Consider the following 113361-nt stretch of genomic DNA (forward strand, 5'->3'; position numbering starts at 1 on the left):
TACCTGCTGGCCGGAGAGCTGGCCGCCGCCGAGTGGGACCCCGACACCGGGTTCGCCCGCTACGAGGCGCGGATGCGCTCGTTCGTCGAGGCCAATCAGGAGATCGGCCGATTGAACGCCCGTAGCCGCGACGTACCCGGGCCGGACGCCGAGCCGCTCCCCGATTTCGCCGGCGAATGGTTCACCGAGCTGGTCGGGCGCGCGATCAACGGCATCGAGCTGCCCGACTACGCGGGGGCGCCGGACTCCGCAGCCCCGGCCGGATCGCCGGTCACCTCGCCGGCCAAGCCGTAGGTGTCCCATGACGTGTCGAGAGGGACCACGGTTCGGCAGGACACCGCCGGACGACCTCCGCTCACGCCGCATGGTGCGCGTGGGAGGGCCCGTTCGGCGGGGAAGGGGTCAGCGGGCCGCCCACTCGGCAACCTCGCCGCCGCCGGCCGGCCTGATCGTGGACAGCTGACCGACATCACGCATTCAAAGTCAGTGGTCGCCCGACATGTCCGCGGCCAAGAGCGCGCACATCCTGACCGTCAAACCGAACTAAAGGTTTCACAAAAACCGGGCGCCGTTACAAGCGGGCGGATGGGGACCAAAAGAGCCCGGAACTCTCAAGCGAGACCCGAAGGAACCCATACAGATGGGAACAAACCACTTCGTTATAAAATCTTTGTAAGGCAGGCTGGGGTGATGCAGAATGATCAAGAGCGCGGCTGTCGACTAGGGAGCCGTTCCATGCATATGGAGCGATAGCAGCGGCCCGCTCACCCAGAACGAGCCACTCTACAAAAAGAGCACATGCGACTGAAAAGCTTTGAATCTTACGTACCCGAGACGCAACTCCGCGAAGCCACGTCTCAGGCCAGGTCGGCACTGAGCCGCATGACCTCGGAGCTGGAGGAGACACTGAGGTCGATAGAGGCTGCGGGTAGTCGGTTGACCCTCATGGAGGATGGTGAGAGCTCTGTAGTCGAAGCGGAACTAGTGGTAGGGGAGGAGCGGATATCCAGGCTTCTCGAAAGAGTGGCCGCACTGGCTCAGCGTGAATTGATAGGCATGCATCCCGGCGCGGCCCTTCCGCCCGACGAGCTGGACAAGGGGATGCGCCAGAGCCGTGAGGCGGTGGCTCGGGGGGTCTCGGTTCGAAGTATTCACCTGGAGCCGCTGACGCGTGTCCCGCATGGCGCGAGGCACCTTCGAACCTTGGCCGAGAGCGGAGCGCAGGTGAAGATCGCCAGCACGCTGCCTTTTCGTCTGCTCGTGGCGGACTCCCACTGGGCATTGACGCCTGCACAGAACGACGACGGCGAATCAGGTGTGCTGCTTTTCCGCGGCGGACCCATGGTCAAACTGCTGTGCGACGTATTCGAACACTCATGGGTCGCGGCGTCATCGGTTCAGGATCCGGCACCGCTCACCGAGAGCGCAGGACTGAACGCTCAGCAGAAGGTCATGATACAGGCGATGGCGGCAGGCTATAAGGACGAGGCAATCGCTCGAGAACTCGGCGTTTCCACGCGAACCTATCGTCGGCTCATAGCGGACCTCATGAGAATGCTCGGCGCAGAATCGCGTTTTCAGGCCGGGACCAAGGCCATGGCGCTGGGTTGGTTGAACTGACCTCGATTCGTTTACCCGCCTGCATATAATTCATCTTGGCTGTTGTTTGGTTTGTTGTTGCTGCCAGTAAGCCGGGCCGCCGTATGACACTGCGGCGGCCCGCGGCGGCCCGCCAAGGGCGTGGCCGGCCCCGCTGCCGCCGTCTCGGCGCCCGGATTCGACTCTTTCTTCATGATTTGCGCTGACCCATTATGGCCATGTCCGCTTGATGCCCGGCGGACGGGCCTGTTTTCAAATGCCCTTCGGCAAAGCCGCAGCTAGGATGCCGGGATTCGTATCTTCCGGGAAATGGGCGGGTTCTCCAGATGGCATCCAATTGGAAAAAAATAGGCATCATCGGTGGGCTCGGGCCGCTGGCTTGCGCCCATTTCTACGTTCGACTGGTCGAACTCACCTCGGCCGGTAGCGACCAGGAGCACCCCGAGGTCCTTCTGCTGTCGAGTCCTCACATTCCGAGCCGGTTGGATCATCTGCTCCATGACGGTCAGAGTCCGGTTCCCGCGCTTCGGGAGGTTGCGCAGCGCCTCGAAGCAGCGGGTGCCGAACTGATCGCCATGCCTTCCGTGACCACCCAGGCCTACTTCGCCGACGTCGCGGCATCGGTCAAGGTGCCGGTAGTGGACATGCTCGCGGCTGTCGCCATCGGGCTCCGCGAAGCGGGGGTCCGTACACCCGCGCTTGCCATCACCGATGGCGCCCTGCGACTTGGATTGCTGCACGAGGCCCTGGTGTCCGAGGGGCTCGACCCCGTGTACCCGCCGGTGGAGACACAGCGCGAGATCCAGGACTGTGTCGAACTGGTCAAAGCCGGACGGGTCGCCGAGGCGAGCGGCCAGCTGCGCGCTGCCGTGGCACGCCCCTGGGCTGCGTCCGGAGACGCGCTGCTCATCGGTTGCACGGACCTGTCACCACTGATTCCGGAGCTTCCGTCCCACGGGTACGACGTCTCGCGGCTCTTGGCCGACGCGGTACTCACGCTCGCAGCCGAGCACTGACGCGCCGACGAGCCCGGCCACCCCTCCGTCCAACCGCCGGCCCCGGCCTCGGGCGGAGTGCCCGGCGAGGGGCGCCGCCCTGACCGGATGCGGACAGGGCACTGTCAGGCCAGCCGTTCGGCATTGCACGTTCCAGGAGCGCTGGCCCAGGATCTCTCTTGATCATGTTCACGGTGCTGCCCGAACCAGGATTTCACGCACTGGATATCTCACGTCGAGGCGCAAGCACAACTTCTAAGGGCTTGATGCAATGAGCAAGGGCAAGATGGCGGTCGTTTTCGGTGGGCCGACTCCGGAACGTGCCGGTTCTATCGCTTCGGGCGAAACCGCGACCCCTGTGCTGCAGGCGATGGGCTGGGACGCCTTCATGGTCGACATGGAGTCCCCGGACTTCCTGGAGCGCGTCGTCGATGCGGACGTCGTCTTCATCGCCTCGCACGGCTGGTATGCGGAGGACGGAAAGCTTCAGGGACTGCTGGACGTCTTGAACAAGCCGTACAACGGCTCTGGCGTGTACGCATCCGCGGCCGCCATGTTCAAGCCGGTGGCCAACCAGGTCCTTGAGCAGGCCGGCATTCCGATCCCCAACGGGGGAGAGGTGCGTCTGAACGGTGATGCCTCCGAAGAGGCGAAGCGTCTCGCTGACGAGCTGGGCTTCCCCATGTTCTGGAAGCCGACCTCCGGCGGCGGGAGTCTGGGCTCTGCCGTCGTGCAGGACCTGCCGGGCCTTGAGGAGCGGATCGCCGCGGCACAGGTCGAGAGTCCGGCCATCTCGTACATGGTCAGCGAGCTGATCGACGGCACCGATGTGACCGTGGGCATCATCGAGTCCGGTGAGACGTATCGCGTGCTGCCCGTTCTCGGGACCACGTTCGTCGGAGATTTCTATGACTACGACATCAAGCATGACGCGGCACGACGGCAGCACACCTGCCCCGTAGCGCTGCCGGACGAAACCTACAGGCGTGTGGAGCAGCTGGCACTGGACGCGTTCCACGCCTTCCGGTGCCACGGAGTCGCGCGAGTGGACTTCATGATCGACCGACAGGGAAATCCGTGGTGTCTTGAGGTCAACACGCTTCCGGGACTGTCGCGTCAGGGAAACCTCGCGACCATGGCGGCGGCCGCGGGCATCAGCTACGAAGCGCTGATCGAGAGCATCGCCGACACGGCGTTCACCAAGACCGGCTACCGTCCCTGAGCCCGAATCGACCGTCGCCGCCCTGTACGGCGCTCGCTGCCTTGACCGCTGAGCGCCCGCAGATCCCTGGGACGAGTATCTGAATGGAGCATGCCCCCATGGCACGGCCACGCCTCCTCCTGATCGGTGGTACCGATCGGCTCCTCCTGAAGGCGGAGAACCTCGCCGTAGACATCGTCAATCTGCGCGCGGCCGACGATCTGACGCCGCGCGCGGCCGCCGTGTGCGAGGAGGTCCACGTTCTGGATCTCAACGACGCGCCGGAGGCCCTGCGCCTCGTTCGCGGCCTGCACGAAGCCGCTCCCTTCGCGCGCGTGCTGTGCCACTGGGAACAGCTGCAGATGCTGACGGGCTTCCTCAGTACCGAACTGGGGATACCGGGAACCGCGTTCGCCACCGTCCAGGCCCTGCGGGACAAGTCCTCGCTCCGGCGCGCCATGCGCGAACACGGGTTGAGCCGGGTGGACTCGGAGGTCGTCACCAGCGCGGGGCAGCTCGTACGCTTCAGGGCCCGGCACGGCGAGGCGATCGTCAAACCTCGCAGCGGCGGGGGCAGCCTCGGTGTCCACCTCGTACGCACCGACGAAGAGGCCGAGCAGGCCTGGGAGTGGGCCGAGAAGGTCGGACTGACCGAGATGCTGGCGGAGGAGGTCCTCCGCGGACCGGAAGTGTCCATCGAGATCTTCTCGCTCGACGGTGCCCACGTCCCGATCGCGGCCACATCGAAGACGCTTGCGCCCGGCTTCGTGGAGACCGGTCACGCGGTCCCCGCTCCGATCACCGATGAGCAGTACGAGGCCGCCTGCCGGCTTGTCACGTCGGTGCTGGACCTGGTGGGCCACGCCTGGGGGCCGTCGCACACGGAGGTCATCTTCACGGAAGGCGGGCCCGAGCTGGTGGAGGCCCATACCCGCCGCGCCGGGGGCCACATCAACGAGCTGGTCAGCCTTGCCCGCGGCATCGACATGGAGTCGCTGTCCTTCCGGCTGGCGGCGGGAGAGAACGTGTCGGTCCCCTCGTTGATCCAGGACAATCGTCCGGCCGCCATCCGGCTTCTCCAGGCCGCCCCGGGGCAGGTCGTCGCGGTCCACGGCGTGGACCAGGTCAGCGCGGCCTCCGATGTGGCCGAGGTGAGGGTGTACGTCTCGCCCGGTGACGTCTCGCACGGACTGCGATGGTCCGGTGACTACGTCGGGCACGTGATCGCCAGAGGGGCCACGCCGGAGGCGGCCCTGGCCGCCGCGGAGCGTCATGCGGCGCGCATCACCATCGAGACGGCGGAGACGTCGCAGGCCGCCGCCGAGCTGACGGTCGCCGAGCTCCGGGGGGCACTGGACGCGTTCGACGAGTCGTGGGATTCAGGAGGGCTTTCCCTCGTGCCGTGAACGCGCCCGGCCATGGCGGCAGAACCATCGCTTCCCGACTACGTCCAAGACCAGCGGGTGCTCGCGGACGAGCACCCGCTCACCCGAAGGTGTCACCCATGTCTCAGGAGAAGTTGCTCTTCGTCGAAGGTCCAGGGGGCCCGGACCCTTCCTGGTACCTGCCGCGCCTTCAGGCCGGCGGACATCGCCTACGCATCCTCTGGACCTCGACCGGGGATCCGGCTCACGATGCCGCACGAGCACGGGAGTTCGCCGCGTTCGGGGAGCAGCTTCAGATCCCCGCCAACGCCCCTCTCCAGGCGTTCCTGCTGGAGCAGGCGACCCGGTGGAAGCCCGACGGGATCCTCGCGTTCAGCGAGCGCGTGGCCTCGGACACCCACGCGGTCGCCAGCCGGGTCGGCCTGCCCGCCACTCCCGCGGAGGCGGCGCAACGGCTCAAGAGCAAGTTCTCGCAACGTCTTTGCATGGCTGAGGCCGGCATCCCGGTTCCGAGGTTCCGCATCGTCACGACGCTCCCGGAGCTGCGCGAAGCCGTCGAGTCGGTGGGCAGCCCGTCCGTGTTCAAGCCGGTCGTGGGCGTCGGCAGCGTGGCCACGTATCCGGTGGACGAGGCCACGGATCTCGAACTGCTGTGGCGAACGGCGGAACAGGAGTACCTGAACGACCCGCGCGGGAGCGGTCAGATGTCCTTCGTCCTCGAAGAGCGCCTGATCGGGAGCCCCAGGACCGACGATGCCCGCTTCGGCGACCAGGCGAGTGTGGAGTCGATCGTCCAGAACGGTCGCATCACGCACCTGACCGTGTCCGACAAACTCCCGCTCGCACGGCACTTCCGGGAGAGTGGGGACCTCACTCCCACAAGCCTCCCCGCTGCCCAGCGGCGGGAACTGGAGGAGACCGCGGCGGCAGCCATCCGCGCCCTCGGTCTTGACCACTGCGCGGTGCACACCGAGTTCAAGCTGACGGCCGACGGCCCGCGCGTCATCGAGGTGAACGGGCGCATCGGCGGAGGCGTCACGCAGCTCGTGCACTACTCGGCGGAGTACGACGTCGTGTCCGCGCTGGCCGACGTCGCGCTGGGAGAGGCAGTCGCCGGGATATCCCGGCATTCCCGGATCTCGGCCCAGTTCCTTCCCCAGCCCCCGCACACCGCCACGCGCATCGCGTACGCGCCGAAGCCCGAAGAGCTCCTGGGCATCCCGGGCGTCGTCAGCGCCGAGGTCTTCTACGAGGAAGGCGACCCGGTGGACTGGAGGCGCGGAACCATCGCCAGGCTGGCGCGGGTGTTCGCGGTCGCCACGGAGGCGCGGGAGCTGCTGGACATCAACGACGCACTCAACTCCGACCGCTTCTTCGGCTACGTCCACGGAGAGCACGCCGCCGTACCGGAGGGGAAGTAGCCCGTGGCTGTCGAGGACGGCCGCGCACGACGCGCCCGGACACCGGACAACGGCCGGACCATGACGGCCGAACCCGTTCCCGAACCCGCCGAAGCACCCCCGGGCCGGTTCCGTCCGGCCCGGCTCGCGCCGCCACCGGGCGTGGCCCGAGACCTCTCGGTATCGACTGCGTTCCACACCGTCGGCACGGGACTGGTCGTCTCGCTCGCGGCGATCTACTTCACCCGCGTCGTAGGCCTGTCACCCGCCCAGGTGGGGCTCGGGCTGACCTGTGCGGGGTTGGTCAGTCTGCTGGCAGGCATGCCTCTGGGCCGGCTGTCGGACCGATTCGGCCCACGGGGACTGCTGGTCGTACTCCTTGCATGTCAAGGCAGTGCGATCACGCTCTACGCGTTCGTGAGCTCCTTCGTGGGCTTCGTGGTGGTGGCAAGCGTGCTCGCTGTGGCCACGCAGGGGGCTTCGGCCGTTCGCGCCGCGCTCATCGCTCGCGTCATTCCGGCGGACCAGCGGGTTCCGGTGCGTGCCTATCTCCGAGCGGTCACCAATGTCGGGTTCGCCGTCGGCACCTCCTTGGCGAGCGTCGCCCTCGCCTCCAGCGAGGCGAGGGTGTACCAGGTGATGTTCGCGACGTGCACCGTCTGCTTCCTGGGTGCGGCTGCCTGGATGCTCCGGATCCAGCGCATCGCTCCGGATCAGAAGGCGGCCGGCGCGAGCCGCTGGCTCGCCGTCAGCGATCGGAAGTACCTGGCCGTCGTCCTCGTCAACGCACTGATGCAGCTCCACTACGCGGTACTCGAAGTGGGCATCCCCTTGTGGGTGTCCGCCCACACCGACGCGCCCCGGCGAACGGTCTCCATCCTGTTCCTGCTCAACACGATCGTCGTCTTCGCGCTTCAGGTGCCGCTGGGCAAGCGCTGGGGCGGACTTCGCCATGCGGGCCCCGTGTCCGTGGCCGCTGGGGGAATGGTCGGGGGCGCGTGCCTGCTCCTGGGCCTGTCGGGTGCCACGAGTGGCGCGGTCACCCTGGTTGTCCTGCTGGCGGCCGGGCTCATCCACGCGCTGGGGGAGATCTGCCAGACCACGGGATCGTGGGCGGCCGGCTTCGAACTGGCACCTGAGCATGCTCAAGGGCAGTACCAAGGTCTGTTCTCCACCGGCGTGGCGGCCAGTCAGATGGCCGGACCGGCTCTCGTGACGCTTCTGATCCTTCCGGCGGGCCGCACCGGTTGGCTCCTTGCGGCCTGCTTCTTCGTCACGGCCGGATTCCTGATGTCCGTGGTCGTCCACCGCGCCCGCACGGACCGACCGCACGCGGTAGCGGGCGCCTAGGGTCCGGCGGATCAGGGTCCCCGACCCTGATCCGCCGGATGGCCCTAGCTGACCGAGATGCGCCGCAGCTTTCTCGGGGAGTCCGCGGAGTAGGCCGCGCGCGCGTGCACGACGCGCCGGTTGTCCATGACCAGAACCTGACCGGCCTGCCACCGATGCGCGTGCATCACTTCGGGTACGTTCAACCACCGGTCCAGCAAGGCGAAGAGCTCGAGAGTCTGCTCCTTGGTGTAGCCGACCACGGCCGCGCCGTAGTTGCGTTCCGGATCCTCCGGGTAGTCGAGCCCGACCCACAGCGTGTCCCCGCCCGTGACCGGGTCCACCTGCACCGGCGCCACGACCGGGTTGCCGTCGGGCCGCTCCACGTAGAAGCCCGAGACCCTGGACCAGTACTCGATCCGTATGCCGCGCAGGGTCTCCACCAGGGCGGCGGGAGCCGTCGCGAAGAACGCGCTGCTGCCGGCGATCAGTGTCTCGCCCCCCTCGTCCGGCGCTTCGAGACACTCGAGGCCGATGTAGCTGACCCGGTTCGCGTTCAGGAGTGCGTCGACGTGCATCGGTATGGCGCCGGTCCGGAACTGTGAATTGTCCGTCCCGGGCCGCTGCTCCTGGATGAGCTGCGTGCCGAACTTGTACGACGCCGCCGCGCCGAGCGGCGCCATGATGTCCTCCAGGGACATCGGATCCGGGCCGTCGGGCTCCAGGACGACGAAGCCGTGGCGCTCCAGCTTCTCCAGGTACGGTGAGGACACCCCGCGGCCGCAGCGTGCGTCGGCGGCCGAGCGCCGCATGTCGGTAGTGAAGTCCATGGTCCTGTCTCCTCGTTGGTCGGTGACCGGGCGTCGGGTGCGGCTCAGCTCCCGAGGGTGAGCTCCGCCCGGGCGTAGGTGGCCGCGGCCGTTCCGAACTGGAGCGCCGCGTGGGAGCCGGCGGTGTGGATGTCGCGCCACAGCCGCTGGAGGACCGAGCCGGTGCTGTGTCCGCTGGTGCCGGAGGCCCCCATGAGGCGGTCCACCGCGCGGAGCAGCAGCTCGGCCGCGAAGGCGCAGTCCCGCTGGTTGCGTGCCACGTCCGAGCGGGTGACCGTCGGCGCGGTGTCGATGAGCTGCGCGATGCGGTCGAGGAGCAGTTCGGCCGCGTCGATCTCGCTGGAACTGCGCGCGCACACATCCGCGGAGTGGGCGACCGCCGGATCGTACGCACCCGGGCGCCCCCGCAGTTTCGCGCCGGTCAGCTGATTCCAGTACCGCAGTGCGCCGCGGGCGGCGCCGAGCATCGGCAGACAGAACAGGAACGTGTTCACGGCCAGGAGCGGCACCGCGCGACCGTCCGGGCCCGCCTGCGGAGCGTCCAACTCGGTGAGGAGGCCGGCGGGGAAGGTCATCGTGTCGGGGACGAAGACCTGCTCGACGACCGCGGTGTGGCTGCCGGTCGCCTGCATCCCGATGGCGTCCCAGGTCCGGTCGATGCGCACAGCGGCGCCCGGCACCAGGCACACCCGCTGCTCGGGCACGTCGGTCCCCGCCACGGCGGCGGACAGGAGGATCCAGTCGGCCCGCTCCGACGAGGACACCGCCGGCCAGGAGCCCGAGAGCAGCCAGCCGCCCGCCACCGGGGCCGCGGTGCCCCGGGGCGTCACGCCACCGGCGATCAGGGTGTCCGGCCCGCCGGCCCACAGCTGCCGCCGTCCCGCCGGCGGCAGGTGGTTCGCCGTACGGGTCATCAGCCCGGCCACCGCCATGCACCAGGCGGTTGCGGGGCACTGCGCACCGATGACGACGGCTGCCCGCTTCAGTTCCGCGAACGTCCCGCCGGAGCCGCCGAGCGACACAGGCACGAAGTGACGTGCGACACCGGCGGCGACGAGCGCGTCGACGACATCGAGGTCCGGCGTGCGGGCGGCTTCGGCCTTCTCGGCCCGCTGCCCCGCCAACTCGGCGATGTCCCACGCCTGTTCCACGAGCTTGGAGGATCCGGTCGTCTTCATCGCGGCATCACCTGCCGGCCGCGTGCTGCGAGACGATCTCCGCGGCGAGGCGTGCGACGGTCACCGGCTCGCGGAAGAGCCTGGCGACGGCGAATTCGACGTCGAACTCCTCCTCGAGGACGGACAACAGCCGGACCATGGTCACCGAGTTGAGACCGGCGCCGATGAGATCCGCCTCGTACTCCCCGGGACCGATCCCGTAGCCCTGTCGCCGCAGCTGATCGACGATCGTGCTGATCACCTTCGGTTCGTTCACTGCCATCCGCCCTCGATCTCGTCCTGCACGTGCCGCAGGTTCTCCGCCTCGAACACATCGAAATGCCCACCGGTCAGGGCGACGGTGCGCATCGTCGGTGCCCATCCCCGCCAGGTGTCCGGGTCCGGTTCGGCCGGCCGTTCACCGGCGCGGAACTGGACGACCGGAACCGGTACGGGGCCGGGCTGCCAGTCGCGCAGCAACAGCTTGTTCTGCCGGTACACCTCGAACCTCCGGCGCAGCGCCGGGTCGGTGCTCACGGCCCGCTCCGAGACCACCACACCGCCCGCCTGCCGGATGTCGTGGACGAACTCGGACACCATCACCGCGTCGGAGTCCTGGCAGTGGCGTGCCGCCGCCGACACGGGAGTGTCGAGCATGACGACCTTGGTGATCGGGTACGTCGCCGCCCGCGCGGCCGCCGCGGCGAGCGCGCCACCGAACGACCAGCCGACGAGGACGCACGGCACCTCCGGGTCGTCGATCCGCCCCGCCAGGTGACGCAGGCAGAGGTCCGCCGCGGCGGCCAGTGTGGGGGCCGTGGACCCGGGCGCGTCGAAGGGCCGGTCGAAGCCGAGCACGTGGACGTCGAGGTCGCCCGGCAGGTTCCGGATCAGCCCGGCGTAGCAGGCGACACCCCCGCCGACGGGCGGGAAGAAGATGACCCTGCCGCGCGGATTCGCCACCGTGCGCGGGCCGAAGCTCCACACCGCCTCGCTCACCGACCCGCGTCCGGCCCCGCACAGCTGCGCCAGGCCGGTCACCGTCGGGTTCGAGAGGAAGCGCCCGAACGCGATGTCGTACCCGAACCTGCTGCGCACCATCGACAACAGCCGGATCGCGTCGAGGGAACTGCCGCCGGACTCGAAGAACCCTTCCGACCCGGGCGCCCTGCCCAGGATCTCGGTCCAGCAGGCCGCCACCTCCTGGGCGTGCGGTCCCTGATCGAGCACCACGGCTGCTTCTCCCGGGGCGGCGGGCGGCGTCGGGGCCGTGCGCAGCCGGCGGTGGTCGACCTTGCCGTTGGCGGTCAGCGGGATCTCGTCGAGTTCGACGAGCGCGTAGGGAACCATGTACGAGGGCAGTTCGTCGCGCAGCGCGGCGATGCCGCGCTCGCGCCAGTCGGAGGGGGCGTCGGCGGACAGCGTGACGTAGGCGAGGACACCGCCGCCGTCCGGCGGGACGCACGCGGCACTGCGGCGCACGTGGCCCATCGCGTTGAGCAGTGATTCGATCTCGCCCAGTTCGACCCGGTAGCCGTTGACCTTGACCTGGGTGTCGATGCGGCCGAGCAGCTCGACGACGCCGTCCGGGCCGCGGCGGCCGCGGTCGCCGGTGCGGTAGATCCAGCCGTGCTCCGGGTCGTCGAGGAACGCCTCCGAGGTCCGCTCCCGGTCGTCCAGGTACCCGTCGGCGACTCCGCTGCCCGCGATGTGGATCTCGCCGATGTGCCAGTCCGGGCACACGGTGCGCCGGGCGTCGAGGACCAGGATGTCCTGGCCGGCCAGCGGCCTCCCGTACGGGATCGACCGGCCGGTGCGGTCCGCAGGGGTGATCCGGTGGTGGATCGACCAGATCGAGCCCTCGGTCGCACCGCCCAGGCTGATCACCTCCGCCCCGGCGGACAACCGCTCAAGCCCGGCGGGGAGGTGCAGCGGGATCCAGTCTCCGCTGAGCAGGAAGGAGCGGAGCGACGGAAGGGCGCCGCCCTCCTCCGCGAGCAGGGCGGCCAACGCCGGAGCCGAGTTCCAGATCGTCACCGAGTGTTCCGTGATGATCCTCGTCCAGGCCGCCGGGGTGCGTGCGGTGTCCTCCGGCAGCATGACCACCGCGGCGCCGACGAGCAGCGGACCGAAGATGTCGTACACGGACAGGTCGAAGCCGATCGAGGACACCGACAGCACGCTGTCGGACGGCCCCAGCTCGGTCAGGTCGTTGATGGAGTCGATGGTGTTCAGCACCGCGCGGTGGCGGATGACCACGCCCTTCGGTTCCCCCGTCGACCCGGACGTGAAGATCACGTAGGCGACGTCGGGCGCGCCGCGGTCCGGCAGCCGGCGTTCCCCCGGGACCTCCGCCGGCAGGGCGATCGTCCGCACCCCGCGCCGGTGCCACTCCTCGGCGACGTCCGGCTCGTCCCCGGTCACCGCGAAGCGCAGCCGGGCCTGCCGGGTGATCCGGTCGAGCCGTCCCTGGGGCAGCCCCCAGTCCAGCGGGATGTACACGCAGCCGGCGAGCAGCGCGCCGAGGATCGCCACGACCTGGCCGCGGCCGCGCGGCAGATGGATCGCGACGTGGTCGCCGACGACGGCGCCCGCGGTCACCAGGCGCTGCGCGAGCTCGGCGGCGGCGTCGGCCAGGGCCGCGTAGGTCAGCACCCCGTCGCCGTCCCGGACCGCCGGCGCGTCGGGCATCCGCTCGACGGTCTCAAGGACCCGCTGCTGCAGCGTCGGTCCCCCCTGTTCCGCGGGTCGGACGCGGTCGGCCGCGGGGAGCGTACGCCCGCCCGGGAGGGTCCAGTCGGCCCCGTCGGCCGCCAGCCGGTCGACCTCGTGGGCGTACTGCTCGATGAAGTCGTCGAGGAAGCCTTCGTCGAACGCGTCGGTGCGCCAGTCGAAACCGAGGCGGATGGTGCCGTCGCGGTCCACGACGGCCTGGTGGTCCAGCAGGACCTGCGGCACGCGCAGTTGCACGGTGTCCCAGTCCCGCCGCAGGCCGAGCGCCGCTTCCCGCGGCGCGTCGAGTTCGACCGCGGTGAACGCGAACGGGTGCAGCAGCCGGCGCCGGTCGGCGGCCGGGTCGATCAGGCGGACGATCTCGGGGCCGCTGAGCGAGGAGTGCAGCGACTGTTCCAGGACGCGGCCCTGCACCTCCCGCGCGAGCGAGGCGAAGTCGCGTCCCCCGGCCGCCGGCATCGCCACCGGGAGGGGAACACCGTGGTTGCCGAGTCGCCCGTCGTCGGCGTGCGGGTCCTGCCCCGATTGCACGAGGGTGAGGGTGTGCGGCCGGCCGCCGCCGACGGCGCCGAGGAGCGCCCCGTACACCGTGAGGAGGACCATCGGCACGGTCAGGCCGTGCCGTTTGGCCTGCTGGGTGATCGCCTCCGCCGTGGGCCGGTCGAGGTGCAGTGTCCGGTGCGCCACGGCCCGGCCCGCGTGCCGCCAGTCGGGCCGCAGCGGTACCTCGGCGCTCTCCGGCAGCGTCGGCGCCACCTCGCGCCAGTACCGTTCGTCGCGCGCCCGCCGCCGGCCGGCCGGCGGGGCCGGCTCGGGGACGGCTGCCATGCCGTCGGTGTCGTGGACCAGCCCTTCCAGGAACCGGGCGAGTGACGCGGCGTCCATCAGCCACAGCGTGTAGACGAGGTGGATCCGCGCCCGCCGTGCCGAGCGCACCACGGTGACCCGCAGCTGGGGCCATGCGTCGAATACGAGCGCGTCCGAGCGGAACTCCTCGCGGACACCGCTGTCGAGGGTGTCGAAGGTGGCCTCCGTCGCGTCCATGACGGTGACCGGGACGACCGCGTCCTCGGCGACCAGCGTCAGGGTCAGGTCGTCCCCGACGCGCGTGCGCAGGATCGGGTTCTCCCGTACGAGACGGTCGAGGCGCCGTTGGACGCCGTCCACGGCGGACACCCGCAGCTCGCAGGCGACGTAGTACCGGGCCGGACTGCGAAGTTCGAGCCCGTCCTGGTCGCCGACCAGATAGGCGCGCTGGAGCGGCCCGAAGACGAGGTCCGACGCTTCCGCTGTACGCGAGGCCGACACGGCGAGCGCCCCGATGGGTCCGGTCGGTTCAGTCATGGGTCGTCTCCCCGCCCGCGCGGATCGCCCGCAGCAGCCCGCGGTGCACGCGCCCGATCACATCGGTGCCGGAGATTCCCCGGCGGTAGTAGTACGTCATGACCATCTCGGGCCCGGACATCTGAAGCTCCCCCTGCAGCTGGTAGCGCAGTACACGGCCGAGTGCCCTCGGGCTCCAGGCCCCGAGGTCGCGGGCGCGCAGGTCCCGCGGCATCGGCCGCTGGTTGAACAGGACCGTGGACAGCGGAAAGCGGCCCGTCTCGGCAAGACCCAGCTCGGCGATCCGCTGGTCGAACTCCCAGTCGCCGTACCGCGCGCCGTCGGCCAGCTGACGCGCCATGGCGCCGACGTCGTCCCGCAGGGACGGTGCGCCCGGTCTGCGGACGATCAGGCTCGTGGTGAAGTTTCCGACGACGGAGGCATCGGTCTCGCCGCGGTTCTGGCTCATCACGATGACGGACGGACGGTCGAGACCGAAGGCGGCGGCGACCGCCTGCTCGAAGGCGGCCAGGACGACGGTGAACGCGGAGACGCCCAGCTCCCGTGCGATCGCGTGGACCTGCCGCGTGCACACGGTGCCCAGGGGCAGGGAGAGCAGCTCGCCCTGCGCCCCGCCCGGCCCGGTGGCTTCGGGCAGTTCGACCTGGGTGACACCGTCCAGCAGGCTCCGCCAGTACGCGGCCGCCGGCCCCGGCTCCTCCTCCCGAGCCGTCGCGAGGCAGAACGCCCGGTATCCGCCGTGGTCCCGGTCCGCGACGGGTTCCGGGCTGCGGCCGGACAGCGCGGCCCGCAGCTCGCCGGCCAGCGCGTCCAGGCCCAGTCCGTCCACGAACAGGTGATGCGCCACCAGGATGACCGAACTGCCGTTGGTCCCCCGGAGGAGCCCGGCCCGGATCGGCGGCGCGGCCTCGGGGTCGATCAGCTCGGACACCAGCGCGGTACGAAGGGCCTGCACGCTCTCGCGGAAGGCCGACGAGTCCGTCTCGGCGTCGATGTCCACGACACGGACGGCACAGGACAGTTCCGCCGGCGCGGTCCAGGTCTGTCCCTGCCAGTCGGCGGTGAGCGCGAGGCCCAGCGCGTCGTGCCGTACGAGCAGCAGCCGGAGCGCCTCGGTGAGTGCCCCCTCGGACACGCGCCGCGCGAGGGGGATCTCACGGGAGATGTTGCACCAGTTCGCATTGCCGCCCGACATGCAGATCCACATGTACGCCAGCTGACGGGAGGACAGCGGACAGCGGTCCGGTGCCGTCGCCGTGAGCGGACGGTACGTCTCGGCGGCGTCGGCGCCGACCGGGCGGTGCCTGCGCTCGATCTCGCGGGCCAGGGACGCGACGTCGCGCAGGCGGAAGGCCTCCGCGACGGTCAGCCGCACCCCGTGGACGCGGTTGATGCTCGACGCCGCCGCGAGCATGTCGAGCGACGAGATGCCGGCGTCGACCAGGCTGGAGGCATCCTCGTCGATGCCGAGCAAGGCGCGCAGGTGCCGCTCGACCTCGTGCCCGGCGGCACCGGTGGGATCACCGGACGGCGGGACGGTGAGCCGGTCCAGGGACGCCAGCAGGGCCCGCCGGTCCACCTTCCCGCTGCGTAGCATCGGCAGATCCGCCCGCAGGTGCAGGGCGAACCGCGGAAGCCGCCGGTCGCGGCCGAGGCCGTGGATCGTGGTGCGCAGCGGCTCCTCGGCGGGAGCCTCACCCGGCGCGGTGGCGACGACCAGCTGCGGACCCCCGTGGTCGACGACCATGCACTGTCGTACCCCGGGCAGCGCCTCGACGTCGTCGATCAGGGGCTGGAAGGCGACCCTCCGGCCGCCGACCTTGATGTCGTTGCCGCTGCGGCCGACGATCACCAGGGCGCCGTCGTCGGTCCTGCGGCCGAGATCGCCGGTCGGCAGCGGGACGGGGAACGGAGCCGTCCGGTGCTGCTCACCGGTATCGGCGCACAGGATGCCGAGCGCCGGTGCCCGCGAGGTGACGAGCACGTCGCCGACTCCGGTGTCGTCGAGGTCGCGCAGCGCCACCTCGACGCCGGGGCGTGGCACCCCGACGGGTATCGACTGCGCGTCACCGTGGGCGAGTCGCTGGACGTCGCGTCGGTACAGCTGCGCGAGCGTCGCCTCGGTCTGGCCGTACAGGTTGACGATCTCGGCGTCGGGCGCGAGGGCGGCCCACTGCTCCACCACCCGCCGGCCGAGCACCTCGCCGGCGAAGAAGATCAGCCGCAACCTCGGCAGTCCGGCCGCCGCGAGCCGCGGTTCCTCGGCCAGCCGGGTCGCGAGGGACGGTACGAGGAACGCCGTCGTGGGGTCGCTGTCGACCAGGTGGTCGGCCAGCGCCGGCAGGTCGAGCTGCGCGTCGACGGGCGGCAGCGACAGCACGCCGCCCGCGCCGAGCACGCCGAGCAGTTCCCGCAGCGAGGGGTCGAAGTTCACCCGGGTGACGGCGGCGCACCGGTCCGACGCGGAGAGCCCGAACTCGTCGCGGAACCAGTCGAGGAAGAGGCCGAGGCCGCGACGGCTGCCGACGACGGCCTTCGGCTCCCCGGTCGATCCGGAGGTGGGGATCACGTAGCCGGCGTCCGGATCAGGGAACCTCCGCGCCCGCCCCCCGGTGTGCGGGACGGATTCCAAGAGGATCTCGCCGGTGCCGGAGTCGACGACGATCTCGGTCACCCCGGGGGTCGCCCCCCGGTACTGGTCGGCCGGGGTGGCGTCGTGACTGATCACCGCGGCGGGGCAGGTGCGCCGTTCGAGCCAGGCGTACTGCTGCGCGGTCAGGCCGGCGTCCACCGGCACGGGCACCGCGCCGGCGCGCCACACGGCCAGCAGCCCGACCACGTACGCGGGCGACAGCGGGCCCATGACAAGGACACTGGCGCGGGCCGCGTCGGCCGCGGCGAGCCGCTCGGCCAGCGTGGCGACCGCCGCCTCCACCTGCGCGTACGTCATCGACCGGCCGCACCACTCCACGGCGACCCGCGCGGACCGGTCGCTCTCGCCGGCCTGGCCTCGAAGGCCGATGCTCTCCACGAGGGTCATTTCGTGCGTGCCTCCTCGTCCTGGACGAGGCGCTTGACCGCCTCGTAGTCGATCTTGCCGACCGGGGTCCGCGGCAGCGCGGCGGCGAACCGGTACGTCTGTGGCAGCTGGTGCGGGAGAAGATACGAACCGACCTGTCGGCGGACCGACTTCGGATCGCACCCGGGCTCGACCGTGATCAGCGCGGCGACCTGTTCGCCGCCCTCCCCGTCGGGCACCCCCACGACCCCGCAGTCGACGACGCCGTCGCACTTGCGCAGCGCCATCTCGACCTCGATCGGCGCGACCTTGTTGCCCGTGACGTTGATGAAGGTGGACTTGCGCCCGCGGACGAACCAGCCCTCCGGCCGTACGGCGACGAGATCGTGGGTACGCAGCCAGCCGTCCACGAACATCGCGGACTCCGCCGCCGCGTCCCGGTAGTACCCGCGGGCCATGGCCGTTCCGCGCACCAGGAGTTCGCAGACCTGCTCCTCGCCGTCGCACGTGTCGACCGGCTCCAGCTCCCACTCGATCCCCGGGAGAGGCAGCCCGATCGTGCCCGGCCCGGCGTTGTCGGCGTCGTACGTGATGATGCCGATCTCGCCCAGCCCGTAGCCCTGGCGCAGCGGCAGGCCGAACCGCTCGCCGAACCGCGCCTGGGTGTCGGCGGAGATGGGGGCGCTTCCGGTGAGGGCGAACCGCAGGGACCCGAGCATCGAGGGGTCGACCCGGTCGGCCGCGACGAGCATCTGGTACATCACCGGAAGGCCGGTGACGAAGGTCACCGCGTGATCGGCGATGGCGCGTGCCAGGCCACGGCCCGTCAGATGGGAGCCGCGGACGAAGACGACCTTCGCCCCGCTCAGCAGGCCGGGCAGCGCCAGCACGTCGATGCCGTGTCCGTGCCAGAGGGGCAGCGCGCACATCACCACGTCCGAGGGGCCCAGGCCGGCCTTGCCGGTCCAGGAGCTCACCCGCTCCATGACGGCCGCCTGGCTCATCACGATGCCCTTCGGCTCACCGGTCGAGCCCGACGTGCAGTGCACGACGAAGTCCGCGGGCAGGTACTCGTGAGGCGCCTTCGCGGCGTGGGCGGACCCTTCAGGGACGCCCGCGCCGCCTCGTTCGGTCGGCTCCACCACGAGGGAGCCGATGCCGCCGGGGCCGTCGCGCAGCACCACGTCCAGGTCGAACTTGGCCGAGAGGCGCGCCGTCTCCTCGGGTGTCGCCCTGCTGTCGAGCAGCACGATGACCAACTGCAGCTTGGCGGCGGCGAGGTAGGCGGAGACGAAGCTGACGGGATCGTCGAGCGCCAGGCCGACGACCGAGCACCGAGGGGTGGCGTCGAGCCGGTCGGCGATGGCGTCGGTGGTCGCGACGAGCCGGCCGTAGGAGACCGCGGTGCCGTCGTAGGACACCGCGGCCGTCGCGTCGGGCCGTCGCCGAGCGACGTCCCGCAGGATCTGATACAGCGTCATGAGCTGGTGCTCGCCTGGTTTTCGCTGCTCTTGCCCAGGATGTTGTTGAAGTGACCGTGCATCGCCTTCGCCGCGAAGGTCTTGCGGTGCACGGCCTTCGAAACCTCGCGGGTCTGCTCCAGGGTCCTCCGCAGCCGGCCGGTGAGCACGTGCTTGGTGGCCGAGAACGCGATGTCGGGGTAGCGCCCCATCCGCCGGGCCCGCTCCACCGCCCGGTCGAGCAGGAACTCCGGCTCACAGGTCTCGTCCGCCATGCCCCAGCGAAGAGCGGTGTCGGCGCCGATCGGGCGGCAGCCCATGATGACGTGGCGGGCGATGTCGTAACTGCCGATGGTGGAGAGGATGGCGGCCCCCATGGAAGCCCCGATGCCGTGTTCGAGCTCCGGCATGACCAGGTTCGCCCGGGTGGACATGATCTTCCAGTCGAACATCATGGCCAACTGGAAGCCCAGGCCGATGGCGTGACGATCGATCGCCGCGATCGTCGGCTTGCTCGTGTCCAGCACCGACAGGTAGAGCTCGGTGATCCAGTCGATGAGCTCGTCGACCGACTCGTCGGTCGCCAGCAGCATGACCTCGTTGAAGTCCCCACCCGCGCTGAAGCTCCGGTCACGTCCGCCGCTGACGACGATCGCGTCCACGGTGTCGTCCGCGTCCGCCGCGCGCAGAGCGGTCACGAAGGCCTCGGCCATCTGCTTGCCGAACGGATTCGTCGGCTTCTCGTGGGCCAGGGTCAGGACCCGGATTCCCTCGATGTCCTTGATGTCGATCAGTGCCATGACTTTCCCCTGTCCTCAGTCGTACTCACGGATGTAGGCGGATATCGCCGTCTCCAGGCACTTGTCCGAGTCGATCGGTTCATGCGGTGACTCGACCAGCGCGCGGGCCTGTTCAGTGGCGACGAGTTCGTAGAAGCGCTCCACGTCGACGGCCTCCAGGCCGATCAGACGGGCGACGGCGGCGTCGAGATTGCGCTGGACACCGCTGCCGTGGTGCATGGCCTGCTTCGGCCGCCACGCGATCTCCGGCGGGAGGAGTGCCTCCGCCGCGGCCCGCATGTGCCCCTTCTCCCGGTCCCGGTGGCGCATGAGCTCGGGGGCCGTGTCCAGGGCCGCTTGGATGACGGGCGTGTTCCAGTACATGTGGCGCAGGGTGTAGCCGTACGCCGCGGCCCCCGCACCGGTCCACTCGCCGCCCAGGGCCCCGTCGGCCAGGCACTGGGCGACGGCACGCTGCAGATCGGGCGCCGTGCCCGGCTCGAACCGGAGCCCGGAGTTGATGTAGTCGGCCCCGATGCCCGTCAGGACGGTGCCGGCGGGAATCCAGCCGTGCCGGTAGACCGCGACGAGGTTGACGCCTCCGGCGACCATCTCCCGGCTGGGGACGCCGAGCATCCGGACGGTCTCCGGGATCGACCGGAGGATGTCCTCCTCGGAGAGCGCGAGGTGACGGACCGGCATTCCCAGGTGAGAACCGAGCTCGTCGGCCGTGGCGTACTCGTCACCCCAAGGGGTGCCCAGTGTGGCCAGGTGATCGAGGATTCCGGCCTGCTTCGCCAGCGCGGCGACGAGCCCGGAGTCCACTCCGCCGGAGACGACGACGGTCAAGGGTCGCGGCGCGCCGGAGGCGGTGATCTCCCGGCGCAGCACCTCGATCTGCCGGGCCCCGGCCTCGACGGCGGTCTCACCGGTCGTCGGAGAGGCCGTCCAGCCCTGCGTCACGCTCTCGGTGACCTCCGTCGAGTCGCCGTCGGCGGAGCGGGAGAAGACGACGGTACGACCGCCGCCGATCGTGCGGATCGAGGCGCGGACGGCGCGGATCTGCGCCACGTGACCGGATTCCGCGCCCACGCACGTGAGGGCTCGTGCGGTGAGCTCGGCCAGGTCGGTTCCGATCAGGACGCGGCCCGTGCCCGGCTGCCGCCAGTAGCGCAGCAGCGTGAGGTTCAGCCGGCTGGTGCGGACCGTGACGCGGTCAGGGGTCCACTCGATCGTGTTGCAGTCGTCCAGGCCGCCGGAGGGCCGCGGCCACCCGCGGCCGAACTCCTCCACCACGAGTCGCCCGGTGTCGGCGGGTTCCCCGCCGCCGTCGTGCTGTGCCACGAAGCCGGTGCGCTGATGGTGTACGTCCAGGAGAAGCGAGGGGTACGTGTTCATCGGGCCGTCCCTCTCACGCGACCGACAGGCGGACCAGCTTGCGCGGCTGGTTCGGGAAGGCGGCGCGGCCATGGACGACCTGCCGGTTGTCCTGGACGATCACCTCCCCGACCCGCCACGTGTGGGCGTAGAGCACGCTCGGCCGGTGCAGCACCGCCTGGATGCGGTCGAGCAGCTCGGCGCTCTCTTCGGCCGTGCGGCCCACGACCGTCGCGTCATGGGTGCGCATCGGGTCGTCGGGGTCGGTGAGGCCGATGACAAGGCGCGTCTTGCCGGTGACCGGATCGTCCTGGATCGGGGCCACCCTGGGGTGGTCCCCTGCGGGCCGGGTGCGGTAGTAGCCGGAGATCCGGTTGCGGTACTCGATGGTGATGCCGCGCATGACCTCCAGCAGATCGGCCGGCGCCTGCGCGAAGAACGCGGCGTTGCTCGCGATCAGCGTCTCGCCGCCGGCTTCGGGCGCCGTCACGCAGTGCATGCCGATGAACCTGACCGCCGGTCCGGCGTTGAAGAGGCCGTCGGTGTGCAAGGGCATTCCACCGGTGGTGAATTGCAGGTTGTCGGAGCCCTCCTTCGGCTGGAGGTCGAGCTTGGTGCCGAAGCCGTACTCGACCGGTTCGCCCAGCTCCGACATGACGTCGTCGAGGCTGCGGTCGCCGGCTCCGCCCGGCTGGAGGACGACGAACCCGTGCTCGTCCAGCTTCTTCCGGACGTCCTGGTGCTGTCCGGGGGGACAGACTGCGCGTGCTGCGATTTCCTGCATGTCGAGCGAGTTGATCATTTCCCACCCTTAAGCGATCTGATGCGACACATGCGCGGCCGCGCCGACTCCGTTGACGTCTCCGCCGCGGGAACGGCGGCCGGACCCACTGCAGGTCTGATCAGCAGCGCCGGCAGGCACCAGTGGAGTTCGAACTGCCTCGGCACCGCGCCGACGCTCGCCGCATGACCCGGCCGCTCATGGCGACACACCGTCGAAGAGTGCCCATGACGGTCTGTCGAGATTGATCACGAATTCATCGGAATGCCCCAGGAGGTGAGCGGCCGACTTCCGGCCCGATCGCTCAACGACTCGGGAGCCCGGCGGCAAATGCCCGCCGCGGCCGGGGAGTTGGCCCGACCTGTCTTGCTGGGGTGCATGCTCCTGCCGGGTGGCTGCCCCGACCGGATTGATCATCACCGTAAGCGCATCGATCGCGCACCGTCAACAGGCCTGGGCGAGCCGGGGGTTCCTCACCCGTCGGCTCGCCCGCGACATGCTCGGCCGTCCGGCGCAGGCCCTATGGCTGTCCCGGAAACAGCAGCGTTCCGGCCCCCGCGTCCATCCTGGCCGGCGAGCCGAGTGGCACGGTGAGCTGGGTGCGCCCATGCCCGAAGTCGAGGCCTGCGATCACTGGTACGCCCAGGTGCCCGAGGCGCTCGAGGAGCACCTCGGTGACCCGCTCCGCCGGGCCGCACTGTTCCCAGGACCCGCAGACGATCCCGCGGACCCCTTCGAACCAGCCGGTTCGCAGCAACTGGGTGAGCATCCGGTCGATCCGATACGGCGCTTCGCCCACGTCTTCCAGGACCGCGATGCCACCCCTCGCCGGCCGGTTCTCCACCGTTCCCGCCAGGGAGCAGATGACTGCCAGGTTGCCGCCGACGCTCACACCCTCGGCCTGGCCGGAAACGAGCCCTGTGCCGCCGGACAGTGTCACCGGTTCATTCGGTCGAAAGAGGGCGGCTGACAGCGACCTGAGCGTCGCCGGGCAGGGGTCCGGCCTGCCGAGGATGGGCCCGGCGACGGTAGGGCCGTAAAACGTCCGAACGCCGAGATGCGTGGCGAAGGCCTGGTGCAGGGCCGTGACGTCACTGGATCCGATCAGCGCTTTGGGAGGGTTGGTCGCGGCGGCTCGGGCGAGCATGTCCCAATCGAGGAGATCGAGAATGCGCGCAGAGCCGTAGCCGGCTTTGGCACAGAGGACGGCGCCGATCTCGGGATCGCACCATGCCGCGTGCAGGTCCGCCGCTCGCTTCTCGTCGTCCGCGGCGAGGAAGGCAGTCCGTCCACGACTCAGCACATTCCGCCCGACCACGGGAACAAGACCCATCTCCCGCAGCACGGCACAGCCCATTTCCAGCCGCTCCGGATCGACGGGACCCGCCGGTGCCACGACCGCGACCTTCATGCCGGGCCGGAGCGGAACAGGTGACTTCAGCGAGCGCAATTGCATAGCGTGCGCATACCTCTCTCAGATCGGACTATGTTTTGCCTGCTCAGAGGCCGGCGGGTGAGTGTAACGGGCGGGTGGCCCCTCGGCGGCTCGGCGTTCCCGACGCCGGGCGGACCGGAGTCATGGCCCATGATTGCCATGGCCGCAGCTGGCCACGGCATGGACTTGATCCCATCGGGCGGGATCCAAAGAATTGATCCGAACACCGTCCGCGGCGTGGGTGTGCACTCCACACTCCACATGGTTCTCCTGCAATGACGAACGGGCGCCGCTGCGGCGGAGTCGGCGAAAGGTGAGTTCAGTGGGAAAGTGGCCCGATAGCGTCCTTTCATGCACCGACGTCAACGGCGATCTCCTCGCTGCCGACGTGTTGAGGTATGCGTTTCATCAACTTCTCGGCAACAACGGCTACGTGCACGTGGTGGATGTCCCCGAGGCTTTCGACCACGTCGCCTTCCTGAAGGAGCTGGGGGATTTCCAGCCCACCCCCACCGGCACTCTGATCGGCGACCTCAAGCCGGAGCCGGACATGGAAGACGTCTACCACGCGCAGAATCGCAAGCCGCTGCTACCGCACAGCGAGGGGTACGAGTTTCGCGGAACGCCCCCGCGTTACCTCGCGCTCTGGTGCGTCAACCCCGCCTCGGGCCCCGGCGGTGAGACGACCATGCTCGACGGACACCGGATCCTGGCCGAGTTCGACGAGACCGAGCGTCAGCACTTCCTGGACACGGTGTACCAGTGGAAGTCGACGGAGGGCCTGGCCCGCCGCGGTGTCGTCCACCAGGCTGAGCACCCCGTACTGGAGATGCAGGACGGCGAGCTCGTCTTCCGCTTCTCGTACAACAATCTGATGGTGCCCGAGGGCGATGAGCTGGCCCGCAGACTCCTCGACCGCGGGCTCGCCCTGTACGAGCAGCACCACACGGCGATCCGTTATCAGAAGCGCGACCTGGTCGTCTGGAACAACTGGCGGATGATCCACTCCCGGAACGCCTTCGACGATCCTTCGCGGCACCTCAAGCGCGTGCAGATCGCGGCTCCGCTCTCGATGTAAGTGGGACATGCAAGCAGGAAGTGAGGCAGCGATGGTCCGGGTGGCTGTACTGGACGACTACCAGAGCCTGGGAGCAGGGCTCGACTGCTGGCGTGACCTGCCGGCCGAGGTTGAACCGACGTTCTTCCAGGATCATCTCGAAGTCCGGGAAGCGCTCGTGAAGCGCCTCCTGGACTTCGAAGTGATCATCGCCATGCGGGAGCGCACGCCGTTTCCGAAGGACGTGCTGGCGCGGCTCCCCAAGCTGAAGCTGCTCGTGACGACCGGGATGGCCAACTCGGCCATCGATCTCGATGCCGCACGAGCCCTGGGGATCGCCGTGTGCGGTACGAGCCTGCGCCCCTACGCGGCGGCCGAGTTGACCTGGGCACTCCTCTTGGAGCTGGCCAGGCGTGTTTCCGACGAGGACGCCAGTCTGCGCGCCGGGAACTGGCAGAAGGGGCTCGGGCTCGACCTGGACGGTGCCACGCTGGGGGTCATCGGGCTGGGCAAGATCGGGCGGCGGGTCGCGGCCATCGGTGCGGCATTCGGTATGAGGACGCTGGCGTGGAGCCAGAACCTGGTGGGGGACGAGGCGTCCGCTCATGGAGTCGAGGCGGTCTCGAAGAACGAACTGCTGGCATCCTCCGACTTCGTGAGTGTCCATCTTCGGCTCAGTGACCGAACTCGGTCGGTGATCGCTGCCGACGACCTGCGCCGCATGAAGCCGTCCGCTTTTCTGATCAACACGTCCCGCGCGGCCATCGTGGACGAGGAGGCGCTTCTCACGGCCCTGAACGAAGGCTGGATCGCCGGCGCCGGGCTCGACGTCCACTCGGCGGAGCCGCTCCCGCGGTCGCACGCGATTCTCCAGGCCCCGAACACTCTGCTCACCCCCCACATCGGTTACGCGACGTCGGGAACCTACGAACTCAGCTACGCGGAGGCGGTCGAATGTGTGAACGCCTTTCTCGTCGGCCGCCCCGTGCGGCTCCTGCCGTAGAGCCGACCCCGTCCTGCGGCGTGGCGGCGTCAGCCTCACGTGGCGTGATTCTGCTGAGCGATCCGCGAGTGATCGACACTCCCCTGTCGGAGTGCGGCGAACCCCTTGTGGAGATCGCCACCGTTCCGTCGATCACGCTGGACCCGCGAGAACGGGACGAAGCCGGGGCATACGGACGAGTAAGGGCCGGAGTGCTCGAACGCCTGGTCTCCGCCGGCGAGAGGCTGCCCGCAGGCATCGGGCTCCTGGTGATCGAGGGGCATCGCCGCTCGGCGGAGCAGGCGCGTCGGTTCGCGCTGTACGAGGACCGCCTGCGCCTTTCGGGCATCACGGACCCGGCAGAGCTTCGGCGCCGGGCCAGTGCCTTCGTCTCCCCGGTCGAGGTGGCTCCGCACTGCGCCGGTGCGGCCGTGGACCTGACGCTCGTCGACGGCGACGGTGGGGAACTGGACATGGGCGGCGCGGTGAACGGACACCGCACGGGCGATGAGAGGTCGTGTCCCTTCGACGCTCCCGGGCTGTCGCCGACCGCGCGCGACAACCGTGGCCTGCTGGCCCGGTGCCTGCGCGAGGAGGGCTTCGTCAACTATCCGACCGAGTGGTGGCACTGGTCGTTCGGCGACCGGTACTGGGCACTCATGACCGGTGCCCCCGCCGCCGTCTACGGACCCGTCTGACGCTCGCAGCCCGGTGGCCGGGAGCGGACCATGGGAGGTGAGGCCGGTGCGGCGCGCGGTGCCGCCGGTGGGTGAGAGACGGCGTACGCCGACCGGTCGTGAGGAGGAGGCGGCCATGATCGTCGACTGTGCGCACTACCGGGACGGGCGCCGGCAGCACGAGGGTGCGATGCCCCTGGAGCAGGCGGCCGCGCACTGCAAGCTGGGCGGATTCGTCTGGCTGGGCGTCTTCGAACCCGGTCCCGAGGAGTTGACCCGGGTCCGCGAGGTCTTCGGGCTGCACGAGCTCGCCGTCGAGGACGCCCGGACCTTCCACCTGCGGCCGAAGGCCGAGCAGTACGAGGACGGCACCGAACTGATCATCCTGCGCACGGCACGCTACGACGACGAGCGCGAGGAGATCGACACCGGCGAGATCAGCATCTTCCTCGCCGAACACTTCGTGATCACCGTGCGCCAGGGCATCGCGAGCGAGCTGCACGGAGCCCGGAGCCGACTCGAAAGCCGCCCCGAACTGCTGAAGGCCGGCAGCGCCTCCACGCTCTGGGCCATCTTCGACCAGGTGGTCGACAGCTACGCGCCGGTCGTCGAGGAGCTCGAACGCGACATCGAGCAGATCGAGGCCACCGTGTTCTCCGGGGCCGTCGCCCCGACGCAGCGCATCTACTCCCTGCGCCGCGAGGCGACCGACTTCTACCGCGCCGTACACCCGCTGCTCGCCGTGATCGGGCGGCGCCTGCAGCCCGGCAAGTCGCCGCCCGCGCTCCTGCCGTACCTCCGCGACGTGCACGACCACCTGCTGCTGGTCAACGAGGAGGTCTCCGCGCAACGCGACCTCCTGGCCACCGTCCTTGAGGCGAACATCGCGGTGATCTCCGTCGAGCAGAACAAGATCAACCTTCGGCAGAGCGCCACGATGGAGCGCCTCACCATCCTCGCGAGCGTGTTCCTCCCGCTGTCCTTCGTGGTCGGCTTCTTCGGGCAGAACTTCGAATGGCTCGTCGGCCACATCACCAGCCTCACGGCGTTCCTCGTCCTCACCGTCGCCGGGATGCTGCTGCCGTGCCTGATGCTCTACGCATGGCTGCGCCGACGGCGCCGCGCCGTTCCGCCACCGCCGACCACGGAGGTGACCACCCCCACGGAGTGAGGGCGCCACCGACGGACCTCACGCCCCGACGAGGCCCGGCGCGCCCCAGACCGGGAACCACCGCTCCATGTCGGGCTCCAAGGCGAGGTCGCCCGCGAGCAGGCCCCTGACCTCCAGCTCAAGGGCGTTGTCGCGGGTCTCGGCACGGTCCGCGCGGGGGGCGAAGGGGTAGAACGTGCCGCGCTTGTAGAGGTACACGAGGGCGAGGTCGCGGGCCCGGTCCACGCCGCTTCCCGTGCCGCTTGCCGTGTCGCTTCCCGGGGTGTGGAACGCGGTCAGGGAACAGAGCAGGTTCGGGCCGAAGCCGGCCTCCTCCAGGAGCGCGTTGACCGCGTGCAGGTCGTTGACCAGGGTGATCAGGTCCTCGGCGGGACGCCGGACGGTGAGCCAGGTGTAGCCGTACGTGTCCGAGGTGTACGTCACGGGCGACGCCCCGGGCCCGGAGCCGGGACCCGGACCGGGATCGGCCACCGCCTCGACGTCCAGGAGGTCCCGTACCTCGCCCTTCAAGCGCGCGAACGCACCGCCCTCCACCGCCGCGAAGCACACCGCCCCCGCGCCCGTCGGCACGAAGCCCGTGCCCGCCTGGAGGGTCAGCGCGGCGGCCGGGAGCCCGAAGAGCCGGTCCAGATCGGGCCGCACCGGCCGGCTGCGCCCGAGGATGCTGTCGAGGAGTCCCACCGCCGTCACGCCTCGCCAAGGCGTGCCGAGATCCGCGCGAGCTGTTCGAGCCGCTGCTCCAGGGTGGGGTGGGTGGAGAGCAGCCGGCTCAGGCTCTCCTTGGAGGAGAAGGCGGGCGCGAACCAGAACGCGTTGTACGGCTCCGCCTTGCGCAGGTCCTTCGTCGGGATCCGGGCCATCTCCCCGTTCACCTTGGTGAGCGCGGAGGCAAGCGCCGAGGGGCGGCCGGTGAGGAGGGCGGCGGCACGGTCGGCGGCCAGTTCGCGGTACCGGGACAGCACCCGGGTCAGCAGGAAGCTGACGACGTACACGGCGGCGCTGACCACGGGGACGAGGATCACGGCGAGGCCCATGGTGCTGTCCCGGCTGCGGCCGAGACCGCTGTACAGGGCGACCCGCGTCATCATCCCCGCGAGCACCCCCAGGAACGACGCGATGGTCATGACCGCCACGTCCCGGTGCGCCACGTGCGACATCTCGTGCGCGAGGACCCCCTCCAGCTCCTCCGGCTCGAGCCGTCGCAACAGACCGGTCGTGACGCAGACCAGCGCGGTCTTCTCGCCGCGGCCGGTGGCGAACGCGTTCGGCACGTCGCTGTCGGCGATCGCGACCTTCGGCTTCGGCATGTCGGCCAGGGCGCAGATCCGGTCCACGGTGCCGTGCAGCTCGGGAGCCTGCTCGCGGGTCACCTCGCGCGCCCCCATGCCCAGCGCGGCGATCCGGTCGCTGAACCAGAACTGCCCGACGAACAGGACGCCCGTGATCAGCAGGATGACGGGCCAGGACCCGCGCATCAGCACCAGCAGGACGCCGACGAAGACCACGTACAGGAGGCCGATCAGGAACATCGTCGTCGCCATGCGCGCCGCGAGCCCCCGGTCGGGGGCGTAGCGCGAGCGGGACGAGGACCGAGTACCGGACATCCGCGCACCCTCTTCCACGCGTGGGCGGAACGGGCCGAACCCCGGGCCGGGGCAAGCCTTCCGCCCCCTCCTGCAAGTGTGCTCCCCCGCACGGGGTTACGGACGCGCCCGGCTACGATCTGGGCTTTCGGCGTCCGTGCGTGCGCGGCGGACGCCCTTGCGTGACCGTTCGACGGGGGAGCACATGACGCGGCAGGGGACCGTCACGACGGAGCACATGACGGAGCACATGACGGAGCACATGACGCGGCGAGGCGTCATCGCTACGGAGCGCATGGACGGGCCGGCGGCGGTGCGGGCCGAGGACGCGTTCAGGCTGGTCTACGCCGAGGCGTTCGCCGGGCCTCCCCACCACGAGACCGAGGAAAGCGTCGCCGCCGCCTTCCGCCGCTTCCCCGGAACGGCGCGCAACCCCGCCTTCCGGGCCGTCCTGGCCCGAGCCGAGGACGGCGAGCCGGTCGGCATGGCGTACGGCCGGCCGCTCCCGCCCGACGCGGTGTGGTGGGAAGAACTCACCGAGCCCGTGCCCGAGGACATGCGCCGCGAGGACGGTCACCGCACCTTCGGGTTCCTGGAGCTCGCCGTACGCGGACCATGGCGCCGCCTGGGCATCGCGCGGCGTCTGCACGAGTCGCTGCTCGACGGCGTCGGAGCCGAGCGGGTGCTGCTGAACGTCCACCAGGCGAACACGCCGGCGTCGGCCGCGTACCGCAGCTGGGGCTACCGCACGATCGGCGAGACGAGGCCGGGGGGAGCGGGGGCGGACCTGTACGACGTGATGCTGCTCGACCTGCGCTGAGCGTGGTCGATGCGCTCCCGGCCCGGATTCCGCCGCCGCGTCAGCCGGTCGCGGGGTGCAGCCGGTCGCCCAGGAAGGCCAGGATCTCGTCCCGGGCCCGGACGGTGGGGTGGCCGGCCTCGTCGACCAGGTGGGCGGTGACGACGCTGTGCGGCGTACCGACCGTCTCGGCGAAGAACGGCGGGGGAGCGGGGTTCGCCGCGCTGTCCGGGAGGACACGGCCGTCGAAGGCGTCGCCGAGCAGCGCGCGGTACGCCGCGAAGCGTCGGCCCGTGCACCAGCGGTCGCCCTCGAAGCGGTACGACAGCACGGTCAGTCCGTCGCGGGCCACCCGCTCCTTGAGCGCGCGGGCGTCCGCCTCGTCGAGTTCGAGGCCGCCGGGGTCGTCGAGGGGGAGCGAGGGATGGTTGACCACGGGCGCGATCACGGCCGGCTCCAGGGCCATCGTCAGGGCGAAGTTGCCGGTGAAGCACAGGCCGATCGCGCCGACGCCCGGGCCGCCGCACTCGGCGTGCGCCCGGCGCGCCAGACCGCGCAGCCACGCCGCGACCGGGCTCGTGCCGCCCCCGGCGAACGCCCGGAACTCCGCGCTGACGCACGCCCGCCGGATCACCTCCCGGCCGCCCTCCACCGTGGGGAAGGCGCCGTCGGTCCCGAAGAGGGAGGGCACGAGGACGGTGAAGCCGGCGTCCCGCACCCAGCGCGCGAGGCGCAGCACGTCAGGACTGATGCCGGGCATCTCGGGCAGGACGACGACGGCGGGCCCGGAACCGGCCGTGTGGACGGTCTTCACCACACCGTCCACGTCGATGGGCCGAGCGGTGAAGTCGTCGAGGGGATCGTCGGCGGAAGGAGTCATGGACCCAGCCTGGCCCGCGTCCGGGAGCCCGGGGGAGGGGCGAGATCGCCACACGCACCGGTAATCTCGCCACCATGAGTGCGCTGCGCGTCGGTGTCCTGGCGTACCCGGGCTGCTTCGCGTCCGAAGTCTTCGGCGTCCCTGACCTGTTGACGATGGCCGGACACATCGCCGGGCCCGGAGGCCCCGGGTACCAGGTGTCGATCGTCTCGCCGCGCCGCCGGGTCACCGCCTCCGGCGGCGCACGCCTCGACGTCGGCCCCCTCCGCGAGGTCGACGTCCTCGTCGTCCCGGGCTTCGAACTGCTCCTCGGCGCCGACCTGGACGAGCGGCTCGGCGCGCTCGGCCCCGAGATCGCCGCGATCCGCGCGCAGTTCGCCGCCGGCACGGCCGTCGTCTCGCTCTGCGTCGGCGCGTTCCTGCTCGCCGAAGCCGGACTCCTCGACGGGCGGCGCGCCACCACGTCCTGGCTCCAGGCCGACGCGCTGGCCCGCCGCCGCCCGGCCGCCGACGTCCGGCCCGAGGAACTCGTCGTCACCGACACCGGGGTGACGACGACGGCCGCCTTCAGCGCCATGTACGACTTCGCGCTCGACCTGATCCGCCGGCACGGCGGGCCCCGCGTGGCCCGCGCCACCGCCCGCCTCGCCCTCGTCGACGACGCGCGCACCTCCCAGACCCCGTACGTCGACGCCCGGCTCCTCCCGCAGCCCGGCCACGCGTTCTCCGAGCGGGTCATGCGCCATCTCGACCAGCACCTCGCCGACCGCTACGACCTCACGGCCCTCGCCGCGACCTTCGGCGTCAGCACCAGGACCCTGCTGCGCCGCTTCGCCGCCGAGACCGGCCGCACCCCGCTCGCCCACCTCCAGTCCTCCCGGGTCCGCCGCGCCCGCCACCTCCTGGAGACCACCGACCGCACCGTCGCCGCTGTCGCGAGCTCCGTCGGCTACCGCGACCCCGGCACCTTCACCGCCCTCTTCACCCGCCACACGGGCCGGCCCCCGAGCGCCCACCGGGCCGCCTTCCGCCCGCGCCGCGATGCCCCCGCCCCATGAACAACAGAGGTCGAACCGGCATCCGCACAAGGGAGTTGCCAGAGCCCTGAGGTACGTTGACGGCGTGACCGACATCGAATCGCGCATCGACACCTCCCGGCCGCACACCGCCCGCATCTGGAACTACTGGACCGGCGGCAAGGACAACTACCCCGTCGACCGGGAGGCCGGCGACCAGATCCGGGCGCTGCACCCCGGCATCGGGGAGTACGCGAAGGCGGACCGGCTGTTCCTCGGCCGGGCGGTGCGGCACCTGGCCGAACAGGAAGGCATCCGGCAGTTCCTGGACATCGGGACGGGACTGCCGAGCGCCGACAACACCCACGAGGTCGCGCAGCGCGTCGCCCCCGACGCGCGCGTCGTCTACGTCGACAACGACCCGCTCGTCCTCGCGCACGCCCGCGCCCTGCTGGTCGGGACGCCCGAGGGCCGCACCGACTACCTCGACGCCGACCTGCGGGACGTCGACACGATCCTGGCCGCCGCGGGGAAGACGCTCGACCTGTCGCAGCCGGTCGCGCTGATGCTGCTCGGGGTCGTCATCTTCATCGAGGACGACGAGGAGTCGTACGCGATCGTCCGCCGGCTCATGGACGCGCTCGCCCCCGGCAGCCACCTCGTCCTGTCCCACACGGTCACGCACCCCGACATGCCGGACGTCGACGCGGCGGTGGCGTTCTGGAACGAGCACGGCACCCCGAAGCTCACCCAGCGCACCCCGGCCGCCGTCGCGCGCTACTTCGACGGCCTGGAGCTCCTCGAACCCGGCGTCGTCTCCTGCTCCGCGTGGCGGCCGCAGACGCCGGCGGAGGACGTGGCGATGTACGCGGGCGTCGGCCGCAAGTAGCGGACGGCACCCTCGCCCGGACTCCCGAAGCCGTTCGCGGCCGGAGGAATGCGGTATGCCGTGGCCCGCACCTGCGGCAAGATGCGGTGTGAACGCATATGCGCAGGACGAGGAGGATCAGTGGGGGACGGCAAACTGCTCGCAGTGAGCGACATTCATGTGGCGTACAAGGAAAATCGTTCCGTCGTCGACTCCTTGCGCCCCGGCTCCGACGAGGACTGGCTGATCGTGGCGGGGGACGTCGGCGAGAAGTTCGCCGACGTGGAGTGGGCCCTGTCCCTGCTCGCCGAACGGTTCGCGAAGGTCGTCTGGGCCCCGGGAAACCACGAGCTGTGGTCACACCCCAAGGACCCCTGCGACCTGCGGGGCGAGAAGCGCTACCAGCACCTGGTCGACCTCTGCCGCTCCCTCGGCGTCGCGACCCCGGAGGACCCCTACCCCGTGTGGCGGGGCGACGGCGGGCCGGTGACCGTGGCACCGCTCTTCCTGCTGTACGACTACTCCTTCCGCGACCCCGGCCTCACCATCGAGGAGTCGCTGCACCGCGCCCACGAGGCAGGAATCGTCTGCACCGACGAGTACTTCCTGCACCCCGACCCCTACCCGGACCGGGCCGCCTGGTGCCACGCCCGGGTCGCCCACACCGAGCAGCGGCTGGCCGCCCTGCCCCCGGACACGCGCACCGTGCTCGTCAACCACTTCCCGATGACCCGCGAACCGACCCGCATCCTGCGCTACCCCGAGTTCGCCCAGTGGTGCGGCACCGAACGCACCGCGGACTGGCACACCCGGTTCCGCGCGGCCGCCGTCGTCTACGGCCATCTGCACATCCCGCGCGTCCTGTGGGAGGACGGCGTCCGCTTCGAGGAGGTCTCCCTCGGCTACCCCCGGGAATGGCGCCCGCGCCCGCCCCGGGGAACCCTGCGCCAGATCCTGCCCGCCCCGCGCACCACGGGAGCGAGCGCGTGATCGAGGCGATCCTCCCCCCGGACGTCGTGTCCGTGACGGCACCGGGCGATCTGACCGACGACGCCCTGGAGCACGGCGAAGGCCTCTTCCCGGAGGAGGAGGCGCTCATCGTGCGCGCCGTCCCCCCTCGGCAGCGCGAGTTCACCACCGGACGGATCTGCGCACGCCGGGCCCTCACCCGCCTCGGCCTGCCCCCGGCCCCCCTGCTGCGCAGCCGGCGGGGCGCCCCCCAGTGGCCGGCCGGCGTGATCGGCAGCATGACCCACTGCCAGGGCTACCGGGCCGTCGCCGTCGCCCGCACCGGCGACCGGGTGACGATCGGCATCGACGCCGAACCGCACGCGCCGCTGCCGACCGGCGTCCTGGAGGTGATCGCGCTGCCCGGCGAACAGCAGGCCCTGGCCGCCCTCGCCCGGCACAGCCCCGGAACCGCCTGGGACCGGCTGCTGTTCAGCGCCAAGGAGTCCGTGTTCAAGGCCTGGTACCCGCTCACCGAAGAGGAACTCGACTTCGAGGAGGCGGAGATCACCTTCGACCCGGACCAGGGCACCTTCACCGCCCGTCTGCTGCGCCCCGGACCCCAGGTCGCAGGCCGCCCCCTCACCGGCTTCTCCGGCCGCTGGCTGAGCGGCGCCGACCACATCGCCACGGCGATCGTGCTGTGACCGCGAGGGCTCTCCGCCACCGGTCAGTACGATGGCCGCTGCCCGTGGCGGGCGAGCCGGAGCGGCGGACGGGAGGATGACGCGTGGTGGACCTGAGCAGGGGCGGGGCGCAGCCCGGACCGCGCAGGCGGGGGCAGGGCGAGCTGGAGGCCCAGGTGCTCGGCGTCCTGCGCGGAGCGGCCGAGCCGGTCCCCGTGGCCTGGGTGCAGGAGCGCCTCGGCGGCGGTCTCGCCTACACCACCGTCATCACCATCCTCACCCGGCTGCACGCGAAGGGCGCGGTCGTACGGGAGCGGGCCGGGCGGTCCTTCGTCTGGACCGCCGTCGCGGACGAGGCCGGGCTCGCCGCGCTGCGGATGCGCAAGGTCCTCGACGCCGAGACCGACCGCGAGGCGGTGCTCGCGAGCTTCGTCACCGCGCTCTCGCCGAACGACGAGCGACTGCTGCGTGAACTCCTGGCCGACGTCCCGGAGGAGGCCCCCGGGGAGGGGGAAGACTGACCGCCATGGGGGTTTTCGTCTTCCTTCCGCTGGTCCTTCCGCTCACCGCCTGGCCGGTCGCCCGGCTCGCCGAGCAGCGCCTGCACCCGCGCACGGCGACCCGCCTCCTTACCGCCGTCGCCGGCGTGCTCGCCGTCTGCAGCACCCTGTGCCTCGGACTCCTCGTGATCGTGGGCACGGCACAACTGCCGGGGAACCCGCTGCCCGACGGGTGGTCGGACCCCGAGGTGCGCGCGGCCGTGCCGTACGACGAGGTCGCGGGCCGGGCGGCCATCCCCGCGCTGCTCGCGGTCCTCGTCTCCTGCGCCTGGGCGGCCTGGCGGCACGCGCGGGTGCGCCGCCGCGCGGTGGCGGCGCTCGCCGGGCTGCCGGCCGGACCCGTGGCGGTGCTGCCGGACCCCGCCCCGTACGCGTACGCCCTTCCTGGCCGTCCCGACCGGGTCGTGGTGAGCGCGGGGATGCTGGCGGGGCTGAAGGCCGCCGAACGCCGGGCCCTCTTCGCCCATGAACGGGCCCACCTGGCGGGCCGCCACCACCGGCACCTCCTCGTGGTGCACCTCGCCGCCCGGGCCAACCCGTTCCTGCGCCCGCTCCGTACCGCCGTGACGTACACCGCCGAGCGCTGGGCCGACGAGGACGCGGCGAGCGCGGTCGGCAGCCGCCGCACCGTCGCCCGCGCGATCGGCAAGGCGGCCCTGATGTCCCGCGGACCGCTCGCGGTCACCCTGCCCGCGTTCGCGGCGGCAGGACCCGTGCCCCGCCGGGTGGCGGCGCTCATGCGGCCGGCCCCGGCCGGGCGCGCCTGGCCGTCGGCGTTCACGACGGCGGGCCTCGCGGTGTGGGGCGCCGCCGCGGGCGCCACCGTGTCGGCACTGTCCTCCGCGAACTCGGCCGTGACGCTCTTCGCCATCCTGCGGGCGGCCACCCCGGTGTAGCCGTCCCGGCAGGTGCGTCACGGGGTGAGCCAGCCGCGCAGCAGTCTGCTGACCGCGGGCATCGACACGTACGTCATCAGCACGTTGAAGACGCAGGCGACGACCGCGCTGCTCAGCAGCAGGGGGAGGCCGGTGAGGCGGGGGACGAGGAAGAGGCTGCCGAGGACGGAGATCGGGTAGATCGCCAGGGTGGCGCTGACCGCCATCTTCCACCGGGGCGGCGCCGGGCGGGTCGATCCCGGCTTGGCGAACCAGGTCTCCATGCCGGTGAGCCTCCGCCGGGCGATCTCGGTGTGGTGGTGCCCCTGGCAGTCGGCGAACCAGGCGGCCCGCTCGGGGGATTCCTGCCAGGCCCGGCACGCCGCCGCGTCCCGGAACCGGTGGACGAGGAACCAGGGGGCGTCGCCTCCTGAGGAGCGGAAGAGACCGTATCCGAGGTGGCCGGGGAACGTGGCCGCCGTGTCGAGGATGCCCTTCGCCCACACCTCGAAAGCCGCTTCGTGTCCGGGCTCCACCCGGCGGGCTATCAGCAGGGTCACCTCGCCGGTGTCGGCGGGCACGGTGGTGTGTTCCAGGCTGACCGCGGTCACAGATACTCCTCATGATCACACCGCGCCCGCCCTCACTGTACGCGGAGCCCCGCCGGAGCGGGAGTCATGGGCGCCCCCGTGCGGTCGGCCCTTCAGGGCATTCGGCCGCCCGGCCGCCGCGCGGCGTCGGAGCGGGGCCGACGGTTCGGGATATCAGTGGTCGCAGGCGGCGGTCGGCGGTGACCGCCACTGTCCGGAAAGGCGGGAGCCCTGTGGCCGTCCAGCCCATCCCCGAGGGATATCCGCGTGTCACGCCGTACCTCTGCGTCGACGGAGCCGCGGACGCGATCGACTTCTACGTGTCCGTGCTCGGGGCGACCGAGCGGATGAGGATGCCGGCGCCCGACGGCAGGATCGGCCACGCCGAGCTGGAGCTCGGGAACGGGCTCATCATGCTCGCGGACGAGTTCCCCGACATGAACTTCCGCTCGCCCAAGGCCGTCGGCGGCACGCCCATCACCCTCCACGTGTACGTCGAGGACGTCGACGCGGTCTTCGCCGCGGCCCTCGCGCGGGGCGCCAAGGAGCTGTCGCCGGTGAAGAACGAGTTCTACGGCGACCGCACCGGACAGATCGAGGACCCCTTCGGCCACCGCTGGAACGTCTCCACGCACGTCGAGGACGTCTCCCCGGAGGAGATGGAGAAGCGGGCCCAGGAGGCCATGCGGTCCATGGAGTCCTGAGGCGGCGCCCCGGGACCCTACACTTGCGTGTCCGGGGCGATGTTCTGGTTGTGGTGGAAGACGTTGTCCGGGTCGTACGTCTTCTTCACCTCGGCCAGCCGGCCGTAGTGTCCCCGGTACGTGGCCCGGACCCGGTCCTGGGCCTCGTCCGCGCCGAGGAAGTTGACGTACGCGCCGCCCATCGAGGTCGGGTGCAGGGCCTCCCAGTAGTCCACCGCCCAGGTGCGGAGTGCCTCCGCGTCGGACGGTTCGGAGCTGATGGCGCCGATCACGCCGGACCAGCGCGCGTCCCGGTAGGCCCAGGCCGTCTCCATGGGGCCCACGCGGTGGGCGGCGCCGTCGACGGGGTAGAGGTGCATCGTCGACAGCTCCGTCGGGATGTTCTCCAGGAAGGTGCGGTGGACGTCGATCGCCTCCTCCGGGACGGCGTCGAAGAAGTCGCCGCGCCAGTACCACTGGAGGCCCTTCGGGATCAGGTCGTCGAACATCGCCTGGAGGGCCGGGTACGGGACCGGCGTCGCGAAGTGGAAGGCCGGCGGGGCCGGATCGGCCACCATGGCGAAGGTCTTCGCGAGGCTCTCCTCGTCCGTCGGGCCCGTGCTGCACCAGACCACGCCGCACATCTTCCTGTGGTGGATCTCCTCGGGGAAGGGCGGTTCGGGAGCGACCGTCAACGTGGCGAAGAAGCCGTTCAGTTCCTCGGGCGCCGCCGGCAGGAACTCCCGGTACCAGCGCAGCACCGCCCCGATGTGCTCCGGATCCCACAGGGTGACGCCGAGCCCGACGTCGCCCACCGGGTGCAGGGCGTACGTGAAGGAGGTCGCGACGCCGAAGTTGCCGCCGCCGCCGCGCAACGCCCAGAAGAGGTCGGGGTGTTCGTCCGCGGACGCGGTGACGAACGAACCGTCGGCGAGGACCAGGTCCACCGCGAGCAGGTTGTCGATGGTCAGCCCGTACGCCCGGGTGAGGTGCCCGTGCCCGCCGCCGAGGGTCAGCCCGCCGACGCCGGTCGTCGACATGATGCCGGCGGGGGTCGCGAGCCCGAAGCCGTGCGCCTCGTGGTCCAGGTCCCCGAGCTGGCTCCCGCCGCCCACCAGGGCGGTCCGCGTCTCGGGGTCCACCCGCACCCAGCGCATGCCGGACAGGTCGATCATCAGCGAGCCGTCGACCAGGCACAGGCCGCCCCCGCTGTGCCCGCCGCCGCGGACCGTCAGGTCCATGCCGCTCTCCCGGGCGTACCGCACCGCCGCCCGGACGTCCGAGGTGTCCGCGCACCGGGCGATGACGGCCGGCCGCCGGTCGATCATCGCGTTGTAGATCTGCCGGGCATCGTCGTACCCCGCGTCCTCCGGGCCGATGACCTCGCCGCGCATCAGCTCGCGCAGGGTCTCCACCGCCGTGCCGCCCATGGCCACTCCTTCAGGGCACCCCTGGCTGCCGGCCGTGCTACCCCTTCAGTCTCCCCCCGCCGCCCGGGGGCCGCGAGCCATGACACACGGCTCCGGCACCGCGCCGTCGACCACCGGCCGGGGCCGACGACGCGGGGGAGGGGTCACCGGACCCGGAAGGTGGCCATCATGCCCATGGCGGAGTGGTCGAGCATGTGGCAGTGGTACACGTAGTCGCCCCGGTACCCGTCGAACGTCACATGGAGCTTCACGGTCTCGCCCGGCATCACCCGGACCGTGTCCTTGAGGCCCGTCTCCGTCGGACCCGCGGGCCGCCCGGCGCGTTCGAGGACGCGGAACTGCACGAGGTGCATATGGAAGTTGTGCGGGGCCCGCTTGTTGGAGTTGGTCACGTTCCAGATCTCGGACGACCCGAAGGCCACGGTGGTGTCGACGCGATCGGGGTCGTACATCCGCCCGTTGATGAACCCCCGGGGATCGGGGCGCCCGTCCTCGTCCATGCTGAGCTCGATGTCGCGGGTCACGGCGGCCTTGGGCAGCGCCGCGGCCGGCGGAAGGGTGCGCAGCACCCGCGGGACGCTGCTCGGGTCGTCGGCGGTGCGCACGACGTCGAAGGCCAGCACCCTGCCGACCTGCTCGGGCCGGCCGGGGCCGGTGTTCGTGAGGACGAGACGGGTGCCGACGGCGTGGCGGGAGAAGTCGACGACCACGTCGGCGCGTTCGCCGGGCGAGAGCGTGAGGACGGGTACGGCGACGGGGCGTTCGAGCAGCCCGCCGTCCGAGGCGATCTGGGTGAGCGGAGTGCCGTCGGACAGGCTCAGCGCGAAGAGGCGCAGGTTGGAGCCGTTGAGCAGACGGAAGCGGTACCTGCGGGCCGCCACCTGGAAGTACGGAGTCGGCCTGCCGTTCGCGAGGATGGTGGCGCGGCTCCGGTCGCTCATCGTGTACGCCAGCTGCCCCCGCTCGTCGAAGCGGGCGTCGCGGAGCGTGATGGGCACGTCGTACCGGCCCTTGGGCAGCGGCAGGCTCTGTTCGAGGTCGTCCGTGAGCAGGTAGGTGCCGGAGAGACCGCGGTAGACGTGCTCGGCCTCCATGTGGTGGGCGTGGTCGTGGAACCAGAGCGAGGCGTGCGGCTGCCGGTTGGCGTACACGTACGTCCGCGCGGTCCCGGGCGCGAAGACGTCCATCGGGTTGCCGTCGGAGGCGGACGGGACGTTCCCGCCGTGCAGATGGACGGTGACGGGCATGTCCAGGCCGTTGTGCTGGCGGACGAGGACGCGGCGCCCGGAGCGGGCGTGGATGACGGGGCCGGGGAAATGCCCGCCGTAGGTGAGGACGTCGGTGGCGATGCCGGGGAGGATCTCGGCGGTGGACCTGCGGATCGTGAGCTCGTAGCAGTCCACGGCGCCCGTCGAGGAGAGCGGGTGCAGCACGGCCGGGACCGGCATGGCCACGGAGAACGCGGGCGGCACGGGGTCCTGCGCGCGGCGCGGGCCGGCCGGCGGCAGGGCCTCCGCCGCGTGCGCCTCGCCCCCGGCGAGTATGCCGGGGGCGAGGAGCGGCAGGCCTGCGGCGGCGAGTGTGCCGCCGAGCATGCTGCGACGGGTGATCATCGACTTCCTCCCGGGAGATGGGCGGCCAGTGACGCCGGACGAGTGGCTTCCGGCAGGCCGGCCGACACCCTGTGAACCAGGTCTAACCGAGAGCGGAAGGAACCGCACACGGCGGCGGCGCCGACGTGACCCAAGCGGGTGGCCAGGTGCTTTGCACGGTCACCGACGAGACGGAACCGGCTTCACCGGGGAGGAACGCGGTGTGCGGGGCGGAGCCCCGCGTGAGGAACGCGAGGCGGATCGCGGATGACCGGGTTCGGTCAGCCGGTCTCAGCCAGCCCCGTGGCCCGGCCGTCCTCGTCCCGGGTGACCTCCAGGATCGCGTCGACGGCGGCGCGGTCGATCGGCCCGAAGACGTGCGGGAACAGGGTCTCCTCGGAGACGCCGGGCGGCGGTGTCGGCGCGGCGGCCTCCCACTCCGTCCTCGCCGTGAGCCGGCTCTCGTCGAGGAGGAGGACGAGGAGCGGCCCGGTGACGCCGCGGAAGTAGGCGTTGACGACGGCGAGCGTGGTCGGCTCGTCGGGGGAGCAGTGCACGAAACCCTCCTCCGTGAGGGAGGCGGGGGCGTACGGCTCCTCCGGCCGGGCGGACCATTCAGCGGGCGTCACCACGTGGTAGATCATGCTCCGGTTATAGCAGGGGCTCCGCCGCCCCCCCGGGGTCACCAGGTGCGGCCGGCCTCGATCAGCACGTCCCGGACGCGGGTGACGTCGGGGTTGCCGGGGCGGCCCGGGCGCTGGACGAGGTAGCCGGTGTTGATGGGAGGGTCCTCCGGTTCGTGCAGGGACACGAGCGCGCCGGAGGCCAGTTCGGCCTGGCAGAGGTAGCGCGGCAGGACGCTGAAGCCCGCTCCGGCGACGAGCGCCGCGAGCACCCCGCGCAGATCGGGCACGGTCACGGCGGCGGGGCGGGAGAGCCGCGCCCCGAACACGTGCCGCCAGTAGCGGCGGGCGATGGGAAGATCCTCGGCGTACGCGACCAGGGGGACGGGGTGCAGCGCCGCAGGACCTTCCAGGGCCAGCCGCTCCTTGACGCGGTCGGCCCACACCGGGGCCGCGACCAGGAGGAACTCCTCGTCGGTGAGCGGTACGGCGGTCAGCGCCCGCCCGCGCGGCCGGAAGGTGGCGATCACCAGGTCGTGCCGGCCCGCGCGCAGCTCGTCGAGGAGCGGCTCGGTCAGACCCGGACTGACCCGGAGCCGTACGCCGTCGGCCGCCAGCGGGGCGAGGGCGGGCAGCACGCGGGCGCAGAGCAGTTCGGCGGGGCCCGCCAGGTGTACGGGAGCGGTCCGCTCGTGCGGTGCGGCCTCGTGCCCGGTCACGGCGGCCAGCGCGTCGAGCGGCCCGGCGACCCGGGCCGCGAGCTCGTCGGCGACGGCGGTCGGCGCGACGCCGCGCGGCAGCCGCTCGAAGAGTTCGCGTCCCGTCTGCCGCTCCAGGGCGCGGATCTGGGTGGTCACCGTCGGCTGCGAGAGGCCGAGCAGTCCGGCGGCGGCGGTGAACGATCCGGAGCGGTGGACGGCGAGGAAGGTCCGCAGCAGGTTCAGATCGGCCACCGGCTGCGCCGCACCATCGGAATCGTGATGTCTCACGTCGTGAAGCCTAACCAGATCTATGGGAGCGCGGCCTCGCCCCGGAAGGTGCGCCGGTACGCGAGCGGGGAGACGCCGATCGCCGCGTGGAGGTGCTGGCGCAGCGAGGTTCCGGTCGCGAAGCCCACCTGGCCCGCGATGTCGTCCACGGCGAGGTCCGTGGACTCGAGGAGCTGCCGGGCGCGGACCACCCGCTGCTGGATCAGCCAGCGTCCCGGACTCATGCCGACCTCCTCGTCGAACCGGCGGGCGAAGGTCCGCAGGCTCATCCGGGCATGCGCGGCGAGCTCGCTGAGGGCGAGCGGCTGGTGCAGGTTCTCCAGCGCCCACTGCCGGGTCGCCGAGGTGTCGTTCGCGGTGGTCTCGGGCACGGGCTGCTCGATGTACTGGGCCTGCCCGCCGTCCCGCCACGGCGGCACGACGCAGACGCGGGCCACGTGGTTGGCGACGGCGGCGCCGTGGTCCTTCCGTACGAGGTGCAGGCAGACGTCCACGCCGGACGCGGCGCCCGCCGAGGTCAGCACGTCGCCTTCGTCGACGAACAGCACGTCCGGGTCAAGGGACACCTGCGGGAACCACTGGCGGAAGACGGCGGCGAGCGCCCAGTGCGTGGTGGCGGGGCGGCCGTCCAGGAGCCCGGCGGCGGCGAGGACGAACGCGCCCGTGCAGATGGACACCAGACGGGCCCCGGCGGGCACGGAGGCCAGCGCCTCGGCCGCCCCGGCGGGGAGCTCGCGGGAGAGGAGGGACAGGTCGAAGGGCGGAAGGATGACGGTGTCGGCCGTACGGAGCGCCTCGGGCCCGTGCGCGACGGTCACCGAGAAGTCGGAGTTGGTACGGACGGGCTTGCCGTCCACCGAGCAGGTGAGGACCTCGTAGCGGTCGTCCACCGCGCCGAACACGCGGCTGGGGATGCCCAGTTCGAAGGGATAGACGCCGTCCAGGGCGAGGACGACGACACGATGACGGTCACCCCGGGCCGGGCTCATGACAGGGGTCATGGCGGGGGCCATCGCAGCACTCATGGCAGGATCCCTTCGAAAGATGGCAATCATGCCATGGTACGGGTCGGGACGGACCGCGAGTCTTGACGGCATGACGAACCACCCCACCATGCGAGCCATCAGCCAGGACACCCACGGAACCGCCGAGGTCCTCAGGGAGGTCGTGGTCCCGCGACCCGTGCCCGGCCCCAGCCAGATCCTCGTCGCCGTCCGCGCGGCCGGCGTCAACCCGACCGACTGGAAGCACCGCGCCGGCGCCCTCTTCCTCGACCGCCTCCCCCTCGTCCTCGGCTGGGACGTCTCCGGCGTCGTGGAGGCCGTCGGCTACGGCGTGACCGTGTTCAAGCCCGGCGACGAGGTCTTCGGGATGCTCCCGTACCCGTACGGCGTCGGCTCCCACGCCGAGTACGTGACCGGCCCCGCCCGCGCCTTCGCCCACAAGCCGGCCGAGATCGACCACGTGCAGGCCGGCGCCCTGCCGCTCGCCGCCCTCACCGCGTACCAGGCGATCGTCGACACCGCCCAGGTCGGCCCCGGGCAGCGGGTCCTGATCCACGCGGCCGCAGGCGGCGTCGGCCACCTCGCCGTCCAGATCGCCAAGGCCCGCGGCGCGTACGTCATCGGCACCGCGAGCGCCCCGAAGCACGCGTTCGTCCGTTCCCTCGGCGCGGACGAGGTCATCGACTACCGCACCACCGACTTCGCCGAGGCCGTCCAGGACGTCGACATGGTCCTCGACCCGATGTCCGGCGACACCCGCAGCCGCTCCCTCGACGTCCTGCGCCCCGGCGGCACGCTCGTCTCGCTGCTGCCGCCCACGGACCCCGACGAGCCGGCCAAGGCGGCGGCGCGGGGCGTCCGCGTGGAGACCCTCCTCGTCGAGGCCGACCACGCCGGCATGAACGCCGTCGCCGCCCTCGCGGCCTCGGGCGCCCTCCGCCCCCACGTCGAGGCGGTCTTCCCCCTCGCCGAAGCCGCCAAGGCCCACGCCCTCGGCGAGACCGACCGCACCACCGGCAAGCTCGTCCTCACCGTGGACGGCCCCTGAACCCGGCTCACGTGCCCCGCTGAACCCGGCTCACGTGCTCCGCTGAACCCGGCTCACGTGCCCCGCGTTCCGGACGCCGTGAAGACGGGGATCGCCAGGAAGAAGCGGCCGGCGGCGGCGCGGGCGGCCTGGTCCGCGCTCCAGGCCGCCGCCTGCCCGCGGGTGACGGCCCCGCTCCGTACCGCCGACTCCGCCAGCCCCGTCGCCAGGGGGAGCCGGCGGGCGTCGGTGAGGACGGCGGTGGAGACCTCCACCGCCACCTCGCCGAACCCGTGGTCCAGAAGCAAGGCGCGGAAGCGGCGCGCGACACGGGGTCCGGTGACCAGGTCGGCGCGCGCCTGCACGATGGTCCTGGTCAGGGCGCCGTCCTCGGCGTCCAGGACGAACGTGTCCCAGTCCTGACCGGTGAGCACGGCCCGTCCGCCCGGCGCGAGCACCCTGCGGGCCTCGGCGAGCGCCGCCCCCGGATCGGGCAGTTCGTGGAGCACCTTGTCCGCGCGGTACGCGTCCCACGCGCCGTCCTCGTAGGGGAGCGAGGTCGCCTCGGCGACCTCGAACGCGTGCCCCGGGTGCCGCCTCCGGGCCGCGGCGACCATCTCCGCGTCCCTGTCGACACCGGCGGCGAGCGCCCCGCGCGCCCCGGCCTCCGCGACGGCCAGACCGCCGCCGCAGCCGACGTCGAGGAGACGGGTCCCCGGCGCGACCCCCAGCAGGCCGTACGAGCGGGCGCGCAGCGCGGCCGCTCCCGGGGCCCGGTCGACGGCGTCGAGGACGGCGAGCAGGGCAGGACCGTGGTCGCGGCCGGAAGGGGCCGCAGGCGTGATGGACATGGCGACCACGCTCGTGGTTAATGCCGACATGAAGTCAAGCGGTACGCCTCCGAAGTCCCAGGCGTCTCCGACGCCCCCGACGATGGCCATCGGCGAACTCGCGGGCCGCTTCGGACTCGCCACCCACGTGCTGCGGCACTGGGAGTCCGCCGGGCTCCTCGAACCCGCCCGTGACCCCCACGGCCGCCGCCGCTACGACGCCGGGCACCTCACCCGCGTCGCCGTCGTCCTCCGGGCCAAGGCGGCGGGGCTCGCCCTCGACGACATCCGCGAGCTGCTGCGGGCCGGCGACCCGGCCGCCCGTCGGCGGCGGCTCGAAGCGCACCGGGAGGAGTTGCGGCGCCGGGTGGCGGAGGCGCAGGCCTGTCTCGACCTGGTCGAATGCGCGCTGGGCTGCGCCCACGACGACCTCGCCGACTGTCCCCGCTTCCGGGAGGCCGTGGCCGCCACCGCCGGTGGCGAAGACCTCCCCGCCGTGACCGGTGCCGAAAGGCCTACTCGCTGGTACGGTCCCTGACCAGTCGGTGCTCCAAAGGGAGCCGCCGGGGCCAGGGGAGGGGCGGATCCATGACGCAGCGAACGGACGGGGAGCTTTCCGGAAAGCCTTCCGGACAGCCGTCCGGGGTGCTTCCCGACGGGCTGGCCGAGGCGATACGCGGCACCGCCGACGACATCGCGGCGGTCCTGCGCACGGCGGAGCCGGACGGCTCACGGCTTCCCGTGCCCCGCTCCACCTGGACCGTGGGCGAGGCCGCCGCCCACCTGGCGCAGGCGAACGCCCTCATGGCCGATCTGGCCGCCGGCCACGAGCGCCCCTACGGCGACGGCACCCCCGGCAGCCTGGCCGAGGCCAACGAACGCGCCCTCGCCGGGTTCGGCGAGCGGTCACCCGGTCCGCTCGCCGAGATGATCACGGCCCAGGCCGCCGCCTTCCTCGCGACCGTCGAGGAGCGTGATCCCGCCGAGCCGGTGTCCACACCGCTCGGCCGCCTGAGCCCGGCCGTCCTCGGCTCGTACCTGCTCACCCACATGCTCGGCCACGGCTACGACCTGGCCCTCGCCCTGAACCGCCCCCACATGCTGGACGTGCGCCGGGTCGAGCTCACGCTGCCGTTCATGATCGAGGCGATGCCCCGCGTCGCCGACCCGGCCGCCGTCGCGGGCCTGACCGCAAGCTTCGCCGTACGGCTCCGCAGCGGCCCGAGCTTCGGCGTGACGGTCACCGACGGCGTGGTCAGGACCGGCCACGAGCCGCCGGCCCGGCCCGACTGCACGATCCTCACGGAGCCCGTCGCCTTCCTCCTCCTCGGCCTCGGGCGGGTCGACCCCTGGCCGGTGATCGCCCGCGGCAAGGCCCTCGGCTGGGGTCGCAAGCCCTGGCTCGCCCCCCGCTTCCCCCGCCTCTTCCGCGCGCCCTGACCCCGTCCCCTGTGCGTTCCGGCCCCCGCCGATGGATCCTGGAGGTATCGGAAGGGGCCGTGCCTCGGTTGCGCGCGACCCGGCGATGCGAGGAGGCGGACCATGAGCCGCACGCTGGAATGGACGGTCGGCGTGGAACTGACCGAGGACAGCGGCAGGACGAAGGCCGAGGCCCGGCTGAAGACCGGCACCTCGACCCTCACGGGCCACGGCTCCGCGCGGTGCAACCCGGCGGACGTGGACGTGCCGGCGATCGGCGACGAACTCGCCGCGAGCCGTGCGATGAAGGACCTGGCGGGCAAGCTGATGCGGGAGGCCAACCGGGAGATGGAGGCGGTGGGCGCCGGGACCGTACCCCAGCACACCGGCCCCGGATACGGCTGGCCGGAGGCGGTCTCCTGACGGAACCGCCGCTGTAGCGCCGGGAGCCCGAGGGGCGTCGTACTGCCGGGAGCGCGGCGGGACGGAGACGCCGCCGGGCTCCCGGGCACGCCTTGCCGAGCCGCCGGCCTGCTGAGCCGGGAGCCGTGCCGCGAGGGCGCGCCCGCTCCTGTGCCGCGCCCCCGCCGGGCTCCGCGCCCCCGCCGGGCTCCCCGCCCCCGCCGGGCTCCCCGGCCTCGTCCAGGCCGCGCCCGCTCTTTCCTGTGCCGCGCCCCCCTGGGCTCCCCGCCCGCTACGAGGCCCCGCCCCCGTCCGCCTCGTACGTCATCCGGTCCACGACCTCCACCACCCCGTCGACCGTCTCGCACAGGCGGACCAGGATCGGGCCGAGGCCCGGGCGCTCCAGGGTGCCGCTGAGCGTCACCCGGCCCTCGTCGACGTCGATGTGGACCGCCGAGGGGGAGAGGCGCAGGATGCGGACGATCACGTCCTCGCGGATCTCCTCCTGGATGGAGCGGTCCCTGCGCAGGAACAGCTGCAGCAGGTCGCTGCGGCTGAGCACGCCGATCAGCCGGCCGTCCGCGTCCACGACCGGGAGCCGCTTCACCCGGTGCCGTTCCATGAGGCGGGCGGCCTCGACGGCCGTCCAGGAGGGCCGGGCCGTCACGGCCGGGCTCGACATCATGGCCTCCGCCGTGCTCGGCCCGTCCTTGGCCGTGTGCCGCCGCAGCAGGTCCGCCTCGGAGACGACGCCGACCGGCCGGTTGTCCTCGTCGACCACGGGGACCGCGGTGATGCCGTACTCGTCGAGGAGCCGGGCGATCTCCTTGAACGACGTCCCCCGCTGTACCGCGACTGCGGTGGGCGTCATCAGGTCCGCGACACTGCGGTGCCTCATCGTCCGTTCCGTCCCTTCTGCGTGCCTGCTCCCATGATCCCGCACCGGGCGGGACGGGCAGTGCGGAGGGGTGCGTCCCGGGGGCTTGTGGGCTTGACGTGGTCATGGTTACCTCCGGTAAGTCGTCGTCGTGCCATGGAGGAAGGACCCCCCCCATGCCCTCTCCCCGCCCGTCCGGGACCCGCCGTTTCCTCGGAGCCCTCGCAGCCGCCCTCGTGCTCGTCACCACCTCGGGCGGCACCGGAGCCGCCGCCCCCGCCGGACTCCAGGAGGTGATGTTCGTCGGCAACAACTGGGACGGCACCGCCGACGTCATCGCCTCCCGCGGCGACTTGCACCGCGTCGGCCGCGTGAACGTGATCCCCGACAAGGAGGAGCGCCTCCGCGAGATCTACCTGAACCCGATCAAACTCGCCTACTTCCTCGGTGTCCGCAGCGGACCGGGCGAGGGCCACGACCAGTTCGTCGACGACATGTACGCGACCCCCGACGGCTCCGCCATGGTCGTCTCCCGCCCCAGCTTCGCCGACGTGGTCTCCCTCGACCTGCGGACCGGACGGATCAACTGGCGCTTTCCGGTGGCCGGTTACCGCGCCGACCACATGGCCGTCTCGCCCGACGGCACCCGCGTCGCGGTCTCCGCCTCCACCGCGAACACCGTGCACGTCCTGGACATCGCGACCGGACGGCAGCTGGGCTCCTTCAAGACCGGCGACAAGCCCCACGAGAACGTCTTCACCTCCGACGGCCTCCTCTGGAACATGTCCATCGGCGAGGTCACCACCGCGCTCGACGCCCCCTGGCTCGACTGGACCAAGGGCGACCGGAAGATCACCGTCGTCGACGCCCGCACCTTCGAGACCGTGCGCGTCATCGACATGCGCGACCGCCTCGACGCCTTCGGCCGCGGCGACCTCTCCGACGCCGTCCGCCCGCTCGTCTTCACCCCGGACGAGAAGAAGATCTACTTCCAGGTCTCCTTCTTCAACGGCTTCCTGGAGTACGACGTCGACTCCGACCGCATCACCCGCCTCAAGAACCTCCCCGGCAACCCGGCGACCGACCCCGACCGCACCACCTGGGTCAACGACTCGCGCCACCACGGTCTCTCGATCAGCCCGGACGGCGACAAGCTCTGCGTCGCCGGGACGATGGACGACTACGCCACCGTGGTCGACCGCGCCACCCTCCAGGAGGGCCCGCTCGTCCCCGCCTCCAAGCCCTACTGGGCGACGGTGAGCGGCGACGGCCGGTCCTGCGTCATCTCCGAGAGCGGCGCCGACCGGGTCACCGCGATCGACTTCTCCACCGGGCACCGGGTGACGAGCGTGGACGTCGGCGACCACCCCCAGCGCGTACGCCTCGCCCGCGTCCCCGCCGACTGGACGGGCCCCACGACGGGCTGACACGCAGAGTACGACGGAGGGCCTGCCGGATCGAATCCGGCAGGCCCCCCGTCGTACTCCCTTACTCTCAGGACCTGTTGACGGCCACCTCGTAGAGTGAGTAGCCCCAGTCCGTGGCCCGCTTCACCCCGTGGACGCGCACGTAGCGCGCCGACTGCGAGTCGAACTCCGCCGTGTCGATGCCGCCGTCACCCGCGTCCGTGGACCACACGTCCCGCCAGGTCGTGCCGTCGTCCGACAGCTCGATCTTGTACGCGCGCGCGTAGGCCCGCTCCCAGTCGAGGGTGACCCGCCCGATCCGGCGCACCGAGCCCAGGTCCACCTTCAGCCACTGGTCGTCGGACCACTCGCTGGCCCAGCGGGTCCCGGTGTTGCCGTCGACCGTGAGGCCCGGCGAGAAGTCCACGAACGGGTTCCACCACTCGGTGGTGGAGGCCGACACCGGGTGCCCGGCCGCCAGGTTCACACCCGGCTCGTGGTCCTCGGTCTTCTTCCACGTCGTCAGGTACGACTCCGCCCCCCGGGACAGGTCGTCCACGACGCTCTGACCGCCGGGGGAGAGCCGGATCTGCTCGACCCAGTCCGGTACGAGACCGTTGTGCGCGGCGCCGTCGGTGTTGAGGTCCCAGGTGCGCTCACCGGTGACCTGGCGGTCGAGGACCGAGCCGCCGTCGAAGCTGCGGAACGGGTACGTCACCGCGTTCGGAGCGTCCGCGCCGACCGGGCCCGGATGGGCGCCGACGCCGTTCATGTCGGTGCCGTAGCCGAGGCCGACCCCGTACTTCTTGCGCAGCTCGGCCTTCTGGCCGGCCTCGCCGACGAAGCCCTGAGCGCTGCCCATGTACTGGGCGACGAATCCGCCGAGCCCGTAGACCCGGTCCGTCCAGTCCATGTCCATCCAGCTGTGGCTGGAGATGACGCCCGGGTACTCCTCGGCCTCCAGGATGTCGAGCGCACGCCCGGCGGCCTTGACGCTCATGTGGTCGAGCTCCAGCATCATGCCGCGCTGGATCATGCCCTTCAGGGCGTACTCCCCGAGCCGCGTGAGACCCCGGGTGTTGCACTTCGCGTCCGAGGCGTACGAGGGGACGCTCACCCCGGCCGGCAGTTTCTCGGCCATCGCGGCCGGCGCGGCGGCCAGGCCGATCGGGTTGTCGTGCTGCGGACCCGCGCACTTCTCGGTGGCCCAGAAGGTGCCCGTGGACAGGAACTGGCCGATGTTGACCGCCACGCCCGTCGTGCCGCTGTCGAAGCGGACGCCGCAGAGGGCGTTGTCGAACTTGTGGCAGAGGAACATGCTGCGCACGCCGAGCCCGTACAGCTCGTCGAGACCCTTGTCGATGTCCGCCTGGCTGCACTGCGCGATGTCGAGGATCTGCTTGCAGCCGAAGGGCTCCGAGGTCTCCACGCCGAGGACGACGGCGAGCTTGCCCTGTTGGATCACCGAGCGGGCCTGCGCGGAGTCGGTCACGATGCGGAACCAGCCCTTGCCCGGGCCGCCGTACATCTGGTCGATGTAGTCCTGCAGCTCGTAGCTCTTGCGGGCTTCGAGCCGGATGGCGTCCATCTCGTCACAGCCGCGGTCACGCGGGAGGAGCGAGCAGATCAGGCCGTTGGTCACCAGGTCGTTGACCAGGATCCGCTGCCCGCCGCGCCAGGCCCGCTCGACCCACGCGTAGTAGTTCTGCTGGTGGCTCATCGAGTCGGGGGCGGGCCAGTCCTTGAACGTGGGCCAGCCGACCGGGTCGTGCTTCCCGTTGTCACCGCCCGTGAGGTGTTCGAAGAGCGCCCCGGAGCCGTCCGGGTAGTGCTCGGGACAGTCCTTGAGGGCGTCGGCGGCACTGGCCGGCGAGAACGTCGCCCCGCAGATCATCCGGCCGCCGAAGCCCTCGTTGGACATCAGGTGGTTGTGCGCGTCGATGAACCCGCGCACCTTGCCCTGCGCGTCCGTTCCCTTGAACGGCTCGCCCGTGACGTTGATCTGCGAGTCGGGCGCGGGCCGGGACACGGGCTCCCACCACGCGCCGCCGGCCGCGGCGGCGGGGACCGGAGCGGAGCCGAACAGCACCGCGGCGAGGGCGATGAACAGCGCCAGGAGGGCGGATCTGCCGCCGTTCCCGCGCGAGAATGGTCGAGTCATGTCGGGCGATGCCTCCGGGCGGTGGGGGTGTACCGGCGCCCCGAGGATCGCGTTACCGGAGGTACGAGTCAAGAGTCCGGGTCAAATGACCTGTTGATGAATCGCGGAGCCCGGAACGGGTATCAACCCTCGATCAGGGATACGAGTTGATCAGCCGTCAGATCCAGGTGGTCGGCGGCCGCGCGCCCGTCTCCGAGGACCAGGAACTGCAAGGTGAGCCCGTCGATCGCCGCCGCCAGATACCGCGCGAGCACCTCCACGGGCACCCGGGGCTCGAGCTCCCGCATCTCGCGGACCTGCTCGATGAGCGCCGCCGCCGACGCCACGTACTGCTCGTACTGGGCGCGCGCCAGATGCTCGAACCCGGGCTCCCGCAGCGCGTACTGGGTGAGGTCGTACGTCAGCATGTGCTCGCCCGGATGGGCCGTGACATGGTCCCAGTACGTCTGCAGCGCACCCCGGACGGTCTCGCGCAGCGTCGCGCCCGGCTCGACCGCCGACATCACGCGCGCCACGTAGTTCCCGGTGATCGTCTCGATCGCGGCTTCCAGGAGCGCCTGCTTGGAGTCGAAGCAGTAGTGGAAGACGCTCAGCGAGACCCCCGCCTCCGCGCAGATCGACCGCGTCGTCGTCCGGGCGACCCCGTCCCTGGTCATCGCCCTGATCGCCGCCTCGACCAGCTGCCTGCGTCGTTCGGCCGACGGCATCCGCGCCATGGTTCCTCCTCGCGTCCGGCGCACAGGGTAACCGCAGCCTCCACGCACCTCCCCCGGCCGGTCCCGTGCGCGACGGGACCGGCTGAGCGAGCCGTCAGGGGGTGGACGAGGTGTCGCTGTGATGGAGTTCGGTCAGGGTGGGTTCCGTCACGCGGTACACGGCGGAGCGGCGGATCGTCACGGCGGCCGAGGGCTCGGAGTCCCCGCGCGTCAGGTAGACGACGGTCGCCTGGCGAGGTGCCGGTGACGAGACGTCGATCGACACCACGGGGGTGCGGTCGCCCAGCGAGACGGCTGCCACGGGCACCGGGGTGCCGGAGTCGTTGCGCCAGGTGACGAGGCCGTAGAACTTGCCCGTGCCGCCGGTGGTGACCTTGACGGCGGCCACGGCGTCCTCGGCGGGGTCGCCCGTCATGTCCCCGATGCCGCACTGCGGCTGAAGCTCGATCACCACGCCGTCGCCCTCCCACCGCCCGTCGGTGAAGGCGACCGTCCCGTCCGGGGCGTCGGGGAAATGGAAGGACGGTGTCTGCAGCGCCGCGTTCCGCAGCTGGTCACACGTCAGCGCCCCCGCCGAAGGGTCCTTGGGCGGCTGCGTCGGCTCCGTCGGCTGCTTCGACGCCGTCGGCGACGGCTTGGCCGATTCCTTACCCTTCCCCTGCTCCGGCGCCTTCGAAGCGCCCGCGGACTTGCCGGGCTCGGGGCCCGCAGCCGCTCCGTCGCCTCCCGTGTTCTGGCAGCCGACCGTGACCGAGGCCAGCACCAGGGCCGTGATCAGCCACGTTCCCCGTGCCGCCCGGCTTCTCTTCCCGTTCACCGCAGGACTCCCTTACGTCCGTCCGCGCCGTCCGTCCGCCGTCCGGCAGGTCCGAAGACGCGCTGTTCCGCACCGCGGTTGCGGGTGCGGGGCAGCGAGGAGGGCAAGGGCACCATGGCCTGTACTCGTCCCCACGGCGGGAGATCATAAGCCTTCCCGTGCTCCCGACCCGCCTCCTGAAGAGCCGCAGCGATCGACAGCACCACCGCACTCCCGTCCACCGCCCGGGCCGAGATGCGCGCCGACCGACGGCGGCCCGTCGAATGGCCGTCGTGGCCACGCTCCTCGTCGTCGCCGGCGCGGTCCGGCGCGCGGATGCCGCGCCCGGTCGGGCCGGTCCCGTACCGGGTCCGCCGGGTGCGCCGGGTGCGCCTGGTCCGCCGGGTCCTCCACGAGGTCAGTCCTTTTCCGGGGCTTTCGCGTCAAGGACCTCGCGCAGCGCGGCCACCGCGTGGGCCCGGTGCTCGTCGAGCCAGCGGACGGTGTTCTCCTCGTCGCCGTGGCGGAGCGAGGAGATGACGGCGCGGTGCTCCCGTATGGCCTGCTTCCGGTGCCCGGACTCGGTGTAGTAGAGCGAGCGGTACGCGTCGGTGGCGTCCCACAGGGTGGTGATGAGGCGGACGAGGCGCGGCATCCCGGACGCCTCGATCAGGGTGAAGTGGAACAGCCGGTTCGCCGCCGCCATCGCGGCCACGTCCCCTTCCTCGGCGGCCCGCTCCACGTCCCGCTGGATCCGTTCGAGCGCGGCGATCGTGCCGTCCGGCGCCCACCGCACGGCCAGGCGGACCGCCTCGGTCTCCAGGATCTGCCGGATCCGGTAGATCTCCTCCAGGTCGTTCAGGGAGAGCTCCGCGACGAAGTAGCCCCGGTGGACGTGATGGACCACCAGGCCCTCGGCCTCCAGTGCCTTCAGGGCCTCGCGCAGCGGCACCCGGCTCACTTCGAACCGGGCCGCCAGGGCCTCCTGGCGGATCGGCCCGCCGGGCCTGAGCTCACCGGTGGTGATGGCGCGCCGCAGTTCCTCCAGGACGAACTGCTGGGCGGTCTGCGGCCGCCGCCTCTGCTCCGCGCTGCTCATCGCCTGTGACCTTCCGTTCCCTCACGTCGCCGGCGGCGGACCCCGCCGCCGGTGCCGACCATCTTCCTACGCGCCGCCGTCCGCCGCTGACGCCCTGTGGACAACTCGTCCCAGCTCCGCGAGCACGCCGTCCGTGTGCTCGCCCAGGCGTGGGGGAGCGGTGCGGTAGGAGGGCGGGGTGGCGTCGAGCCGGATCGGGTGGGCGACCTGTCCGGGACCGGCCGCCGACTCCGGGACGCGCGGCGCGAGCCCCAGCCGGTCGGCGAGCTCGAAGGCGGCCGCCAGGTCGTTGATGGGGCCGCAGGGCACGCCCGCCGCGGTGAGCTCCTCGAACCAGGCGTCGGCGGTACGGCCGGCCAGCGGGCCGGAGAGGGCCTCGACCAGCTCCTCGCGGTGGGCGACCCGGGCCGTGTTCGTCGCGAACCGGGGATCCCCGGCGAGCTCCGGCCGACCGAGCCGCTCGCACAGCGCCGCGAACTGCCGGTCGTTGCCCACGGCGAGGACCAGCGGCCGGTCTCCCGCCTCGAACACCTCGTACGGGGCGATGCTCGGGTGCCTGTTGCCCATCGCGCGCGGCACCACCCCGGCCCCGAGGTGCGCGGCGGCCTGGTTGGTGAGCGCGGAGAGGAGGGAGGTGAGCAGGGAGACCTCGACCCGCTGCCCCTCGCCGGTGCGCTCCCGGTGGCGCAGGGCGGCGAGCACACCGAGGCCCGCGTGGAGGCCGGTGATGACGTCGACCAGGGCCACGCCCGCCTTCGTGCCCTGTCCGTCGGGTTCGCCCGTCACGCTCATCAGGCCGCCCATGGCCTGCACGAGCAGGTCGTAGCCGGGCAGCCGGGCGCCCTCGGCGGTGCCGAAGCCGGTCACCGAGCAGTAGACGAGCCCGGGGTTGCTCGCCCGCACGTCCTCGTATCCGAGGCCGAGCTTCTCCATCGTGCCGGGGCGGAAGTTCTCGACGAGGACGTCCGCGCGGTCCACGATCGCGCGGGCCGTGGCGAGGTCCTCGGGGTCCGTGAGGTCGAGCGACACGGACCGCTTGTTCCGGTTCACGCCGAGGAAGTAGGTGGCCTCGCCGGTGGCGAACGGCGGTCCCCACGCGCGCGTGTCGTCACCGGAGCCCGGCCGCTCGATCTTGATCACGTCCGCGCCGAGGTCGGCCAGGAGCATGGTCATGTACGGCCCGGCGAGCACCCGGCCGAAGTCGGCGACGACGATCCCGGACAGGGCGCCGCCGGTCGGTGGCGTGCCCGGTGTGCCCGGCTGAGCTGCGCGCATGAGGCTTCCCTCGCTCCCGCTGGTGAATACCGGAGACTGGATCCGATAACTCGAGGTCGGATCCAGGCGATTGGAGATTGGACCCAGGAGATTGGATCCAGCCGGTTGGATCCTGGTGGTTGGAGATTGGATCCCGCTGATTGGAGGTTGGATCCAGGTGGCTGGAGATTGGATCCAATCGGACCGTAGGGCTCGGGTGTGGGATTTTCAATACTGGATCCAATATCCGATCTGCCGCTACGCTTCGGCTCGCCGAGTTGCCACAGTCGCCAGGAGGCCGTCCGTGAAGTCGCCGTCCACCCCCGTCCACCCCTTCGACCTGCTCGCCATCGACGGACTCCTGACCGACGAGGAACGGGACATCCGGAACACCGTGCGCGCCGTCGCCGACCGCGAGCTGCGGCCGCACGTCGCCGGCTGGTTCGAGAAGGGCGAGATCCCCGCCCGCGAGCTGGCCCGCACCCTCGGCGGCGCCGGTGTGCTCGGCATGCACCTGGAGGGCTACGGCTGCGCGGGCACCAACTCCGTCGCGTACGGCCTCGCCTGCCTGGAGCTGGAGGCCGTCGACTCCGGACTGCGCTCGCTCGTCTCCGTGCAGGGTTCCCTCGCCATGTACGCGATCTGGAAGTACGGCTCCGAGGAGCAGAAGCAGCGGTGGCTGTCGAAGATGGCGGCCGGCGAGTACATCGGCTGCTTCGGCCTCACCGAGCCGGACGCCGGATCGGACCCGGGCGCCATGCGGACCAACGCGAAGCGGGACGGCTCCGACTGGGTGCTGAACGGCACCAAGATGTGGATCACCAACGGTTCGGTGGCCGACGTCGCCGTCGTCTGGGCGCGGACCGAGGACGGCGTCCGCGGCTTCCTCGTTCCGGCCGGCACCCCCGGCTTCAGCGCCCCCGAGATCAAGATGAAGCTCTCGCTGCGCGCGAGCGTCACCAGCGAACTGGTCTTCGAGGACGTGCGGCTCCCCGCCGACGCGATGCTGCCCGAGGCCCGCGGCCTCTCCGGCCCGCTCGGCTGCCTCAACGAGGCCCGCTTCGGCATCGTCTTCGGCGCGCTCGGCGCCGCCCGCGACTGTCTGGAGACGGCGATCTCCTACGCCAAGGACCGGGTCGTCTTCGCCCGCTCCCTCGCCTCGTACCAGCTGACGCAGCAGAAGCTCGCCGACATGTCCGTCGAGCTCGGCAAGGGCATGCTCCTCGCCGTCCACCTCGGCCGGCTCAAGGACGCGGGCACGCTCACCGCCGAGCAGGTCAGCGTGGGCAAGCTGAACAACGTCCGCGAGGCGATCGCGATCGCCCGCGAATGCCGGACCATCCTGGGCGCCAACGGCATCACCCTGGAGTACCCGGTGCTGCGCCACGCCAACAACCTGGAGTCGGTGCTCACCTACGAGGGCACGAGCGAGGTCCATTCGCTGGTCATCGGCAAGGCGCTCACCGGCGAGCAGGCCTTCCGCTGAGCCCGGACACCCCCGGGTTCCTCAGCCCGCCGTCACCCGGTCGACGAACGCGTCCAGGTTGCCCGTCAGCCGGGCGACCTGCTCGTCGAGGGTGAGCGACTCCTCGTGGCGCCGGGCGCGCAGCTTCGGCTGCCGCCGGCCCCGGACGTAGAGGGAGCAGGCGAGGTCGGCGCAGACGTAGATCCCGACCGTGTTCCCCTCGCGGCCACGGCTGCCGGCCAGCGGCGCCACCAGGAGCGTGACGCCCGAGGACGCGTGCGCCGTCAGGCAGACCTGGCACATGCTGGACTTCACGGCACTGGTGCGGCCGGTGGCCGGGACCCGCAGGGTCACGCCGAGCGGCCCGTCCTCGCGCGGGACGACCAGGTGCGCCCGCAGGGGCGCGCCCGGGTCGACCCAGCCGAGGAAGTCCAGGTCCTCCCAGGGGAGTTCGGCGAAGTCGAGGGGCAGCTTGAGCCGCGCCGCCTCGCCCTTGCTGCAGTTCACGAAGGACGAGCGGATCTGTTTGTCGGAGAGCGCTTCCACTCGGTGGACCGTACACGGACCACCCCGGGCGGGCATCCGAATATGAGGCGGCCCGCCGGGCCGGTCAGGCCACCCAGTCCGGCAGGGCCGGGTCGGCGACGTGCCCCGGGGCGTTCTCCAGGGCCGCCGCGAGCCGCTCCGCCGCCGGTTCGTATACGTCCACGGGCAGCGTGAACGGGATCCGCAGCCGGTGCTCGTGCGTTCCCGGATCCACCCCGAACCGGGCCCCGCCCTCCACCCGTACGCCGTGCCGCAGGGCCCGGGACGCCAGGGCGGAAGCGACCGGCCGGCCCAGGTCGATCCAGAGGCACATCCCGCCCGGCGGCACCTCCCACCGCCACTCCGGCACGTGCCGGGCCAGTGCGTCGCTCAGCGCGGACCGGCGCAGCCGCAGCTCGTCGAGGCGCTGCGGCAGGATCACGTCGAGACGGTCCATCAGGGCGACGGCCACCAGCTGGTCGAGCACGGAACCGGACAGGTCGGCCGTGATCCGGACCCGGGCCAGCTCGGTCACCACCCGGGACGCGGCCCGCACCCAGCCGACCCGCAGCCCGCCCCAGCAGCTCTTGCTCAGCGAGCCGACGGAGACGATCTGCTCACCGCCTCCGCCGCCCGCCGCCGCGGCGAACGGCACCGGCGCGGGCACGTCGAGGGCGATGTCCGTGAGCGTCTCGTCGACGACCAGCCACGTCCCGGTGGCGCGCGCGGACCGGGCGAGCTCCCGCCGCTGCTCCGTCGGCATGAGCCGCCCGGTCGGGTTGTGGAAGTCCGGGATCAGATAGGCGAGACGCGGCGCGGTCTGCCGGAGCGTCGCGTCGACGAGCCCGGAGTCCCAGCCGGCCTCCGTCACCGGGACCGGCGCCACCCGGAGCATGCGCCCGCGCATCGCGTCGAGGGCGTTCGTGTACGAGGGGTTCTCGGCCAGCACCCGGTCGCCGGCCCGGCCGAGCAGCGCGAGCACCAGCGAGACGGCCTGCTGCGCACCTGTCGTGATGAGGATCTGGTCCGGCAGGGTCGGCAGGCCCCGGGCCGTGTAGCGGTCGGCGACGGCGGCGCGCAGCGCGGGCAGCCCGTACGGGTGGTAGCCCTGCGCGCCGGCGTAGCGCGGCAGCTCGGCGGCGGCCGCCGCGAGGGCTGCGGACAGCTCGGCCTCCGGCGCGTGCGGGGCGGCGAGCGCGAGGTCGATGGTCGCGCCGGTGTCGTCCTGGAAGGCCCCGAGCGCGGTGGGCGCCTGCCCGTCCGGCAGCGCGGTCCACGTACCCGCGCCGCGCCGGCTGTGCGCGTACCCGCTCTCCCGGAGCAGGTCGTACGCCCCCGTCACGGTGGTACGGCTCACGCTCAGCACCGCGGCGAGCTCCCGCTCGGCCGGCAGCCGCAGCCGCAGCGCCACCCGGCCGTCGAGCAGCGCCTCCCGCACGGCCCGCGCGAGCTCCCGGTACCCGAAGCGGCCGTCCGGGGGAGGGGTGAGCAGCGACGCGAGCTGGCGGCCCGTCAGGGTCCGGTCCGCGGTGTGGACCACACGTGCCACTGCCATGCCAATCACTCCTTATTGGCTCTGATGTCCGGGCCAATAAGCCTACAGACTCCTCTCCAGTGGCCCTCATGGAAGGAAGGACCGATGTCCGGACACTTCACCGACCGCGACGAGCGGATGTGGCAGCGGCGAGCGGAGGAGCGCGCGGGCCGCCCGATGCCGATCGGAGCCTGGCTCCGATCCCTGCGCGCGAGGCCCGCGGCCCGTACTCCCGCGGAGCCCGGCGCCGCGGCACCGACGCCCGGCGCTCACGCCTGCGAACCGGCATGACCGGCTTGTTCTCGCGGGACGGCGGCCGGGTCGTCGTCGGCGTGACCGGCTCGCTCGCCTCCCTCGCCGCCCTGCGGTACGCGGCCGCCCTCGCCCGCCGCGACGGAAGGGCGCTCCTGGCGGTACTGGCCTGGGAACCCTCGGAGGGGGAGGCGCTGTTCGCCCGGATGCCGGACCGGGCCTGGGCGCGCCTGTGGGGCGAGGACGCCCGGCGGCGTCTGGAGGACGCACTCGCCGACGGGCTCGGCGGAGCCCCCGCGGACCTCCCCTTCGAGATGCGGGTGGTTCGGGGCGCCCCGGCGGGCGTGCTGTGCGCGGCGGCCGCCCGTCCGGGGGACCTGCTGGTCCTCGGCCGGGCGCCGGGCCGGGGCAGGTTCGCCCGGCTCCACCGACGGCCTGTGCTGGGCACGGTCAAGCGCCGTGCGGCCGGGCCGGTGCTGACCGTTCCGGGTCCGGTCCTGCTCCCGGGCGAGGCCCGCGTCATGCGGCGGAACGCCCGTACCTCCGTACCGGAAGGACGGACCGGTACGGAAGTACGCCCCTGACGACGGGGGCCGGTCGCTCAGACGATCGGCGCGGAGCCGGAGCCGGAGCCGGAGCCGGGGCCGGGGCCAGGGCCGGGCGCCGGAGTGGGGGCCGGGCCCGACGCCGAACGCGAGGCGGTACGTGACGCCGAACCCGGCACCGACGCCGATGCGGGGATCGACGCGGAACTCGACGCCGAACCCGGCTTCGATGCCGACGGGAGCCGCGATCCCAGCGGCGACAGCGACCCCACCGGTGAGATCGCCGCCGCCGACTGCTCCGCCTGTTGCTGCGGTGGCGAGCTGTCCGAGGCCGGTTCCGACGCCGGGCTCGACGATTCCGTCGACGGTGACGAGTCCGTCGGGCCGGAGGAGTCGGACGACGGCGACTCCGGGGACGACGATGACGGCGGGGAGAGCGTCGAGGGGCACGGCGACGGGGTGACCCCGTTGCTCGGCGTCGGGGTCTCCGTACCCGTCACCGTCACGCACGGCACGGGCGACGAGGGGGGCGGGCTGGACGGGGAGGCGGACGTGGGCGGCGCAGGGGAGAGCGTGGCCGGCGGTGGAGGCGTCGGCCTGTCGTGCCTGCCCGTGTCGCCGTGGATCCGCGCGAACCAGCCGTCGTCCTCGGTGTCGTACACCACGAAGACGTTCACGACCGTCACCGAGGGCGCCACCACGACGACCTGCTGGGAGCTGAAGCCCGGCCACGCGGTGCCGGTCGTGCGCGGAGCCTTCTGCGCCACCGGGCCGGTGAGCGGATTGCCGCAGGCGCAGCGGACCCGCGGCACGCCGTGGCCGTCGACCATGACCGCCGTGCCCGCCTGGAGCACCGACTGGTAGGTGGTGGCCGCGCCGTCGCGGAAGCCGTGGTTCGTCACCCGGGTGTCGACCCGGAGCTGAAGCGGGGTCAGGGAGCGGAGGTACGCCGGGACGTCGCTCGCCGGGATGCCGGCGACCGAGGCGAAGGCCGCGTTCTTCGCGGGCTCGGCGGAGAGGTAGCGCACCTGCTGCTCGACGTCGCAGCTGGACACCGCCCGCGTACCGCCGTAGAGGCCGGGCGTCGACCCCGACATCTCGGGCACGGTCGAGGCGGTACGGGGCGGCAGCGAGGGCGGCGGTGCGGAGCCGCCGTCGGTGCGGGCCGTCGAGCGGGTGAACGGGTCCGGACCGGTCGCGGCGGCGTTCTGCAGGAACACCTCGCCACCGCCGGATCCCGTCGTGCCGCCCTTGTCGTCGGGGCGGTTGGTGAGGACGACCGCCAGCGCCGCGCCCGCCACGAGCACGGCCGTGATCGAGGCGACCTTCGGGACGGAACGCCACCAGGGGCGGCCGCGACCCTTGCCGCCGCTCCCGTTTCCGGAGTCACCCCCGCTTCCCGAGTCACCGCCACCGGAGCCGCCCCCGCCCCCGCCTCCCGAACCGTCGTGGGGCGGTCCGGGAGGCGGTGGGGGGCCGGCGCTTCCCGGGCGTGTACTCGGGCCCGAAAGGGGGCCCGAGGGGGGACCTGCGGGGGGAACCGACGGAGGGCCGGACGGCGGGTGGGAAGTCACGTTTTTCCCTTTCTTCCGTTCCGCGCCCATTGTGTGCGCCGAACGGTGCCCACCCGCAAGCGGAAGCAAGCCGAAGCAAGCGGAAGCCCGCGGAAGCCCGCCCCGTCCGCAAGCGGGCCCCCGTCCCCGGCACTAGCGTGGGCAGCGTGACGAGCAGTCGGCTCCCCGCCCCCGCGCGGACACCCGCGACCCCGACCGGGCTCTACGCCCGCGTCGTCCTCCAGGCCCTGGCCGCCGTGGTCGCCGGGTTCGTCGCGATGGGCGTCTTCGCCGGGCTCGGCCTCTGGGCCGCGGGCGCCGCCGACCTGCCCAGTGGCTTCGCGTCCGTCCTCGCGGCGGTCGTCGTCATGGCCTCCGGCGGCCAGGTCGAACTCTCCGGCGACGCGGGCGCCCTCGCCGGCACCCAGGCCGAACTGACCGCCATGCCGCTCACCGTCACCCTGGTGGGCGCACTGGTCACCGGTTTCTGCTTCCTGCGCCCCCTGCGCCACCACGCGGTGACCAGCGCCCACGAACTCCTGCTCCGCGCGGCGAGCGTCGTCGTGCTCTGGCTCGCCGCCCTCGCGGGCCTCTCGGCCCTCGCCCGCCACGACTTCCCGATCACCATCGGCGGCGGCAACGCCCAGGACTCCCTCATGGACCTCTTCGGCGAGCTCCTGGACGCCGTGAACCCGACCGTCGGCTTCCGCACCGACCTCGGACCCACCCTCTTCTACGGGCTCCTGTGGATCCTCGGCGTGCTCGCCATCGCCCTCCTCGTCTCCCGCAGGACCCCGCTGCCGTCCCGGCTCCTGCGCTACCAGGAACCCGTCCGGCCCGCGGCCTTCGCGATGCTCCTGCTGCTCCTCGCGTACGTCGTCGTCGGCCTGGTCATCGGGATCGTCGTCGCGGCGGCCAAGGGCCACACCGCGGAGACCCTCGCCGTCCTCCTCCTGGGCCTCCCCAACATCACCTGGCTCGCGCTGGGCGTCGGCATCGGCGGCTCCTGGCAGGGCAAGGTGGAAGGCCCCTTCGGCCTGCCCATGCCGGAGATCCTCGACGCCGTCATGCGCAGCAAGGGCGAAAGCCCGGACCTCTCGACCGTCGACCTGTCCTCGCTCGCCGCCCAGGACGCGCGCGCGTGGTGGCTGCTGCCCGTCGCCGCCGTCCTGGTGCTCGCCGCCGCCTTCGTGGCGGCCGTCCGCTCCCCGGCCCGGATCACGCTCTGGCAGCACTCCCTGCACCTGGGCATCGCCTTCGCGCTCACCATGCTGGTCGCCGCACCGCTCACCCTGGTCGAGGCCCGCTTCGGCCTCTCGGTCATCGGCATCGGCGACCTCGCCTCACTCGGCGGCGAGGTGATCCTCCGCCCGGACGTGTGGAAGACGGCCGGATTCGCGCTCCTCTGGGGCCTGGCCTTCGGCTTCCTCGGCGGCCTCCTCGCCTCCCGGGTCCACCGCAAGGGCGAGGTCGACCAGGCAGGCCCTAGTCCAGCTCCCTGAACACCGGCCGCGCCCACGCGGGCGGCGTGGGCGGCGCGCCGAGCCGGTCCGGCTCCGGCTCCGGCGGTACCACCACCGGGCCGCCGCCGCCCGCGCCCGTCAGGACGGCGCGCAGCTCGGCGACGAACTCCAGGCACGTCCCGTACCGCTCCTCGGGCGTCTTCGCCAGCGCCCTGGCGAACACCGCGTCCGCCGCCGACGGGAGCCCCGGCCGCACCTCGGAGAGCGGGGGCGGCGGATCGTACTGCTGCGCCCACAGCACCGCCCAGTCGGTCTCGCGGCGGAACGGCGGCGCCCCGGTCAAGGTCTCGAAGACCACGCACGCCAGGCTGTAGACGTCGCACCGGCCGTCCACCGGCTTGCCCGAGATCTGCTCGGGCGCCACGTAGTCGAGCGTCCCGACGAACTCGCCCACCGTCGTGAATCCCGTGAGGGACAGCGACTTCTTCGTCAGCCCGAAGTCGGTCAGGTAGACGTGCTCCGGGTGGTCGCCGTCGGTGCCCTCGGCGACCAGGATGTTGCCCGGCTTCACGTCCCGGTGCACCAGGTCGTGCGCGTGCGCCGCGTCAAGCGCCGAGGCGACCTGCACCGCGATCCGCCCCGCCTTCACCGGCGGCAGCGGCCCCTCGCGGTCGAGCAGGGCCACCAGGTCCTGCCCCGCCACGTACCGCATGGCGATGTACAGCACGCCCTCCGTCTCGCCCGCGTCGAAGACCGGCACGATGTGCGGGTGGTCGATCGAGGCGGCGACCCGCGACTCGTGCGCGAAGCGCTTGCGGAAGGTGTCGTTGCGGGCCAGCTCCGGGGCGAGCAGCTTCAGCGCCACCGTCCGGTCGAGGCGCAGGTCGAGCGCCCGGTACACGACCGCCATGCCGCCGCGCCCGATCTCGCCCTCCACACGGTAGCCAGCGATCTCCTTGCCGACGAGACCCGAGGGCCGCCCCGCCGGGATCTCCGGGTCCCCGGTCATCGGCCCTCACCCGCCGGTCCGTTCGGCCCCACGACCTGGGTGGGCGGCGGCCCCGCCGCCACCGCCGGGTCCACCTGGGGGACCACCTGCGTGGGCTCGTATCCCGGCGGGGGCGCCGAGGCCCGCTCACGGGCGTCGTCGCCGGCCTCGTCGGGCGCCTGAGCGGGAGCGGGCGCCTGAGCCGGAGCGGGCGCTTGAGCCGGAGTGGGCGCCTGTGCGGGAGCGGGCGCCGCCGAGGCCGCGTACGTACTGAGTCCGATGCCGTCGCAGTACACCCAGCGCTCGTGCTCCGCGTCGTACAGCCACACCGACTCGCCGTCGACGACCACGCCGGCCCGCAGGCCGCGGGTCCGCAGCCGGAAGCCCTCGCCGTCGAGACGGCCCGCGCCCAGCTCCTCCGCCGCCCGCCGGTACCGCCCGAGCGCGTCCTCGGCGCGGGCGACGAGCGGCCGGGGATCGGCGGTCCTAGTGAGCGGCCGGCCCGCCGCCGGAGGGTCGTCGGGCACGCTCACGAGGAGGCGCGCGTCGACCCACGCGGTCCAGCCGTTGGAGCACAGCACCCGCCCCCAGTCGCCGGACCGCTCCACGAGGCACACCGGCAGGAAGGCGTCGAGGGGCGCCGTGGGCAGCCCGGGATCGGGCGCCTCCCAGGCGGAGAGCCCGGAACGCGGCACCACATGGGTGGGCCGGAAGTCCGGCACGTCGTACTCGGGTACGGGGACGCTCACGGGCTCACCTCCGGTGCGGGGACCACGGGCCTACCTCCGCATGACGACCGGCTCGTGGCGGCGCAGCAGCCGCGCCACGACCAGGCCGAGGACGAGACAGAGCACCACCAGCATGCCCATGTCGAACAGCCAGGCCGCCGCCGTGTGCCGCATCAGCGGATCCGCGGTCTTCGGGCCCGGCGCGATCTTCCCGATGTCGATCGTCGCGCCCATCGCCGCGAACGCCCACCGCGAGGGCACCAGCCAGGCCAGCTGTTCCAGGACCGGCGTGCCGCGCACCTTGAGCAGCGCCCCGCAGAACACCACCTGCACGATCGCGAGGAGGACGAGCAGCGGCATCGTCACCTCCTCCTTGCGGACGAGCGCCGAGACCAGCAGGCCGAGCATCATCGCCGTGAAGGCGAGCAGCGCGACCGCGAGGGTGATCTCCACGAGCGGCGGCATCAGGACGCCCTTGCCGCCGGGCACGTTCAGCGGCACGCCGATCAGGGCCACCAGGGTCAGCACCACGGCCTGCACGACGGTGATCGAACCGAGGACCACCACCTTGGAGGCGAGATAGGCGGAGCGGGACAGGCCGACGGCTCTCTCGCGCCGGTAGATCGTGCGCTCCTTGACCAGTTCGCGTACGGCGTTCGCCGCGCCCGTGAGGACGCCGCCCACGCAGAGGATGAGCAGCACGTTCATCGTCGACTCGGGGTTGAGACTGCCCTCGGAGAGCGCCCGGGCCATCGCGCCCATCACGAACGGCAGCGCGATCATGATGGCGAGGAAGGTCCGGTCGGCGGAGAGCGCCGCCGCGTAACGGCGTACGAGCGTCCGCAGCTGGGAGCCCCAGCTCTGCGCCTTCGGCGGCGGAGCGGGTTCGCCCGCCTCGTGAGCCGGGGCGGCGGGCACGGGGACGTCGGGGCGGACCGTAGCCTCCGCGATGTACCTGCGGTGGAACAGGGAGGACCGGTACTGCCCGGCCCAGTCGCGGTCCCGGTCGTTCTCGAAGGCCTCGAAGGCCTCCGGCCACTGCGTGAAGCCGAAGAAGCCGAGCGAGTCGGCGGGCGGCCCGTAGTACGCGACCCGGCCGCCCGGCGCGAGTACGAGCAGCCGGTCGCACACGTCGAGGCTGAGCACGCTGTGCGTGACCACGACGACCGTGCGGCCGTCGTCCGCCAGGTCGCGCAGCATGTGCATCACGGAGCGGTCCATGCCCGGGTCGAGGCCTGAGGTCGGCTCGTCCAGGAAGAGCAGGGAGGGCTTGGTGAGCAGTTCGAGGGCGACGCTCACCCGTTTGCGCTGACCGCCCGAGAGGCTGTGGATCGGCTGCTCGGCGCGCTCCACGAGCCCGAGCTCCCGGATCACCTCGTCGACCCGGGCCCGCCGTTCGGCCGCCACGGTGTCCTCGGGGAAGCGCAGTTCGGCCGCGTACCCGAGGGCCCGGCGGACGGTGAGCTGGAGGTGCAGGATGTCGTCCTGCGGGACGAGCCCGATGCGCTGCCGCAGCTCGGCGTAGTCCTTGTAGAGGTCACGGCCGTCGTAGAGCACCGTGCCCCGGTCGGCCGGGCGCTGGCCGGTGAGCGCGCCCAGGAGCGTCGACTTCCCGGCGCCGGACGGTCCGACGACCGCGAGGAGGCACTTCTGGCCCACCGGGAACGACACCTCGTCGAGCAGCGTACGGCGCCCTCGGTCGACGGTCACCGCGAGCGAGCGCACGTCGAGCGAGACCTCGCCGGTGTCGGTGAACTCGACGAGCTGCCCGCCGATCAGGCAGAACGCGCACCGGCCGATGCCGACGATGTCCTCAGGCGTCACGCGCGCGTCCACGACGGGGGCGCCGTTGAGGAAGGTGCCGTTGTGACTGCCGAGGTCGTGGATCCAGTACGTGCCGTCGGGATGGGCGCGGAGCTCGGCGTGCCGCCGGGAGACGACCAGGTCGGCGACGACGACGTCGTTGTCGGGCGCGCGCCCGATCCGGATGCTGTGGACCGGCAGCGGCCGCACGGACGTGGGCTGCCGGAAGGTCCCGGTCGCGGCGGGATACGAGACGGAGGGCGGCCGGAGGACCTTGGGCCGGGGTGCGGGGGCGGGTTCCGGGGCGGGCTTCGGCCGGAGGCCGACGGCCGGCGGCTCCGGCAGGGGGAGCGGCGACTCGGGCGGCAGCCCCTCCACGACCGCCGGGGAGGGCGGCGCCTCGGGCGGCACGTCCCGTACGGCCTCCGGGGGAGGCGGGGGCGGCAGCAGGGGCGGGTCCTGTACGCCGGGCGGTTCCGCGTCCCGGGCCGGGGCGCCCGTCGAGAGCACCGCGCGCGGTCCGTCGGCCGGATGCCCGAACCGTACGACCGTCCCGGCACCGACCTCCCGCGCGGAGGCGAGCCGCCGACCGTCCGCGAACGTGCCGTTCGTACTGCCCTCGTCCGCCAGGGTCCAGTGGCCGCCGGCGGCGCTGAGCACCGCGTGGTGCCAGGACGCCCGGGCGTCCGCGAGCACGATGTCGCTGGTGGGGTCGCGCCCGATGCGATAGACGCGGCTCGGTTTCATGAGCGTCGCGTCCCCGTCGATCTCGAGGACAAGATCGGGCGCCGCGGGCACGACGGGCCGCTCTGCCATGCGTGAATCTTATCCGCCGGTGCCGACGGCCGCCCGGGAAGAAGCCGTCGGTGCTGGTCGCCGCCCAGGAAGAGCCGTCGGTGCTGGTCGCCGCCCCGTGCGGAGCCGTCGGTGCTGGTCGCCGCACGTGAAGGCGACGCCGGTAAGGTGGGCGTCCGCCGCGCGAGCGGCCTCAGGGCCTGTCTGACGAGGAGGACGCACCCGTGCCGAAAGGTGTCACCAGGCGGCGGCCCCGTACCCGCGCGGCGCTCCTGCAGGCCGCCCTGGAGACCTTCGCCGAGCACGGCTTCCACGCGACGACGATCGAGCAGATCTGCGAGGCCGCCGGCTATACGCGGGGCGCGTACTACTCGAACTTCGCCAGCAAGGAAGAGCTCTTCCTCGCCCTCTTCGACGAGCACAGCGAGCGGACCGTACGACGCCTCGCCGAGTCCATCGACGCGCTGACCCCCGACGAGTACACCCTGACCCGGCTCGCGGAGCTCGCCGCCCGCGTCGAACCGGACGAGCGCGCGTGGTACCTCGTCACCACCGAGTTCACCCTGCACGCCATCCGCGATCCGCAGGCCGCCTGGGTGCTCGCCCGCCACGACGAGCGGCTGCGGGCCGAGATCGCCCGCGGCCTCACCCTCGTACTGCGCCGGGCCGGGCGCGAACTGACCGTGGAGGCCGACCGGTTCGCCCGCCTCCTGATCGCCCTGCGCGAGGGCGGTCTCGCGCAGAGCTACGTGGAGCCCGCCGAGCTGCCGCCCGGCACCCTGGAACGGCATTTCCTCGTCCCGCTCCTGGAGGCGACGACGCGCGAGCTCCCCGACCAGGGCCCCGAGGGTCAGTCGAACAGGTCGGGGTCGGACGCGGTGATCTGATCCCACAGCGGGCGCGCCTGGAACCAGCCGGCCAGGTGTCCGCCGATCTGCCCCCGGGTGACGAGGGCCGTCTCGCGGTCGATGAGCTGCGGAGTTCCGGCCGCCATCGCGAGGAGCTGCGCCTGGCAGGAGCGCTCCATGGTGACGAACCACCACACGGCCTCGGCGACCGAGTGGCCGACGGTCAGCAGCCCGTGGTTCTTGAGGATGACCGCCTTGTGGTCGCCGAGGGCCTTGGCGACCCGCTCGCCCTCCTCGGTCTCGTTCACGACGCCCCGGTAGTCGTCGTAGATCCCGTGGTCCTCGAAGAACGCGCAGGCGTCCTGGGTGATCGGGTCGAGCGGGATGCCGAGGCTGGAGAAGGCCTTGCCGTGCAGGGAGTGCGAGTGCGCGGCGGCGATCGCGTCGGGGCGGGCGGCGTGGACCCGGGAGTGGATGACGAACGCGGCCCGGTTCACCGGCCGGCGCCCTTCGAGGACGTTCCCCTCGTGGTCGACCAGGATCAGGTCCGAGGCCTTGATCTGGGTGAAGCTCATGCCGAACGGGTTGACCCAGAAGGCGTTCGGGTCGCCGGGGTCGCGGACCGTGATGTGCCCGGCGACGCCCTCGGAGAAGCCGAACCTCCCGAAGATCCGGAACCCGGCGGCGAGCTGCTCCTTGCGGTACGCGCGTTCCTCCTCGACGGACTCGAAGGTGGGCGGCAGCGGGATCACGGCCCCGTCGGGCAGGGGCCCGACGGCGGCGGCGATCGCGGGAGGCACGGTGCTCATGACGGCTCCTCGGTGAGCGTGACGCGGGGGTGGTACGGGGCGGTGGCGCACGGCGGTGGTGCGGGGCGGTGGTGCACGGCAGTGATGCACGGCGCGCCAAAAGATACAGAGATGTATCCGATACGCCAATGCATCGGATGGCTGTGTGGCGTACGGCTCACGGCACCCGGGTCGGGCTGCGCGTTCAGCTCGTCGGAGCCCCGAAGCTCGTCGGCGCCCCGAACCGCGCCAGGTAGTGCCAGACCTTCTTCACGTCCTGCTGGTCGTACCGCCCCGACCCCGCCGCCTCCTGCACGATCCGCGGGTCGAGCACACCGTCGACGGCGATCCGGGCCGCGAGCTCCACGTACTCCGGCCCCCGGAATTCGGGGTGCCGCCGCAGCTCGTCGACGGAGACGCGGAATCCTCCGTGCCACTCCACGGGACACGCCAGCCGCCGCGCCGCTTCCTCCACCTCCGTACCCCGGTGGCTCGGGTCCAGAACCAGCGCCTCCACGTCCCGTCCGATCACGACGGGGCCGTGGACCTGCGCCTCGATGTAGTCGTCGAGCGGGTCCTTCTCGTCGGCCTCGGCGAGGGCGATCAGCCGCATCCGGGACGCGACGCCGAAGTCCTCCGGCTCCAGGAAACTGTCCGGGTAGCAGAAGCTCGCGCGGGCCACGGCGGCCGCCGTGAGCCGCAGATGGGCGGAGCCGAAGCGGGGAGCGGCGCCGAAGGGGCGGCGGCGGAAGTCGAGGGCGCCGTACACCGGGCGGGTGTCCGCCGGGGCCGCGTCGTACGCTCCGCCGAAGATGCGGCTCTCCCAGCGCCAGCGGTCCCCGCCGGGGCGGGCGGTGAGGCCGCCGTTGCTCGTACCGGTGACGAACTGGGAGCGGTAGACCCCGTCGTCCGCGAGCCGGTCCAGGAAGTACGGATGGAAGGTGAGGGTGACGCGCAGGCCCGGGTCGAGCGGAGTGCCGGCGGAGCGGTCGGCGACGTGTGCGAGGGCCTGCCGGGCATGATCGTGAAGGGGCGTCATCGGTGCAGTGTGCGGGAGGGGAGGGGGTTGCGGCGCGCGGTTTTCGCTGGCTACGGTCGCGGGTGAGGGGGAAAGCGCTTTCTCCCTCCTTTCGCCCTTTCGCAGGACCCATCAGCCCCGTACCCCGTACCCCGTACCCCGCCCCCCGCCCTGGAGCCCACCGCGTGACCACCGCCGACGTCCTGATCTACACCCGTACGACGGGCTACCGCCACGACTCGATCCCCGCCGGCGCCACCGCCCTCGTCGAGCTGGCGGCGGAGCTCGGACGGGCGGCCGAGGTCACCGAGGACCCGGCGGCCTTCACCCCGGAACGCCTGGCGGGGTGCGCCGCCGTCGTCCTCCTCTCCACGACCGGCACCGTCCTGACGCCCGGGGGACGCGCCGCCTTCGAGGCCTACCTCCGGGGCGGCGGCTCCCTCCTCGCCGTCCACGCGGCCGCCAACGCCGAACCGGACTGGCCCTTCTACGGCGAACTGCTCGGCACCCGCTTCGACGGCCACCCGGAGATCCAGCCGGGCACGGTCCTCGTCGACGACCGCGACCACCCGGCGACCGCGCCGCTCCCGGAGCGCTGGGACCGGACGGACGAGTGGTACAACTTCACCTCGGACCCCCGGGACGCGGGCAGTCCCGTACGGGTCCTCGCCCGAGCCGACGAGACCACCTACCGGGGCGGCACGCACGGCGCCGACCACCCGCTGGTCTGGTGCCGGGGGATCGACCGGGGCCGCGTCTTCTTCACCGCCCTGGGACACGCGTCGGAGGCGTACGGGACCCCGATCTTCAGAGCCCACCTCAGGGGAGCCCTGACCTGGCTGACAGCCGGCTACGACGCCGGCGGCACGCCCGCACGGTCCTCGTGACGGCGCGGGCCGCCGAAGTGAACCTGAGCGGACGGGTGCCGGACGGGTGCCGGACGGGTGCCGGCCGGGTGCCGGACGGGTCACCCCACCGCGTCACCCCTGTTGCGCCGCGCCCCCGGGAGAGCGGAAGGTTACGGACGGGGGCCGACGGCAGGAAGCGGGGGCCGATGGCAGGAGGAGACACGTCATGGGCATCGCCACCGTGAACCCGGCGACCGGCGAGACGCTGCGCATCTACGACGCCCACGGGCCCGAGGAGGTCGAGCGGCGCATCGCCGCCGCGCACGAGGCGTACCGCCAGTACCGCACGACGCCCTTCGCCGAACGCTCCCGCCTCCTGCGCGTCGCCGCGACCCTCCTCGACGAGGACAACGAGGACATCGCCCGCACGATGACCACGGAGATGGGCAAGCCGATCGCCGCCGCGCGCGCGGAGGCCGCCAAGTGCGCCAAGGCCATGCGCTGGTACGCCAAGAACGCGGAGCGGCTGCTCGCCGACGAGCACCCGGCCGAGAGCGACGTCCAGGACTCCGGCGCCGACGTGGCCCGGGTCCACTACCGGCCCCTGGGCCCGATCCTCGCCGTCATGCCGTGGAACTTCCCGCTCTGGCAGGTGATCCGCTTCGCCGCGCCCGCGCTCATGGCGGGCAACACCGGCCTCCTCAAGCACGCCTCCAACGTGCCGAGGACCGCGCTCTACCTCGGCGACCTGTTCCGCCGCGCCGGCTATCCCGACGGCTGCTTCCAGACCCTCCTCATCGGCTCCCGCGACGTCGAGGCTGTGCTGCGGGACCCCCGCGTGGTGGCGGCCACCCTCACCGGCAGCGAACCGGCCGGCCGGGCCGTCGCCGCCGTCGCGGGCGACGAGGTGAAGAAGACGGTCCTGGAGCTCGGCGGCAGCGACCCGTACATCGTCATGCCCTCCGCCGACATCGTCGGAGCCGTGAAGACCGCCGTCACCGCGCGCGTGCAGAACAACGGGCAGTCCTGCATCGCCGCCAAGCGGTTCATCGTCCACCAGGACGTGTACGACGACTTCTCGGAGCGCTTCACCGCCGCCATGAACGCCCTCACCGTCGGCGACCCGCTCGACGAGTCCACCGACGTCGGCCCCCTCGCCACCGAGCAGGGCCGGGCCGACGTGGAGGCGCTCGTCGACGACGCCGTCGCGCGCGGCGCCGCCGTCCTGTGCGGCGGACAGCGCCCGGAGGAACCGGAGCTCCGGAGCGGCTGGTACTACCGGCCCACGGTCCTCACCGGCATCACCCCGGACATGCGGATCCACCACGAGGAGGCGTTCGGCCCGGTCGCCACCGTCTACCCGGTCCGCGACATCGAGGAGGCCGTGGCCGTCGCCAACGACTCGCCGTTCGGCCTGAGTTCCAACGTCTGGACGCGCTCCCAGGAGGACGTCGCGTTCTTCGTCCGCGACCTGGAGGCGGGCGGCGTCTTCGTCAACGGCATGACGGCCTCGCACCCGGCGCTGCCCTTCGGCGGCGTCAAGCGCTCGGGATACGGGCGGGAGCTCTCCGGCCACGGCATCCGCGAGTTCTGCAACGCGACCACGGTCTGGCAGCGCGCCTGACCCGCCCGGTCCGGCAGCGCGCTTGCCCCGCCCCGGTCCGGCAGCGCGCCCGATGCGCCTCGGGCCCACGCCCGCATCGACGCCGTGCCGTCCGTCAGCCCGCCGCCCACTCCGAAAGCCGTTCCGCCGGCCAGGTGTTGATCACCCGGTCCGGCGGGACCCCGCACTCCTCGGCCCGCGCGCAGCCCAGGATCTGCCACTCCAGCTGACCGGGCGCGTGGGCATCGGTGTCGACGGCGAAGTACGTGCCGGCCGCGACCGCCGCCCGCAGGAGCCGGCGCGGCGGATCGAGGCGCTCCGGGCGGCTGTTGATCTCCACGGCCGTCCCCGACTCGGCGCACGCGGCGAAGACGCGCTCCGCGTCGAACTCCGACTCGGGCCGCAGCCGCCCGCCCGCCACAAGCCGTCCCGTGCAGTGACCGAGCACGTCCACCAGCGGGTTGCGCACGGCCCGTTCGAGACGGCGGGTCATCGACCGCGCGTCCATCCGCAGCTTCGAGTGGACCGAGGCGACCACCAGGTCCAGGCGCTCCAGGAGCTCCGGCTCCTGGTCGAGCGAGCCGTCGTCCAGGATGTCGCACTCGATTCCGGTGAGCAGCCGGAACGGCGCCCACTCCTCGTTGAGCCGGGCCACCACGTCCAGTTGCTCCCGCAGCCGCTCGGCGGACAGGCCCCGGGCCACCGTGAGCCGCGGCGAGTGGTCGGTGAGGACCGCCCACTCGTGGCCGAGCGCCGCCGCCGCACGCCCCATGTCCTCGATGGTGGCGCCGCCGTCGGACCAGTCCGAGTGCAGATGACAGTCGCCGCGCAGGGCCGCCCGCAGCGCCTCGCCGCCGTGACCGTCCGACTCGGCCGGGCCGAGCGAGGCCTCCAACTCCTCCTCCAGGTGCGCCAGGTACTCCGGCACCCGCCCCTCCAGGGCCTCGCGCACCACCGCCGCCGTCTTCGGGCCGACGCCCTTCAGCGACTCCAGGGTGCCGGCGGCCGCGCGCCGCGCCGCCTCGCCGTCCGGCAGGGCGGCGACGGCCGTGGCGGCCGTACGGAAGGCGCGCGCCTTGTAGCCGGGCGCCTGACCGCGTTCGAGGAGGAACGCGATGCGGTTCAGCGCGGCCACGGGATCCACGGCGACCTCCTCACCCACCGCCGGCGGCGGAATCGGCACCCACCGGCGCGGGCCCGATCTCGCACCACACCGCCTTGCCCTCGCCACGCGGCTCCACACCCCACCGCGAGGCCAGCGCGTCGATCAGGAGCAGCCCCCGGCCCGAGGTGGCGGCCTCGCCGGGGGTACGCCGCCGGGGCCAGGCGCTCGACCGGTCCTGCACCGAGAGCCGTACCCGCCGCACCGGCTCCGGCAGCACCTCCAGGGTCAGCACCGCACCGCCCTCGGTGTGCAGCAGCACGTTCACGAGGAGCTCGCCCGTCAACAGCTCGGCGTCGTCGACGAGTTCCGGCATGCCCCAGTCGCGCAGGGCCTGCCCGACGGCCGCCCGCGCGTCGGAGAGGCCCTGCGGGTCGGCCTGGTGGATGTACTGGTGGATGCGCGGCGCCCGGGGCGTGCCCGGGTCCGGGCTGCGCCGCAGCACCAGGAGCGCCACGTCGTCCCCGGAGCCCCACCGCTCCCAGAGCCGCTCGGAGAGGTGGTCGGCGAGCGCCTCCGCCTGCGGCGGCCCGCTGCTGATCGCGCCCGAGAGCGCGGCGAGACCGGACTCGATGTCGGAGCCGGGCTGCTCGACGAGCCCGTCCGTGCAGAGCACCAGCGTCTCGCCGGGCACGAGGTCGAGCCGCGTCTCCGGGAACTCCTCGTCACCGAACACCGTCGCCAGACCCAGCGGGAGCCCGCCCCGCAGCTTCGGCTGTCCGACCCGCCCGTCGGTGTGCCGGATCAGCGGACCGAGATGCCCGGCCCGTACGGCACGCAGGGTGCCGCTCGCCAGGTCCACCTGCGCGTAGGTGCAGGTCGCGAAGCGGTTGGTGTCCAGCTCGGCGAGGAACCGGGAGGCACGGGCGAGCACGGTCGACGGGGCGTGCCCCTCACCGGCGTACGCGCGCAGGGCGATCCGCAGCTGCCCCATGATCGCGGCGGCGTGCGTGTCGTGGCCCTGCACGTCGCCGACGACGATCCCGACCCGGCCGCGGGGCAGCGGGATGACGTCGTACCAGTCGCCGCCGACCTGCCGTCCGCTCCACGCCGCGTGGTAGCGGACCGCGATCTCGCCGCCGGCGAACTGCGGGATCCGGCGCGGCAGCATCGTCGCCTGGAGCCCGGTGGCCAACTCCCGCTCCTCGTCGAAGAGGATCGCCCGCTGGAGCGACTGGGCGACGATCGCGGCGAGCCCGAGCGCGAGGTTGCGCTCGTCGGCGTTGAACGACGTGCGGCCCCGGTAGAACAGCGCCATGCCGCCGAGCGAACGCGCCTGCGCCACCAGCGGGAGGTAGCACGCGGCCCGGAACGGCAGGCGCGCCAGGTACGGGGCGAGCTCGGGGAAGTCCCGCCCGAGCGAAGGGAACGAGGAGACGAACCGGGGCCGTCCGCTCAGTACCGCCTCGGCCAGCGGCAGTTTCCGGTCGAGCCGGCGGCTGCGGAAGTCGTTGAGCACGTCGAGGGACTCGCCGCTGAGCGCGATGATGTTGAGCGAGCCGTTCTCCACGAGGGCGAGCGCGAGACCGTCCGCGCCGAGCCGGGCGAGGCCGCCCGGACCGGTCAGGGCGGCCGTCACGTCGTCCACGGTCACCGCCCGCGACAGGGCGTTCGTCGTCCGCTCGACGATGTTCGTCTGGACCTCGCGCCGCTTCTCCAGCTCCTGCACGAAGGCGAAGTGCGCGACCTCGGCGGTCGTGTCCCGCACGACGCCGACGATCCGCCGGGCCCGGCCGTCCGGCGAGCGCAGGATCCGCGCCTGCACATGCGTCCAGTGGGGTGATCCGTCGGCCTGCGGGATCGGGAAGTGCGCCGTGTACGAGGCGGCGCCGCCCTTGACGGCCTGCCGTACGACGCCCTCCAGCTTCTCCCGCTCGTCGGGGGCGAGACGCGCCACGATCGACGCCGGCCGGCCGTCGAAGGCGCCCGGGGCCACGCCGAAGACCAGCAGCCCGGACTCGTCGACATCGATGGTGCCCGTGTCGAGATCCCAGTCGAAGCTGCCGGTCCGGTTCATGGCGAGCCACTCGGCGGGCCCGATCTCGCCACTGCGCGTACGCGGGTCGTCATCGGTCATCCTCCCCATTGTCGAACCAGCACCCCGCCGACGCCATGGCGGTGACACGGCGTGGCGCGAGTTCGCCGTCCCGGACGGACCCCGGGCGCGTCGCATCACGGTCCGTCCCGGACGGACGCCGGGCGCGTCGCACCACCGCCACCGCGCCGAGGCAGAATGGGCCGGTGCAGCCGCCCTACCGCGTTCTCGGTCCCTGCCAGGCCCTCCGTACCGACGACGGGACGGAGGCCGTCCTGAGCGGTGCCAGGCTCCGGGCCCTCCTCACCGCGCTCGCCGCGGCCGGCGGGCGCGCGGTCGGCCCCGGGGCGCTGATCGACCAGATCTGGGCCGACGACGACCCGGCCGACGACCAGGACCGTACGGCGGCGCTCCAGGCCCTCGTCGGCCGCCTGCGCCGGGCCCTCGGCCGCGAGGCCGTCGTCTCCGCCCCCGGCGGCTACCGGCTGGCCGCCGACCCGGACTCCGTCGACCTGCACCTCTTCGAACGGCTCGCCGCCGAAGGAGCCGCCGCCCTCGCCGCCGGCCACCCCGGACGGGCCGCCGCGCTCCTCGACGAGGCCCTGGAGCTCTGGCGCGGCCCCGCCCTCGCGGACCTGCCCGGCCGGGACACCGACCCCCTGGTCGTACGGGTCGAGCGACGGCACGCCCAGGCGCGGCGCGACCGGCTCGCCGCCGACCTGGCCCTCGGCCGCGCCGACGCCGTGCTCGCGCCCCTCGCCGCGCTCGCCGCCGGACAGCCCCTCGACGAACCCCTCCAGGCCCTCCGGATCCGCGCCCTGCGCGCGGCCGGACGGCCCGCCGAGGCCCTCGCGGCGTACGAGGAGGTACGCGCGGCCCTCGCGGACCGCCTCGGCACCGACCCCGGTCCCGAGCTGCGCTCCCTGCACGCCGAACTCCTCAGCGAGGACCGCCCCGTGGGGCCGGAGCGGCCGCCCGGCCTCCCCGCCCGCCTGACCTCCTTCATCGGCCGGGCCGACGAACTCGGCTCGCTCGCCGCCGCCTGGCACGGGCGACGGCTCGTCACCCTCACCGGACCGGGCGGCGTCGGCAAGACGCGGCTCGCCCTGGAGGCGGCCGGCACGTACGAGGGGCCCGTCCACCTCGCCGAACTCGCCTCCGTACGCGAGGAGTCCACGGTCGCCGCCGCCGTCCTCACCGCGCTCGGGGCCCGCGAGACCCAGCTCTGGCACACGCCGCCCGTCGCCGCGGCCGACCCGAAGAACCGGTTCGCGGCGCACGTCGAGCACTGCGCCGGGCGCCGGATGCTCCTGGTCCTCGACAACTGCGAGCACGTCGTCGCCGAGGCGGCGGAGCTCGCGCAGGCGCTCCTCACGCGCTGCCCGGGCGTGACCGTCCTCGCCACGAGCCGCGAGCCCCTGGGCGTGCCGGGGGAGGAGGTACGCCCGCTGGGCCCGCTGCCCATGGACATGGCGCTCCGGCTCCTCGGGGAGCGGGGCGCGGCCGCGCGGCCTGGCTTCGCGGTGGAGCAGGACCCGGAGGCGGCGCGGGAGATCTGCCGCCGGCTCGACGGGCTGCCCCTGGCGATCGAACTGGCGGCCGCGCGGCTGCGGATGCTGTCGGTGCGCCAGATCGCCGACCGGCTCGACGACCGCTTCCGCCTGCTGACCTCGGGCGCGCGGACGGTACTGCCGCGCCAGCAGACCCTGCGGGCGGTGGTGGACTGGTCGTGGGACCTCCTCGACGATCCCGAACGCGCGGTCCTGCGACGGCTCGCGGTCTTCACGGGCGGGTGCGACCTGAGGGCGGTGGAGGCGGTGTGCGCGGCGGCGCGCGAAACGCCGGGCGCCGAGGTTCCGGGCGCGGGGGATGCCCTGGGCGCCGAGGCGCCGGCCGTGCGGGATGCTCCGGACGCCGACATTCCGGCCGTGGCGGTCGTCCCGGGCGCCGGCGCGCCGGCCGTGCGGGATGATCCGCGCGGCGAGGCGTCGGCCGTGGGGGATGCCGCGGGCGCTGACGCTCCGGCCGTGGCGGTTGTCCCGGGCGTCTACGTGTCGGCCGTACGGGATGATCCGCGCGCCGACACTCCGGCCGTGCGGGATGTCCCGGGCAGCGGCGTGCCCGAGGCGCCGCGCGCCGGCGTACCGGCCTTCGACGTCCTGGATGTCCTGGATCTGCTCGGTGCCCTCGTCGACAAGTCGCTCGTGGTGGCCGCGCCCGACGACGGCGGCGGGATGCGCTTCCGGCTCCTGGAGACCGTGGCCGAGTACGCGGGGGAGCGGCTTGACGAGGCCGGGGAGCGGGCCGCGGTCGAGCGGCGGCACCTCACGTACTACCGGGAGCTCGCCCGCCGGACCGACCCGGAACTGCGCGGTCCCGACCAGCTCGTCGCCCTCGCCCGCTTCGAGCGGGAGCACGACAACCTGCGCGGCGCCCTGCGGACGGCCGTGGCGCTCGGCGACGAGCAGGAGGCGCTCTGCCTCGTCCACGTGCTCAGCTGGTTCTGGCAGCTCCGCAACCACCAGGTCGACTCCCGCACCTGGGCCGCCGAGGTCGGCCGCCTCGGCCCCGACCCCTTCCAGGAGCCCGTCCGCCCCGCCGGGCCGCTGGAAGGCCGCTGCGTGGACGTGCCGCCGCCGTGGACCGGCGAGCGGCTGTGGGAGGCCCGGCGCGGCGGCCGGCTGTACGCCCTCGCGACCGAGGGCGGCGAGGGCGCCACCGCCCTGGAACGGCCCGAGACCCGCGCCCGGCTCGCCGCCCTGGTCGCCGCGTACCGCCCCGGCCTCCCGCAGACCTGCCGCCAGCCGGGCACGATGTGGTACTTCGCCCGGCTCATGACCGGCGAGCTCACCGACCTCGACGAGACCCTGACGCTGATCGTCGACGCCGGCCGCGCCCACGGCACCGGCTGGGACCTGGGTTTCGCGCTCCTCATGCGGGCCAAGCTCATCGGCCGGGGCGCCGACGCCGCCGAGGCGCTCGCCCTCTTCGAGACCGCGGGCGACTCGTGGGGGATCGCGGAGTCCCTCGCCGCCCGGGGCGAGGCGTACGAGCGCGAGGGCCGGCTCGCCGAGGCCGCCGCCGACTTCGAAGGGGCCACCGAGGCCGCCGCCCGCGTGGGCGCGCGCTCCCAGGTGCCGGTGTTCACGGCCCGCCTCGCGGCCGTACGGCTCAGGATCCGCCCGGAGGGGGACGCGGCGGCCGAGCGGCTCCTGACCGAGGCCGCCGACGAGGCCGGGCAGTGGGGCGCCGACGCCGCCGGTGCCGCCCGGCTGCTGCTCGCCCAGCACTACGGCAACACCGGGCGCACCGGCCTCGCCCGCGCTCAGCTCTCCCTCCTGGAGGAGGAGTTCGGGGACGTCACCCCGGCGCTCTTCTGGGGTCTCGCCGGCGGGGCGTGGGCGTGGCTGGACTGCCTCGACGGCGCCCACGACCGTGCCCTGTCCCGCCTCGCGCGGGCCGTCGTGGACATCGAGACCCTCGCCCACCTGGTCGCCCCGTACCTCGTCGTCGCCCAGTTCGGGACCGCCGCCTGGGCCCGGGGCGGACGCGGCGCGCCGGGCGACGCCGAGACGGGGGCCCGGCTCCTCGGCGCGTACGACACCCATGCCGGCCATGACACGGGCGGCGGCTTCCGCCCCTTCACCCCGGAGACCGAGGCCGCGATCCGTGCCCGCGCCGAGGAGGTGCTCCGCGCGGCCCTGTCCCCCGAGGTGTACGGCCGTGGGTACGCGGAGGGCGCGGGCCTCTCCCTCAGGGCGGCCGCCGCCCTGGTCCGGGGGTCAGGCCCCGCCCAGTGACAGGCGTTCGCGCGCCTCGGCCAGGTCCTCCGGGGTCGGCGCGTCGTCCTGGGTGAGGCGGCGGCGCCAGTACCCGGTGAAGTGCACCGACCGCCGGTCGACGCCCCGCTCCTCGACGAGGTGCCGCCGCAGCCCGCGCACCGCCGAGGCCTCGCCCGCCAGCCAGGCGTACGGGCGACCGACCGGCAGGGTGTCCGCCCGCACGGCCTCGGCCGGCGATTCGCCGTCGCGCAGGTGGCGTACGGTCAGGTCGCCGGCCGTCGGGAGCGGCTGCTCCTCGGCCGCGTCGGGCAGCTGGACGTACGCGAGGGCCCGGTGCCCCGGCGGCAGCGCGGCGACGACCGTGGCGAGCGCCGGGAGCGCGCAGGCGTCGGCGTACAGCAGCGTCCAGTCGCCCGCGCCCGGATCGACGGGCACCGCGAACGCCGCCGACGGCCCGAACATGCCCAGCGCGTCCCCGGGCCGCGCCGACCGCGCCCAGCGCGTCGCGGGGCCGGTGTCCCCGTCCTCCCCGTCCTCCCCGTGGAGGAAGAAGTCCACGTCGACGGTTCCGGCCGCCGGGTCGTTCTCCCGGAGGGTATAGCTCCGCATCCACGGGCGCACGGTCTCCGGGAGCGCCGCGTAGGCCCCGTACCAGCGCATCGCGTCGCCGTCGGACCCGGGCTCGGGCAGGACCGGCTCGGCCTGGCCCGGCCTCGGGAAGAACAGCTTCACCTGCTGGTCGGGGCCCGCGAGGGCGAAGCCGTCGAGGCTCGGGCCGCCGAGGGTGACCCGCCGCATGCGCGGGGTCACCGGGCGGACGGCGGTCACCAGGAGGCGGTGCAGGGGCAGGGACATGGTCGACTCCTCGGTTCGTACGGGTTCGGCCCCCACGTTCCCGGGCCCTGTCGACACGCCGCCGACACCCCGCCGACACGCGGTCACCGCCACCGGGGCCCCGGAACCGGCCCTCCGGCGGCGGCCCCGGATGCGCGCACGGGGAGCGGACACGAGAATGGCGAGTGCCGGACGAACACGTAGGAGGCGGCATGAACGCTGAGCCCGACAAGACGTCCATGGGGGAACGCCCGACGCCCGACAAGATGCTGCACGCCGGTTCGGAGGGCGAGATCACGGCGGAGGACCTGGTCCTCGCTTCCGGCCGTGACGTGAACGAGAAGACCCTCGCCTGGGCGGAGGCCCGCATGGCGAAGAAGGGGCGGCGTACCTCCATGGACGAGCTCCTGCCGTAGGACCTGTCCGGCCTTCGGGCCGGTTCGCTCGCTCATCCCCTCTCACGGGCCCCGGATCGGTCGCCGTACCGAACCGGGGCCCCGGGCGTCCTGGAGGCGTCCCGAGGCTTCCGCATTTGTGGAACACGTTCTACCGTGTCCGCCGTCGCGCGTCGCACCGCACGAGGACGCCACAGGTCGCCACCGGACGCCGCCACGGGAGGACGCCATGCACCTCGAGTACACGCCCGCACAGAACAGCCTGCGCGCCGAGCTGCGGGCGTACTTCGCCGAGCTGGTCCCGGACGACGTCCACACCCGCTACGGGGACCCGGCCGCCCAGAAGCGCTTCTACCGCGAGACCGTGCGGCGCCTCGGCACGGACGGCTGGCTCGGGGTGGGCTGGCCCACGGAGTACGGCGGGCGCGGGCTCACCCCCATGGAACAGTTCATCTTCTTCGACGAGGCAGCACAGGCCGGAGTGCCGCTGCCGCTGATGGCGCTGAACACCGTCGGCCCGACGATCATGCAGTACGGCACGGACGAGCAGAAGGCGTACTTCCTGCCCCGGATCCTCTCCGGCGAGATCGACTTCGCCATCGGCTACAGCGAGCCGGACGCGGGCACCGACCTGGCTGCCCTGAAGACCCGCGCGGTCCTCGGGGGGGACACCTACGTCGTCAACGGCCAGAAGATCTGGACGACGAACGGCGACACCGCCGACTGGGTCTGGCTCGCCGTCCGCACGGACCCCGACGCCCCGCCGCACAAGGGCATCACCATGCTCCTCGTGCCGACGAGCGACCCCGGCTACTCCTGCACGATCATCAACACGCTCGCCTCGCACGACACCACCGCGAGCTACTACGACGACGTCCGCGTCCCCGTCTCCCGCCGCGTCGGCGAGGAGAACAAGGGCTGGCGGCTCATCACCAACCAGCTCAACCACGAACGCGTCACCCTCGCCGCCCACGGCACCATGGCGATCCGCGCCCTCCACGACGTCCAGCGCTGGGCCGCCGACACCCTCCTGTCCGACGGCCGCCGCGTCATCGACCTCCCCTGGGTCCGCCGCACCCTGGCCCGCACCCACGCCCGCCTCGACGCGATGAAGCTCCTCAACTGGCAGATGGTGAACGCCGTCCAGCACGGCACCCTCACCCCCCAGGACGCCTCCGCCGTCAAGGTGTACGGCTCCGAGGCCCGCCGCGACGCCTACGCGGCCCTCATGGAGGTCGTCGGCTCGGCGGGCGCCCTCAAGGAGGGCTCGGCCGGCGCCGTCCTCCACGGCGAACTCGAACGCGGCTACCGCTCGGCCGTCATCTTCACCTTCGGCGGCGGCAACAACGAGATCCAGCGCGAGATCATCTCCTGGATCGGCCTGGGCATGCCCCGCGTCCGCCGCTAGGTCCGTGTGACGAGGCATTTTAGTTGGCACAAAAACGGGATAGTTGGCACTGAGCGTAATATGCAGCTTCAGGATGTGAAATCCCCGAGGATCGATGGAGCAAGGCTCCGACCTGCAGCTTTAGTGAGGCGGGTTGGGAGTCGCTACGGCGTGCGTGACCACTTCTCTTGTGACTCTGGCGTTCATGTCGACGGATAGCTCCTCGCCTTGGCCGCAGGCTTCGGACAGCAGCGAGGCGTACTGCTCGAGACGAAGGAGTAGGCGCCTACGGGGGGGCAGGGTCTGTACGGTGAGCCCGCTGAACACACCCGCTCTATCCAGGGTGAGCGTCTCGGGTGGCTCCAGGCTCAGACGCATCCGCATCGCATCGCGCGGCGATCTGCTCGGCGAACTGGTGGAGCCGGCGGCGCAGGCCGACGTATTCACCTGTGCCGTTCTTGCCGAAATACGCGTGTGTCTGCCTGAGAACTATGCGGGCGTCTGCACGCCGTTCGCCGGTACCTCCAGTTCGCACCAGTGGACAGAAGAGGCGATCGCCTTCCGTGACGCACGTCCACACGATCACTGAGCCTGCTTTTCGGTGGCGTGGCTCGTCAGTAACAAGAGGTAGGTCCCGAGTCAGATCCAGCCAGACGTCATCGGAGATCTCCCAATCGGCTAAATGCTGCCGTCGGCGCCGGAAGTCGATACGAATTGGCATCTGTTCTAGCTCGTGCGCGATTTCCTCCATCGCCTCCTGGAATTTCCCCCAAGTCTTTTCTGGGCAACGCTGTCGAAGTTGAGCGAGGGTAGATTTCGCAACACTCACCGGAATTTCCAGTATGCGTGAGCACTCGTCTACTGTATTCCCTGAAACCATCTGAACGAGCTTGAGTGAGGCTGCACGACGCACAAAAGTTGCGTTGTTTCGAGAGGTCACGGTGAGTTGTTCCGTGAAGTCCTGCAGGTGGTGGTGATACCAGTCGAGCGGAATGATCTGGGGCACCTGTGCGGTGGTGAACTGACCATCAAATGTGGGAACTAGGAGCCTGTCGTTCGACCGTCGCGTCCTTCGGGTGAGGAATCCTTGGCGTTGGGGTGCCAGGGCACGCGCGAGAGGTGCAGAGATTTTTGAGTTGTCGATCAGCGCGAGAAATCGGCGGTTGTGCTGCTGAAAGGCCCTGTCAGCTAGCGTCTGCATCGTAAGGTACAGCTCGGGCTGGGTGTCGGCAGAACGCAATCTCTCTGCCTGCAACAGGAGTGCCGCACAGGAAATTGCTTCGTGGGGCGGGCTGGTGAGCTCAGCGCCATTCAAATTGGCAGATACTTTCTCCGTCAGCTTCCGATGGATGCCTTCCATGTGGAGATCGAGGGCGCCGCTCATTCCAGTGGGCATCCGTGCAAGTTCCAGTGCCTTCGGCCAGGACAACTTGATGAGCTGAGCAATCGTGATCAGATCTTCAAAAAATTCGGGGCTCTCACTTGTGTCTTCTAGGCGCCGCTCGATGCGTCGCTGGAAAGCGAGGCAAGCTGCCAGTTCGGCGGATGACGGAGCTGCAGGAGCGGCGCGATGCCCGGAGAGATTGGCACCGCACAGGGCAACTGAACGCCGCGAGACTACCTCCGTGTCTTTGTTGCGGCATTGACTGGGATGCATAGCTTCGTTCTGGGGATACAGAACGAAGCTCGCTGTCTGCCCCCTTTCCTTGCTCGAACTACTCACAGAACGACGGCACTTTGGGCAGTCAGATTCGAGTAGACGTTGATGCCGGGTGCAGGCGAAGATCACTGGCAAATGCCATCGCTGCTGCCACGCGCCGCCATGGGCACGTTGGATGGGGCTGCGATCACCGATAAGGCACATTGGGCAGAACCTGCTCGACGTCATCAGCGACCACGAGAGTTGACGCACGCGTCCGTCGCCCCGCCCGGTCACGCGGGCCAGAGGCGGGTAGGCAGCTTCAAGAGTGGCCATTCCGAGGGCTGCGGCCTCCTCAGGAGTAAGGCGAGCGACAGCGGCGAACCGCTCCAAGGTGAGCGGGTCCAGTGCAACCAGCTGGCGCCCCGGAAGGTAGTACTGCTGCGCAGCTTCGGAGCGGTCGCGCCGGGGCGGGATCAGACCTGTGAGGTAGCCGATCCGGGCAGGTGACCGGTGCAGCCGGTGAGCCAGACGCAGGACATAGCCGGGCAGAGATTCGCCCTCCAACGGTGACAAGCTGCGCGGAAGCGCTCTTCCGCCGGTGTCCTCCATCACGACCCTCCGCCCTCCCGCACCGTCGCCGCATCCTGCGCCTCGACCGAACCCCGAGCCGCTCCGTGCGGCCTGAGGCCCTAACGCCTAAAGGACCAGCCCATCCGCACTCGCCTCCACGGAACGGCTACACATTCACTCGCATGCATGAATTTCGTGTCCTGGGCCTCGTCGAGAAGGAGGAAGTCGGCCTCGATCCGTGGCTCATGGTCGAAGCGGACGACGCCTTCGTCGACGTACTGAAGATCCCGCCACGCCTCGCGGGCGAACGGGAGCACAGGTTCCCGGCCGTCGGGCTCGTGCCAAGGCGGCCGACTGGGCCCTGCGTCAGACCTGGCGTGCGACGGTCCGGCGGCAGCGAGCCGTTGCTCGCCTGATGGCGCTGCAGGTTGCCGCGCATACTGATGATCAGGGTCGGGGCAGCATCGAAGTCGCTCACCTGACCCGTGCGGCAGGTCTCTCCTCCGTGGCCGTGGCCATGCTGCTCGACCGGCTCGTCACGGTGGGAGCGCTCGGCCGTTGGAGGCTCGACACGGCAACCGATGAGATCTGCTGGGCTTCGGGAATGGGCGCCGGTCGTGGTGGCGTCGTTGGCTGACCGCCGGCGCGTTCAACAGAAGGGGAGATTGTGCGTCGTGTCAGTGCAGCGCGGCGGATGCATGTCCAGCAGGTGGGCAGCGGCTGCCTGGATTTCGAGGCTGCCATTCTGTAGCGCGGCAGCCGGCCGGTCGCAGGCGGCGGAAAGGAGGTCAGAGTACGTTTCGAGACGGCGCAGGAGCTCGCGCTTGCTGCCCTTGCGGTTGGCTGGGGTACGGAGCTGGTTGATCGACCCGACCAAACGCTGGGTGCTGCAGCCTGATTCCTTCAAGGCGCCGAGCACGGGGCTGTGAAGGTGATCGCCCTGGGTGACCTGAGCCCAGATCAGCACGGTCGCGGTGGCCCGGGTGGGAGAGGTGGTCCCCTGGCGGAACCGCTCGAGGCCGCGGTACATTTCGGCCCAGTCGCAAGCAGGAACGTGCCAGGACGAAAGAAGTTCCCGGCGTCGCCCGTAGGGAACACGATCCGTGTCCCGGTCCAATTGGCTGGCCACGCTTTCGACGGACCGTTCGAAGTCCCGCCACAGGACCCGTGAATTCAACTCCTGCCTGATGACTTTGAGGGACTGCTGTGCGGTGTTCCACGGGATGCCGAGGGTCTTCGCGTAGTCAGGCCAGGTGCCGCCACCGCTCATCTCCGCGAGCTTGAGTGCTGAAACGCGCCGCAGGTGCCGCACCTTGCATTGGGTGAGGTGCACCCAGCGGGACAACAGGTCGTCGAAGTGAGCGGAGAGCCACTCATGCGGTAGGAGAGCCGGCACATGCTCGATCCGGAAGCGGCTCTCGCGTGAGGGAAGGCTCTGTCGTGCGTGCCGGTGGCCACCGGCACGGTAGAACCCCTGGTCGTGGCACAGCAGGGCACGTGCCATCGATGAGGAGACGTCCATGCGTCGCAAGGAGGCGCCGATGCTGGCCGGATTACGGCTGAACGCGGACGCAGCGAGCGGCCGGACGCGATCGGTCACTCCGGCGTCTTCGCGCTCCTCGTGACCGAGGAGGCTGTCGGCGGCAACGAGCACCGCCGCGCACTCGGCTGGGTCCTCGGGGGCATCCCAGGCGATGGGCGTGCGCCCGTCGGGCTCAGGGGTGCGGCGGCGAGCGACAGTGGAGGAGACGTGGCGGTCGATCAAGTCAGCCATCGACGTTGAGGACGCGTATCGCGCACCGTCCGGCCAGCTGAGCCGGATGAGATGTGCAGCGACGATGAGATCGGGAAAGAAGTAGGGATCCGAGGCGGGCTGGCCCACATCGGCGTCAGATTGACCAAGCATCAGACGCTGATCAATGCGACGCTGGAGAGCAAGCAGCAGCGACAGGTCAGCCTGGGGCATGAGCTCGGCCCGGTGATCGTGGTCCAGGCGGGCAGCGCAGTGAGCGGCCGGAGCGCCGTGAATATCAGGCATGAGGCGCCGACATTGGGCCGGGTGCAACCCGCTCGTGGTGCGTTGCGTGATCAGCCCTTGGCGCTCTGTATTTGTTGGCTGATTCGGTGTACCCCGACAACTCGGGCACGCATGGGAGAGCAAGGTGCGGTGCGCGACGCAGGCGTATGAGATGGGAAGATGCCAGCGCAATTTCCAGGGGCCGCCATAAAGAGTTTGGATGGGACTTCCGTCCCCTGAAAGACAGGCGGCGCAGTATCGGCTGGAAATGCTGACAGCCCACGACTTTCGCGCGGCTGTGGTGTTGCGGCTGCCGCCCATCCGCACCGATGCCAGGGGCGGGTAGACGGCAGCAAAGGACGACAGCGTCAGGGCGTTGGCCTCCTCAACGTTCAAGCGGGTGGCCGTGGCAAACGGCCCGACCCGCTCCGCGGGCAGCGAGAAGAGGTACTCGCCTGGGAGCCGATTTTGACGATGGACCAGTCCGCACAGGTGCGCAACCCTGGCTGGCGAGCGTCCCATGCGGTACGCCAACCGCAGAAGCAGGCCGGGTAGCGATTCCTCGGGGAGCGGGCTGAGAGCGCGGGCCAGCGGCCGGGCTGCCACCTCCGTCAGCCCGCTTCGCCGGCCGCGGCGGGTCCGTCGTCATCGAAGACGGTGTTGCGGCCCTTCGGCTTCCTTTTCCCATCGGTCGGCTTGTGCGGCGGGATCTTGGGCTGCTCGCCGGACTCCGCGTCCAGGTCGGGCATGTCGCCGGGGGTGACGGTGAACTGGTTGAACAGCTCCTTCGTCAGCCGTTCGCTCTTGTCCTCGATGGCCCGTCGGCAGCCGTGCTGGATGAGCTTCTCCAGTACGCCGACCACGCCGCCGGTGCGGTGGAACAGGTACTCGGGCATGTCGCCGCCGGTCAGCATCCCCTCGGTGTCGTTCAGCAACCGCAGGTGCCCCTCCAAGCGGGCCAGATGATCCAGCCAGGCGGCCATCTCCGGTCCGTCCGTGTAGCGGAACGGGTCGAGGTCCACGATCTGGAAGCGCCGCTCGTGCTGGCCAGCGGCGTGATCGTTCGGGCTGCGGCCGCGGTCCTTGATCGGCTGGTAGATCCATTCCAGGGTCTTCGGGTCGCGACGGCCCTCGCGCAGCAGGCCGGATGTGGGGATGCCGACACCGACGAGAATCAGCGTGACGGGCATGCTCATCATTTCGCGGATCAGGTCGAGGACATCCTGGTCGGCTTCCCGGTGGAGTTTGAGGCGGGTGATGTCGTCGATGACGAGCGCCCTTGTGGCGTGCTCGACGATGGCCGTCTTGACGGTGCGTACCAGATCCTCCAGACGCATGCCCTTGTAGTCCTCGCCGTAGAAGTCGAGGATGCGCTGGCAGGTGGAGATCGGGGTGGCCTTGACCGGGCAGCGTACGTAGGCGACGGGCGCGACCAGGTCGCGAGTACCGGCCATGGCATCCGGATTCATGTAGTTGTTCAGGGCCATCCACGTCTCTTCGAAGACGGCCAATGCCTCGCACACCGTCTCCGTCTTGCCCTGGGCCCCGTCGCCGTTGACCATGACGCCGCCGCGTGTGCCGGCCTTGTGGCTGAACGCGCCGTCCTCGACGCGGGCCAGGACAGCGTCGGCGACGCCCTCGCTCATCGGAGTCACGTCAATGGGCAGACTGCTGTGGGTGGCGAGCCGGTGCAGGTTGTAAAGGCGCTGCTGGCGCTTTGACTTGAGGGCGAACTCAGTTGCCGTCAGCACGGGCGCGGGGACGAAGACATTGCGGGTCGCGCACCAGCTCCGCCAGCCCTCCCAAGTAGTGCGGTCGATGGGCGGGCCAGGGAGGAACGACGGACCGTCGTACGGGGGATTCACTGGCTGACCTCTTCCTCGGCTGCCGCCGCACTGGTCTCGTCTGTGTCGTCGTCGAAGTCGTCGTCGGGCAGGGCCAGCAGACTGGTGGCGCGCAGCCGCTCTGACAGGTCCTGTGGTGGCGGGGTCGGGCGTTCGGGGACGGCGACTTCACGGCGTCGTCGACGCTCGTTGGTGACCGCGTCCTGACTTTGCTCGGCACGCTCACGCCAGCGCAGCGGGACGACCTTGCCGTCGTCCGAGCCCGTGCGCGCCGCAGGCACGGCGGCGGGCGCCGGCTGGGCCGCGGTGGCGTCGGCGGGACGGTCGGCCGCGGCTGCCGCGGCCTGCGTCACTTCGCGGGCGTGCTCGGTGCGCTGCTTCTTCGTCAGTTGAGTCGGCCACTGCTCGACGGGGATCTTCCCGCCGATCACCTCGAGGAGGGCCGGCAGGAGCTCCCTGTCCGACTTCGGCGCCAGCCCGCGCTTGCGCAGTTCACGCATCGCCTCGCGGACGCGGGCATCGCTGAAAGCAGGGAACTGCCCTTCCTCGGGCAGACCCACCCAGCGCAAGGTATGCCAGTCGTGCGTCAGTGGATCCTGGAAGAACACGAAACACGGATCACGCGGGTCCCGGCGGATGACGTAGCGGTTCTTGGCTTTGCCGCCGCGCCGGGAGAGCTCCCCGCGGTACGGGTCCAGGGCCTCGCCGTCGTACCACAGGTTCTTGATCTTCACGCCGCGCTTGCCATGGATCATGACCTGATGGCTGGGCAGGAGCTGGTAGTACAGCTCGGGCGAGGGGATCCGCAAGGCGAAGCCTCCTTGCATCATGGAGGCGGCGAACAGGCTATTCGGGCTGTGGTCGCCGCCTGGGTCCCAGCTTGGCGCGTAGGAGTCGAAGCGACGGTTCTGCCAGATCCCCACGATCCAGGTGGCGATGATGTGCTCCATCTCCGCCACAGTCAGGCAGGCGTCAGCCTCCGGGTCGACGCCGCGGTCGGCAGTGTCCACGCCCTGATAGCCGAGCAGGAGAGCGAACAGTAGCGACCGGATGGCGCCGAACGCGCGCTCCACAGCCTTCTTGTCGGTGGGGCGCAGCACCCGGCTCGGCTTGATGTTTGCGCCGAGGACCCGCTGAACCTCGACCAGGTGGTGGTTGCGGTAGACGGAGCCGTGGTCGGTGGTGACCGTTTCCGGGGCGAAGAACGGCAGCCCGGCCACCTCGTACCCGGCGAAGTCTGCCACCACCGTGCCTGGGATGCCCGGGTAGGCCCACTGCATGTCCTCGCCCCAGTCCGGGCGCATGGGCAGCGGCATTGTCATGTCCCGCAGCACCATCGCCACGTCGATCGAGGAGTCGGAGACCAGGCTGAGTCGGAACGCCACGATCGAATGCGTGTACACGTCGAGTGCCAGCGTGAGATGTACGGAGACGGGATCGCCGAACACGTCTTCCAGTACCTTCACGGGCAGCACGGTGGTGTCCAGGGCCACCACCTGCCCGGGCCGGTGCACCACCACGTGCCGGCCCGTCGCGTACTTCTGCGCCATGGCCGCCGAGCGTGCGTAGCGCTGCCGGCCGCCGCTGGAGCCGAACCAGTCCTGCCACACCTGGCGTAGCACGTCATAGCTGGGAACCTTGGTCTGCTCGCCGAAAACCTCCCGTACGTACTGGTGGATGAGGCGCTCGCGGTCCCGTGCCGTCAGCTTCGCCCGCCGCAGGCCCTCGTCACGTACGGCGAACAGCGCCTCGCGCACCTCCGGGGTGATCCGGTGCCCGGTCGCCTCCCGCAGCCACCGGTCGTCCGAGAGGCCGATTGGCCCGAGCTTGCGCCGCGCCGTGTCCCAGCGCACCAGCGTCCGCGCGCTCACCTTGTGCAGGGCCAGCGACTTCGCCAGCGCAGGATCCATGGCCCTCGCCCTGCGCAGCTCGGCCTCCTTCGCCTTGCGGCGCTGCGTCAGCGTCGTGGTCTCCGTGTCGTACTGCGGGAGAGGCTCGTGCGGCAGCGCGGCGTCTGGATCACCACTGCGGTAGCCGGTCTCGACCTCCCGGATGTGCTCCAACCGCCGCATCACGTGTTGTTGCTGAACCGGCAGGAGGTCTGCCATCGACTTCGGCTGGCGGCCCCGGCTGGCAGCCGGGAGATCCTTGCGGGTCCGGGAGGATGGTCGGCAACCGGGGCGGTGGATCAGCTCGCTCAGCTGCACTTTCCACGGCGCGCCCTCGTCGCCGATCAGTGTCACGCGGCCCAGATGCGGCAGACACGTCTCGACCCGCCACACCTCACCATCGATGATCAGCTCGGTGCCAGGCTCCAGCACCCATGTCGATGCCGTCCCATTGCTCACGACCGCACCCCGCGAAGTTCTACGGGAGCGAGTCGGATCAGGCTCGCGTCCCCGTACGGCACGGAGAGGTCCGCACCGAGCTCTTTACGCCACAGCAAGTGCAGGGCATGGGCCCTGCCCATGGCGGGAATGGAGCACCGCTCGACCAAGTCCCCCAACGGAAGCGGTCCTTGGGAGGCGGCCGCACGCAGCTGGCCCTGCATGTCGAGCACATTGGTCAACGGCCGGCGCTCGGCGGAGAACGCGTCCACCGTTTCCCACACGTGCCGACGCCAGCCGGTCACCACGCCGTAGCGCCATCCAGCGGCCAGCGCGGCCTCGAACGTCGCGGCGAACTTCAGCTCGTCCTCGGGACGAACCCGACCAGCCGGCCGCACATCGATAACGAACGGACCGGAGTCGGTGAGCAGCAGGTAGTCCGGCGTGTGATCCACCCGCTTGCCACCCGCGTAGAAACGAAGCCGGAACGGCTGCGAGAGCCCCTCACGCAGCCCGGCCGCGAAGTCGGCGACCAGGAGGAGACACTCCTCCTCGAAGCTCTCAAAACCGTGATGCCTACGCGTCGACACCATGTACTCGAGCCCTGGCCGGTGATGCTGGTCGGTCCGCCAAGTGAACCGACGTACCGGCACCGTGCGTGAAACATCCACCTCATTGAGGTCGCGCACCGAGTACGTGGCGGCAGCGTCCCGCCCGAACTTCCACCTCGTCGTCCAGCGCCCGGCCCATCGTTCGCCCAAGTCCAGCTGGTGCGCGTACTCGGTGAATCCCCGATGTAGAAAGGCCAGATCCTCCAGGCGACAGGAATCGGACCACATATCCCTCCGCGGTCCCTTCAGTACCCGGCGGACGGAACTCGGCCCGGAATCCCTCATATACACGTCGAGCGCTCCTCAGCAGATCGAGCAAGGCCGCCAAGATCAACCACGACGCTACGGTGAGCAGCGCCCATGGCTCGACCAGATCAGCGCCCTTCACCCGCACGGGTGACTCCGCATCGGTGACACCAACGCGGCCTGCACGACAGCTGATGGACTACGCCTGGGGGGACGTGGCCGTTGACGCCAAGGCGGAAGGGGAGGAGATGACGGGAATGCGCGGGCGGCGATTGACGTGAGGCGGCTCGGGCTGCGCCGGGCCCGGCGGAAGGTCCGCCAGGACCTCGGTCGCGCGATACCTCGTTCGACAGGCGCCCGCGCTGCCGACAGGGCTCGGTTGACCGTCCGCTGGGTGAGGGCGAGTTCCCCGAGGGGCGGGCGTTTGTGCGGGGTGGTCACCCGGGGGCGGCTTCGCTGTAGGCGCGGGCGGCGAGGACGGGAACGCCCTGGCGTTGGCAGATCCGGATGATGCGGTGGGTACGGGCTGCAGTCAGGTCGTGAGTGCGGCCGGGCAGCGCGGGTGAGAGACCCACAGCAGCTTTCCTGCGGGATCGGCTACGACCTGCACGTTCACCCCGTGGCGGTGATGCTTCTGGGAGAAGTCATCAGGTCGAGTTCGGCAGGCTAGGGTGCTAACGAGGCTCCTGTACTGATGAGTTGAGACGTCGAACGCCTCTCTCAACGGCACGGGAGCCTCGCACGTTGCGGACCATCCCCGCCATCCGATTAGTGGCCACTCCGAAAGAGCTCAGTGGGTAGATCTTCTTGAAGTCCTCGCCTTCAAGGCGCTGACCTGTACAGATCGCCACAGAAGGCGGGCTGACCGGCGGCTTTACGTGTTTCTAGCGCTTTCGGCGTGACGCCGATTTTGTTGCCCCTGGCGGGGCTCTCCCGGGCTGCGAAGGCAGTCACGCGCCGTGTCAGGAACGTGGATCGGCTCCGGGTTGGCCAAGGGCCTCTACGATCTCCGTCCTGCGGATATCGGGAGATCCTGGCCGGCCCGCTGGAGGACGTGGTGTGGCGCGAGGCATCGAGCTTCTTGTCGGCTGTGTACAGCTCCAGGCGGTGGTCTGGGAGTGTGGTCGAAGTAGTCGGCGCGCGAGGGAGAACAAGCTCGTCCTCCTGACTGGTACGGACATGCCGCGGCCCGACGTCTACCGAGCGCCGGAGCACCTCCCTGCTTGGACGTCGCTGCGGCGAGTGAATGCGGGGTACGGAAATCACCGCACCCCCCTGGACCGGCTCGGGCCCTGCGCACAGCAAGCCTCCGGCGATCAGCATCGGACTGCTGTCCCGGGCTTGGCCCCATGGATCCCGCGCCTTCCGGTCCACCGTTCGCCGGATGATCTGGGGGTCGCCACGCTCAACTGGCCGACTGGCCTGTGTGTCAGCCCAGGTCGTGTCCCGTCACGGCGCGGGCATAGGAGCGCAGGGCGGTGATCACTTCGGTGCGGGTGCGGCGGCCGGCCAGGATTTCCATCTGGTAGCCGTCCTCCATGGCGACGAAGTTGGCCGCGAGGAGCCGGGGAGGGTCGGTCAGGGTGAAGTGGCCCTGGGCCTGCCCCAACACCAGGACGGCCTGGTAGACGGAGATCTGGCGTTCGGTCAGCGCGCTGTCGAGGGCGGCCGCCTTGGCGTCGCGCAGGCAGCGGGGCCAGTACTCGTACAGCAGTCGGGTCAGCGCATCGTCCGGGCCGGTGGCCGGGCCGCAGTCGATGCAGGCGCGCAGTTGGTCCCGGGCGTCGGTGAACTGTTCGGCGGCGCGTTCCCGTTCCTGGCTGTAGCGATCGATCGCCTGCTGGTAGGTCTCGTAGACGAGTGCGTCGAGGTCGCCGTAGTAGAGCACGGCGGCGGGTGTCACCCCGGCCTCGTCGGCGACGTCGCGCAGGCGCAGCCCCTCCAGGCCGCGCGCGAGCAGCGCTCGCTGTACGGCCGAGTTCAACTCCGCCCGACGGGCCGCCTTGCCCCGCTTCCCTGCCGTCATGCCTCGCCCTTCGATCGTGGTCCGGTCGCATCGCGTCCTCCGCCCGCCGGGAGCAGGAGTGGCGCCGGAGCCCTGCTGCGTCCGCGCAGTGATTCAGTCGCGCTCCGTATTTGTATTTAACTACAGAACCCCAGGTCTTGACTAGGAAGATGGCCAGTTCTTAAATCTCGTTTTAACAATGCGTCTCATGTGAGGAGCCTCCGCCGTGGCGCTCGACTCGAATGACACCAGTGCCGGACCGAGAGCCGGCGCATCCCGCAGTCCCGTCGACAAGGGGCTTCGGCGGGGCAGCGTAGGCCTGCTGGGGGTCGTCGCCCTCGGGCTCTCCTCCACCGCCCCGGCCTACTCCATCGCCGTCACGCTCGGTCTGGTCACGATGACCGTGGGGCACCTCGCGCCGGCCGCGCTGCTGATCGGCTTCGTGCCGATCCTGTTCACGGCGTTCGCCTTCCGCGAGCTCAACCGGGACATGCCCGACTGCGGCACCACCTTTGTCTGGAACACCCGGGCCTTCGGCCCGTGGGCGGGGTGGCTGGTCGGGAGCTGGGTGCCCACGATGGCCTCGCTCTTCGCGATGACCGCGCTCGCCCAGGTCAGCGCCACCTACCTGCTCTCGGTCCTCGGCCTCGACGGGCTGGCCGACAACGACGCCGCTGTGACCGTCACGGGTCTCGTCCTGCTCGCCTGCGCCACCGTACTGGCCCGCCGGGGGCTGCAGATCGCCACCGGCATCCAGTACGCGCTACTCGGACTGCAGCTCGTGGCGCTGTTCGGGATCGGCTTCGCGGCCCTCACCGGGCCCGGCGCCGCCACGCCGTCGCTGTCGTGGCTCGATCCCTTCGCCTTCGACGGTGCCGGGCCGTTCGCCGAGGCGGTGCTGCTGTGCCTCTTCATCTACTGGGGCTGGGACGCGCTCATCACCGTGAACGAGGAGAGCAGTGACGCAGACCGCGTCCCTGGTCGCGCCGTGCTGATCTCCACCTTCGTCCTCCTTGTCACCTACCTGTTCACCGCATTCGCCGCGGTCGGCTACGCCGGAACCGGTACCACCGGGATCGGTCTCGGCAACCCCGACAACGCCACGGATTTCCTGACGGCTCTCGCCCCGCCGCTGCTCGGGAACGCGCTGGCGACCGTCGTCCAGCTCGCCGTCTGTGTCAGTGCCCTGTCCGCGATGCTCACCTGCCTGGTCGGCAGTGGCCGCGGCTTTCTGTCGATGACCACCCACGGGGCCCTGCCGAAGACGTTCGCGCGCATCCACCCCCGCTTTCAGACACCCACCGTCGGCACCGTCTTCTTCGGCGTCGCCACCGCCGTGACCCTGGTGGTCCTCAAGACGGCCTCGACGCGCTTCCTGGGCGACGCCATCCTCTCCATCGGCCTGCTCATCGCCTGCTACTACGGCGCCACCGCCTTCGCCTGCGTCTGGCACTTCCGCCGCCGCCTGCGCGACTCCCCGCGCGACCTGCTGTTCAAGGGCGTACTGCCGGCACTCGGCGGCCTGATGATGGTCGCCGCGCTCGCCCGCAGCGCCTACGACACGATCGCCCCCGACTACGGGAGCACCTCCTTCCAGGGCATCGGCGGCGTCTTTCTCCTCGGCATCGGCGCCGTTGCCCTCGGGATACCGGTCGTCCTGCTGATCCGCGCCAACTTCCCCCGCTTCTTCCGCGAGGGCAAAGACTCCGTCGCCCCGCCGACCACCACCGAATCCGCCCGGAACGAAAGCTGATACCGCCGATGCGTACCCTGGCCATCGCCGCCGTCCAGACCGCCCCCGTCCCGTACGACCTGGAAGCCACCTGGTCCCGGTTCGCCCACCAGGTGAGGACCGTCCGAGAACTCTTCCCCCACGTGCAACTCGTCGTCGTACCCGAACTGTTCCTTGCCGCGGAGGGACCGCTGCTCGGCGAACACCCCGAGAACTGGATGGAGAAGGCCGCGGTCACCATTCCCGGACCGCTCACCGACCGCCTCGCCGGCCTGGCGAGGGAGACCGGGCTGTGGCTCGTACCGGGCACGGTCTTCGAGCGCACGGCCGACGGCACGATCTACAACACCGCACTCGCGATCTCGCCCGAGGGCGACATCGCCGCCAGCTACCGGAAGGTCTTCCCCTGGCAGCCGTACGAACAGGCCGCGCCGGGGAACCGTTTCACGGTCTTCGACATACCCCAGGTCGGCCGCGTGGGCCTGGCCATCTGCTACGACGGCTCCTTCCCGGAGACCATGCGCCAGCTCGCCTGGCTCGGCGCTGAGGTCGTCATCCAGCCGACCCTCACCACCACCCGCGACCGTGAGATGGAACTCGTCTGCGCCCGGGCCAACGCCTGGACGAACCAGGTGTACGTGGTCAACGTCAACGGCTCCGATCCGGCCGGCGTCGGCGCGAGCGCCATCGTCGACCCCGAGGGCATGGTCCGCCAGCAGGCCGGGAGCGGCGAGGAGGTCCTCGTCGACGTCCTCGACCTCGACGCCGTCACACGCGTCCGCCAGTACGGCTCCGCGGGCATCAACCGCCCCTGGAGCCAGCTCGCCCGCTACGGATCGACCATCGAACTGCCCATGTACGGCGGTACGTTCCGCACGCCCGACTGGCTCAAGGAGTCGGACGGGCACTGAGCCGGGAACCCACCTGGCTCGGTCCCCCGGGTGGGTCTCCCCGCCGGTGCTGCCAGCCCCGCCTCTCTGCCCTGGGGCAGGCGGCACCGGACCCTCGCGCGGTCGTGTTCACCTCTCGGACTCGGTCCCGATGCGCCGGCCGAGAAGGCCGGGTTCGCTTGCTGCCGGGCTGCCGGGCTGCCGACCGCCGCTGTCCCCCTCCGTCCCCGTTTCCTCATCACGACAGGAAGTCGGAATGCCCTCTCAGCCCGCTGACCTGCTGTTCACCGGTGGCCCCGTGCTCACCATGGACCCGGCCCGCAGCCGCGCGACCTCGCTTGCCGTGCGTGGCGGACGCATCACGGCCGTAGGCCACGACGAGGTCCTCGACCTGGTCGGGCCGCGTACCGAGGTCGTCGGCCTGCGTGGACGCCCGCTCCTCCCAGGATTCCAGGACGCGCATGTCCACGCTGTGATGGGCGGGGTCGAACTCGGGGAATGCGACCTGACCGGCACCACCGACCCGGCCGAGTACCTGCGCCGTATCGCCGCCTACGCCGACGCTCACCCGGAGCGGGAGTGGATCAGCGGGGGCGGCTGGTCCATGGAGAGCTTCACCGGCGGCAATCCGACCCGCGAGCTGCTCGACGCGGTGGTCGCCGACCGTCCCGCGCTCCTGTTCAACCGCGACCACCACGGGGCCTGGGCCAACAGCCGTGCCCTGGAGATCGCCGGCATCACGGCGGACACCCCCGATCCTGCCGACGGCCGGATCGAGCGCGCCGCCGACAACACCCCCACCGGGATGCTCCAGGAGGGGGCGACGGCCCTGGTGGGCCGGCACCTTCCCGAACAGACCGCCGCGCAGCGGCTGGCCGGTCTGCTGCGCGCCCAGGAACTGCTGCACAGCCTCGGCGTCACCGCCTGGCAGGACGCCATGGTGTGCGGGACCGACGGCTACCCGGACTGCTCCGACGCCTACCTGGCCGCCGCCCGCGACGGGTCGCTGACCGCCACCGTGATCGGCGCTCTGTGGTGGGAGCGCGCCCAGGGCGAGGAACAGATTCCCGGCCTCCTCGACAAGCGGGAACTGTTCACCCACGGCCGTCTGCGCTGCTCCACCGTCAAGATCATGCAGGACGGGGTCGCCGAGAACCACACCGCGGCCATGACCGCGCCCTACTTCGACGGATGCGGCTGCGCGACGGGCAACAGCGGCCTCAGCTTCGTCGACCCCGAAGCACTGCGCGGACACGTCACCGCACTGGACGCGCTGGACTTCCAGGTGCACTTCCACGCCTTGGGCGACCGCGCCGTCCGTGAGGCGCTCGACGCCGTCGAGGCCGCCCGCGCCGCCAACCGGTGGCGCGACACCCGCCACCACCTCGCCCACATCCAGGTCGTCCACCCCGACGACATCGGCCGCTTCCGCGCGCTCGGCGCCACCGCCAACATGCAGCCGCTGTGGGCGGCGCACGAACCCCAGATGGACGACCTGACCATCCCCTTCCTCGGATCGGAACGTGCCGCCTGGCAGTACCCCTTCGGCGACCTACTCCGCGCGGGAGTCACCCTGGCCGCCGGCAGTGACTGGCCGGTCAGCACCCCGGACCCGATCGCCGGAATCCACGTGGCCGTCAACCGCACCCTGCCTGGCGTCGAAGCCAAGCCGTTCCTGCCCGAACAGGCCCTGGACCTGGCCACCGCGCTCGCCGCCTACACCGCCGGCAGCGCCCACGTGAACCACCTTGACGACACCGGCAGCCTCCGCCCCGGCAACCGTGCCGACCTCGTCGTCCTGGACCGGGACCCGTTCCTCGGCCCGGCGGAGGCCATCGGCGACACGCGCGTCCACCTCACCTACGTCGACGGCAGCCGCGTACACACCTCCTTCGACGCCTGACCGTCCCTCCCGAGGGAGCCGTCTGCCGGTCCGCCGACCCGGGCGAGGAAGGCGCTGACGTGTTCGGCCACGGCCCTGGGCTGTTCGAGGTGGGCCCAGTGACCGGCGCCGGCGATCGCGAGGCACTCGGCCGCCATGAACCTCGGGGTGACGGCCCCTGCGACCAGTTCCTCGGCGACGAAGGGGTCCTCGGCCCCGCGGAGGATCAGGACGGGCCCCGTGTACCGGCTGGGCCGAGCGCCGTCCGGGTGGCCGGTGTTCCAGCAGTCGGCCATCGCGCGGACGGCCTCGGGCCGTACCTCGGCACCGGTGGCCGAGAGGCGGTCGAGGTCGGCGTCTGAGAGGTCGGCGGACAGCTGACGGCGGGCGGCGCGCTGCGCGTGAGGGTTGCCGCCGAGGGCACGAAAGGGCTCGATCGCCTCGTAGGGGAGATGCGTACCGGCCAACGGGATGGGCGTGAGAAGCACAAGCCCCAGGGCCTGGGCGGTGTGCCGGGCGGCGACGAGTTCGGCGATTGGCGCCGCCATGCTCTGGCCGACCAGGACGAAGGGACCGTCGAGCGAGGCCACGGCGGCGTCGATGTCGTCGACCAGGTACTCCAGGGTGAAGACGCCGGCCTCGTCGCGGCGGTCGCCGCAGCCGGGGAGGTCGAGTTGAACGTACGAGATGTCCGTACCTTCCGCCTGGAGTTCGGTGACGAGGCGGTCCCAGACATGGCGGTCGTCGAGGAACCCGTGCAGAAGTACGAGGTGGATTCTCTTGCGGGCGGGGTGGTGGGTCATCGTGTGCCTCCCGGCGGTGGTCGGCCCCGGCGGGGCAATCAGCATCCCTGGAAGTCGAGGGCGGGGCGGGGCCTGCCCGCCCGCAGCGCGGCGGCGGCAGACTCCAGGCCGGAGCGGACGTCCCGCGTGGCGAACAGCGGCACGGACAGGTCGAAGAGATCGCGGTCGGCGGCGGCGATCCCGCCGGTGGCCCAGCCGCGCAGCAGTGCCTTGTGTGCGGCGTGTGCCAGGGTCGGCCCGTTGGCCGCGCGGCGGGCGAGGGCCTCGGCCTCGGGGAGGAGTCCGGTGTCGGGGACGACGCGGTTGATGACACCTGCGTCGGCCATGACCTGGGCGGGTACCTGCTCGGAGGTGAGTGCCCATGCGAAGGCGCGGGCCCGGCCGGCGCGTTCGGCGACGCGGTGGATGCCGCCCAGGAGCGTGGTGATGCCCAGGGTCTGCTCGGGATGCCCGAACCGGGCTCCCTCCCCGGCGAGGATCAGGTCCGCGCGCAGGGCGAGTTCGAAGCCGCTGCCGAAGCAGAGCCCCTGGACGGCGGCGACGACGGGTACGGGCAGTCGCTCGAAGCGGTTGAAGACGTCGAGGTAGTGCTCGAACGTCGTGCGCAGTTCGCGCGCCGTCATGTCGTTCCAGGCGGTGAAGTCCCCGCCGAAGCTGAAGTCCGGGCCCTCGGCGCGCACGAGGACGGCACGGGCCTGGCTGCGGCCGATCTCCGTGACCGCTTCGCCGAGCTCGTCGACGAGCTGTGCGGTGAGGCGGTTCTGCGGCGGGTTGGCGAGGACGATCTCGGCGACGGAAGCCTCGTCGCCCCGCGTGGGCAGGGTGAAGGTCAGGTGCGGCATGGCGGCCTCAGCCCGCCTTCGTCAGGTGATCGCGGAACCAGGCCACCGCCGCACCGGACGCGGCGTCGAACTGCGCCACGTACGGGTCGAAATGGCCGCCCGGGATCAGTTCGAGCCGCTTGGGCTGGAGGGCCTTCTCGTACGCGGCGAGGGCCAGGTCGGTGACCGTGACGGTGTCTCCGGTCGCGACCACCATCAGCAGCGGGGTGGGCGAGACGCGGGCGATCCAGGCGCCGGGCTCGTACATCCGGGCGGCGCGGGTGGAGCGGACCGTGACCTCGTTCCGCCACAGCCCGTCGGGAAGCGGCTGGAGGTAGAAGTCGATGGCGTCGCGCGTGCGGTAGGCCGCGGGCACGCCGGGATCGTCGCTGACCAGGGCCTGGTGACGAGGGGCCTCGCCCCTGAGGAGACCGCGCTCGTCCTCGTCGAATGCTTCCTCCAGTGCGGCCGTCGCCTCCGGCGGGATACGGCGCAGCCCCTGCTCGTACCCGCTGATGGTCGGCACCTGTGCGACCACGGCCTTCAGCCGCCGGTCGGTGGCGCCCAGCACGATGGCGTGCCCGCCCGCGTAACTCGTGCCCCACAGGCCGATCCGCCCCGAGTCCACCTCGTCACGGCCCTCCAGATACGAGATGGCCCGCCGCCAGTCCGCGATCTGCCGCCACGGGTCGATGTCCTGACGCGGCTCGCCGTCACTGGCACCGAAACCGCGGTGGTCGTGGGCCAGGACGGCGAACCCCTCCTCCGCGAAGACCTCCGCGAAGGGCTCGATGCCGTGCTTCGTCGTGCCGCCGTAGCCGTGGGCCATGGTGATGGCGGGGTGGGGGCCCGGGGTTTCGGGGAGGTACAGCGTGCCTCGTAGCGTCACAGCCCCCTCAGCGGGGATGTCGACGTGTTCGCGCAGGGTCATGGGAAACGCTCCAGGGTTCGCAGGTCTCACACCAATGAAAGAAGCGTAAGTTGTTAGCCTGTTTCTGGGAAGGTGTGGCGGTGGCCGGATTGAACTCCCGCGTTCCGGAGGGTCGAGAGCGAAGCCGACGCGGCGGTGGCGGTGCGAGCCGGCGTGCCGGAGCCGCCGAGCGGCGTCAATGTGCGGCGACGTCCGTCGGTGCAGAGAGCAGTCAGAGACGGTAGAGGGGTGAGCTCCGCCCGTTCGCAGGCACGGTCTGCGTGGCTCACGCCAAAGGGCTGGTCGGCCTCGGCGGCGACCTCGACGGAGGTGCGTTCCAGAGGCTCGTGGAGGGCGCTAGGCGCGTTCGGTGGCGCGCTGCCGGGCGCGGTAGGCGCGCAGGTTGGCCGTGTTGCCGCAGGTCTTGACGTCATGCCAGACGCCGCTGTTGTTGCGGGAGCGGTCGTAGAAGGCCGCCTTGCAGCGGGGGTTGCGGCAGGTCTTCAGGCGGCGGCGGGTGTCCGCTCGCTGGCCTTCGAAGGCGGCGGCGACGACCAGCGCGGCCAGGCGGCGCCATCCGGTGCCGCGCGGCTCCAGGCGTACGATCCCGTCCTCGCCGAGCTGGAGGGCGGCTGTGGCGGTGTGCAGGACCGGTACGGCGCCCCCGCTCCCTTCCTCGTCCTGGCTCGTGCTCGATCCTCGGGCGACGAGTGTGTGCACCTCGTCGCGGAACGCTCGCAGATCCGCAAGGCTGTCGGCGTCGAGGGTGATCTCGGGGACGGTCTGGCCGACGCCGGCCGACCATTGGCCGGTGGCCTCGGCCACCCACTTCTGGGCGGATTCGAGGTCGTCCAGGAGGTCGGGGCGGCGTGGTGAGCCGGCCGAGATGGTGTTGAGGAGGTCCTGGACCAGGCCCAGGCTGCCTGGCGCCGCCTCCAGGTCGTAGCGTGTGGTCGCCGGCCACGGCATGGGGTTGACACCTCCTGGACGGTTGACGGGCCTTCTCATCTTTTCACAGCGTACGCATGGTGCAGGCGCGGTCACGGTGCCTGACATGGTGCGGACGTGTGTGGGCGGTCAGGCGCCGAGCAAGCCGACCGCGCCGTACCAGAGGGGCCCGGGATTGAGCCGGTCGCCATGGAGGCTCATCATTCGGTCGAAGAACTCCCGGGCGGTGGGCTTCTCGGCGAGGAGCAGCTGGGCGTCGCGCAGATACGCGCGGGTCTCCTCCACGACGGCCGGGTCGTCGGCCCGGTCCCTGTTCTTGTGGCCGGCGACGACGGTGCGCGGTGCGAGCGCGTCGATGCGGTCGAGGGCGTCCAACCACGCGGTCAGCCCGCCGTTCCCGCTTTCCAGGATGTAGGGGTGGACGTCGTTGTAGGCGACGTCTCCGGCGACGACGAGGCCGATCGACGGCACGTGGAGGAAGGTGGTGTCGTCGGTGTCCGTGTGCCCGGCCTCGTAGGAGGTGACAACGTTGCCTTCGAGGAGGAGGCCCTCTGCGGGGACGGGCCGGGCGAGAACTGGTGTCGCGGGGATCTGTCCGGGGAAGACCTTGTCCCACATCTGCTCGCGGCCCGTTGTGGCCTGCTCGTGCATCATCCGGATCGTGCCCTCGGTCGCGCAGGCGACGGCGCCCGGGAAACGCTCGACGAGTTCTCCCGTGCCGAACCAGTGGTCACCGTGTCCATGCGTGGCGTAGATGTACGCGAGGCGCCTGCCGGACCGCTCCACCCAGTCGCCGACCTGCCGGATCCGGTCATGGGTGAACGGCGGGTCGACGAGCAGGGCGTCGTGCTCGCCGTAGACGAGCGTGGAGGTGATGGGGGAGGAGACGATGGGGTCGCCGTTCGGCATGCGCTGGTCGCCGGCGCGCGGGGCACCCTCCGAGACGAAGGTGTCGTAGGAGAGGGGGGTGGGTGTGGCCATGGCGGCCACCTCCTTTCGAACTGCGATGGTGGTACGGCGGTCGCGCGCGGCCGTCAGGCGTGCGCGACCAACTGCGGGTAGAGGCTGACGAGGTCCCCGGACAGGGCGGCCCTGACCTCGCGGCTCATGTCATCGGCGAGCACCTCGTGGGCGCCCGCCTCGACGCCGTCCAGAGCGAGGGCGGCGACCTTGGCCGGGTCGGCCTTCGGGCCGGTCGAGCCGGCGGCGATGCGTGTGTCCATGAGGCCGACATGCAGGCCGGTGACCTGTGTTTCCTGTTCTGCGAGGGCGACGCGCAGGGAGTTGGTGAGGGACCACTGCGCGGACTTGGCGGCGGTATAGGCCGCGGTCCGGGGAACGGCGAGCCAGGAGAGGACGGACAGCACGTTGAGCATCGCCCCGCCGCCGTTCGTGGCGAGGACGGGCGCGAAGGCGCGGCTCATCCGGAGCGTGCCGAGGACGTGCGTGTCGAACTCCAGCCGCCAGTGGTCGACATCGCTCGCGAGTACGTCCGAGCCGGTGCTCAATCCGGCGTTGTTGATCAGCAGGGTCACGTCAGGGGCGGCCTCGGTCGCCGCGCGGACCTGGTCGCGGTCGGTGATGTCGAGCCGGACCGGTACGACCCCGCACATGCCGACGGACTCGGGATCGCGGGCGGCGGCGTAGACCTTGGCGGCGCCGCGCTCCAGGAGCAGTCTGGCGAACTGCTCTCCCAGGCCGCGGTTGGCGCCGGTGACCAGGGCCACCGCTCCTTCGATCTGCATGACGCGATCGCCTCCTTATGGGGCGGCCGATGCGTGGGTCGCCCCTGGGCGTGGAGAGGGGTGAGAAGACCGGCCGTGGATCAGGCGCGGTAGAAGTGCTCGTGGCCGACGGTGTCTCCGGCCCGGTTGCCGAGCTCATTGGAGAAGGCCAGCAGATTGTCCAGGGGGCGGTGCTGGATGACGGCCCGGGCGATCCTGCCCTCGTCGTCGACGGTCAGGATGGTGGAACCGCGCAGCTCCTTGCCGCCGAACGCCTTCGCCTCCCACTCGATGCAGCTGCGGGAGCCCTCGCTGATCTGGTGCGTGAAGACGAGGTGCTCGTAGATGCCGCTGGCCGCACCCATCACCGCCTTGACGTTCTCCCGGCCCTCGACCGGGCGGCGCAGCGCGGACGCTTCGAGGACCACGTCCTCGGCGAAGGCCGCCGCGAAGGCCTCGGCGTCCTTGGCGGCGAACGCCTTCGTCCAGGGCTGGGCCTCGACCTGGTCGGTGGTGTTGGTCGCGATGGTGTCGCTCATGGGATCACCCTTTCTTCGATGTGTACGCGCTACAGGAGCACGCTGACATAACCGTAACTCTTTTGCTTATTTCGTTCAACGGTGCCTACGGGTGGGCCGGTGAATGTCGAGGTCATACGTATAACCTCGACAGTCGCACCTGGAGAAGGGGCGGGACGCGGCCACGGCCGTCCGCGAGGGGTTCTGGCTGTAGCGGGGCGCCCCGTGCGTCCTCAGCCGGCCAGGCCCGCGACAACCTCCGCGCCCGGAATCCGGGCCATCGCCCAGCCGGGGAGGATGAGCTTGCCGCGGCGGCGCCCGCTGCCTACCAGCACGTGCGGCGCCGAGACGACGGCCTCGTCGATCAGCAGCGGCCACGTGGTGGGAAGCCCGAGCGGCGTGATCCCTCCGTACTCCATGCCCGTCTCACTGACGGCCGTGTCCATGGGCGCGAAGGACACCTTGCGGGCCTCCAGATGCCGGCGGACGGCCTTGTTGACGTCCACGCGGGTGCCGGCCAGTGCCAGGCAGGCGGCGAGAGTGACGTTCCCGCCGCGCTTGGCCGCGACCACCACGCAGTTCGCCGAGAGCTCTGGCGGCACGTCGTAGGCCTCGCAGAACAATGCAGTGTCCGCCTTGTCAGGATCGGTGTCCACGTACAGCACCGACTCGGCGGCGTCCCGCGCGTCCCAGCTCTTCAGGGCCTGTGCGACGGGCTCGACGAGCTGGTCGAGGACGTCCAGTGCGGCGAAGGCGGATGCGAAGGTACCGAAGGGCGGATTCATGTGTTCACTCACAGGACGGACCCTAATGCGGAGTCACCCCGAGGGCCCGGTCGGCGAACGCAGACCGGGCCCTGTGCCGTGACCTAGCGTCGCTCTGCCAGCCGTCGGCGGGCCCGGGCGATCGCCGTCGGGTCCCAGCCCGGCCTGGGGATCGACTCGCGGAGCAGCCGCGTGTAGGGGTGGCGCGGCGCCGTCAGGACGCTTTCGGTGAAGCCGGTCTCGACGGCGGTGCCGCGGTGCAGGACGAGGACGTCGTCGGTGACGTACCGGACGACGGCCAGGTCGTGGCTGATGAACAGGTAGCCGATGCCGGTGTCACGGCGGATGTCGCACAACAGGTTGAGGATCTGCGCCTGGACGGACACGTCGAGCGCGGCGACGGCCTCGTCCAGGATCAGGACGCGCGGCTCGCATGCCAGGGCGCGGGCGATGGCCACGCGCTGGCGCTGGCCGCCGGACAGCTGCCGGGGAAGACAGCCGGCCTCCCGGGGCCCGAGGCCGACCTGGTCGAGCAGTTCGGCGATGCGCCGCTCCATCTCGGCCCGGCCGGGCCGGAGGTGAAGGCGAAGCACCTCGGCCAGGCAGTCGTGCACCGTGATACGCGGGTCGAGCGAGAGGTACGGGTCCTGGAAGACCATCTGGATCTCGCGGGCCCTCTCCAGCCGTTCACTCCGCCGGCGCCTGCCGTCGACCAGCACCTTCCCCGCGTCCGGGGTCTCCAGGTCCACCAGCATGCGGGCGATCGTGGTCTTGCCCGACCCCGATTCGCCGACGATGCCGAGCGACTTGCCCTCCTCCAGCCGGAAGGAGACGTCGTTCACCGCGCGCACGGGGCCGAAGTCCTTGCGCAGGTCCTCCACTTCGAGCAGGGTCACCGGGAGACCTCCAGGGGGCGCAGGCACGCCGTTTCGGCGGTGTCGTGCGTGGTCAGGGGAACGCGGTCCTGCTCGCACTCGGGAACGACCCGTTCGCAGCGGGGTGCGAAGGGACAGCCGGACACGGACTGATCGAGGCCGAGAGGGCGGCCGCGGATCGCGTCGAGGCGGACGGCGGGGCCGTCCAGGTGGGGGCGGGAGCCGAGCAGGGCCGCGGTGTACGGATGGCGCGGAGCGGTGAAGAGATGCTGGGTCGGCTGGGACTCCATCACCTGGCCCGCGTACAGGACGTAGACCCGGTCGCAGATCGCACCGGCGAGGTCCAGGTCGTGGGTGACGAAGAGCATGCCCATGCCCCGCTCGCGGCGCAACCGGGTGAGGATCGCGATGACCTCGGCCTGCGTGGACACGTCCAGGGCGGTGGTCGGCTCGTCGGCGAGCAGCAGGCGCGGGTCCGCGGCCAGCGCGGCCGCGATCACGACGCGCTGCAGCATGCCGCCGGAGAACTCGTGCGGCCACCGCCGCAGAGCACCACCCGGATCGGTGATGCCCACCGCCTCAAGGAGTTCGGCGGCCCGTGAGTCGGCTTCCTGACGGGTCAGAGCGCCGTTGGTGCGCATCGCCTCGGTCAGGAAGTCACCGACGCGGTACAGCGGGTTGATCGACGAGCGCGGGTCCTGGAAGATCATCGCCGCCGTTCCGCCGCGCATCCGCCGCAGTGACGCCTTGTCCATGCTGTACCCGACCGTGGAGTCGAACACGGTCTGGTCCGCGACCTTGATCGTGCCGGTGGTGGTTGCGCCGGAGGGGAACAGTCCGAGCGCGGCGCGGCTCGTCACCGACTTGCCCGACCCGGATTCGCCGACCAGGCCGACTGTCTCGCCGTCCTCGACCGTGATCGACACCCGGTCGAGGATGGGCCGGGCGGCCCGTCCGGGCGGCAGGGCGACCGTCAGGTCCTGGATGCTGAGGAGTGTCATCTACCGCTCCCTGCGGGTGACCCGGTCGGCGATGCCCTCGCCGACGATGTTGAACGCCACCACGGCCAGTACCACGGCGAGACCGGGCACGAGCGCCGACATGGGCGCGCCGAGCAGGATGGCCTGCTGCGCCTGGTTGATCTCGTTGCCCCAGTCGGCGCCCGGCGGCTGCACGCCGAATCCCAGGTACGACAGGGTGGCGAGGTCGATGAGCGCGTAGCCGAAGTTCAGCGTGGACTGGGCGAAGATGACGCCCGAGATGTTCGGCAGGACGTGCCGCAGCGAGATCGTCCGGCCGGCGAAGCCCTGGACGCGGTAGGCGGCGACGTACGGCTTGGCCTGCTCGGCCAGGGCGGCGGCGCGGACCAGTCGGGCGATGTACGGGGTGTAGGCGATGCCCATCGCGATCACCGGGGCGGTCAGGCCGGGGCCGACCATGGCCACCACGACGATCGAGATGAGCAGCGCGGGGAAGGCGAAGACCAGGTCGAGGAGGCGTGTGATGCCCGAGTCGGCCAGTCCGCCCTTCCAGGCCGAGACCAGACCGAGGACCACGCCGAGGGCCGTGGACATGATGACCACGACGAACGGGGCGAGCAGGCTGGGCCTGGTGCCGTGGATCAGCCGGGACAGGGTGTCCCGGCCGGAGTAGTCGGTGCCGAGCAGGTGCTCGGCCGACGGCGGCGCCATCGACACGGTGAGATCGGCGTAGGCGGGGTCGTGCGGCGCGATCCAGGGGGCGAGGAGAGCGACGAGGACCAGCAGGCCCAGGACGACGACCGCCGTCCAGAACACCGGGCCGAAGCCCGTGGCCCGCAGCCGTCCGAGCAGCGCTCGGCGAGTAAGAGCGATGGTGCTCATGCCTTCCTCCCCGTGCCGCCGAGCCGGACCCGCGGGTCGAGCGCCGACCCGATCACGTCGACCAGCGTGTTGGTGACCACGAAAACGAGCACGACCAGCAGGCAGACCGCCTGCACGACGGGGAAGTCCTTGGTCGTCACCGACTGGATGAGCAGCGAACCGATTCCGGACAGGCCGAAGACGACCTCGATGACCGAGGTGAGGACGACGAGGCCGGCGGCCAGCAGGCCGGTCATGGCGATCACGGGCGGCAGCGCGTTGCGCAGTACGTGCCGGCGAACCACCCGGTTCTCGGCCAGGCCGCGCGAGCGGGCGACCTCGACGTGCTCGCGCCGGACCTCCTCGAGGACGCTGGACCGGGTGATCCTGGACAGCAGGCCCACGTAGGACATGCCCAGCGCGACGGCGGGCAGGGTGAGGTGCCAGATCCGGTCCCAGAAGCCGTTGCCGTCACCGAACACCGGGAACCAGCCGAGCGTCACGGAGAACAGGCCGATCAGGACGATGCCGGCGACGAAGGCCGGCAGCGCGGTGGCCACGGTGGTGACCACCATCAGGATCGTGTCGACCACGCCTCCGCGCAGGGCGCCGGCGAGGCCGAGCAGGGCGCCGGCGGTCACACTGAGCAGCAGGGTGTAGGCGACGAGGTAGAACGTCCCGGGCAGCCGGGCGGCGAGCAGGGAGGACACCTCCTGCCGGTGCTGCACCGAGCGGCCGAAGTCGCCTTGCAGGACGCCGCCGAGCCAGTGGACGTACTGCTCGAAGAACGGGTCGTTCAGGTGGTACTGGGCGCGGATGGCGTCCATGGCCTCCGGGGAGACCGAGCGGCCCTTGGTCAGGAACGTCGCCGGGTCTCCCGGTGCCAGGTGGACCATGCAGAACACAAGGAAGGACGTGACCAGAAGGGTGAGCGCGAGCCCACCCAACCTGGCCAGGAGGAATCTCGTCACTGAGTCGATCCGATCTGAGCGCCCCACGGGGAGTACAGGTAGGCGTTGGTGGCGGGCACGCCGGTGACACGCTTGCTGAGGAAGAGGGAGTTAGGGGTCTGCAGCAGCGGGATCCAGAGCAGTTCCTCGCTCACGATCTTCTCGGCCTTGACGGTGATCGCGGCACGCTTGGCCGCATCGTCCTCGCCGACGCCCTGCGCGATCAGCTTGTCGTACGCGTCGTTCTTGTAGCCGCCGTAGTTGGCGAAGGCATCGCTCTGCCAGTTCGTGTACACGTTCAGCGGGTCGGCGATGTCGTCGTACCAGCTGGTGGGGAACAGGTCGATGCCCTCGCGTGCCTTGGGGTCGCTGAACAGCGAACTGTAGGCGTCCGGCGCGACGGTCTTGATCGTCACGTCGAGGCCGGCGCGCTTGCCCGCGGCCTGGACCTCGGTGCAGATCACTGCGTTGATCGGGTCCGCGCTGTTGGCCGCGATGACGATCGGGCGGGACGGGGCGCCGACCTCCTGGACCAGCTTCTTGGCCTGCGCGAGGTCCTGGTCCACCGAGGGCAGCGCGTCGTAGGCCTTCTTGTAGACGGCCTTGGCCGGCTCCTGCCCCCAGGTGAAGTCGGACACGATCGCCTTCGACGGCTCCCCGTGCCCGGCGTACGCGGTCTTCAGCAGCGCCTTCCTGTCGATCGCGAGGGAGAGCGCCTTGCGGATGCGCTGATCGGCAAGCGCGCCCTTGAGGTCGGCGACGACCAGGCTGAGTGAGGAGGTCGTCGGGCCGTAGTGGACCGTGCCCTGCTGCGAGGCGAGCAGCTTGGGCAGGGCGGTGGCGCCGATGTCGTAGGCGCCGTCGATCTCGCCGGACACCATCGCGTTGACCGCGGTCGAGGGGTCGGCGAGGAAGGCGAAGTCGAGGGTCTTGGTCTTGGCCGCGTGAGCGGTGTCCCAGTAGCCGTCGAACCGGGTGAGGCTGATCGACTGCCCCTTGGTCCACGTGGCGAGCTTGAACGGGCCGGTGCAGTCGAGGCCGCCGTCCGGGGTGCCGAACTTCGTCCCCTGCTTGGTGACGTACGCCTTGCTCCCGACGACACCGGGCGGGGCCGCGAGGAGCTGGTTGAACAGCGCGTCGGGCTTGGTCAGTTTGACCGTCACCTGGTGGTCGCCGCTTGTGTTGACCGAGTCGACGTTGGCGAAGACGCCCGCCCAGTAGGAACCGAGTTCGGGGTTGAGGTGGCGGTTCAGGCTGTACGCGACGTCCTCGGCGGTCATCGTGGAGCCGTCATGGAACTTCACGCCTTGCCGGATCGTGTAGACCCACGTCTTCGGGTCGGGGTGGTCGATCTTCTCGGCGAGGTTGGGCTTGACGGAGAAGTCCGAACCGAGGCGCAGCAGGCTCTCGCAGACGTTGGCGATCACGGTGTTCGGCGGGTAGTCGTACCCGTAGATCCAGTCCAGCGTGCTCGGCTCCGTACCGAGGTTCCACCGCACCTTGTCGAGCTCGCCCTTGGCTGCGGGCGTGTCGGTGATCAGCTTGACGTCCTTGCCGGTGGGTGACTTGGTGCCCGCCGGGCCGCCGGAACAGGCGGCCGCCGTCACCAGGACGAGCCCGACCGCCGCACATCGTGTGCCGCGGGTCCTCTGTGTGCTACGAGTCATGGTGGAACTCCTGATCAGAAGGGGCGGGGCCAGACCTGGCGGCCACCGAGCCATGTGGACGTGACGGGCAGAGCGGAGAGCTGGTCGGCGGGGACCTGGAGCGGGTCGTCGGCCAGGACGGTGAAGTCGGCGAGGAAGCCCGGGGCGATGCGGCCCTTGTCGTGTTCCTCGCCGCAGGCCAGGGCCGCGCCCGTGGTGTAGAGCCCCAGAGCCTCGGCCGCGGTGATGCGCTGCTCTCCGCCCAGGACCTCTCCGCCCGCGGTCGTCCTGGTGACGCAGGACTGCAGGGCGAGCAGCGGCTCATAAGGACCGCACGGGTAGTCCGAGGACCCGGCCACCGGGATGCCGGCGTCGAGCAGGGAGCGGTGGGCGAACATGCGCGAGAGCCGGTCACCGTAGTAGCCGGGCAGCTTCTCGCCGTGGAAGGCCACGTAGCTGCCGAAGGGGACCGCGATCAGACCCAGCGCGCGCATCCGGGCGATGATGTCGTCGTCGATCACGGAGCAGTGCTCTATCCGGTGGCCCGCGACCGGGCGGCCCGACGTCTTCTCCAGCCGCTCGAACGCGTCGAGCAGGAGCCGGATCGCCCGGTCGCCGTTGGCGTGCACGGCGAGACGACTGCCGGCGCCGTGCACATCCGCGAGGACGCGATCCAGTTCCGCCTCGCCAAGGACCTGCTGGCCGTGGTCGCCGTCCTCGTACGGCTGCTCCAGCAGACAGGTGCCGCCGCCCACCGCGCCGTCCAGGAAGACCTTGACGCCGACGAAGCGCAGGGTCGGGTCGCCGAATCCGGTGAGCAGGCCGAGGTCGCGCTGGGAAGCGAAGTAGTCGTGATTCACCAGCATGCCCACCCGCGCGGTGAGCAGCCCGCGGTCGCGGGCCTCCTGAAGCAGCCGCAGCCCCCGGGGGTTGACGTCGGCGTCGCAGAGCGAGGTGAGGCCGGCCGCGTTCAGCTTGCCGAGGAACGCGGCGAGTGCGGTGAGCCGGTCGGCGAGGTCCGGTTCCGGGACCAGAGCGCCGCCCACGGCGAACGGCGCCATCGCCCGCTCGTACAGCACGCCGTTCAGCCGTCCCGCGCCGTCGCGGCCGTACGAGCCGCCGGCCGGCGGTACCGACTCGTCGGTCAGCCCGGCGAGTTCCAGCGCCCGGGTGTTGGCGACGGCCCAGTGGGCCGCGATGTGCATGACCAGGACCGGCCGCGCGGGGCAGATGCGGTCCAGGTCGTCGCGGTCCAGCACCCGTCCGCCGGTGGACTTGCCGTGGTCGTAGCGGGTGGCCAGCACCCACGAGCCGGCGTTCGTCTCGCCCGCGCGGCCGAGCAGGGCCGCCGCGACCCCCTCCGGGGTCGTGCATTCGGACAGGTCCACCTGGAAGGACTCGTCGGCGATCGCGGTGGGATGGATGTGCGCGTCGTGCAGGCCGGGCACCACCACCGCGTCGCCCAGGTCGACGCGCTCGGCGACGAGGTGCTTCGCGCGCAGGTCCCGCCAGTCGCCGACGGCCAGGATCCGGTCGCCGGAGACGACGAACGCATCGGCTTCGGACGGGGTGTCGGCGAGCGTGTGGACGCGACGGGCACGGACGACCGCGTAGGGCATCTCAGACATGCGCGTCATCCGCCAGGTCCAGTTCCCGCAGCGCGGGCACCTCGTGCAGCCCGGTGGCCTGCCGTACGGCGTCCCGGATCGCCTCGGCGGTGACAGCGGCGGCGACGCCCTCAAGGGCCAGCATGTTCTGGACCTCGACCTCGCCGGTGGCCACGGCGAACGCGGTGTCGCCGTCCAGTCCGGTCGCACACGGGCTGACCGCGTGGGCAACGCCGCCGTGACCGGCGTGCGCCAGTCGCCACGCCTCGCGCTTGGTCAGCCTGGCGTCGGTGGCGACGACGACCAGCGTGGTCGCCTTGCCCCACTCCTGCTGCGGCCGCTCGTCGGTCGCGAACGCCTCGGTGACCCGGAAGAACTCGCCGTCCCGCCGCAGTCCCGCAAGCACCTGACCGTCCTCGCCGATCACGTCGCCGATCGGGTTGACCACGGCCCACGCGGCGACGGTCGGGCCCTGCGCGGTACGGCGCGAGGCCCGCCCGAAGCCGCCCTTCGTCGATCCGCCCGGCCCGTCGATGGAACCCGCGGTCACGCCTGTGCCCGCGCCGACGGTCCCCACCTCTTCGTCACCTGCCGGGACGGCGGCTTCGTACGCGATGTGTGCCGCGTGAAGCTCGGGCCAGGCGATGCGCCCGACCTCCAGGTCGAACACCACCGCGGACACCACGCCGGGCACCGTGACTCCACGCTGCCGTTCGGCCAGTACGTTCTGCAGATACGACGCGGCGGTCAGGCCGTAACAGCTGCCACCGGTCAGGACGATGGCGTCGGCCGTGTCGGAACAGCCGTACTGGTCGTAGGTGGCCAGATTGAGTGTCCCGGGATTCTGTCCCCGGGGCGCCGCCGCCACCGTCGCCTGCTCCGGCACGACGAACACCGTCAGCCCGGTTCCCGCGTCCCGATCGGTCCAATGGCCGATGCGCAGCCCCTTGATCACTTCTGCCCCTCTCGACGACCAACGTGGGGCGGACATTAGGAAACGTCGAGGTGGCGGCGACATCGTCCGGCTTACGTATATGTGGTCCAGGGACTCGAGACGCCTCGGTGGGGCTTAACAGCACGGACACGAATGACTCACGGGGTGGACACGGATCGCCGGCAGGGTGAGGGCACCCTGCTAACCTCCAGCCACCGCACTGGGGAGAGCCGATGGACTCATGGCCCGACGTGAGCCGCCTGGGCGCGCGCCGCATGGACGTACTCGCCGAGGTCGGCTTCCGCGCCGCCCAGGGCCACGGGGCGGCGGTCGGGGCCGACGTCATGGACGCGCTCCGGGAGATCGTCCCGGCCGAGGCGTACGAACTGGTCGTCTACGACTCGGTGGCGGACCGCCATCACAGCCTGACCTTCGACGGCTATCAGCGGGAGCACCCCCAGGTGGGCGCCGTGGAGTTCACCCTGACGGAGACCTTCCGGCAGATCATCGCGCTCCGCGGTCCCAGCCGGATGAACGATCCGGGCAGCGACTTCTCCCAGACCTCCTACTTCCAGGACTACATCGGCCCCCACGGCTGGCGCGCCGGCCTCACCGCACCGCTGTTCCTGCGCGACGGCCGTTACACCGGCCTGCTCCACCTCAGCGCCCGCGACCCGGAGGCGTTCGACGAGGGGACGAGCGAGGTCATCCGGGCCGTGTCGCCCGTACTCGCTCACGTCACTGACGTGATGCGCCACGTGGATCCACTCGGCCTGCCGCAGGGATGCAGCGCGCTGGCGTTCGAGACGACTGGTTCGCAGCGCCCTCTGACGGGACGGCCTTTCTCCGCGGCGATCGCCGCGGAACCGCGCATGGCCGACCTCGTCCGGGAGTTTCTCTTTTCGGGCGAGTCCCACCGCAGAGGGCTGTGGCAGGACCGGACCGGCCGCTGGAGGGATCTGTATCTGGTCCGCTCGGCCTCGCCGATCGACGGCTCACCCGACTGCGTAGTCCTCGCGGAACGGCCCTGCCGCGTCCCCTACGGCCTCACCCCGCGAGAACTGGACGTCCTGAGCCTGATCGCCCACGGCCTGTCCAACCCCGAGATCGCAGCCCGGCTCGTGCTCAGCGTCCGCACCATCACCACCCACATCGTGCACATCTTCGACAAGCTCGGATGCGACAGCCGCGTCCGAGCCGCGGCGATCGCCCTGCGGGAGGGGCTGGTCCGGGTGGAGTTCGCCGACGTGTGACCGGTTCGCGTGGACATCGACGGTCAATGACCCAGGCGGCCGTCCGATGCCGACGCGGCTGATCGTTGAGAGCTCCCTGAGGTCAACGTTCCTTTCAAGCACCCGACTTCACCCCTCGAAAGGCGCCCGGTCGGGGCTGCGAGACGAAGCCGACGCAGCCGGGCGGCCTGCTCACGGGGTGGTGAAATCCCCTGAACGGTCGTCATACGTGAACGCCGGGAGGCCTCGCAGCGGCCGAGTTCGCCGCCGCCTCCCACATGTGTCTAGGCGGCGGGGGAAACAACCGACACAGTGTCCGGCCCGCCGCCTGCCCAGACGTGGTGCGATGCCTTCGTAGCCCAGACCGCTACCTGCCCCGGCGGCCGCCAAGGCCCCGGATGAGCACGACTGCCACGTGACCGGCCGCTGCCACTCGCAGCGCTGCCGTCCACGGCCTCATGGGGAACAGCCCCCACCAGCGGAGAAGCGGAACCCCTCGCCGTGACGTCGAGGCGACAGCACCCGCCGACCGCGACACCTTCAGCCGAGAAAGGCCCACACACCATGAAGACCATCAACCACTGGATCGGTGGCAAGACCGTCGAGGGCACGTCGGGCAACTGGGGCCCGGTCACCGACCCGGCCACCGGCGCCGTCACCACGCAGGTCGCGCTCGCGTCCGTCGAGGAGGTCGACGCCGCCGTCCAGTCCGCGAAGGACGCCTTCGCGACCTGGGGCACCTCCTCGCTCGCCCAGCGCACCACGATTCTCTTCAAGTTCCGCGCGCTGCTCGACGCCAACCGCGACGCCATCGCCGACCTGATCGTCGCCGAGCACGGCAAGGTGCACTCCGACGCCCTCGGCGAGGTCGCCCGCGGCCTGGAGATCGTCGACCTGGCCTGCGGCATCACCGTCCAGCTCAAGGGCGAGCTCTCCACGCAGGTCGCGAACCGCGTGGACGTGGCCTCGATCCGCCAGCCGGTGGGTGTCGTCGCCGGCATCACGCCCTTCAACTTCCCGGCCATGGTGCCGATGTGGATGTTCCCGATCGCCATCGCGACCGGCAACACCTTCGTCCTCAAGCCGAGCGAGAAGGACCCGTCGACGGCCATCAAGCTCGCCGAGCTGTTCGCCGAGGCGGGCCTCCCGGACGGCGTCTTCAACGTCCTCAACGGTGACAAGGTCTCCGTGGACCGCCTCCTGGAGCACCCGGACGTCGCCGCGATCTCCTTCGTCGGCTCGACCCCGATCGCCCGCCACATCCACACCACCGCCTCCGCCAACGGCAAGCGCGTCCAGGCGCTCGGCGGCGCGAAGAACCACATGCTGGTCCTCCCGGACGCCGACCTCGACGCCGCCGCCGACGCGGCCGTCTCCGCGGCGTACGGCTCCGCCGGCGAGCGCTGCATGGCGATCTCCGCGGTCGTGGCCGTCGGCGCCATCGGCGACGAGCTCGTCGAGAAGATCCGCGAGCGCGCCGAGAAGATCAAGATCGGCCCCGGCACGGACCCGACCTCCGAGATGGGCCCGCTCATCACGGCCGTCCACCGCGACAAGGTCGCCTCCTACGTCACCGGCGCCGCGGCCGAGGGCTGCGAGGTCGTCCTCGACGGCACCGGCTACACCGTCGAGGGCCACGAGAACGGCCACTGGATCGGCCTCTCCCTCCTGGACCACGTGCCCACCACGGCCGCCGCCTACCAGGACGAGATCTTCGGCCCGGTCCTCTGCGTCCTGCGCGCCGACAGCTACGAGGAGGGCCTCGCGCTCATCAACTCCTCGAAGTTCGGCAACGGCACCGCGATCTTCACCCGTGACGGCGGCGCCGCCCGCCGCTTCCAGATGGA

At 71.5% G+C, this 113361-nt stretch carries 97 protein-coding genes and 3 pseudogenes (1 of these 100 only partly in view); 40 read left to right on the forward strand and 60 right to left on the reverse strand.

Annotation, left to right across the window (positions count from 1 at the left end; genetic code table 11):
• The 7 genes and pseudogenes from ACZ7HT_RS30280 to ACZ7HT_RS30310 form a co-directional block, all read left to right on the forward strand.
• Nucleotides 1-294, forward strand: a pseudogene (locus tag ACZ7HT_RS30280) (FAD-dependent monooxygenase); the annotation flags it as partial.
• A gap of 504 nt (nt 295-798) precedes the next feature.
• A complete protein-coding gene (locus ACZ7HT_RS30285) occupies nt 799-1620 on the forward strand; it encodes a LuxR C-terminal-related transcriptional regulator (RefSeq protein WP_471171710.1) in 822 nt (273 codons plus the stop codon).
• Nucleotides 1621-1925: 305 nt separating this feature from the next.
• Nucleotides 1926-2615 carry an aspartate/glutamate racemase family protein gene (locus ACZ7HT_RS30290; protein ID WP_471171711.1) on the forward strand — a complete coding sequence of 230 codons (690 nt, stop codon included), beginning with the start codon at nt 1926-1928 and terminating at the stop codon, nt 2613-2615.
• Between the two features lie 250 nt (nt 2616-2865).
• The gene (locus ACZ7HT_RS30295) at nt 2866-3816 is read left to right on the forward strand and encodes a D-alanine--D-alanine ligase family protein (protein WP_471171712.1); all 951 of its coding nucleotides are present in this window, start codon (nt 2866-2868) and stop codon (nt 3814-3816) included.
• A gap of 98 nt (nt 3817-3914) precedes the next feature.
• Complete coding sequence (locus ACZ7HT_RS30300; protein WP_471171714.1) at nt 3915-5201, forward strand: ATP-grasp domain-containing protein; 1287 nt, start codon at nt 3915-3917, stop codon at nt 5199-5201.
• A gap of 98 nt (nt 5202-5299) precedes the next feature.
• The gene (locus tag ACZ7HT_RS30305) at nt 5300-6601 is read left to right on the forward strand and encodes an ATP-grasp domain-containing protein (protein ID WP_471171716.1); all 1302 of its coding nucleotides are present in this window, start codon (nt 5300-5302) and stop codon (nt 6599-6601) included.
• A 3-nt stretch (nt 6602-6604) separates the two neighbouring features.
• Nucleotides 6605-7930 carry an MFS transporter gene (locus tag ACZ7HT_RS30310; RefSeq protein ID WP_471171717.1) on the forward strand — a complete coding sequence of 442 codons (1326 nt, stop codon included), beginning with the start codon at nt 6605-6607 and terminating at the stop codon, nt 7928-7930.
• 44 nt (nt 7931-7974) lie between these two features.
• On the opposite strand, the gene ACZ7HT_RS30315 is transcribed toward ACZ7HT_RS30310, so the two are convergent.
• The 10 genes from ACZ7HT_RS30315 to ACZ7HT_RS30360 form a co-directional block, all read right to left on the reverse strand.
• Nucleotides 7975-8739, reverse strand: coding sequence for a TauD/TfdA family dioxygenase (locus ACZ7HT_RS30315; protein WP_471171718.1), 765 nt, complete (start codon nt 8737-8739; stop codon nt 7975-7977).
• 44 nt (nt 8740-8783) lie between these two features.
• Complete coding sequence (locus tag ACZ7HT_RS30320) at nt 8784-9917, reverse strand: acyl-CoA dehydrogenase family protein (protein ID WP_471171719.1); 1134 nt, start codon at nt 9915-9917, stop codon at nt 8784-8786.
• A 7-nt stretch (nt 9918-9924) separates the two neighbouring features.
• The gene (locus ACZ7HT_RS30325) at nt 9925-10179 is read right to left on the reverse strand and encodes an acyl carrier protein (protein WP_471171720.1); all 255 of its coding nucleotides are present in this window, start codon (nt 10177-10179) and stop codon (nt 9925-9927) included.
• Nucleotides 10170-13973 carry a non-ribosomal peptide synthetase gene (locus tag ACZ7HT_RS30330; RefSeq protein WP_471171722.1) on the reverse strand — a complete coding sequence of 1268 codons (3804 nt, stop codon included), beginning with the start codon at nt 13971-13973 and terminating at the stop codon, nt 10170-10172. The genes ACZ7HT_RS30325 and ACZ7HT_RS30330 overlap by 10 nt, the downstream gene beginning before the upstream one ends.
• Complete coding sequence (locus tag ACZ7HT_RS30335; protein WP_471171723.1) at nt 13966-17013, reverse strand: AMP-binding protein; 3048 nt, start codon at nt 17011-17013, stop codon at nt 13966-13968. The genes ACZ7HT_RS30330 and ACZ7HT_RS30335 overlap by 8 nt, the downstream gene beginning before the upstream one ends.
• The gene (locus ACZ7HT_RS30340) at nt 17010-18473 is read right to left on the reverse strand and encodes a class I adenylate-forming enzyme family protein (RefSeq protein ID WP_471171724.1); all 1464 of its coding nucleotides are present in this window, start codon (nt 18471-18473) and stop codon (nt 17010-17012) included. The genes ACZ7HT_RS30335 and ACZ7HT_RS30340 overlap by 4 nt, the downstream gene beginning before the upstream one ends.
• Complete coding sequence (locus tag ACZ7HT_RS30345; RefSeq protein ID WP_471171726.1) at nt 18470-19252, reverse strand: enoyl-CoA hydratase/isomerase family protein; 783 nt, start codon at nt 19250-19252, stop codon at nt 18470-18472. Before ACZ7HT_RS30345 ends, ACZ7HT_RS30340 begins: the two co-directional genes overlap by 4 nt.
• A gap of 15 nt (nt 19253-19267) precedes the next feature.
• Nucleotides 19268-20629 carry an asparagine synthase C-terminal domain-containing protein gene (locus ACZ7HT_RS30350; protein ID WP_471171728.1) on the reverse strand — a complete coding sequence of 454 codons (1362 nt, stop codon included), beginning with the start codon at nt 20627-20629 and terminating at the stop codon, nt 19268-19270.
• A gap of 13 nt (nt 20630-20642) precedes the next feature.
• A complete protein-coding gene (locus ACZ7HT_RS30355) occupies nt 20643-21410 on the reverse strand; it encodes a TauD/TfdA dioxygenase family protein (protein ID WP_471171730.1) in 768 nt (255 codons plus the stop codon).
• Between the two features lie 499 nt (nt 21411-21909).
• Nucleotides 21910-22845 carry a S66 peptidase family protein gene (locus ACZ7HT_RS30360; protein ID WP_471171731.1) on the reverse strand — a complete coding sequence of 312 codons (936 nt, stop codon included), beginning with the start codon at nt 22843-22845 and terminating at the stop codon, nt 21910-21912.
• A gap of 412 nt (nt 22846-23257) precedes the next feature.
• Between ACZ7HT_RS30360 and ACZ7HT_RS30365 the strand changes: the two genes are divergently transcribed.
• The 4 genes from ACZ7HT_RS30365 (at nt 23258) to ACZ7HT_RS30380 (ending at nt 26711) form a co-directional block, all read left to right on the forward strand.
• Nucleotides 23258-23902, forward strand: a complete 645-nt coding sequence (locus ACZ7HT_RS30365; RefSeq protein ID WP_471171733.1) for a TauD/TfdA family dioxygenase — start codon at nt 23258-23260, stop codon at nt 23900-23902.
• A 31-nt stretch (nt 23903-23933) separates the two neighbouring features.
• Nucleotides 23934-24884, forward strand: a complete 951-nt coding sequence (locus ACZ7HT_RS30370) for a D-2-hydroxyacid dehydrogenase family protein (protein WP_471171734.1) — start codon at nt 23934-23936, stop codon at nt 24882-24884.
• Nucleotides 24885-24952: 68 nt separating this feature from the next.
• Nucleotides 24953-25561 (forward strand): M15 family metallopeptidase, encoded by a 609-nt coding sequence (locus ACZ7HT_RS30375; RefSeq protein WP_471171735.1) that lies wholly within the window; start codon nt 24953-24955, stop codon nt 25559-25561.
• 115 nt (nt 25562-25676) lie between these two features.
• Nucleotides 25677-26711, forward strand: a complete 1035-nt coding sequence (locus tag ACZ7HT_RS30380) for a magnesium and cobalt transport protein CorA (RefSeq protein ID WP_471171737.1) — start codon at nt 25677-25679, stop codon at nt 26709-26711.
• An 18-nt stretch (nt 26712-26729) separates the two neighbouring features.
• On the opposite strand, the gene pspAB is transcribed toward ACZ7HT_RS30380, so the two are convergent.
• A complete protein-coding gene (pspAB, locus tag ACZ7HT_RS30385; protein WP_471171739.1) occupies nt 26730-27392 on the reverse strand; it encodes a PspA-associated protein PspAB in 663 nt (220 codons plus the stop codon).
• 5 nt (nt 27393-27397) lie between these two features.
• Nucleotides 27398-28315 carry a zinc metalloprotease HtpX gene (gene htpX, locus ACZ7HT_RS30390; RefSeq protein ID WP_471171740.1) on the reverse strand — a complete coding sequence of 306 codons (918 nt, stop codon included), beginning with the start codon at nt 28313-28315 and terminating at the stop codon, nt 27398-27400.
• 241 nt (nt 28316-28556) lie between these two features.
• Here htpX and ACZ7HT_RS30395 point away from each other — a divergent pair, with 241 nt between their 5' ends.
• The gene (locus ACZ7HT_RS30395; protein WP_471171846.1) at nt 28557-29114 is read left to right on the forward strand and encodes a GNAT family N-acetyltransferase; all 558 of its coding nucleotides are present in this window, start codon (nt 28557-28559) and stop codon (nt 29112-29114) included.
• A 40-nt stretch (nt 29115-29154) separates the two neighbouring features.
• Here ACZ7HT_RS30395 and ACZ7HT_RS30400 read toward each other — a convergent pair whose 3' ends face one another.
• Complete coding sequence (locus ACZ7HT_RS30400) at nt 29155-29973, reverse strand: dienelactone hydrolase family protein (RefSeq protein ID WP_471171742.1); 819 nt, start codon at nt 29971-29973, stop codon at nt 29155-29157.
• Between the two features lie 74 nt (nt 29974-30047).
• On the opposite strand from ACZ7HT_RS30400, the gene ACZ7HT_RS30405 reads away from it, so the two are divergent.
• The 6 genes from ACZ7HT_RS30405 (at nt 30048) to ACZ7HT_RS30430 (ending at nt 34947) form a co-directional block, all read left to right on the forward strand.
• On the forward strand, nt 30048-31031 hold the full coding sequence (locus ACZ7HT_RS30405) for a GlxA family transcriptional regulator (RefSeq protein WP_471171743.1): 984 nt from the start codon (nt 30048-30050) through the stop codon (nt 31029-31031).
• 64 nt (nt 31032-31095) lie between these two features.
• Entirely contained in the window at nt 31096-31878 is a 783-nt protein-coding gene (locus tag ACZ7HT_RS30410; RefSeq protein WP_471171745.1) for an SAM-dependent methyltransferase, read from the forward strand.
• Nucleotides 31879-31959: 81 nt separating this feature from the next.
• Complete coding sequence (locus ACZ7HT_RS30415) at nt 31960-32847, forward strand: metallophosphoesterase family protein (RefSeq protein WP_471171847.1); 888 nt, start codon at nt 31960-31962, stop codon at nt 32845-32847.
• Nucleotides 32844-33512 (forward strand): 4'-phosphopantetheinyl transferase family protein, encoded by a 669-nt coding sequence (locus ACZ7HT_RS30420; RefSeq protein ID WP_471171747.1) that lies wholly within the window; start codon nt 32844-32846, stop codon nt 33510-33512. Before ACZ7HT_RS30415 ends, ACZ7HT_RS30420 begins: the two co-directional genes overlap by 4 nt.
• A gap of 86 nt (nt 33513-33598) precedes the next feature.
• Nucleotides 33599-34012 (forward strand): BlaI/MecI/CopY family transcriptional regulator, encoded by a 414-nt coding sequence (locus ACZ7HT_RS30425; protein ID WP_471171748.1) that lies wholly within the window; start codon nt 33599-33601, stop codon nt 34010-34012.
• A gap of 5 nt (nt 34013-34017) precedes the next feature.
• Nucleotides 34018-34947, forward strand: a complete 930-nt coding sequence (locus ACZ7HT_RS30430; protein WP_471171750.1) for a M56 family metallopeptidase — start codon at nt 34018-34020, stop codon at nt 34945-34947.
• 17 nt (nt 34948-34964) lie between these two features.
• On the opposite strand, the gene ACZ7HT_RS30435 is transcribed toward ACZ7HT_RS30430, so the two are convergent.
• The gene (locus ACZ7HT_RS30435) at nt 34965-35537 is read right to left on the reverse strand and encodes an antibiotic biosynthesis monooxygenase (protein ID WP_471171752.1); all 573 of its coding nucleotides are present in this window, start codon (nt 35535-35537) and stop codon (nt 34965-34967) included.
• Nucleotides 35538-35749: 212 nt separating this feature from the next.
• On the opposite strand from ACZ7HT_RS30435, the gene ACZ7HT_RS30440 reads away from it, so the two are divergent.
• A complete protein-coding gene (locus ACZ7HT_RS30440) occupies nt 35750-36220 on the forward strand; it encodes a VOC family protein (protein WP_471171754.1) in 471 nt (156 codons plus the stop codon).
• A gap of 17 nt (nt 36221-36237) precedes the next feature.
• Here ACZ7HT_RS30440 and ACZ7HT_RS30445 read toward each other — a convergent pair whose 3' ends face one another.
• The 5 genes from ACZ7HT_RS30445 to ACZ7HT_RS30465 form a co-directional block, all read right to left on the reverse strand.
• Nucleotides 36238-37629, reverse strand: coding sequence for an FAD-binding oxidoreductase (locus ACZ7HT_RS30445; RefSeq protein ID WP_471171755.1), 1392 nt, complete (start codon nt 37627-37629; stop codon nt 36238-36240).
• Nucleotides 37630-37772: 143 nt separating this feature from the next.
• Nucleotides 37773-39242: a multicopper oxidase family protein gene (locus ACZ7HT_RS30450; RefSeq protein ID WP_471171757.1), complete on the reverse strand. Its 1470-nt coding sequence runs from the start codon at nt 39240-39242 to the stop codon at nt 37773-37775.
• Nucleotides 39243-39502: 260 nt separating this feature from the next.
• Nucleotides 39503-39865 carry a DUF952 domain-containing protein gene (locus ACZ7HT_RS30455; RefSeq protein WP_471171759.1) on the reverse strand — a complete coding sequence of 121 codons (363 nt, stop codon included), beginning with the start codon at nt 39863-39865 and terminating at the stop codon, nt 39503-39505.
• 38 nt (nt 39866-39903) lie between these two features.
• Nucleotides 39904-40833: a LysR family transcriptional regulator gene (locus ACZ7HT_RS30460; RefSeq protein ID WP_471171760.1), complete on the reverse strand. Its 930-nt coding sequence runs from the start codon at nt 40831-40833 to the stop codon at nt 39904-39906.
• Nucleotides 40834-40853: 20 nt separating this feature from the next.
• Nucleotides 40854-41858 carry a GlxA family transcriptional regulator gene (locus ACZ7HT_RS30465; RefSeq protein ID WP_471171762.1) on the reverse strand — a complete coding sequence of 335 codons (1005 nt, stop codon included), beginning with the start codon at nt 41856-41858 and terminating at the stop codon, nt 40854-40856.
• Between the two features lie 88 nt (nt 41859-41946).
• Between ACZ7HT_RS30465 and ACZ7HT_RS30470 the strand changes: the two genes are divergently transcribed.
• On the forward strand, nt 41947-42885 hold the full coding sequence (locus ACZ7HT_RS30470) for an NADP-dependent oxidoreductase (protein WP_471171848.1): 939 nt from the start codon (nt 41947-41949) through the stop codon (nt 42883-42885).
• 53 nt (nt 42886-42938) lie between these two features.
• Here ACZ7HT_RS30470 and ACZ7HT_RS30475 read toward each other — a convergent pair whose 3' ends face one another.
• Nucleotides 42939-43715 carry a methyltransferase domain-containing protein gene (locus ACZ7HT_RS30475; protein ID WP_471171764.1) on the reverse strand — a complete coding sequence of 259 codons (777 nt, stop codon included), beginning with the start codon at nt 43713-43715 and terminating at the stop codon, nt 42939-42941.
• On the opposite strand from ACZ7HT_RS30475, the gene ACZ7HT_RS30480 reads away from it, so the two are divergent.
• From ACZ7HT_RS30480 to ACZ7HT_RS30490, 3 genes are all read left to right on the forward strand, one after another.
• Nucleotides 43714-44232: a helix-turn-helix domain-containing protein gene (locus tag ACZ7HT_RS30480; protein WP_471171766.1), complete on the forward strand. Its 519-nt coding sequence runs from the start codon at nt 43714-43716 to the stop codon at nt 44230-44232. The genes ACZ7HT_RS30475 and ACZ7HT_RS30480 overlap by 2 nt on opposite strands.
• Nucleotides 44233-44282: 50 nt before the next feature.
• Nucleotides 44283-45134 (forward strand): maleylpyruvate isomerase family mycothiol-dependent enzyme, encoded by an 852-nt coding sequence (locus ACZ7HT_RS30485; RefSeq protein ID WP_471171767.1) that lies wholly within the window; start codon nt 44283-44285, stop codon nt 45132-45134.
• A 102-nt stretch (nt 45135-45236) separates the two neighbouring features.
• Nucleotides 45237-45536, forward strand: coding sequence for a DUF1876 domain-containing protein (locus ACZ7HT_RS30490; RefSeq protein WP_116162836.1), 300 nt, complete (start codon nt 45237-45239; stop codon nt 45534-45536).
• Nucleotides 45537-45807: 271 nt separating this feature from the next.
• On the opposite strand, the gene ACZ7HT_RS30495 is transcribed toward ACZ7HT_RS30490, so the two are convergent.
• The gene (locus ACZ7HT_RS30495; protein WP_471171769.1) at nt 45808-46413 is read right to left on the reverse strand and encodes a CBS domain-containing protein; all 606 of its coding nucleotides are present in this window, start codon (nt 46411-46413) and stop codon (nt 45808-45810) included.
• Between the two features lie 155 nt (nt 46414-46568).
• Here ACZ7HT_RS30495 and ACZ7HT_RS30500 point away from each other — a divergent pair, with 155 nt between their 5' ends.
• A complete protein-coding gene (locus ACZ7HT_RS30500) occupies nt 46569-47819 on the forward strand; it encodes a YncE family protein (protein WP_471171771.1) in 1251 nt (416 codons plus the stop codon).
• 67 nt (nt 47820-47886) lie between these two features.
• On the opposite strand, the gene ACZ7HT_RS30505 is transcribed toward ACZ7HT_RS30500, so the two are convergent.
• The 5 genes from ACZ7HT_RS30505 to ACZ7HT_RS30525 form a co-directional block, all read right to left on the reverse strand.
• On the reverse strand, nt 47887-49959 hold the full coding sequence (locus ACZ7HT_RS30505; RefSeq protein ID WP_471171773.1) for a galactose-binding domain-containing protein: 2073 nt from the start codon (nt 49957-49959) through the stop codon (nt 47887-47889).
• Between the two features lie 122 nt (nt 49960-50081).
• Nucleotides 50082-50675, reverse strand: a complete 594-nt coding sequence (locus ACZ7HT_RS30510) for a TetR/AcrR family transcriptional regulator (protein WP_471171774.1) — start codon at nt 50673-50675, stop codon at nt 50082-50084.
• A 94-nt stretch (nt 50676-50769) separates the two neighbouring features.
• Nucleotides 50770-51492 carry a hypothetical protein gene (locus ACZ7HT_RS30515; RefSeq protein WP_471171776.1) on the reverse strand — a complete coding sequence of 241 codons (723 nt, stop codon included), beginning with the start codon at nt 51490-51492 and terminating at the stop codon, nt 50770-50772.
• Nucleotides 51493-51889: 397 nt separating this feature from the next.
• Nucleotides 51890-52570, reverse strand: a complete 681-nt coding sequence (locus ACZ7HT_RS30520; protein WP_471171777.1) for a GntR family transcriptional regulator — start codon at nt 52568-52570, stop codon at nt 51890-51892.
• 66 nt (nt 52571-52636) lie between these two features.
• Nucleotides 52637-53845 (reverse strand): CaiB/BaiF CoA transferase family protein, encoded by a 1209-nt coding sequence (locus tag ACZ7HT_RS30525; protein ID WP_471171778.1) that lies wholly within the window; start codon nt 53843-53845, stop codon nt 52637-52639.
• Nucleotides 53846-54128: 283 nt separating this feature from the next.
• Between ACZ7HT_RS30525 and ACZ7HT_RS30530 the strand changes: the two genes are divergently transcribed.
• Nucleotides 54129-55310 carry an acyl-CoA dehydrogenase family protein gene (locus ACZ7HT_RS30530; protein WP_471171780.1) on the forward strand — a complete coding sequence of 394 codons (1182 nt, stop codon included), beginning with the start codon at nt 54129-54131 and terminating at the stop codon, nt 55308-55310.
• 21 nt (nt 55311-55331) lie between these two features.
• Here the strand turns inward: ACZ7HT_RS30530 and ACZ7HT_RS30535 are convergent, their stop codons facing one another.
• Together ACZ7HT_RS30535 and yczR are read right to left on the reverse strand one after the other, a co-directional pair.
• A complete protein-coding gene (locus tag ACZ7HT_RS30535) occupies nt 55332-55871 on the reverse strand; it encodes an FBP domain-containing protein (RefSeq protein WP_471171782.1) in 540 nt (179 codons plus the stop codon).
• A 28-nt stretch (nt 55872-55899) separates the two neighbouring features.
• Nucleotides 55900-57369: a MocR-like transcription factor YczR gene (gene yczR, locus ACZ7HT_RS30540; protein ID WP_471171784.1), complete on the reverse strand. Its 1470-nt coding sequence runs from the start codon at nt 57367-57369 to the stop codon at nt 55900-55902.
• Nucleotides 57370-57635: 266 nt separating this feature from the next.
• Between yczR and ACZ7HT_RS30545 the strand changes: the two genes are divergently transcribed.
• Nucleotides 57636-58184 carry a universal stress protein gene (locus ACZ7HT_RS30545; RefSeq protein WP_471171786.1) on the forward strand — a complete coding sequence of 183 codons (549 nt, stop codon included), beginning with the start codon at nt 57636-57638 and terminating at the stop codon, nt 58182-58184.
• Nucleotides 58185-58201: 17 nt separating this feature from the next.
• Here the strand turns inward: ACZ7HT_RS30545 and ACZ7HT_RS30550 are convergent, their stop codons facing one another.
• Nucleotides 58202-59719 carry a DUF6777 domain-containing protein gene (locus ACZ7HT_RS30550; protein ID WP_471171787.1) on the reverse strand — a complete coding sequence of 506 codons (1518 nt, stop codon included), beginning with the start codon at nt 59717-59719 and terminating at the stop codon, nt 58202-58204.
• Nucleotides 59720-59865: 146 nt separating this feature from the next.
• Here ACZ7HT_RS30550 and ACZ7HT_RS30555 point away from each other — a divergent pair, with 146 nt between their 5' ends.
• Nucleotides 59866-61200 carry a streptophobe family protein gene (locus tag ACZ7HT_RS30555; protein WP_471171789.1) on the forward strand — a complete coding sequence of 445 codons (1335 nt, stop codon included), beginning with the start codon at nt 59866-59868 and terminating at the stop codon, nt 61198-61200.
• On the opposite strand, the gene ACZ7HT_RS30560 is transcribed toward ACZ7HT_RS30555, so the two are convergent.
• From ACZ7HT_RS30560 to ACZ7HT_RS30570, 3 genes are read right to left on the reverse strand one after another with little or no spacing between them, the layout of a single operon-like run.
• Nucleotides 61184-62170 (reverse strand): serine/threonine-protein kinase, encoded by a 987-nt coding sequence (locus ACZ7HT_RS30560; protein ID WP_471171790.1) that lies wholly within the window; start codon nt 62168-62170, stop codon nt 61184-61186. The genes ACZ7HT_RS30555 and ACZ7HT_RS30560 overlap by 17 nt on opposite strands.
• Nucleotides 62167-62898 carry a hypothetical protein gene (locus ACZ7HT_RS30565; RefSeq protein WP_471171791.1) on the reverse strand — a complete coding sequence of 244 codons (732 nt, stop codon included), beginning with the start codon at nt 62896-62898 and terminating at the stop codon, nt 62167-62169. Before ACZ7HT_RS30565 ends, ACZ7HT_RS30560 begins: the two co-directional genes overlap by 4 nt.
• A 30-nt stretch (nt 62899-62928) precedes the next feature.
• Entirely contained in the window at nt 62929-65496 is a 2568-nt protein-coding gene (locus ACZ7HT_RS30570) for an FHA domain-containing protein (protein WP_471171793.1), read from the reverse strand.
• 203 nt (nt 65497-65699) lie between these two features.
• On the opposite strand from ACZ7HT_RS30570, the gene ACZ7HT_RS30575 reads away from it, so the two are divergent.
• Nucleotides 65700-66362: a TetR/AcrR family transcriptional regulator gene (locus ACZ7HT_RS30575; RefSeq protein WP_471171794.1), complete on the forward strand. Its 663-nt coding sequence runs from the start codon at nt 65700-65702 to the stop codon at nt 66360-66362.
• On the opposite strand, the gene ACZ7HT_RS30580 is transcribed toward ACZ7HT_RS30575, so the two are convergent.
• A complete protein-coding gene (locus ACZ7HT_RS30580; RefSeq protein WP_471171795.1) occupies nt 66326-67132 on the reverse strand; it encodes a class II aldolase/adducin family protein in 807 nt (268 codons plus the stop codon). The genes ACZ7HT_RS30575 and ACZ7HT_RS30580 overlap by 37 nt on opposite strands.
• A gap of 184 nt (nt 67133-67316) precedes the next feature.
• Nucleotides 67317-68150: a DUF3626 domain-containing protein gene (locus ACZ7HT_RS30585; RefSeq protein ID WP_471171797.1), complete on the reverse strand. Its 834-nt coding sequence runs from the start codon at nt 68148-68150 to the stop codon at nt 67317-67319.
• Between the two features lie 164 nt (nt 68151-68314).
• On the opposite strand from ACZ7HT_RS30585, the gene ACZ7HT_RS30590 reads away from it, so the two are divergent.
• Both ACZ7HT_RS30590 and ACZ7HT_RS30595 read left to right on the forward strand, forming a co-directional pair.
• Nucleotides 68315-69016 (forward strand): ThuA domain-containing protein, encoded by a 702-nt coding sequence (locus ACZ7HT_RS30590; protein ID WP_471171798.1) that lies wholly within the window; start codon nt 68315-68317, stop codon nt 69014-69016.
• A 187-nt stretch (nt 69017-69203) separates the two neighbouring features.
• Nucleotides 69204-70601: an NADP-dependent succinic semialdehyde dehydrogenase gene (locus ACZ7HT_RS30595; RefSeq protein WP_471171800.1), complete on the forward strand. Its 1398-nt coding sequence runs from the start codon at nt 69204-69206 to the stop codon at nt 70599-70601.
• A gap of 94 nt (nt 70602-70695) precedes the next feature.
• Here the strand turns inward: ACZ7HT_RS30595 and ACZ7HT_RS30600 are convergent, their stop codons facing one another.
• Nucleotides 70696-71724 (reverse strand): PHP domain-containing protein, encoded by a 1029-nt coding sequence (locus ACZ7HT_RS30600; RefSeq protein ID WP_471171801.1) that lies wholly within the window; start codon nt 71722-71724, stop codon nt 70696-70698.
• Between the two features lie 10 nt (nt 71725-71734).
• Complete coding sequence (locus ACZ7HT_RS30605) at nt 71735-73819, reverse strand: SpoIIE family protein phosphatase (RefSeq protein ID WP_471171802.1); 2085 nt, start codon at nt 73817-73819, stop codon at nt 71735-71737.
• A 164-nt stretch (nt 73820-73983) separates the two neighbouring features.
• On the opposite strand from ACZ7HT_RS30605, the gene ACZ7HT_RS30610 reads away from it, so the two are divergent.
• Nucleotides 73984-77577 carry an ATP-binding protein gene (locus ACZ7HT_RS30610; protein WP_471171804.1) on the forward strand — a complete coding sequence of 1198 codons (3594 nt, stop codon included), beginning with the start codon at nt 73984-73986 and terminating at the stop codon, nt 77575-77577.
• Here ACZ7HT_RS30610 and ACZ7HT_RS30615 read toward each other — a convergent pair.
• Nucleotides 77560-78414: a siderophore-interacting protein gene (locus ACZ7HT_RS30615; protein WP_471171805.1), complete on the reverse strand. Its 855-nt coding sequence runs from the start codon at nt 78412-78414 to the stop codon at nt 77560-77562. The two genes, ACZ7HT_RS30610 and ACZ7HT_RS30615, sit on opposite strands and share 18 nt — an antisense overlap.
• A 191-nt stretch (nt 78415-78605) precedes the next feature.
• Between ACZ7HT_RS30615 and ACZ7HT_RS30620 the strand changes: the two genes are divergently transcribed.
• A complete protein-coding gene (locus ACZ7HT_RS30620; protein ID WP_471171806.1) occupies nt 78606-78809 on the forward strand; it encodes a hypothetical protein in 204 nt (67 codons plus the stop codon).
• Nucleotides 78810-79017: 208 nt separating this feature from the next.
• Nucleotides 79018-80196, forward strand: a complete 1179-nt coding sequence (locus ACZ7HT_RS30625) for an acyl-CoA dehydrogenase family protein (protein ID WP_471171807.1) — start codon at nt 79018-79020, stop codon at nt 80194-80196.
• A 313-nt stretch (nt 80197-80509) separates the two neighbouring features.
• Here ACZ7HT_RS30625 and ACZ7HT_RS30630 read toward each other — a convergent pair whose 3' ends face one another.
• Nucleotides 80510-82426, reverse strand: coding sequence for a TniQ family protein (locus ACZ7HT_RS30630; protein ID WP_471171808.1), 1917 nt, complete (start codon nt 82424-82426; stop codon nt 80510-80512).
• A 143-nt stretch (nt 82427-82569) separates the two neighbouring features.
• Here ACZ7HT_RS30630 and ACZ7HT_RS30635 point away from each other — a divergent pair, with 143 nt between their 5' ends.
• Both ACZ7HT_RS30635 and ACZ7HT_RS30640 read left to right on the forward strand, forming a co-directional pair.
• Nucleotides 82570-82803: a hypothetical protein gene (locus ACZ7HT_RS30635; RefSeq protein WP_471171853.1), complete on the forward strand. Its 234-nt coding sequence runs from the start codon at nt 82570-82572 to the stop codon at nt 82801-82803.
• Nucleotides 82803-83024 carry a hypothetical protein gene (locus ACZ7HT_RS30640; protein WP_471171809.1) on the forward strand — a complete coding sequence of 74 codons (222 nt, stop codon included), beginning with the start codon at nt 82803-82805 and terminating at the stop codon, nt 83022-83024. Before ACZ7HT_RS30635 ends, ACZ7HT_RS30640 begins: the two co-directional genes overlap by 1 nt.
• A 12-nt stretch (nt 83025-83036) precedes the next feature.
• On the opposite strand, the gene ACZ7HT_RS30645 is transcribed toward ACZ7HT_RS30640, so the two are convergent.
• The 7 genes and pseudogenes from ACZ7HT_RS30645 to ACZ7HT_RS30675 form a co-directional block, all read right to left on the reverse strand.
• Nucleotides 83037-84425 (reverse strand): hypothetical protein, encoded by a 1389-nt coding sequence (locus ACZ7HT_RS30645; RefSeq protein ID WP_471171854.1) that lies wholly within the window; start codon nt 84423-84425, stop codon nt 83037-83039.
• Between the two features lie 129 nt (nt 84426-84554).
• Nucleotides 84555-85010: pseudogene (locus tag ACZ7HT_RS30650) on the reverse strand (TniQ family protein); the annotation flags it as partial.
• A gap of 5 nt (nt 85011-85015) precedes the next feature.
• Nucleotides 85016-86269 (reverse strand): AAA family ATPase, encoded by a 1254-nt coding sequence (locus ACZ7HT_RS30655; protein WP_471171810.1) that lies wholly within the window; start codon nt 86267-86269, stop codon nt 85016-85018.
• Nucleotides 86266-88596, reverse strand: coding sequence for a transposase (locus ACZ7HT_RS30660; RefSeq protein ID WP_471171811.1), 2331 nt, complete (start codon nt 88594-88596; stop codon nt 86266-86268). Before ACZ7HT_RS30660 ends, ACZ7HT_RS30655 begins: the two co-directional genes overlap by 4 nt.
• A complete protein-coding gene (locus ACZ7HT_RS30665) occupies nt 88593-89414 on the reverse strand; it encodes a TnsA-like heteromeric transposase endonuclease subunit (RefSeq protein ID WP_471171813.1) in 822 nt (273 codons plus the stop codon). The genes ACZ7HT_RS30660 and ACZ7HT_RS30665 overlap by 4 nt, the downstream gene beginning before the upstream one ends.
• Before the next feature lie 288 nt (nt 89415-89702).
• Nucleotides 89703-90078: pseudogene (locus ACZ7HT_RS30670) on the reverse strand (transposase family protein); the annotation flags it as partial.
• 783 nt (nt 90079-90861) lie between these two features.
• Entirely contained in the window at nt 90862-91458 is a 597-nt protein-coding gene (locus tag ACZ7HT_RS30675) for a TetR/AcrR family transcriptional regulator (RefSeq protein WP_471171814.1), read from the reverse strand.
• Nucleotides 91459-91663: 205 nt separating this feature from the next.
• Between ACZ7HT_RS30675 and ACZ7HT_RS30680 the strand changes: the two genes are divergently transcribed.
• From ACZ7HT_RS30680 to ACZ7HT_RS30690, 3 genes are all read left to right on the forward strand, one after another.
• A complete protein-coding gene (locus ACZ7HT_RS30680; protein ID WP_471171815.1) occupies nt 91664-93190 on the forward strand; it encodes an APC family permease in 1527 nt (508 codons plus the stop codon).
• A gap of 8 nt (nt 93191-93198) precedes the next feature.
• On the forward strand, nt 93199-94080 hold the full coding sequence (locus ACZ7HT_RS30685; protein WP_471171816.1) for a carbon-nitrogen hydrolase family protein: 882 nt from the start codon (nt 93199-93201) through the stop codon (nt 94078-94080).
• A gap of 235 nt (nt 94081-94315) precedes the next feature.
• The gene (locus tag ACZ7HT_RS30690) at nt 94316-95962 is read left to right on the forward strand and encodes an amidohydrolase (RefSeq protein ID WP_471171818.1); all 1647 of its coding nucleotides are present in this window, start codon (nt 94316-94318) and stop codon (nt 95960-95962) included.
• Here ACZ7HT_RS30690 and ACZ7HT_RS30695 read toward each other — a convergent pair.
• The 15 genes from ACZ7HT_RS30695 to ACZ7HT_RS30765 form a co-directional block, all read right to left on the reverse strand.
• Nucleotides 95920-96744: an alpha/beta fold hydrolase gene (locus ACZ7HT_RS30695; RefSeq protein ID WP_471171819.1), complete on the reverse strand. Its 825-nt coding sequence runs from the start codon at nt 96742-96744 to the stop codon at nt 95920-95922. The genes ACZ7HT_RS30690 and ACZ7HT_RS30695 overlap by 43 nt on opposite strands.
• 38 nt (nt 96745-96782) lie before the next feature.
• Nucleotides 96783-97586, reverse strand: coding sequence for an enoyl-CoA hydratase/isomerase family protein (locus ACZ7HT_RS30700; protein WP_471171820.1), 804 nt, complete (start codon nt 97584-97586; stop codon nt 96783-96785).
• Nucleotides 97587-97593: 7 nt separating this feature from the next.
• Nucleotides 97594-98496: an alpha/beta hydrolase gene (locus ACZ7HT_RS30705; RefSeq protein ID WP_471171822.1), complete on the reverse strand. Its 903-nt coding sequence runs from the start codon at nt 98494-98496 to the stop codon at nt 97594-97596.
• Nucleotides 98497-98832: 336 nt separating this feature from the next.
• Nucleotides 98833-99444 (reverse strand): CGNR zinc finger domain-containing protein, encoded by a 612-nt coding sequence (locus ACZ7HT_RS30710; RefSeq protein ID WP_471171823.1) that lies wholly within the window; start codon nt 99442-99444, stop codon nt 98833-98835.
• Between the two features lie 108 nt (nt 99445-99552).
• Nucleotides 99553-100404: an MBL fold metallo-hydrolase gene (locus ACZ7HT_RS30715; RefSeq protein WP_471171824.1), complete on the reverse strand. Its 852-nt coding sequence runs from the start codon at nt 100402-100404 to the stop codon at nt 99553-99555.
• 53 nt (nt 100405-100457) lie between these two features.
• Nucleotides 100458-101168: an SDR family oxidoreductase gene (locus ACZ7HT_RS30720; RefSeq protein WP_471171825.1), complete on the reverse strand. Its 711-nt coding sequence runs from the start codon at nt 101166-101168 to the stop codon at nt 100458-100460.
• Between the two features lie 80 nt (nt 101169-101248).
• Nucleotides 101249-101686 carry a nuclear transport factor 2 family protein gene (locus ACZ7HT_RS30725; RefSeq protein WP_471171826.1) on the reverse strand — a complete coding sequence of 146 codons (438 nt, stop codon included), beginning with the start codon at nt 101684-101686 and terminating at the stop codon, nt 101249-101251.
• Nucleotides 101687-101898: 212 nt separating this feature from the next.
• Nucleotides 101899-102450, reverse strand: a complete 552-nt coding sequence (locus ACZ7HT_RS30730) for a YbaK/EbsC family protein (protein WP_471171850.1) — start codon at nt 102448-102450, stop codon at nt 101899-101901.
• A gap of 83 nt (nt 102451-102533) precedes the next feature.
• Complete coding sequence (locus ACZ7HT_RS30735; protein ID WP_471171827.1) at nt 102534-103325, reverse strand: ABC transporter ATP-binding protein; 792 nt, start codon at nt 103323-103325, stop codon at nt 102534-102536.
• Nucleotides 103322-104305, reverse strand: coding sequence for an ABC transporter ATP-binding protein (locus ACZ7HT_RS30740; protein WP_471171829.1), 984 nt, complete (start codon nt 104303-104305; stop codon nt 103322-103324). The genes ACZ7HT_RS30735 and ACZ7HT_RS30740 overlap by 4 nt, the downstream gene beginning before the upstream one ends.
• Nucleotides 104306-105166 carry an ABC transporter permease gene (locus ACZ7HT_RS30745; RefSeq protein WP_471171831.1) on the reverse strand — a complete coding sequence of 287 codons (861 nt, stop codon included), beginning with the start codon at nt 105164-105166 and terminating at the stop codon, nt 104306-104308.
• A complete protein-coding gene (locus ACZ7HT_RS30750; RefSeq protein ID WP_471171832.1) occupies nt 105163-106116 on the reverse strand; it encodes an ABC transporter permease in 954 nt (317 codons plus the stop codon). Before ACZ7HT_RS30750 ends, ACZ7HT_RS30745 begins: the two co-directional genes overlap by 4 nt.
• Entirely contained in the window at nt 106113-107762 is a 1650-nt protein-coding gene (locus ACZ7HT_RS30755) for an ABC transporter substrate-binding protein (RefSeq protein ID WP_471171834.1), read from the reverse strand. Before ACZ7HT_RS30755 ends, ACZ7HT_RS30750 begins: the two co-directional genes overlap by 4 nt.
• 14 nt (nt 107763-107776) lie before the next feature.
• Nucleotides 107777-109369: an amidohydrolase gene (locus ACZ7HT_RS30760; protein ID WP_471171836.1), complete on the reverse strand. Its 1593-nt coding sequence runs from the start codon at nt 109367-109369 to the stop codon at nt 107777-107779.
• Complete coding sequence (locus ACZ7HT_RS30765) at nt 109362-110303, reverse strand: P1 family peptidase (RefSeq protein WP_471171837.1); 942 nt, start codon at nt 110301-110303, stop codon at nt 109362-109364. Before ACZ7HT_RS30765 ends, ACZ7HT_RS30760 begins: the two co-directional genes overlap by 8 nt.
• Before the next feature lie 212 nt (nt 110304-110515).
• Here ACZ7HT_RS30765 and ACZ7HT_RS30770 point away from each other — a divergent pair, with 212 nt between their 5' ends.
• Together ACZ7HT_RS30770 and mmsA are read left to right on the forward strand one after the other, a co-directional pair.
• Complete coding sequence (locus ACZ7HT_RS30770) at nt 110516-111535, forward strand: helix-turn-helix transcriptional regulator (RefSeq protein WP_471171838.1); 1020 nt, start codon at nt 110516-110518, stop codon at nt 111533-111535.
• 543 nt (nt 111536-112078) lie between these two features.
• Nucleotides 112079-113361: the 5' portion of a CoA-acylating methylmalonate-semialdehyde dehydrogenase gene (gene mmsA, locus ACZ7HT_RS30775; RefSeq protein WP_471171839.1), read on the forward strand. The gene runs 217 nt beyond the window's last position; only the first 1283 of its 1500 coding nucleotides appear in the window; it begins with the start codon at nt 112079-112081; its stop codon lies off the right edge, out of view.

This window comes from Streptomyces sp. NPDC037410 (assembly GCF_055602235.1).

Excerpts from the sequence above, each read along its gene's own strand:
- ACZ7HT_RS30380 (WP_471171737.1), top strand. The coding sequence starts at position 25,677 with ATGATCGTCGACTGTGCGCACTACCGGGACGGGCGCCGGCAGCACGAG.
- ACZ7HT_RS30465 (WP_471171762.1), bottom strand. The coding sequence starts at position 41,858 with ATGAGTGCTGCGATGGCCCCCGCCATGACCCCTGTCATGAGCCCGGCC.
- ACZ7HT_RS30405 (WP_471171743.1), top strand. The coding sequence starts at position 30,048 with ATGAGTGCGCTGCGCGTCGGTGTCCTGGCGTACCCGGGCTGCTTCGCG.
- ACZ7HT_RS30500 (WP_471171771.1), top strand. The coding sequence starts at position 46,569 with ATGCCCTCTCCCCGCCCGTCCGGGACCCGCCGTTTCCTCGGAGCCCTC.
- ACZ7HT_RS30400 (WP_471171742.1), bottom strand. The coding sequence starts at position 29,973 with ATGACTCCTTCCGCCGACGATCCCCTCGACGACTTCACCGCTCGGCCC.
- ACZ7HT_RS30605 (WP_471171802.1), bottom strand. The coding sequence starts at position 73,819 with ATGACCGATGACGACCCGCGTACGCGCAGTGGCGAGATCGGGCCCGCC.
- ACZ7HT_RS30505 (WP_471171773.1), bottom strand. The coding sequence starts at position 49,959 with ATGACTCGACCATTCTCGCGCGGGAACGGCGGCAGATCCGCCCTCCTG.
- ACZ7HT_RS30570 (WP_471171793.1), bottom strand. The coding sequence starts at position 65,496 with ATGGCAGAGCGGCCCGTCGTGCCCGCGGCGCCCGATCTTGTCCTCGAG.
- ACZ7HT_RS30620 (WP_471171806.1), top strand. The coding sequence starts at position 78,606 with ATGAACGCTGAGCCCGACAAGACGTCCATGGGGGAACGCCCGACGCCC.
- ACZ7HT_RS30645 (WP_471171854.1), bottom strand. The coding sequence starts at position 84,425 with ATGCCTGATATTCACGGCGCTCCGGCCGCTCACTGCGCTGCCCGCCTG.
- ACZ7HT_RS30560 (WP_471171790.1), bottom strand. The coding sequence starts at position 62,170 with ATGACCGGGGACCCGGAGATCCCGGCGGGGCGGCCCTCGGGTCTCGTC.
- ACZ7HT_RS30430 (WP_471171750.1), top strand. The coding sequence starts at position 34,018 with ATGGGGGTTTTCGTCTTCCTTCCGCTGGTCCTTCCGCTCACCGCCTGG.
- ACZ7HT_RS30755 (WP_471171834.1), bottom strand. The coding sequence starts at position 107,762 with ATGACTCGTAGCACACAGAGGACCCGCGGCACACGATGTGCGGCGGTC.
- htpX (WP_471171740.1), bottom strand. The coding sequence starts at position 28,315 with ATGTCCGGTACTCGGTCCTCGTCCCGCTCGCGCTACGCCCCCGACCGG.
- ACZ7HT_RS30715 (WP_471171824.1), bottom strand. The coding sequence starts at position 100,404 with ATGGCCACACCCACCCCCCTCTCCTACGACACCTTCGTCTCGGAGGGT.
- ACZ7HT_RS30525 (WP_471171778.1), bottom strand. The coding sequence starts at position 53,845 with ATGCGCGCAGCTCAGCCGGGCACACCGGGCACGCCACCGACCGGCGGC.
- ACZ7HT_RS30325 (WP_471171720.1), bottom strand. The coding sequence starts at position 10,179 with ATGGCAGTGAACGAACCGAAGGTGATCAGCACGATCGTCGATCAGCTG.
- ACZ7HT_RS30455 (WP_471171759.1), bottom strand. The coding sequence starts at position 39,865 with ATGATCTACCACGTGGTGACGCCCGCTGAATGGTCCGCCCGGCCGGAG.
- yczR (WP_471171784.1), bottom strand. The coding sequence starts at position 57,369 with ATGGCAGTGGCACGTGTGGTCCACACCGCGGACCGGACCCTGACGGGC.
- ACZ7HT_RS30445 (WP_471171755.1), bottom strand. The coding sequence starts at position 37,629 with ATGGGCGGCACGGCGGTGGAGACCCTGCGCGAGCTGATGCGCGGCGAG.
- ACZ7HT_RS30490 (WP_116162836.1), top strand. The coding sequence starts at position 45,237 with ATGAGCCGCACGCTGGAATGGACGGTCGGCGTGGAACTGACCGAGGAC.
- ACZ7HT_RS30635 (WP_471171853.1), top strand. The coding sequence starts at position 82,570 with ATGCATGAATTTCGTGTCCTGGGCCTCGTCGAGAAGGAGGAAGTCGGC.
- ACZ7HT_RS30520 (WP_471171777.1), bottom strand. The coding sequence starts at position 52,570 with ATGAGCAGCGCGGAGCAGAGGCGGCGGCCGCAGACCGCCCAGCAGTTC.
- ACZ7HT_RS30290 (WP_471171711.1), top strand. The coding sequence starts at position 1,926 with ATGGCATCCAATTGGAAAAAAATAGGCATCATCGGTGGGCTCGGGCCG.
- ACZ7HT_RS30535 (WP_471171782.1), bottom strand. The coding sequence starts at position 55,871 with ATGCCCGCCCGGGGTGGTCCGTGTACGGTCCACCGAGTGGAAGCGCTC.
- ACZ7HT_RS30630 (WP_471171808.1), bottom strand. The coding sequence starts at position 82,426 with ATGGAGGACACCGGCGGAAGAGCGCTTCCGCGCAGCTTGTCACCGTTG.
- ACZ7HT_RS30285 (WP_471171710.1), top strand. The coding sequence starts at position 799 with ATGCGACTGAAAAGCTTTGAATCTTACGTACCCGAGACGCAACTCCGC.
- ACZ7HT_RS30685 (WP_471171816.1), top strand. The coding sequence starts at position 93,199 with ATGCGTACCCTGGCCATCGCCGCCGTCCAGACCGCCCCCGTCCCGTAC.
- ACZ7HT_RS30675 (WP_471171814.1), bottom strand. The coding sequence starts at position 91,458 with ATGACGGCAGGGAAGCGGGGCAAGGCGGCCCGTCGGGCGGAGTTGAAC.
- ACZ7HT_RS30300 (WP_471171714.1), top strand. The coding sequence starts at position 3,915 with ATGGCACGGCCACGCCTCCTCCTGATCGGTGGTACCGATCGGCTCCTC.
- ACZ7HT_RS30760 (WP_471171836.1), bottom strand. The coding sequence starts at position 109,369 with ATGTCTGAGATGCCCTACGCGGTCGTCCGTGCCCGTCGCGTCCACACG.
- ACZ7HT_RS30350 (WP_471171728.1), bottom strand. The coding sequence starts at position 20,629 with ATGAACACGTACCCCTCGCTTCTCCTGGACGTACACCATCAGCGCACC.
- ACZ7HT_RS30580 (WP_471171795.1), bottom strand. The coding sequence starts at position 67,132 with ATGAGCACCGTGCCTCCCGCGATCGCCGCCGCCGTCGGGCCCCTGCCC.
- ACZ7HT_RS30745 (WP_471171831.1), bottom strand. The coding sequence starts at position 105,166 with ATGAGCACCATCGCTCTTACTCGCCGAGCGCTGCTCGGACGGCTGCGG.
- ACZ7HT_RS30335 (WP_471171723.1), bottom strand. The coding sequence starts at position 17,013 with ATGACCCTCGTGGAGAGCATCGGCCTTCGAGGCCAGGCCGGCGAGAGC.
- ACZ7HT_RS30295 (WP_471171712.1), top strand. The coding sequence starts at position 2,866 with ATGAGCAAGGGCAAGATGGCGGTCGTTTTCGGTGGGCCGACTCCGGAA.
- ACZ7HT_RS30450 (WP_471171757.1), bottom strand. The coding sequence starts at position 39,242 with ATGATCACCCGTCGCAGCATGCTCGGCGGCACACTCGCCGCCGCAGGC.
- ACZ7HT_RS30665 (WP_471171813.1), bottom strand. The coding sequence starts at position 89,414 with ATGTGGTCCGATTCCTGTCGCCTGGAGGATCTGGCCTTTCTACATCGG.
- ACZ7HT_RS30585 (WP_471171797.1), bottom strand. The coding sequence starts at position 68,150 with ATGACGCCCCTTCACGATCATGCCCGGCAGGCCCTCGCACACGTCGCC.
- ACZ7HT_RS30485 (WP_471171767.1), top strand. The coding sequence starts at position 44,283 with ATGACGCAGCGAACGGACGGGGAGCTTTCCGGAAAGCCTTCCGGACAG.
- ACZ7HT_RS30315 (WP_471171718.1), bottom strand. The coding sequence starts at position 8,739 with ATGGACTTCACTACCGACATGCGGCGCTCGGCCGCCGACGCACGCTGC.
- ACZ7HT_RS30770 (WP_471171838.1), top strand. The coding sequence starts at position 110,516 with ATGGACTCATGGCCCGACGTGAGCCGCCTGGGCGCGCGCCGCATGGAC.
- ACZ7HT_RS30510 (WP_471171774.1), bottom strand. The coding sequence starts at position 50,675 with ATGGCGCGGATGCCGTCGGCCGAACGACGCAGGCAGCTGGTCGAGGCG.
- ACZ7HT_RS30345 (WP_471171726.1), bottom strand. The coding sequence starts at position 19,252 with ATGGCACTGATCGACATCAAGGACATCGAGGGAATCCGGGTCCTGACC.
- ACZ7HT_RS30480 (WP_471171766.1), top strand. The coding sequence starts at position 43,714 with ATGGCGACCACGCTCGTGGTTAATGCCGACATGAAGTCAAGCGGTACG.
- ACZ7HT_RS30330 (WP_471171722.1), bottom strand. The coding sequence starts at position 13,973 with ATGACTGAACCGACCGGACCCATCGGGGCGCTCGCCGTGTCGGCCTCG.
- ACZ7HT_RS30305 (WP_471171716.1), top strand. The coding sequence starts at position 5,300 with ATGTCTCAGGAGAAGTTGCTCTTCGTCGAAGGTCCAGGGGGCCCGGAC.
- ACZ7HT_RS30320 (WP_471171719.1), bottom strand. The coding sequence starts at position 9,917 with ATGAAGACGACCGGATCCTCCAAGCTCGTGGAACAGGCGTGGGACATC.
- ACZ7HT_RS30690 (WP_471171818.1), top strand. The coding sequence starts at position 94,316 with ATGCCCTCTCAGCCCGCTGACCTGCTGTTCACCGGTGGCCCCGTGCTC.
- ACZ7HT_RS30595 (WP_471171800.1), top strand. The coding sequence starts at position 69,204 with ATGGGCATCGCCACCGTGAACCCGGCGACCGGCGAGACGCTGCGCATC.
- ACZ7HT_RS30625 (WP_471171807.1), top strand. The coding sequence starts at position 79,018 with ATGCACCTCGAGTACACGCCCGCACAGAACAGCCTGCGCGCCGAGCTG.
- ACZ7HT_RS30415 (WP_471171847.1), top strand. The coding sequence starts at position 31,960 with ATGCGGTGTGAACGCATATGCGCAGGACGAGGAGGATCAGTGGGGGAC.
- ACZ7HT_RS30705 (WP_471171822.1), bottom strand. The coding sequence starts at position 98,496 with ATGACCCTGCGCGAACACGTCGACATCCCCGCTGAGGGGGCTGTGACG.
- ACZ7HT_RS30475 (WP_471171764.1), bottom strand. The coding sequence starts at position 43,715 with ATGTCCATCACGCCTGCGGCCCCTTCCGGCCGCGACCACGGTCCTGCC.
- ACZ7HT_RS30640 (WP_471171809.1), top strand. The coding sequence starts at position 82,803 with ATGGCGCTGCAGGTTGCCGCGCATACTGATGATCAGGGTCGGGGCAGC.
- ACZ7HT_RS30740 (WP_471171829.1), bottom strand. The coding sequence starts at position 104,305 with ATGACACTCCTCAGCATCCAGGACCTGACGGTCGCCCTGCCGCCCGGA.
- ACZ7HT_RS30395 (WP_471171846.1), top strand. The coding sequence starts at position 28,557 with ATGACGCGGCGAGGCGTCATCGCTACGGAGCGCATGGACGGGCCGGCG.
- ACZ7HT_RS30360 (WP_471171731.1), bottom strand. The coding sequence starts at position 22,845 with ATGCAATTGCGCTCGCTGAAGTCACCTGTTCCGCTCCGGCCCGGCATG.
- ACZ7HT_RS30725 (WP_471171826.1), bottom strand. The coding sequence starts at position 101,686 with ATGAGCGACACCATCGCGACCAACACCACCGACCAGGTCGAGGCCCAG.
- ACZ7HT_RS30695 (WP_471171819.1), bottom strand. The coding sequence starts at position 96,744 with ATGACCCACCACCCCGCCCGCAAGAGAATCCACCTCGTACTTCTGCAC.
- ACZ7HT_RS30720 (WP_471171825.1), bottom strand. The coding sequence starts at position 101,168 with ATGCAGATCGAAGGAGCGGTGGCCCTGGTCACCGGCGCCAACCGCGGC.
- ACZ7HT_RS30730 (WP_471171850.1), bottom strand. The coding sequence starts at position 102,450 with ATGAATCCGCCCTTCGGTACCTTCGCATCCGCCTTCGCCGCACTGGAC.
- ACZ7HT_RS30710 (WP_471171823.1), bottom strand. The coding sequence starts at position 99,444 with ATGCCGTGGCCGGCGACCACACGCTACGACCTGGAGGCGGCGCCAGGC.
- ACZ7HT_RS30340 (WP_471171724.1), bottom strand. The coding sequence starts at position 18,473 with ATGACGCTGTATCAGATCCTGCGGGACGTCGCTCGGCGACGGCCCGAC.
- ACZ7HT_RS30545 (WP_471171786.1), top strand. The coding sequence starts at position 57,636 with ATGACCGGCTTGTTCTCGCGGGACGGCGGCCGGGTCGTCGTCGGCGTG.
- ACZ7HT_RS30700 (WP_471171820.1), bottom strand. The coding sequence starts at position 97,586 with ATGCCGCACCTGACCTTCACCCTGCCCACGCGGGGCGACGAGGCTTCC.
- ACZ7HT_RS30495 (WP_471171769.1), bottom strand. The coding sequence starts at position 46,413 with ATGAGGCACCGCAGTGTCGCGGACCTGATGACGCCCACCGCAGTCGCG.
- ACZ7HT_RS30470 (WP_471171848.1), top strand. The coding sequence starts at position 41,947 with ATGCGAGCCATCAGCCAGGACACCCACGGAACCGCCGAGGTCCTCAGG.
- ACZ7HT_RS30615 (WP_471171805.1), bottom strand. The coding sequence starts at position 78,414 with ATGTCCCTGCCCCTGCACCGCCTCCTGGTGACCGCCGTCCGCCCGGTG.
- ACZ7HT_RS30355 (WP_471171730.1), bottom strand. The coding sequence starts at position 21,410 with ATGATCAACTCGCTCGACATGCAGGAAATCGCAGCACGCGCAGTCTGT.
- ACZ7HT_RS30370 (WP_471171734.1), top strand. The coding sequence starts at position 23,934 with ATGGTCCGGGTGGCTGTACTGGACGACTACCAGAGCCTGGGAGCAGGG.